General features: G+C 69.9%; 111 protein-coding genes, 2 tRNA genes and 10 pseudogenes (1 of these 123 running past the window's edge). 64 read left to right on the top strand and 59 right to left on the bottom strand.

The genetic code is table 11. The features are described from left to right. Positions 1-579 precede the first annotated feature (579 nt). On the top strand, positions 580-1,101 hold the full coding sequence (locus tag ABD369_RS24755; RefSeq protein WP_344638738.1) for a hypothetical protein: 522 nt from the start codon (positions 580-582) through the stop codon (positions 1,099-1,101). A gap of 201 nt (positions 1,102-1,302) precedes the next feature. Here ABD369_RS24755 and ABD369_RS24760 read toward each other — a convergent pair whose 3' ends face one another. The 5 genes from ABD369_RS24760 to ABD369_RS24780 all read right to left on the bottom strand — a co-directional run bounded on the left by ABD369_RS24760 (position 1,303) and on the right by ABD369_RS24780 (position 4,962). Continuing rightward, positions 1,303-2,376: a glycosyltransferase family 4 protein gene (locus ABD369_RS24760; protein ID WP_344638739.1), complete on the bottom strand. Its 1,074-nt coding sequence runs from the start codon at positions 2,374-2,376 to the stop codon at positions 1,303-1,305. A gap of 173 nt (positions 2,377-2,549) precedes the next feature. Beyond that, entirely contained in the window at positions 2,550-3,656 is a 1,107-nt protein-coding gene (locus tag ABD369_RS24765; protein ID WP_344638740.1) for a radical SAM/SPASM domain-containing protein, read from the bottom strand. Beyond that, positions 3,656-3,916, bottom strand: a complete 261-nt coding sequence (locus ABD369_RS24770) for a hypothetical protein (protein ID WP_344638741.1) — start codon at positions 3,914-3,916, stop codon at positions 3,656-3,658. Before ABD369_RS24770 ends, ABD369_RS24765 begins: the two co-directional genes overlap by 1 nt. Beyond that, a complete protein-coding gene (locus ABD369_RS24775) occupies positions 3,898-4,269 on the bottom strand; it encodes a hypothetical protein (protein WP_344638742.1) in 372 nt (123 codons plus the stop codon). The genes ABD369_RS24770 and ABD369_RS24775 overlap by 19 nt, the downstream gene beginning before the upstream one ends. 315 nt (positions 4,270-4,584) lie before the next feature. Next, positions 4,585-4,962 (bottom strand): winged helix-turn-helix transcriptional regulator, encoded by a 378-nt coding sequence (locus ABD369_RS24780; RefSeq protein ID WP_344638743.1) that lies wholly within the window; start codon positions 4,960-4,962, stop codon positions 4,585-4,587. Between the two features lie 140 nt (positions 4,963-5,102). Here ABD369_RS24780 and ABD369_RS24785 point away from each other — a divergent pair, with 140 nt between their 5' ends. The 10 genes from ABD369_RS24785 to ABD369_RS24830 all read left to right on the top strand — a co-directional run bounded on the left by ABD369_RS24785 (position 5,103) and on the right by ABD369_RS24830 (position 13,630). Next, entirely contained in the window at positions 5,103-6,071 is a 969-nt protein-coding gene (locus tag ABD369_RS24785) for an NADP-dependent oxidoreductase (RefSeq protein WP_344638744.1), read from the top strand. A gap of 30 nt (positions 6,072-6,101) precedes the next feature. Then, complete coding sequence (locus ABD369_RS24790) at positions 6,102-6,422, top strand: NIPSNAP family protein (protein WP_344638745.1); 321 nt, start codon at positions 6,102-6,104, stop codon at positions 6,420-6,422. Between the two features lie 406 nt (positions 6,423-6,828). Then, on the top strand, positions 6,829-7,272 hold the full coding sequence (locus tag ABD369_RS24795; RefSeq protein WP_344638746.1) for a GlcG/HbpS family heme-binding protein: 444 nt from the start codon (positions 6,829-6,831) through the stop codon (positions 7,270-7,272). A gap of 534 nt (positions 7,273-7,806) precedes the next feature. Next, positions 7,807-8,664, top strand: a complete 858-nt coding sequence (locus tag ABD369_RS24800) for an alpha/beta fold hydrolase (RefSeq protein WP_344638747.1) — start codon at positions 7,807-7,809, stop codon at positions 8,662-8,664. Between the two features lie 491 nt (positions 8,665-9,155). Further along, positions 9,156-9,338: an aldehyde dehydrogenase family protein gene (locus ABD369_RS24805; RefSeq protein WP_344638748.1), complete on the top strand. Its 183-nt coding sequence runs from the start codon at positions 9,156-9,158 to the stop codon at positions 9,336-9,338. Then, a complete protein-coding gene (locus ABD369_RS24810; protein ID WP_344638749.1) occupies positions 9,302-9,652 on the top strand; it encodes an aldehyde dehydrogenase family protein in 351 nt (116 codons plus the stop codon). Before ABD369_RS24805 ends, ABD369_RS24810 begins: the two co-directional genes overlap by 37 nt. Before the next feature lie 88 nt (positions 9,653-9,740). After that, positions 9,741-10,658 (top strand): NAD(P)-dependent oxidoreductase, encoded by a 918-nt coding sequence (locus ABD369_RS24815; RefSeq protein ID WP_344638750.1) that lies wholly within the window; start codon positions 9,741-9,743, stop codon positions 10,656-10,658. A gap of 36 nt (positions 10,659-10,694) precedes the next feature. Further along, positions 10,695-11,492, top strand: coding sequence for a maleylpyruvate isomerase family mycothiol-dependent enzyme (locus ABD369_RS24820; protein ID WP_344638751.1), 798 nt, complete (start codon positions 10,695-10,697; stop codon positions 11,490-11,492). Between the two features lie 396 nt (positions 11,493-11,888). Continuing rightward, positions 11,889-12,584 carry a type 1 glutamine amidotransferase domain-containing protein gene (locus ABD369_RS24825; RefSeq protein ID WP_344638752.1) on the top strand — a complete coding sequence of 232 codons (696 nt, stop codon included), beginning with the start codon at positions 11,889-11,891 and terminating at the stop codon, positions 12,582-12,584. 350 nt (positions 12,585-12,934) lie between these two features. Next, the gene (locus ABD369_RS24830) at positions 12,935-13,630 is read left to right on the top strand and encodes an alpha/beta hydrolase (RefSeq protein ID WP_344638753.1); all 696 of its coding nucleotides are present in this window, start codon (positions 12,935-12,937) and stop codon (positions 13,628-13,630) included. Positions 13,631-13,665: 35 nt separating this feature from the next. Here ABD369_RS24830 and ABD369_RS24835 read toward each other — a convergent pair whose 3' ends face one another. Continuing rightward, complete coding sequence (locus ABD369_RS24835; protein ID WP_344638754.1) at positions 13,666-14,346, bottom strand: DJ-1/PfpI family protein; 681 nt, start codon at positions 14,344-14,346, stop codon at positions 13,666-13,668. 212 nt (positions 14,347-14,558) lie between these two features. Then, on the bottom strand, positions 14,559-15,512 hold the full coding sequence (locus tag ABD369_RS24840) for a GlxA family transcriptional regulator (protein WP_344638755.1): 954 nt from the start codon (positions 15,510-15,512) through the stop codon (positions 14,559-14,561). Positions 15,513-15,860: 348 nt separating this feature from the next. On the opposite strand from ABD369_RS24840, the gene ABD369_RS24845 reads away from it, so the two are divergent. Together ABD369_RS24845 and ABD369_RS24850 are read left to right on the top strand one after the other, a co-directional pair. Beyond that, positions 15,861-16,853 (top strand): sigma-70 family RNA polymerase sigma factor, encoded by a 993-nt coding sequence (locus ABD369_RS24845; RefSeq protein ID WP_344638756.1) that lies wholly within the window; start codon positions 15,861-15,863, stop codon positions 16,851-16,853. 297 nt (positions 16,854-17,150) lie between these two features. Next, positions 17,151-17,498 (top strand): annotated as a pseudogene (locus ABD369_RS24850) (GNAT family N-acetyltransferase); the annotation flags it as partial. A 290-nt stretch (positions 17,499-17,788) separates the two neighbouring features. Here the strand turns inward: ABD369_RS24850 and ABD369_RS24855 are convergent. Next, the gene (locus tag ABD369_RS24855) at positions 17,789-18,379 is read right to left on the bottom strand and encodes a TetR/AcrR family transcriptional regulator (RefSeq protein ID WP_344638757.1); all 591 of its coding nucleotides are present in this window, start codon (positions 18,377-18,379) and stop codon (positions 17,789-17,791) included. Positions 18,380-18,515: 136 nt separating this feature from the next. Between ABD369_RS24855 and ABD369_RS24860 the strand changes: the two genes are divergently transcribed. Beyond that, entirely contained in the window at positions 18,516-19,250 is a 735-nt protein-coding gene (locus tag ABD369_RS24860) for an SDR family oxidoreductase (RefSeq protein WP_344638758.1), read from the top strand. Between the two features lie 103 nt (positions 19,251-19,353). On the opposite strand, the gene ABD369_RS24865 is transcribed toward ABD369_RS24860, so the two are convergent. Continuing rightward, positions 19,354-21,216, bottom strand: a complete 1,863-nt coding sequence (locus tag ABD369_RS24865) for a peroxidase family protein (RefSeq protein ID WP_344638759.1) — start codon at positions 21,214-21,216, stop codon at positions 19,354-19,356. A gap of 229 nt (positions 21,217-21,445) precedes the next feature. Between ABD369_RS24865 and ABD369_RS24870 the strand changes: the two genes are divergently transcribed. From ABD369_RS24870 to ABD369_RS24885, 4 genes are all read left to right on the top strand, one after another. Continuing rightward, the gene (locus tag ABD369_RS24870) at positions 21,446-21,826 is read left to right on the top strand and encodes an SDR family NAD(P)-dependent oxidoreductase (protein WP_344638760.1); all 381 of its coding nucleotides are present in this window, start codon (positions 21,446-21,448) and stop codon (positions 21,824-21,826) included. Positions 21,827-21,905: 79 nt separating this feature from the next. Further along, positions 21,906-22,673, top strand: coding sequence for an alpha/beta fold hydrolase (locus tag ABD369_RS24875; RefSeq protein WP_344638761.1), 768 nt, complete (start codon positions 21,906-21,908; stop codon positions 22,671-22,673). Positions 22,674-23,468: 795 nt separating this feature from the next. After that, positions 23,469-24,242 (top strand): pirin family protein, encoded by a 774-nt coding sequence (locus ABD369_RS24880; RefSeq protein WP_344638762.1) that lies wholly within the window; start codon positions 23,469-23,471, stop codon positions 24,240-24,242. A gap of 552 nt (positions 24,243-24,794) precedes the next feature. Then, on the top strand, positions 24,795-25,184 hold the full coding sequence (locus tag ABD369_RS24885) for a VOC family protein (RefSeq protein WP_344638763.1): 390 nt from the start codon (positions 24,795-24,797) through the stop codon (positions 25,182-25,184). 652 nt (positions 25,185-25,836) lie between these two features. On the opposite strand, the gene ABD369_RS24890 is transcribed toward ABD369_RS24885, so the two are convergent. Beyond that, positions 25,837-26,721: a LysR family transcriptional regulator gene (locus ABD369_RS24890; RefSeq protein ID WP_344638764.1), complete on the bottom strand. Its 885-nt coding sequence runs from the start codon at positions 26,719-26,721 to the stop codon at positions 25,837-25,839. A 133-nt stretch (positions 26,722-26,854) separates the two neighbouring features. Between ABD369_RS24890 and ABD369_RS24895 the strand changes: the two are divergent. Continuing rightward, positions 26,855-28,122 (top strand): annotated as a pseudogene (locus tag ABD369_RS24895) (MFS transporter). Positions 28,123-28,408: 286 nt separating this feature from the next. On the opposite strand, the gene ABD369_RS24900 reads toward ABD369_RS24895, so the two are convergent. The 6 genes from ABD369_RS24900 to ABD369_RS24925 form a co-directional block, all read right to left on the bottom strand. Next, positions 28,409-29,173: a YqjF family protein gene (locus ABD369_RS24900; protein WP_344638765.1), complete on the bottom strand. Its 765-nt coding sequence runs from the start codon at positions 29,171-29,173 to the stop codon at positions 28,409-28,411. An 84-nt stretch (positions 29,174-29,257) separates the two neighbouring features. Next, positions 29,258-29,518, bottom strand: coding sequence for a hypothetical protein (locus ABD369_RS24905; RefSeq protein ID WP_344638766.1), 261 nt, complete (start codon positions 29,516-29,518; stop codon positions 29,258-29,260). Between the two features lie 69 nt (positions 29,519-29,587). After that, on the bottom strand, positions 29,588-29,833 hold the full coding sequence (locus tag ABD369_RS24910; protein WP_344638767.1) for a hypothetical protein: 246 nt from the start codon (positions 29,831-29,833) through the stop codon (positions 29,588-29,590). Beyond that, the gene (locus ABD369_RS24915; protein WP_344638768.1) at positions 29,830-30,069 is read right to left on the bottom strand and encodes a hypothetical protein; all 240 of its coding nucleotides are present in this window, start codon (positions 30,067-30,069) and stop codon (positions 29,830-29,832) included. Before ABD369_RS24915 ends, ABD369_RS24910 begins: the two co-directional genes overlap by 4 nt. Positions 30,070-30,546: 477 nt before the next feature. Next, on the bottom strand, positions 30,547-31,053 hold the full coding sequence (locus ABD369_RS24920) for a GNAT family N-acetyltransferase (RefSeq protein ID WP_344638769.1): 507 nt from the start codon (positions 31,051-31,053) through the stop codon (positions 30,547-30,549). Between the two features lie 38 nt (positions 31,054-31,091). Continuing rightward, positions 31,092-31,499 carry a lipase family protein gene (locus ABD369_RS24925; RefSeq protein WP_344638770.1) on the bottom strand — a complete coding sequence of 136 codons (408 nt, stop codon included), beginning with the start codon at positions 31,497-31,499 and terminating at the stop codon, positions 31,092-31,094. A gap of 168 nt (positions 31,500-31,667) precedes the next feature. On the opposite strand from ABD369_RS24925, the gene nadE reads away from it, so the two are divergent. Continuing rightward, complete coding sequence (gene nadE / locus ABD369_RS24930; RefSeq protein WP_344638771.1) at positions 31,668-32,498, top strand: ammonia-dependent NAD(+) synthetase; 831 nt, start codon at positions 31,668-31,670, stop codon at positions 32,496-32,498. 527 nt (positions 32,499-33,025) lie between these two features. Here the strand turns inward: nadE and ABD369_RS24935 are convergent. The 7 genes from ABD369_RS24935 to ABD369_RS24965 all read right to left on the bottom strand — a co-directional run bounded on the left by ABD369_RS24935 (position 33,026) and on the right by ABD369_RS24965 (position 39,607). Continuing rightward, entirely contained in the window at positions 33,026-34,492 is a 1,467-nt protein-coding gene (locus ABD369_RS24935; protein ID WP_344638851.1) for an IPT/TIG domain-containing protein, read from the bottom strand. Between the two features lie 141 nt (positions 34,493-34,633). Next, the gene (locus tag ABD369_RS24940; RefSeq protein WP_344638772.1) at positions 34,634-35,116 is read right to left on the bottom strand and encodes an aromatic-ring hydroxylase C-terminal domain-containing protein; all 483 of its coding nucleotides are present in this window, start codon (positions 35,114-35,116) and stop codon (positions 34,634-34,636) included. Then, positions 35,028-35,312, bottom strand: a complete 285-nt coding sequence (locus ABD369_RS24945) for a hypothetical protein (RefSeq protein ID WP_344638856.1) — start codon at positions 35,310-35,312, stop codon at positions 35,028-35,030. Before ABD369_RS24945 ends, ABD369_RS24940 begins: the two co-directional genes overlap by 89 nt. A 49-nt stretch (positions 35,313-35,361) precedes the next feature. After that, a complete protein-coding gene (locus ABD369_RS24950) occupies positions 35,362-36,780 on the bottom strand; it encodes a WXG100-like domain-containing protein (RefSeq protein WP_344638773.1) in 1,419 nt (472 codons plus the stop codon). 578 nt (positions 36,781-37,358) lie between these two features. Continuing rightward, positions 37,359-38,423 carry a ferritin-like domain-containing protein gene (locus tag ABD369_RS24955; RefSeq protein ID WP_344638774.1) on the bottom strand — a complete coding sequence of 355 codons (1,065 nt, stop codon included), beginning with the start codon at positions 38,421-38,423 and terminating at the stop codon, positions 37,359-37,361. 162 nt (positions 38,424-38,585) lie between these two features. Next, a complete protein-coding gene (locus tag ABD369_RS24960) occupies positions 38,586-38,759 on the bottom strand; it encodes a hypothetical protein (protein ID WP_344638775.1) in 174 nt (57 codons plus the stop codon). A gap of 473 nt (positions 38,760-39,232) precedes the next feature. After that, positions 39,233-39,607, bottom strand: coding sequence for a hypothetical protein (locus ABD369_RS24965; protein WP_344638776.1), 375 nt, complete (start codon positions 39,605-39,607; stop codon positions 39,233-39,235). A gap of 510 nt (positions 39,608-40,117) precedes the next feature. Here ABD369_RS24965 and ABD369_RS24970 point away from each other — a divergent pair. From ABD369_RS24970 to ABD369_RS24980, 3 genes are all read left to right on the top strand, one after another. Continuing rightward, a complete protein-coding gene (locus tag ABD369_RS24970; RefSeq protein ID WP_344638777.1) occupies positions 40,118-41,017 on the top strand; it encodes a Crystal protein ET79 in 900 nt (299 codons plus the stop codon). 4 nt (positions 41,018-41,021) lie between these two features. Then, positions 41,022-41,564: a hypothetical protein gene (locus ABD369_RS24975; RefSeq protein ID WP_344638778.1), complete on the top strand. Its 543-nt coding sequence runs from the start codon at positions 41,022-41,024 to the stop codon at positions 41,562-41,564. 133 nt (positions 41,565-41,697) lie between these two features. Then, positions 41,698-44,367, top strand: a complete 2,670-nt coding sequence (locus ABD369_RS24980; protein ID WP_344638779.1) for an AfsR/SARP family transcriptional regulator — start codon at positions 41,698-41,700, stop codon at positions 44,365-44,367. 93 nt (positions 44,368-44,460) lie between these two features. Here the strand turns inward: ABD369_RS24980 and ABD369_RS24985 are convergent, their stop codons facing one another. Next, positions 44,461-45,552, bottom strand: coding sequence for an ArsR/SmtB family transcription factor (locus ABD369_RS24985; RefSeq protein ID WP_344638780.1), 1,092 nt, complete (start codon positions 45,550-45,552; stop codon positions 44,461-44,463). Between the two features lie 464 nt (positions 45,553-46,016). Between ABD369_RS24985 and ABD369_RS24990 the strand changes: the two genes are divergently transcribed. Next, complete coding sequence (locus ABD369_RS24990) at positions 46,017-47,132, top strand: PP2C family protein-serine/threonine phosphatase (protein WP_344638781.1); 1,116 nt, start codon at positions 46,017-46,019, stop codon at positions 47,130-47,132. A 287-nt stretch (positions 47,133-47,419) separates the two neighbouring features. On the opposite strand, the pseudogene ABD369_RS24995 reads toward ABD369_RS24990, so the two are convergent. Continuing rightward, positions 47,420-48,273, bottom strand: a pseudogene (locus ABD369_RS24995) (FAD-dependent oxidoreductase); the annotation flags it as partial. Positions 48,274-48,947: 674 nt separating this feature from the next. Between ABD369_RS24995 and ABD369_RS25000 the strand changes: the two are divergent. Beyond that, positions 48,948-49,943, top strand: coding sequence for a hypothetical protein (locus tag ABD369_RS25000; protein WP_344638782.1), 996 nt, complete (start codon positions 48,948-48,950; stop codon positions 49,941-49,943). Positions 49,944-50,334: 391 nt separating this feature from the next. Here the strand turns inward: ABD369_RS25000 and ABD369_RS41225 are convergent, their stop codons facing one another. Further along, positions 50,335-50,547 (bottom strand): GNAT family N-acetyltransferase, encoded by a 213-nt coding sequence (locus ABD369_RS41225; RefSeq protein WP_425557759.1) that lies wholly within the window; start codon positions 50,545-50,547, stop codon positions 50,335-50,337. 271 nt (positions 50,548-50,818) lie between these two features. Here ABD369_RS41225 and ABD369_RS25010 point away from each other — a divergent pair, with 271 nt between their 5' ends. Next, positions 50,819-51,472, top strand: coding sequence for a DUF4232 domain-containing protein (locus tag ABD369_RS25010; RefSeq protein ID WP_344638783.1), 654 nt, complete (start codon positions 50,819-50,821; stop codon positions 51,470-51,472). Between the two features lie 176 nt (positions 51,473-51,648). Here the strand turns inward: ABD369_RS25010 and ABD369_RS25015 are convergent, their stop codons facing one another. Next, on the bottom strand, positions 51,649-52,410 hold the full coding sequence (locus tag ABD369_RS25015) for an aspartate/glutamate racemase family protein (protein ID WP_344638784.1): 762 nt from the start codon (positions 52,408-52,410) through the stop codon (positions 51,649-51,651). A gap of 103 nt (positions 52,411-52,513) precedes the next feature. Here ABD369_RS25015 and ABD369_RS25020 point away from each other — a divergent pair, with 103 nt between their 5' ends. Together ABD369_RS25020 and ABD369_RS25025 are read left to right on the top strand one after the other, a co-directional pair. After that, positions 52,514-53,401 carry a LysR family transcriptional regulator gene (locus ABD369_RS25020; RefSeq protein WP_344638785.1) on the top strand — a complete coding sequence of 296 codons (888 nt, stop codon included), beginning with the start codon at positions 52,514-52,516 and terminating at the stop codon, positions 53,399-53,401. 82 nt (positions 53,402-53,483) lie between these two features. Continuing rightward, positions 53,484-53,882: pseudogene (locus tag ABD369_RS25025) on the top strand (ATP-binding cassette domain-containing protein); the annotation flags it as partial. A gap of 617 nt (positions 53,883-54,499) precedes the next feature. On the opposite strand, the gene ABD369_RS25030 reads toward ABD369_RS25025, so the two are convergent. Beyond that, positions 54,500-55,363, bottom strand: a complete 864-nt coding sequence (locus ABD369_RS25030) for an alpha/beta fold hydrolase (protein ID WP_344638852.1) — start codon at positions 55,361-55,363, stop codon at positions 54,500-54,502. 568 nt (positions 55,364-55,931) lie between these two features. Here ABD369_RS25030 and ABD369_RS25035 point away from each other — a divergent pair. Together ABD369_RS25035 and ABD369_RS25040 are read left to right on the top strand one after the other, a co-directional pair. Further along, positions 55,932-56,420, top strand: a pseudogene (locus ABD369_RS25035) (ATP-binding cassette domain-containing protein); the annotation flags it as partial. A 226-nt stretch (positions 56,421-56,646) separates the two neighbouring features. Beyond that, the gene (locus ABD369_RS25040) at positions 56,647-57,795 is read left to right on the top strand and encodes an ABC transporter substrate-binding protein (protein WP_344638786.1); all 1,149 of its coding nucleotides are present in this window, start codon (positions 56,647-56,649) and stop codon (positions 57,793-57,795) included. A 181-nt stretch (positions 57,796-57,976) separates the two neighbouring features. On the opposite strand, the gene ABD369_RS25045 is transcribed toward ABD369_RS25040, so the two are convergent. Further along, entirely contained in the window at positions 57,977-58,111 is a 135-nt protein-coding gene (locus ABD369_RS25045) for a hypothetical protein (RefSeq protein ID WP_344638787.1), read from the bottom strand. 291 nt (positions 58,112-58,402) lie between these two features. On the opposite strand from ABD369_RS25045, the gene ABD369_RS25050 reads away from it, so the two are divergent. The 6 genes from ABD369_RS25050 to ABD369_RS25075 all read left to right on the top strand — a co-directional run bounded on the left by ABD369_RS25050 (position 58,403) and on the right by ABD369_RS25075 (position 63,852). Next, positions 58,403-59,011: a hypothetical protein gene (locus ABD369_RS25050; protein ID WP_344638788.1), complete on the top strand. Its 609-nt coding sequence runs from the start codon at positions 58,403-58,405 to the stop codon at positions 59,009-59,011. Between the two features lie 664 nt (positions 59,012-59,675). Continuing rightward, on the top strand, positions 59,676-60,014 hold the full coding sequence (locus ABD369_RS25055; RefSeq protein WP_344638789.1) for a hypothetical protein: 339 nt from the start codon (positions 59,676-59,678) through the stop codon (positions 60,012-60,014). A gap of 190 nt (positions 60,015-60,204) precedes the next feature. Continuing rightward, positions 60,205-62,391, top strand: a complete 2,187-nt coding sequence (gene katG, locus ABD369_RS25060) for a catalase/peroxidase HPI (RefSeq protein WP_344638790.1) — start codon at positions 60,205-60,207, stop codon at positions 62,389-62,391. 195 nt (positions 62,392-62,586) lie between these two features. Then, positions 62,587-63,303 carry a DUF402 domain-containing protein gene (locus ABD369_RS41550; protein ID WP_486327286.1) on the top strand — a complete coding sequence of 239 codons (717 nt, stop codon included), beginning with the start codon at positions 62,587-62,589 and terminating at the stop codon, positions 63,301-63,303. Between the two features lie 8 nt (positions 63,304-63,311). Further along, the gene (locus tag ABD369_RS25070) at positions 63,312-63,656 is read left to right on the top strand and encodes a VOC family protein (RefSeq protein WP_344638792.1); all 345 of its coding nucleotides are present in this window, start codon (positions 63,312-63,314) and stop codon (positions 63,654-63,656) included. Between the two features lie 119 nt (positions 63,657-63,775). Further along, positions 63,776-63,852, top strand: a tRNA-Met gene (locus tag ABD369_RS25075). A gap of 155 nt (positions 63,853-64,007) precedes the next feature. On the opposite strand, the gene ABD369_RS25080 is transcribed toward ABD369_RS25075, so the two are convergent. Then, the gene (locus ABD369_RS25080; RefSeq protein WP_344638793.1) at positions 64,008-64,340 is read right to left on the bottom strand and encodes a hypothetical protein; all 333 of its coding nucleotides are present in this window, start codon (positions 64,338-64,340) and stop codon (positions 64,008-64,010) included. Between the two features lie 182 nt (positions 64,341-64,522). Between ABD369_RS25080 and ABD369_RS25085 the strand changes: the two genes are divergently transcribed. Both ABD369_RS25085 and ABD369_RS25090 read left to right on the top strand, forming a co-directional pair. Then, positions 64,523-64,915, top strand: a complete 393-nt coding sequence (locus ABD369_RS25085; RefSeq protein ID WP_344638794.1) for a peptidoglycan-binding domain-containing protein — start codon at positions 64,523-64,525, stop codon at positions 64,913-64,915. Positions 64,916-65,880: 965 nt separating this feature from the next. Further along, the gene (locus ABD369_RS25090) at positions 65,881-66,159 is read left to right on the top strand and encodes a hypothetical protein (RefSeq protein WP_344638795.1); all 279 of its coding nucleotides are present in this window, start codon (positions 65,881-65,883) and stop codon (positions 66,157-66,159) included. Between the two features lie 330 nt (positions 66,160-66,489). Here the strand turns inward: ABD369_RS25090 and ABD369_RS25095 are convergent, their stop codons facing one another. After that, complete coding sequence (locus tag ABD369_RS25095; RefSeq protein ID WP_344638796.1) at positions 66,490-67,536, bottom strand: hypothetical protein; 1,047 nt, start codon at positions 67,534-67,536, stop codon at positions 66,490-66,492. A 274-nt stretch (positions 67,537-67,810) separates the two neighbouring features. Continuing rightward, a complete protein-coding gene (locus ABD369_RS25100) occupies positions 67,811-68,338 on the bottom strand; it encodes a helix-turn-helix domain-containing protein (RefSeq protein ID WP_344638797.1) in 528 nt (175 codons plus the stop codon). Positions 68,339-68,442: 104 nt separating this feature from the next. Between ABD369_RS25100 and ABD369_RS25105 the strand changes: the two genes are divergently transcribed. Further along, entirely contained in the window at positions 68,443-69,696 is a 1,254-nt protein-coding gene (locus tag ABD369_RS25105; RefSeq protein ID WP_344638798.1) for an MFS transporter, read from the top strand. A 533-nt stretch (positions 69,697-70,229) separates the two neighbouring features. Next, positions 70,230-70,856, top strand: coding sequence for an SMI1/KNR4 family protein (locus ABD369_RS25110; protein WP_344638799.1), 627 nt, complete (start codon positions 70,230-70,232; stop codon positions 70,854-70,856). Here ABD369_RS25110 and ABD369_RS25115 read toward each other — a convergent pair. Continuing rightward, positions 70,811-71,089: a hypothetical protein gene (locus tag ABD369_RS25115; protein WP_344638800.1), complete on the bottom strand. Its 279-nt coding sequence runs from the start codon at positions 71,087-71,089 to the stop codon at positions 70,811-70,813. The genes ABD369_RS25110 and ABD369_RS25115 overlap by 46 nt on opposite strands. Positions 71,090-71,281: 192 nt before the next feature. Continuing rightward, positions 71,282-72,229, bottom strand: coding sequence for a COG4705 family protein (locus ABD369_RS25120; RefSeq protein ID WP_344638801.1), 948 nt, complete (start codon positions 72,227-72,229; stop codon positions 71,282-71,284). 676 nt (positions 72,230-72,905) lie between these two features. Here ABD369_RS25120 and ABD369_RS25125 point away from each other — a divergent pair. Then, positions 72,906-73,457, top strand: a complete 552-nt coding sequence (locus ABD369_RS25125) for a YceI family protein (protein ID WP_344638802.1) — start codon at positions 72,906-72,908, stop codon at positions 73,455-73,457. Positions 73,458-73,683: 226 nt separating this feature from the next. Here ABD369_RS25125 and ABD369_RS25130 read toward each other — a convergent pair whose 3' ends face one another. Both ABD369_RS25130 and ABD369_RS41230 read right to left on the bottom strand, forming a co-directional pair. Further along, complete coding sequence (locus ABD369_RS25130; protein WP_344638803.1) at positions 73,684-74,652, bottom strand: aminoglycoside phosphotransferase family protein; 969 nt, start codon at positions 74,650-74,652, stop codon at positions 73,684-73,686. A 41-nt stretch (positions 74,653-74,693) separates the two neighbouring features. Further along, a pseudogene (locus ABD369_RS41230) lies at positions 74,694-74,891 on the bottom strand (helix-turn-helix domain-containing protein); the annotation flags it as partial. A 51-nt stretch (positions 74,892-74,942) separates the two neighbouring features. On the opposite strand from ABD369_RS41230, the gene ABD369_RS25140 reads away from it, so the two are divergent. After that, positions 74,943-75,605 carry a M15 family metallopeptidase gene (locus tag ABD369_RS25140; protein WP_344638804.1) on the top strand — a complete coding sequence of 221 codons (663 nt, stop codon included), beginning with the start codon at positions 74,943-74,945 and terminating at the stop codon, positions 75,603-75,605. Between the two features lie 275 nt (positions 75,606-75,880). On the opposite strand, the gene ABD369_RS25145 is transcribed toward ABD369_RS25140, so the two are convergent. Then, positions 75,881-76,852, bottom strand: a complete 972-nt coding sequence (locus ABD369_RS25145; RefSeq protein WP_344638805.1) for an ArsR/SmtB family transcription factor — start codon at positions 76,850-76,852, stop codon at positions 75,881-75,883. A 169-nt stretch (positions 76,853-77,021) separates the two neighbouring features. Between ABD369_RS25145 and ABD369_RS25150 the strand changes: the two genes are divergently transcribed. Beyond that, a complete protein-coding gene (locus ABD369_RS25150) occupies positions 77,022-78,191 on the top strand; it encodes an alpha/beta hydrolase (protein WP_344638854.1) in 1,170 nt (389 codons plus the stop codon). A gap of 844 nt (positions 78,192-79,035) precedes the next feature. On the opposite strand, the gene ABD369_RS25155 is transcribed toward ABD369_RS25150, so the two are convergent. Together ABD369_RS25155 and ABD369_RS25160 are read right to left on the bottom strand one after the other, a co-directional pair. Continuing rightward, positions 79,036-79,572 carry a P-loop NTPase family protein gene (locus ABD369_RS25155; protein WP_344638806.1) on the bottom strand — a complete coding sequence of 179 codons (537 nt, stop codon included), beginning with the start codon at positions 79,570-79,572 and terminating at the stop codon, positions 79,036-79,038. A gap of 313 nt (positions 79,573-79,885) precedes the next feature. Further along, entirely contained in the window at positions 79,886-80,089 is a 204-nt protein-coding gene (locus ABD369_RS25160; RefSeq protein WP_344638807.1) for a cold-shock protein, read from the bottom strand. Positions 80,090-80,431: 342 nt separating this feature from the next. On the opposite strand from ABD369_RS25160, the gene ABD369_RS25165 reads away from it, so the two are divergent. Then, a complete protein-coding gene (locus ABD369_RS25165) occupies positions 80,432-80,842 on the top strand; it encodes a hypothetical protein (protein ID WP_344638808.1) in 411 nt (136 codons plus the stop codon). A 384-nt stretch (positions 80,843-81,226) separates the two neighbouring features. Here ABD369_RS25165 and ABD369_RS25170 read toward each other — a convergent pair whose 3' ends face one another. Both ABD369_RS25170 and ABD369_RS25175 read right to left on the bottom strand, forming a co-directional pair. Continuing rightward, positions 81,227-81,799, bottom strand: a complete 573-nt coding sequence (locus ABD369_RS25170) for a hypothetical protein (RefSeq protein WP_344638809.1) — start codon at positions 81,797-81,799, stop codon at positions 81,227-81,229. A gap of 16 nt (positions 81,800-81,815) precedes the next feature. Further along, positions 81,816-82,346, bottom strand: a complete 531-nt coding sequence (locus ABD369_RS25175) for a hypothetical protein (RefSeq protein ID WP_344638810.1) — start codon at positions 82,344-82,346, stop codon at positions 81,816-81,818. A 338-nt stretch (positions 82,347-82,684) separates the two neighbouring features. On the opposite strand from ABD369_RS25175, the gene ABD369_RS25180 reads away from it, so the two are divergent. After that, entirely contained in the window at positions 82,685-82,957 is a 273-nt protein-coding gene (locus tag ABD369_RS25180; protein WP_344638811.1) for a hypothetical protein, read from the top strand. A gap of 170 nt (positions 82,958-83,127) precedes the next feature. Here ABD369_RS25180 and ABD369_RS25185 read toward each other — a convergent pair whose 3' ends face one another. Further along, a complete protein-coding gene (locus ABD369_RS25185) occupies positions 83,128-83,337 on the bottom strand; it encodes a cold-shock protein (RefSeq protein WP_344638812.1) in 210 nt (69 codons plus the stop codon). Between the two features lie 343 nt (positions 83,338-83,680). Here ABD369_RS25185 and ABD369_RS25190 point away from each other — a divergent pair, with 343 nt between their 5' ends. From ABD369_RS25190 to ABD369_RS25200, 3 genes are all read left to right on the top strand, one after another. After that, a complete protein-coding gene (locus tag ABD369_RS25190) occupies positions 83,681-84,097 on the top strand; it encodes a TetR family transcriptional regulator C-terminal domain-containing protein (protein ID WP_344638813.1) in 417 nt (138 codons plus the stop codon). 84 nt (positions 84,098-84,181) lie between these two features. Continuing rightward, positions 84,182-84,511 (top strand): alcohol dehydrogenase catalytic domain-containing protein, encoded by a 330-nt coding sequence (locus ABD369_RS25195; protein WP_344638814.1) that lies wholly within the window; start codon positions 84,182-84,184, stop codon positions 84,509-84,511. Between the two features lie 39 nt (positions 84,512-84,550). Continuing rightward, positions 84,551-85,162 (top strand): zinc-binding dehydrogenase, encoded by a 612-nt coding sequence (locus ABD369_RS25200; RefSeq protein WP_344638815.1) that lies wholly within the window; start codon positions 84,551-84,553, stop codon positions 85,160-85,162. A gap of 605 nt (positions 85,163-85,767) precedes the next feature. Here the strand turns inward: ABD369_RS25200 and ABD369_RS25205 are convergent. Continuing rightward, positions 85,768-86,289: pseudogene (locus ABD369_RS25205) on the bottom strand (sigma-70 family RNA polymerase sigma factor); the annotation flags it as partial. A gap of 152 nt (positions 86,290-86,441) precedes the next feature. Between ABD369_RS25205 and ABD369_RS25210 the strand changes: the two are divergent. After that, entirely contained in the window at positions 86,442-86,927 is a 486-nt protein-coding gene (locus ABD369_RS25210; protein ID WP_344638816.1) for a hypothetical protein, read from the top strand. Between the two features lie 179 nt (positions 86,928-87,106). Here the strand turns inward: ABD369_RS25210 and ABD369_RS25215 are convergent, their stop codons facing one another. Genes ABD369_RS25215 through ABD369_RS25225 form a run of 3 tightly spaced genes read right to left on the bottom strand, consistent with a single transcriptional unit; the run spans position 87,107 to position 89,600 of the window. Further along, the gene (locus ABD369_RS25215; protein ID WP_344638817.1) at positions 87,107-87,751 is read right to left on the bottom strand and encodes a response regulator transcription factor; all 645 of its coding nucleotides are present in this window, start codon (positions 87,749-87,751) and stop codon (positions 87,107-87,109) included. Continuing rightward, on the bottom strand, positions 87,742-88,923 hold the full coding sequence (locus tag ABD369_RS25220; RefSeq protein WP_344638818.1) for a sensor histidine kinase: 1,182 nt from the start codon (positions 88,921-88,923) through the stop codon (positions 87,742-87,744). The genes ABD369_RS25215 and ABD369_RS25220 overlap by 10 nt, the downstream gene beginning before the upstream one ends. After that, complete coding sequence (locus tag ABD369_RS25225; protein ID WP_344638819.1) at positions 88,824-89,600, bottom strand: DedA family protein; 777 nt, start codon at positions 89,598-89,600, stop codon at positions 88,824-88,826. The genes ABD369_RS25220 and ABD369_RS25225 overlap by 100 nt, the downstream gene beginning before the upstream one ends. A 332-nt stretch (positions 89,601-89,932) precedes the next feature. Here ABD369_RS25225 and ABD369_RS25230 point away from each other — a divergent pair. The 5 genes and pseudogenes from ABD369_RS25230 to ABD369_RS25250 all read left to right on the top strand — a co-directional run. Next, a pseudogene (locus tag ABD369_RS25230) lies at positions 89,933-90,286 on the top strand (transposase domain-containing protein); the annotation flags it as partial. Positions 90,287-90,704: 418 nt separating this feature from the next. Continuing rightward, positions 90,705-91,436 (top strand): alpha/beta fold hydrolase, encoded by a 732-nt coding sequence (locus ABD369_RS25235; protein ID WP_344638820.1) that lies wholly within the window; start codon positions 90,705-90,707, stop codon positions 91,434-91,436. A 76-nt stretch (positions 91,437-91,512) separates the two neighbouring features. Then, a complete protein-coding gene (locus ABD369_RS25240) occupies positions 91,513-91,872 on the top strand; it encodes a hypothetical protein (RefSeq protein ID WP_344638821.1) in 360 nt (119 codons plus the stop codon). A gap of 83 nt (positions 91,873-91,955) precedes the next feature. Beyond that, complete coding sequence (locus ABD369_RS25245; protein WP_344638822.1) at positions 91,956-92,315, top strand: hypothetical protein; 360 nt, start codon at positions 91,956-91,958, stop codon at positions 92,313-92,315. 85 nt (positions 92,316-92,400) lie between these two features. Beyond that, on the top strand, positions 92,401-92,985 hold the full coding sequence (locus ABD369_RS25250; RefSeq protein ID WP_344638823.1) for a hypothetical protein: 585 nt from the start codon (positions 92,401-92,403) through the stop codon (positions 92,983-92,985). A gap of 384 nt (positions 92,986-93,369) precedes the next feature. On the opposite strand, the gene ABD369_RS25255 is transcribed toward ABD369_RS25250, so the two are convergent. The 3 genes and pseudogenes from ABD369_RS25255 to ABD369_RS25260 form a co-directional block, all read right to left on the bottom strand. Continuing rightward, the gene (locus ABD369_RS25255) at positions 93,370-93,996 is read right to left on the bottom strand and encodes a tyrosine-type recombinase/integrase (protein WP_344638855.1); all 627 of its coding nucleotides are present in this window, start codon (positions 93,994-93,996) and stop codon (positions 93,370-93,372) included. A 112-nt stretch (positions 93,997-94,108) separates the two neighbouring features. Beyond that, positions 94,109-94,801 (bottom strand): annotated as a pseudogene (locus ABD369_RS41235) (IS110 family transposase); the annotation flags it as partial. Positions 94,802-95,270: 469 nt separating this feature from the next. Next, entirely contained in the window at positions 95,271-95,768 is a 498-nt protein-coding gene (locus ABD369_RS25260; protein ID WP_344638824.1) for a GNAT family N-acetyltransferase, read from the bottom strand. Between the two features lie 723 nt (positions 95,769-96,491). Here ABD369_RS25260 and ABD369_RS25265 point away from each other — a divergent pair. Next, positions 96,492-96,565, top strand: a tRNA-Met gene (locus ABD369_RS25265). 442 nt (positions 96,566-97,007) lie between these two features. On the opposite strand, the gene ABD369_RS25270 is transcribed toward ABD369_RS25265, so the two are convergent. The 5 genes from ABD369_RS25270 to ABD369_RS25290 form a co-directional block, all read right to left on the bottom strand. Continuing rightward, positions 97,008-97,247 (bottom strand): hypothetical protein, encoded by a 240-nt coding sequence (locus ABD369_RS25270; protein ID WP_344638825.1) that lies wholly within the window; start codon positions 97,245-97,247, stop codon positions 97,008-97,010. Between the two features lie 15 nt (positions 97,248-97,262). Then, complete coding sequence (locus tag ABD369_RS25275) at positions 97,263-97,445, bottom strand: hypothetical protein (protein ID WP_344638826.1); 183 nt, start codon at positions 97,443-97,445, stop codon at positions 97,263-97,265. Positions 97,446-98,042: 597 nt separating this feature from the next. After that, positions 98,043-98,336 carry a hypothetical protein gene (locus tag ABD369_RS25280; RefSeq protein ID WP_344638827.1) on the bottom strand — a complete coding sequence of 98 codons (294 nt, stop codon included), beginning with the start codon at positions 98,334-98,336 and terminating at the stop codon, positions 98,043-98,045. 164 nt (positions 98,337-98,500) lie between these two features. Continuing rightward, the gene (locus tag ABD369_RS25285; RefSeq protein WP_344638828.1) at positions 98,501-99,418 is read right to left on the bottom strand and encodes an NADP-dependent oxidoreductase; all 918 of its coding nucleotides are present in this window, start codon (positions 99,416-99,418) and stop codon (positions 98,501-98,503) included. 59 nt (positions 99,419-99,477) lie between these two features. Continuing rightward, entirely contained in the window at positions 99,478-99,633 is a 156-nt protein-coding gene (locus tag ABD369_RS25290; RefSeq protein WP_344638829.1) for a hypothetical protein, read from the bottom strand. 187 nt (positions 99,634-99,820) lie between these two features. On the opposite strand from ABD369_RS25290, the gene ABD369_RS25295 reads away from it, so the two are divergent. The 5 genes and pseudogenes from ABD369_RS25295 to ABD369_RS25315 all read left to right on the top strand — a co-directional run bounded on the left by ABD369_RS25295 (position 99,821) and on the right by ABD369_RS25315 (position 103,309). After that, complete coding sequence (locus ABD369_RS25295) at positions 99,821-100,336, top strand: hypothetical protein (protein WP_344638830.1); 516 nt, start codon at positions 99,821-99,823, stop codon at positions 100,334-100,336. 246 nt (positions 100,337-100,582) lie between these two features. Further along, positions 100,583-101,112, top strand: a pseudogene (locus ABD369_RS25300) (class I SAM-dependent methyltransferase). 158 nt (positions 101,113-101,270) lie between these two features. Beyond that, positions 101,271-101,930 carry an aldehyde dehydrogenase family protein gene (locus tag ABD369_RS25305; RefSeq protein ID WP_344638831.1) on the top strand — a complete coding sequence of 220 codons (660 nt, stop codon included), beginning with the start codon at positions 101,271-101,273 and terminating at the stop codon, positions 101,928-101,930. After that, on the top strand, positions 101,927-102,760 hold the full coding sequence (locus ABD369_RS25310) for an alpha/beta fold hydrolase (protein ID WP_344638832.1): 834 nt from the start codon (positions 101,927-101,929) through the stop codon (positions 102,758-102,760). The genes ABD369_RS25305 and ABD369_RS25310 overlap by 4 nt, the downstream gene beginning before the upstream one ends. A gap of 78 nt (positions 102,761-102,838) precedes the next feature. Next, entirely contained in the window at positions 102,839-103,309 is a 471-nt protein-coding gene (locus ABD369_RS25315) for an Lrp/AsnC family transcriptional regulator (RefSeq protein WP_344638833.1), read from the top strand. 755 nt (positions 103,310-104,064) lie between these two features. On the opposite strand, the gene ABD369_RS25320 is transcribed toward ABD369_RS25315, so the two are convergent. After that, positions 104,065-104,301: a hypothetical protein gene (locus ABD369_RS25320; RefSeq protein ID WP_344638834.1), complete on the bottom strand. Its 237-nt coding sequence runs from the start codon at positions 104,299-104,301 to the stop codon at positions 104,065-104,067. A 452-nt stretch (positions 104,302-104,753) separates the two neighbouring features. Here ABD369_RS25320 and ABD369_RS25325 point away from each other — a divergent pair, with 452 nt between their 5' ends. Continuing rightward, on the top strand, positions 104,754-105,140 hold the full coding sequence (locus ABD369_RS25325) for a hypothetical protein (protein WP_344638835.1): 387 nt from the start codon (positions 104,754-104,756) through the stop codon (positions 105,138-105,140). A 508-nt stretch (positions 105,141-105,648) separates the two neighbouring features. On the opposite strand, the gene ABD369_RS25330 is transcribed toward ABD369_RS25325, so the two are convergent. The 4 genes from ABD369_RS25330 to ABD369_RS25345 form a co-directional block, all read right to left on the bottom strand. Then, positions 105,649-106,440, bottom strand: a complete 792-nt coding sequence (locus tag ABD369_RS25330; protein ID WP_344638836.1) for an alpha/beta fold hydrolase — start codon at positions 106,438-106,440, stop codon at positions 105,649-105,651. 362 nt (positions 106,441-106,802) lie between these two features. Continuing rightward, complete coding sequence (locus ABD369_RS25335; RefSeq protein WP_344638837.1) at positions 106,803-107,180, bottom strand: VOC family protein; 378 nt, start codon at positions 107,178-107,180, stop codon at positions 106,803-106,805. A gap of 302 nt (positions 107,181-107,482) precedes the next feature. Beyond that, positions 107,483-108,097: a hypothetical protein gene (locus ABD369_RS25340; RefSeq protein ID WP_344638838.1), complete on the bottom strand. Its 615-nt coding sequence runs from the start codon at positions 108,095-108,097 to the stop codon at positions 107,483-107,485. Positions 108,098-108,328: 231 nt separating this feature from the next. Then, the gene (locus ABD369_RS25345; protein WP_344638839.1) at positions 108,329-108,697 is read right to left on the bottom strand and encodes a hypothetical protein; all 369 of its coding nucleotides are present in this window, start codon (positions 108,695-108,697) and stop codon (positions 108,329-108,331) included. A gap of 169 nt (positions 108,698-108,866) precedes the next feature. Between ABD369_RS25345 and ABD369_RS25350 the strand changes: the two genes are divergently transcribed. The 3 genes from ABD369_RS25350 to ABD369_RS25360 all read left to right on the top strand — a co-directional run. Then, positions 108,867-110,033 carry a sensor histidine kinase gene (locus tag ABD369_RS25350; protein ID WP_344638840.1) on the top strand — a complete coding sequence of 389 codons (1,167 nt, stop codon included), beginning with the start codon at positions 108,867-108,869 and terminating at the stop codon, positions 110,031-110,033. A 35-nt stretch (positions 110,034-110,068) separates the two neighbouring features. Continuing rightward, a complete protein-coding gene (locus tag ABD369_RS25355; protein ID WP_344638841.1) occupies positions 110,069-110,728 on the top strand; it encodes a response regulator transcription factor in 660 nt (219 codons plus the stop codon). Positions 110,729-110,850: 122 nt separating this feature from the next. Next, positions 110,851-111,557: the 5' portion of an NAD(P)H-binding protein gene (locus ABD369_RS25360; RefSeq protein WP_344638842.1), read on the top strand. Its footprint extends 34 nt past the window's final position; 707 of the gene's 741 nt are visible here — the first part of the coding sequence; the start codon lies at positions 110,851-110,853; the stop codon falls past the right edge of the window.

A 111,557-nucleotide genomic window follows, 5' to 3' on the forward strand; every position in this document is an offset into this window, starting at 1 on the left:
GCCTACAAGTACATGTGCGAGCGCTACGGCAGCCCGAACGCCGCCTGGTCCTGGTGGGCCGCCCACCACTGGTACTAAGCCGACCCACAGGCTCCAGCGACCCGACGGGGCCCGGTGCACACGCACCGGGCCCCATCGGCCTGTCCACCCCCCATCCCGGCAAAGCCGGGAACGGACCGTGGCCGGGCAACGCCGGGGCCGCCGACATCGTGATGCCGGTCGGCGGAGCCTCGAAATCCTTCGCCTGACCGTCGCTGCGGTCCGCACCCCGGCAACCCCGGCCGCCGCGGCCCTGGCCATGTGCCTGACCCCGGGGCCGCAGGCGGGCCTGTCCGCCTTCGGCGCCGCGCTCGCGCTCAGCACCCTGCCGGCGTACGAGGTGAAGGGGCACCCGCAGGTACGGCCTGATCTGCACGGCGCCGGGCCGACGGCGGGCACCAGGCATATCTGTGATCGCCGGGGGAGGACGGCCTCCCCCGCGCGGGGGAGCGGGTGGTGCGGATCTCCGTCCGAGGCTGGCGACGAGGCCGGTCCTCAGGGACGATTCCGGGGCGAGGACACGCCGGGACGATGGTGCACATGACTGTCACGCAACTCGACCCCTCCCTTCCGCCCCCGCCCCGCTGGGCCGTCCGTGCCGCCCACGCCGCCGCGCTGGTCACCCTGCCATCCGGGATCTGGCGCCTCCTGCTGGCGGCCGGTTCTACCGCCGGGTACACCGAGGCCGGGTACCAGGCGATGGGCTTTGCCGGCTGGGGTGCGGTGTACGTGGTCGGGCTGAGCACGGCCGGAGAGCTACTGGCGCTGCTCACGCTCGGGCTGGTCAGGCCGTGGGGCGAGGTGCTGCCGCGGTGGATCCCCCTCGTCGGCGGGCGCCGTCCGAACCCGCGCGCGGTCACCGTGGCGGCGGGCCTGGGCGCCGGGGTGCTGACACTGGTCCTCACCCAGTTCGCCTTCTGGTGGGCCTTTCCCCATCCGAACATGACTCCTTTCGGCAACACCGTCGCCGGATTCCTCTACCTGCCCCTCGTGGCCTGGGGGCCACTCCTCGCTGCCGTCACCATCGCCCATCACCGCCGGCGGCGCGTCGCAGGAGCCTGACCAGTCCGGCATCGCCCCGCTCTGTCCGCGGCCCGTACGGCCACTTTGGACGTGGGAACCGAACCGGCCGACATTGACCAGCGAGAACACATGGTCGATGCTCCCCCTTCGGTCGCAGAATTCGGCTCGGCGACTATTGCTCACGATCGGTCACCATCGGTGTCCTGCAGAGCCGAAGGCCGTATAGACCCCTCGTCCCGGTCAGACGATGATCCGGCCGCCGATCCGTGCCGTGCAGCGCTGCCCGCTCCAGTGGCAGATCTGTTCGGGCCACTCGATGACCGGTCGGTCGCCTTCTCCGGGCGTGTGGTCGCAGCCCGGGTCGGACCCGAGAGCGGCGGCCTGCGCGTACACCGCGGCGAGCCGATCGTTGCGTCGCCGGAGGGACAGCTTCCCGTGGCCGGTGAGGGCACGGTTGTTCATGGCAAGGCGTCTGCGCAGCTGCTCATTGTCGATCAGATCGGACACCGCTGCGGTGTAGCCGGCCACCCGTTGTGCCACCGGGTCGGCATTCGAGACGAACAGGGCGTTGTCGCCGGGCGTGAACAACTCGCCGATGTGCTCCATACCCGGTCCGGCCGAGCAGACGATGGCCAGTCCCGCGGCGGCGGCTTCGACGAGGCCCATGCCGAAGCTCTCGAACGTGGTCGGGGAGAGGAAGATGTCGGTCCGACCGAGCAGGTCCAGGTAGGGCGATCGGGGCAGTACGGGCACCAGTTCCGTTCCGATCGCGGTCAGCCGGTCGGTGAGGCCGCCCGGGCAGGGCCCGAGGAAGACCAGACGTACCCCGGCCTGGTGACGCGCCCGCAGTCGGATGAAGACCTCGGCCGCCACGGAGGCACCCTTGTCCGCTGCGGTTCGGCCCATGTAGAGCACGCTCACCGGTGATGCGGTTCGACGGACCGCAGGGGTTGCCGGGACGGCGGGATACACCACCTCGGATTTGGCGGTCAGCCTCTCGACCGTCTCCGGCGGGTGCCCACGATCGCGGAGGTGATCGAGGAACCTGCGCCGGGCGTGCTCCGTGCGGAAGAGGATGCGGGCGCAGCGTCCGTCGGCGTAGCGCGCCGCCATCGCGCTCTCCCGGCGGGCCACCGCACCCGGGCCGGGAATCGGCGGGTCGCCGCGGGCTGCCGCGCCCAGTGCGAAGAACCGGCCGACCTGAAGCGGCGTCAGCAGGGAGTCCGCGTCGACCACCCAGGGCAGCGGTGTCTGGACCGGCAACCGGGACGAGTGCACCACCTCCACGTCGGCGGGTACGTCGGCAAAGCGCACCCACTCCGCGACTGCCGGATCGTGCAGTGGGGAGAACGGCCGGCAGGCCTCGCGATCGGGCCGGAAACACAGCGTGTACGTGCACTGGACGTAAACCGCCTCGTCAGGCGGCACGGTTAGGAGTGAGCCGTGCACCCCGACGTGTAGTTCGTGCGCCGGCCCGAGCAGGACCTTCACGGCGCCGACGCGGTGACCGCAAGGCGCTCCCGCATGTGCTGGACGAGTTCGCGCAGCCCGCAGCAGTCGCCGGTGAATCCGGGGTCGTGCCGGGAGGCGATGTACCGCTCGTGTGGGCACCAGCCGTTGCACACCCCGAACTCGGGACAGTCGCGCATCGCGGCGAGCGCGCGGTCGTTCGAGTCCCGCAACCGGACGAGGGCCGGCCCGTGCCGGAACGCGGTGAACGAGTCGGTCAGCACGTTGCCCAGCGTGTACGCGGGGTCTCCGACGAACAGGTCGCAGTGGGCCACCTCGCCGTCGGGTTCGACGAGGTAGTAGCGGCCGAAGCAGTCGCCGGCGAGCGTGCAGACGTTGGAGCGACGGTCCGACAGCCGGTTCAGTAGCCCATCGAACTCCCTCACCCGGATGGCGGGGTCACCGTGGGCCAACCAACGGTCGAAGTACGCTCGCAGGAAGCGGCCCATCTCCGCCGGGGTCACGTAGTGCGCCGTCGGTGTGCCCGGCGCTGCGTCCGGCTGGTTCGTGGGTTTGGCGGCGAGCAGGCCGTAGCTGGTGATCCCTTCCGCCGCGAAGAAGTCGAAGATCGGATCGGGTCCCAGTTCGAGCGCCTTTCTGTCGATGACCATGAGCACGCTGACCGGTACACCGTTGTCACGCAAGGCGTCCAGTCCGCGGCGTACGTCATCGAAGGACGACCGGCCGGAGACGTAGCGGCGGTAGCGGTCGTGCACCGCGGGCGGGCCGTCCAGGCTCACGCTGACCGTGAACTGGAACTCCCGGAAGAACCGCGCCCAGGATCGGTCGATCCGGGTGCCGTTGGTCTGCAGCGAGTTGCGGATCGTCTGGCCGGGCCGGCGCAGGCGGGCTTGCAGATACACCGCCCGCTCGTAGAACGACTGCGGCAGCACGGTCGGCTCGCCGCCGTGCCAGATGAACTCGACCGCCTGATGGGCCGGATCGGCGAGCGCCCGGGCGGTCAGGTGGGCCAGCACCGGGAAGCTCATCGTCTGGTTCGGTCCGCTTCGCCAGTCGTGGCAGTACGCGCAACGCAGGTTGCACAAGCGCGTCGCCTTGACGATCAGGCCGAGATAGCGGCCCACTAGGCCTCCCTCTGGTGGGCTCGCTCCACCAGCCGTTCCACCAGCTGGGCGTCCGACGGATCCAGCAGCTCCTCTGCCGGCCGCGCGGCCATCCGCTCCCAAGGCCCCATTGCGGCGTTGAGCACGGCGACCAGAATGTCGTGCTCGGAACAGGACAGTTCGGCAGCGAACCGGTCCAACGCCACGACAAAGGAGTCGGCGGCTGTCGCGTCGATCTCCCTACGGGCGACGATGTCGCCGTTCACAGTGTGGGCGTCCACTTTTCCGGCCGGAAGTAGGTCCACTGGACGATCTCCTGCTCCTCCCGTCCCGCGGTTTGATTGGCCTTCTGCCAGATCGGTCCGATCTCGACCCATCCTCCACCGTCGGGTTCTTCGGCCCACCGCCTCTTGGCGGTTTCGACGACGGCGCGCGTCGCATCGGAGAGGCCCGCGACGAGCTGGCCGCGGCGGATGTCGTCCGGCCGGAGGTCCCGTGTGTACTGGACCAGCACCTGGGCCAGCGACCGCTCGGTGGGGGAGAGGGATTCACTCCAGCTCGCGAGCCGATCGGCAAAAGCCGTGATGTCGGTACTGGAAACCGGGGGTTCTGAGGGGTTCGTCGGGTCGGGCATTGCCAGCCTCCGTGCCGCAGATGGGTGCGCCCTCAGCATGGTAACTTTCAGTAAGGCGCTGGATGCTCTTAGCGTTGCGCGAGTGTCGCGGTGACGCAATCCGGCAGCCAGACCCACGGATGTCTCCGGTCCAGTACATGGTCAGGCTGCCGTGGGGCCTTCCAAACGGTGCGGGTCTCGCGCCGATCGCCGGCCTCCGTTGTGGGGCCGCCGCCCCACAACGGCCGAGCGGGCCCTGCGCCGGCATGTGACAGTGCCGCGCGGGCCGGCCTGGCGGCCCGAGTCGGACGCGGGCATCACATCGAGGTGACAGTCTCAGGACGCGACCGGTTCCGGTCGGTACGCGTGGTCGATGTTGTCCTCGACCCAGGAGCGGAGTGCGTTGAGCGGAATCGCGGCGCTCTGGCCGAGCGCGGTGAGGGAGTACTCGACGTGCAGCGGTACGGCGGGGTAGACCGTGCGGTCGAGGATGCCGAAGTCCTCCAGGCGGCGCAGGGTCTGGGTGAGGACCTTGGGGCTGACGCCCTGGAGGCGGCGCTGGAGTTCTCCGAACCGCTGGGGGCCCTGTTCGAGGGCGCCGATGGCGAGGGCGGACCATTTGTTGGCGAGCAGGTCGAGCAGGGTGCGGCAGGGGCACTGGGCCGCGTAGACGTCGTGGCGCGAGTGCTGGCCGCTGGGGCAGGTGGTGGTCATGCTCGCTCTCCTCACCAGGATACTTCCCGATGGGAAGTAATAGACCTTGAAGGTAACTATACCCACGGGGATAGCGTCGTCGACGTCAAGGGGGAGGCCGCCAACGGCCTTCCCGGGAACGTCGTTTCAGGAGATGACGCATGTCCGCAGACATGATGCGCGCAGTGGTCCAGGACGGTTTCGGCGGCCCGGAGGTGCTGCGGGTCCAGCAGGTGGCGCGGCCGGTGCCGCTGCCGACCGAGGTGCTGGTGCGGGTGCACGCGGCCGGGATCAACCCGGTGGACTGGAAGACCCGGGGCGGCACCGGAATGGCCGGCCTGCTGGGTGAGCCGCCGTTCACGCTCGGTTGGGACGTGTCGGGCGTGGTGGAGGAGGTCGGCTTCGGTGTGACCACGCTGAAGGTCGGCGACGAGGTGTACGGCATGCCGTGGTTCCCGCGCGTCGCGAACGCCTACGCCGAGTACGTGACCGCGCCGGCCCGCCAGTGGGCCCGCAAGCCGGCCGCCGTCGACCACGTGCACGCCGCCGCCGTGCCGCTGGCGGCACTGACCGCCTGGCAGGCCGTCGTCGACACCGCCAACGTGCGGGCCGGCCAGCGCGTCCTGGTCACCGCCGCGGCCGGCGGGGTGGGCCACTTCGCGGTCCAGTTCGCCCGGCACCTGGGCGCCCACGTGATCGCCACCGCCAGCGCCGCCCGCCACCCCTGGCTCAAGGAACTCGGCGCCAACGAGACCATCGACTACACCACCACCCGTTTCGAGGGCGCCACCGCCGACGTCGACGTGGTGATCGACCTGGTGGGCGACGCCCACGATCAGACCAGCACCCGCTCGCTGAAGGTGCTGCGTCCCGGCGGCCTGCTGGTCGCGATCCCGGCCGGCGTCTCGCCGGAGCTGGCACAGGCCGCCGAGGCGGCCGGCGTGCGGGTGACCCCGTTCCTGGTCGAGCCGGACGGCGCCGCGCTGAGGACGATCGCCGACCTGATCGACGCCGGCGAGGTCGCCATCGAGGTGGAGGAGACCTTCCCGCTCGAGCAGGCCGGCGCGGCCCACGCCCGCGGCGAGGCGGGCCGAACCCGCGGCAAGCTCGTCCTGACCCTCACCAACTGACCGCCCCGGCAACCGTTCTGGAGTGACACCGTGTACTACGAGATCCGCCGCTACCAGGCCCAGCCCGGACGCCGCGAGGAGTGGGTCCGCTACATGGAGGACGTGGTCATCCCGTTCCAGGCCTCGCTGGGCATGGACGTGACCGCCTCCTTCGTCGACGACCGGGACGAGGACGGCTACGTGTGGATCCGCCGGTTCGAGGACGAGGCCCAGAGCGAGGCTCTGAACGCGGCGGTCTACCACCACGACCGCTGGAAGAACGAGATCGGCCCGGTCGTCTACGGCCTGCTGATCCCCGAGAAGTCCGTCGTCAGCCGCGTCACACCCACCCCCGCCTCACCCCTCCAGTGACCCGCGACACCCGCAAGCCGGCGGTCTGGTGCCGGCTCCCGCGCAACCCACGGGGACCGGCCCTCGCCGTATCCGGCCGGGCCGGGGTGACCGGGCGGTGCCACCCCTGGGCGGGCGCCGGCGACGATGCCTCCCACGTCGACGGAGTCCGGATGCCCACCGGCGACCGCAGCCGGTCAGGGCTCCGCTGCGGCGCCTTCCGGTCCGTCAGCATCGCCGCAGCCTTGCTACTTCCCAGCGGGAAGTACCTGCCCTTGCGGGTAACCACTCCCTCGGCCCTGCGGTCGCAACCACGACGGGACGAACCCAGCGGATCGGGTCCCCGGGTTCCCGTACGGACACCGGCCACCACGACCCCTCGTCACCGGCCGGCGCGATCACGCACCACAACCCCCAGAAAGCAGCCATGACCAACGCACCCCTCACCAAATCCACCTCCGCCGCCTCCATCACCCTCGAGGCCGCCAATGCCCTCATCCAGGCGGTGCGGACCGCCGCCACGGAGATCGGGTTCGAGGCGTCCGTGGCCGTCACCGACGCCGGCGGACACCTCAAGGCGTTCCAGCGCACCGACTCCACCCCGTTCCTCGCCAGCGAGGTCGCCGTCGACAAGGCGTGGACGGCGGCGTCCTTCGGCTACCCCACCCACGTCTGGAACAACTACCTGGGCGACCCCAACGTCGCGCCCCTCGCCCACCACCCCCGCCTCATGGCCGTTGGCGGCGGCTACCCGATCCTGGAGGACGGCAAGCTCCTCGGCGGCCTGGGCATCTCCGGCGGCACCTACGAGCAGGACCAGCAGGCCGCCGAGGCGGCCCTGAAGGCGCTCGGCTTCGAGCTCCCCGCCTGACGAAGGCCCCATCCGGTGGCCCTGGCCGAGCGTCCGCAGCCGGCGCCGCAGCCAGGGCCGCCGAACTCACCTCCACAGGTGCGTGCGTAGGTACGACGCCCGGTGTGCTGCGGGCGGGGTGGCCTGATCATCACGGAGGGCACGTACATCGGCCACCCGGCGGCCGGCGACAACGACCGCGTGCCTGCGTTCCTCGGTGACGATGCGTTTCATGGCGCAGTTGGCGGCGTTCACCAGGGCCCGGTGGGCTGTGGCCGCCCGGGGGCGGGCGAGGTCGAAGACCGTGGTGGTGAGGACGGCGACGGTGCGTCGGTCGGTGTAGATGACGCGGCGGACTCACTACGGGTGGGTGTGGGGGATGTCGTGGTGCAAACCGTGCGGGTCGGTCCTGGCCGAGGGTGCTCTGGAGGATGGAGGACTCCAGACCTCTGACGTGCGTTCACCCGGATGGCCCGTACGCGGAGACGAGCCGACAGGTGTCCTCGACCCTGGAATCCCGGGTGTCGCCTGACGCCCTCGCACCGAAGGAGTGGCATGCGAATATCCTGCAAGTCGCGCCGCAACTTGAACATCGTCCGTTGGGGGGCGGCATTTCTGGCGGTATCGGGAACCACCTCCGTCCTGGCGGCCGTAACGGTGCAGGCTGGTGGTCCGAGCGGTGATCCCGGCGGGGAGAAGCCCACCATCGTGCTCGTACACGGCGCCTTCGCCGACGCGTCGAGCTGGAACGGTGTCGTGGAGCGGCTCCAGAAGAACGGCTACAGGGTGGCCGCACCGGCCAACCCCCTCCGCGGCATTCCCCAGGACTCGACCTACCTTGCGAGTTTCCTGAAGTCCGTGAAGGGACCGATTGTCCTGGCTGGTCATTCCTATGGCGGAGAGGTGATCTCGCAGGCTGCCGTCGGAAACGACAACGTCAAGGCCCTTGTGTACATCAATGCGATCATGCCCGATGTGGGAGAGTCGTTCTCCAGCCTCTCGGCGAAGTTCGCTCCCCCTGAACTCACCACGGCTTTGAAGCAGGTGCCCTTCCGGAACGGCGACGGCACTACCGGCACGGACGTTTATGTACAGCCGGACAGACTGCACACGGTCTTCGCTGCGGACCTGCCCACGAGTCAGACCGATGTTCTGGCAGCTACACAGCGTCCGATCGCGCTGTCGGCGTTCACGGATAAGCTCACCGGTGCCGCATGGCGGAACAAGCCCGTTTACGCCCTTGTCGGCAAGCAGGACCGGGCGATCAACCCGAGCCTGGAGCGCTTCGAAGCGAAGCGGGCGAATGCGCGCAAGACAGTGGAGATCGACTCCTCGCACGTGTCCCTAGTATCCCAGCCGCAGGCGGTGAAAAATCTGATCGTCGACGCCGTCGAGGACTACATGCGGAAATAGGGCAACCGCTCGAACTGGCCAGGGGCGCCAAGACCTCGGCGGCAGGTGGCCAGATTCGCATCCTCAAGGAGGGGAATTTCTTTGCGAGTTGGCTCGGATGCCAGGAACCTCTTCGATCTGAAGCGGTTCCTGGTGTCCGTACATCCGGGCTGCTCGCACCTGCATCACGAGTTCCTCGCTCTCGCTGGCAAGCAGGAAAGCGGCTTGGGCCGTGCAGTGCGGGCAGGAAATGGGCTCTGGCGTCGGTCAGCGCGGCCGCCGCTCCGGGTATCACCATGTTCGCGTGCCTGCACTTGCCGCGAATCTGGTGCCGTGGCGCGTGATCGGCAGCGGGTGTGGTGGCCGTGTGGCGGGTCGCTCGCTGTAGGACAGAGGGGTTCCGGCTGGCCGGGAAGGTAGGGCTCCCGACGATGAGCGCGCCGCTTCGCGGGACGAACGAGAGCGCAAACGGGTGAAGTGCGGGTCTTTTCAGGTGGTCATACCGTGGATTCATGGCTATCGCAACGACGAGTCCCGTGACAGGTGAGGTCCTCAGGAGGTTCGACGAACTGACTCCTGAGGAGCTGGAGGACAAGCTCGCCCGTGCGGCGGCCGCGGCCGCCTCGTACCGGCTGACGAGCGTCGAGGAGCGGGCGGGATGGCTGCAGCATGCAGCGGCATCACGCCGGAGATGAACATGTACCACGAGGAGGTCTTCGGCCCCGTGGCGCAGGTGTGGACGGTGCCCTCCCTGGAGGAAGCCCTGCGGGAAGCCAACGGGTACCCCTACGGCCTCGGGTCGAATCTGTGGAGCGAGGACGAGGCCGAACGCGAACTGTTCGTCCGCGAGGTGCAGTCGGGCATGGCCTTCATCAACGGCAACACGACCAGCTACCCCGAGATCCCCTTCGGTGGTGTCAAACGCAGTGGCTACGGACGTGAGCTGTCCGACCTCGGGATGCGGGAGTTCATGAACGCCAAGACCGTCTGGATCGGCCAGGACGCCTGAATTCCCGGTACCGGGCGGCAAGTCGACACCACTGGCACGCGCGCCGGCCGTCGCGGCGCGGGCCCACCGGGCGGATGGAGGCGCGACGATGAGCGGAGCGAACCAGCCCCCGTCGTCCGGGCAGAGAAGGCCCGTGGTCGCAGTGCTCGGCACGGGCACCATGGGGGAGGCCATGGCGCGCAACATCGCGGCGGCGGGCCTGGGACTGCGCGTGTGGAACCGCAATCGCGCCGCCGCCGAACCGCTGGCCGACGCCGGCGGCGCGGTGTGCGACACGCCGGCCGAGGCATGCCGCGGCGCCGACGTCGTACTGACCGCGCTTGCGAACGAGAAGGTGGTCGCCGACGTGATGGACCGGGCTCGCGACGGCATGGGCGGCCACACGGTGTGGGTGCAGACGTGCACGGTGTCCCCGGACGGGGGCCGCCGTCTCGCGGACCAGGCGGCCCGCCTGAACGTCGCGTACGCCGAGGCACCCCTCCTGGGAACCAAGGAACCGGCTGTGGCCGGTACTCTGACCGTCCTGGCCGCGTCCCCGCAGCAGGAGGCACGGGAAGAGGTGCGACCGGTCCTGGAGGCAGTGGGTTCACGCACCGTGTGGCTCGACGAGGTCGGCCAACCGAGCAGCCTCAAACTCGCCTACAACGCCTGGGTCCTGACCACCGTCGAGGGCATCGCGGAGTCCCTCACCCTCGCCCGCACCCTCGGGGTGGATCCCCACCTGGTCATCGACGTCATCGACGTCATCGACGGCAGCGGCCTCAACAGCCAGTACGTCCAGAGCAAGGGCCCGAAGATGATCGACGACGACCTCGACACCCCCTCCTTCCCCCTCGAAGCCGCGGCCAAGGACGCCGACCTGATCACCGACACCGCCCGCGCCGCCGGCCTGCACCTGGGCATCGCGGAAGTCGTACGCGAACGCCTCCACCTCGCGGCCGACGACGGACTCGGCCGCGCGGACGTCGCCGCGACCTACCGCATGCCCCGCCAGGCCGCATCCTGACCGGGCCGTCCCGTCGAGAGAGGCCATGGAGGAACGATGACCCGTGCCGGCATCGCCGCCGCGCGCTCGAGCACAGCGCAACTGGCGGAGATCATCCCCCAGGTCGACGACGAGCAATGGGACCTGCCGTCCGCGTGCGACGGCTGGCGCGTCATCGACGTGGTGGCCCACCTCGCGGCCCTCGCCTCCGAGGCGGTGGACCCGCCGCCACCCAACCCCTCACTGCCGAAGAACCGCGAGCGCTACCACGACCTGCGCGTCGACGAGCGCCGTGGCTGGAGCCATGCCGACGTCCTCGACGAGTGGCGGCGCAGCACCCCCCAGCAGCTGGACCTCCTGGAAGCGGCCCAGGAACCACCCGGGGCCGACGCGCCCGTCGAGGTGCCCGGGCTCGGGACGTATCCGCGCCACCTTCTGGCGAACACCATGGCGTTCAACGTCTTCTGCCACCTGCGCAACGACATGCTCGCCCCCGACGGCCCGCTCCCGTTCACCCTGCCGGAACCGACCGACGACCTGGTCGCCCCCGCCGTCGAGTTCATGCTCGCCGGCCTCCCCCAGATGCAGGGGCCCGAACTCACCGCCACCGTCCGCCGGCCCCTCGTCCTCGACCTGACCGGGCCGGGCGCCACCACAGTCACCATCCTCCCCGCGACCTGGCCGGACGGGCAGCTGACCGTGGCACCTGGTGCGGACGCCACCACCCGGGTCCACAGCACGGCACTCGACTTCATCGCGTGGGCCACCACCCGCAAACCCTGGCGCGACCACTGCCGCATCACGGGGGACGCATCCGCCGCGACACCGTTCCTCGACTGCCTCGACATCATTTAGCAGAGGACTGCTATGTCCGAGGAAGGCCAGGCGTTGCGGGGATTTCCGTTCGTATCGGGTGGTTGATCCCTGTTTCCTACCACGCTCGGCTGACCAGCTCCGTGGGTTTGCAGCTCGCCCCTTTCGGGCGCCTTCTGCATCATGTGTCCAGTCCGCTGCTCAATCAGATTTCTGCACCTCGAGATGACTCATCGCCGAAAAGAAGACGCGTTCATGTCGTCCAGCCTCTATAGGGTGGGCGTCGAGATTCTATAGACGTTTCACGATGTCGATGTATACACGCCCCGATCGGCCACGACTTGCAGCTTCCAAGGCTCCTGCTCACACTTGCGGTGTACGTTTAAAGGGGTCATCCCACGCCCTTTCTGGGGCGGCGTCTTCCAGCAGGAGCGTCCTATGGCCAAGATCCTGTGCGTGCTGACCGGCGCGAGCTACTGGACCCTGAAGGACGGACATCGACACCCCACCGGATACTGGGCCGAGGAGTTCGTGGCGCCCTACAGCGTGTTCACCGACGCCGGACACGAGGTCACCGTGGCAACGCCGAACGGGGTCGTCCCCGTCGTAGACACGATGAGCCTGGAGCCCCGCATGGCGGGCGGCGAGGAGAACGCCCTCCGGGAGGAGGCCGTCATCGAGTCGGCGGATGAGCTGCGGCATCCCATCTCCCTCACGGAGGTGCGCCTTGAGGACTATGACGCGGTCTATTACCCCGGAGGGCACGGCCCGATGGAAGACCTCTCTGTCGACCCCGACTCCGGGGCACTGCTGCGAAAGGCGCTCGCTTCCGGCAGGCCGCTCGGCATCGTCTGTCACGCCCCGGCTGCTCTCCTCGCGACCCGTGACGCAAACGGCGACACACCCTTCGCGAACTACCGTGTGACGGGCTTCTGCAACGAAGAGGAGGCCGGCGTCGGTTTCGCCGACAAAGCCAAGTGGCTCCTGGAGGACGAGCTGAGGAAGCTGCCCACCCGGTATTCGCGAGGTCCTGCCTGGGAGCCCTACACGGTCGTGGACCGCAATCTCTTCACAGGCCAGAACCCCGCTTCCTCTGGCCCTCTCGCCAAAGAGCTCGTCAAGGCTCTGTCCTGACCGGGGTGAGTCCAGGGGGCGTCACCGTCCGTTGCGTCATCCAGGCGGCCCGCCACACCCACCGCTGGGACACCCGCCCTTCCACCCGCCGCCTCAAGTAACCCCTCTGCTGCCAGAGCCTCTGAAGCGCACGAAGTCAGCTATCTGGAGTGTCAGTTCCGGGCCATAGCGCCAACGTCAACTTCGGATCAGGTTCCTCGACTATCAGCAGCGGTAGCGCCGGTCACCACGATCATGATCAGCTCCTGCTCCGTGATTGCGAGCCAAGAGCCGCGCCTGTGACCTTCGGCAATGGTGGTCGACGCAGCACTATGTGCAAGGGGGCAGTCGAGGCCGACGTGGAGGTGCCGATGAGAGTCGTGTTCGTGCACGGGGCGTGCGTGCGGGACGGGTCGTGGTGGTGGCACCGCACCGCCGAGCTGCTGCAGGAGCGGGGGGTGCCGAGCGTGGCCCCGGCGCTACCGAGCTGCGGCGAGGCGGGCCTGCCTGGCGGCGTCGGCGGTCCGGGGCTGCCCGAGGATGTTGCCGCGGTGCGGCAGGTGCTGCAGGCCGGCGACGAGCCGACCGTCGTGGTCGCGCACAGCTACGGCGGTGTCGTCACCGCGGAAGCCGCTGCGGGAATCGGGTCGGTGCGCCATCTGCTGCTGGTCTCCAGCTATCTGCCCGAGGTCGGGCAGAGCCTGTCGGAGTTCGGGGACGGCGGCCCTGCCCCGTTCCTCGACGTCGACCCCGATGCCGGCACGTTCGGGGTCCGCCCCGAGCTGCTCGTGGACACGTTCCTGCAAGACTGCGACCCCGAGGTCCAGGCACTGGCGGTGAACCACCTCGCCCGGCAGAGCGTGCAGGTGACCGGGCAGCCGGTCGGGGCGGCCGCATGGCAGCAGTTGCCCTCGACGTACCTCGTCTGCGCTCAGGACCGGGGCACCCCGCCGCCGCTGCAGCGCGAGTTCGCCCGCCGAGCCGGCAACGTCGTTGAGCTCGACGCCGGCCACCACCCGTTCCTGTCCCAGCCCGCAACGGTCCGGGACCTGCTGCTGAGCCTGTGACGGCAGTTCGTGACGTGCGGGGCGGTGCGGGGCGCTCAGAAAGCGGCCGGCTCGGGCCCGTCGGGGCGCCAGGTGGTGCCGCGGCGTTCATGGGCGAACAAGTCCTCCACGGCGTGGGCGATCTGCGGACCCACTTCGCGCTCCAGCAGGTACAGGCCGAGGTCGAGGCCGGAGGTGACCCCGGCGGCGGTGATCAGGTCGCCGTCGTCGACGACGCGTGCGCGGACGGCGTGGACGCCGGTCGCGTCGAGCAGGTCCAGGCCCAGGTGGTGGGTGGTGGCGTGGCGACCTTGGAGGAGGCCGGCCATGGCCAGGACGAGCGAGCCGCCGCAGACCGTCGCCACGGTGATCCGCGCGTCCTCGATGGCGGCCTTGAGCAGCACCGGCAGCTCGGTGTCCAGCACGCGGGCCAGCCGGAGCGCGATAGCGTCCTCCTGCGCACCGTCGTCTTCGAAGTCCGCGGCGTCGACGGGATCGCCGACGCGCCCGGAGCCACCGGGGACGAGGACGACGCCGGGACGACCCGGGTCGAGGGCGCCAGTGGCTCGCAGCGACAGGCCGCCGGTGCCACTGACGACCTCCCGCGGGCCCTCGGCGCTGACCAGCTCCACGCTGACGGCGCCCCCGGAGGCGGTCCCGCCGGCATGGAGGACCTCGAACGGCGCGATGGCGTCAAGCGGGTCGAACCCGTCGAACAACACGATCTGGACGTGCATGTGAGTGTCTTTCGTCGGACTGGGAGCCGGCGGTCGCCGACTTCGCCTCGATGCTAGGAGCCGGTGCGCTAAGCGGGGATGGGCTCGAATGACACATTCCAACGGGATCTCGCCACGAGTCGCCTGTCGTCGCTCAGAGCTGCGCGTCGGCGGCGTCCGGACCACCCCGCGTGGCTGCAGCAGTGATCCGACAGCGTTCGAGGCAGAGTTCCTCAGCCGTGCTCGCTGCTGCGGAAGGTGGCGCGGTAGCTCTGCGGCGTGGTGCCGGCGACCCGTTTGAAGCGCTCGCGGAAGGCCGTCGGGGAACCGAAGCCGGCCTGGTCGGCGATGCGCTCGATGGTGTGGTCGGTGTTCTCCAGCAGGAACTGCGCCCGCCGCACCCGGGCTCGCAGCAGCCACTGCAGCGGTGTGGTGCCGGTCTGCTCGCGGAACCGACGGCTGAAAGTGCGCGCGCTCATGCCGCTGCGCCGGGCCATGAGGTCGAGCGTCAGCTCCTCACCGAGGTGCTGCTCCATCCAGGCGAGCACCGGTTCGAGCGTGGAACCCTGCGGGACCGGTGGTTGGGGATGGACGATGAACTGGGCCTGGCCCCCTTCGCGTTCCAGCGGGGTGACCGCCAAGCGGGCCGCATCGGCGGCCACCGCGGAGCCGAAGTCGCGGCGGATCATGTGCAGGCACAGGTCCAGCCCCGCCGAGGCCCCTGCGGAGGTGAGCAGTTGCCCGTTGTCGACGTAGAGGACGTCGGGCCGCACCTCGACCGCGGGGAAGCGTCGGGCCAGATCGGGGGCGGCGACCCAGTGCGTGGTCGCCGCCAGCCCGTCGAGCAGTCCGGTCGAGGCGAGGTCGAAGGCGCCGACGCAGATCGAGGCGATCCTGGTGCCCCGGGCCGCCGCCGCGCGCAACGCCTCCAGCACCTCCTCACCCGGCGGGGGCGCGCCCTCCGCACGACCGGGAACGATCACGGTGTCGGCGTCGGCAAGCCCGTCCAGGCCCCAGGGGGCGGTGATCACGAATCCGGCTGCCGGGATCTGCGCACGAGGCGCGCACACGCGCACTTGGTAGGGGCGGCGCCCGTCCGGCAGCCGGACCCGGGCGAACACCTCCAAGGGCGTGGACAGGTCGAAGGGGATGACCTGGTCGACTGCCAGAACCGCGACGGTGTGCACCTATGACTCCTCACCTTCCGGACACCACGACGACCCTCTCTGTCCTACGGTTCGCGATGGCGCAGGTCAAAGGATTGGCGAGATTCCGGTGACTTCTGTCATTCCAGCCGCTGGGAGTCGGTGGCTCTCCGTTCCTAGGCTCCGATGCCGGTTGTCCCTCTCTCGGGACTCCACCGCTTCCCGCCCAGCACGTGAGAAGGCGTACCAAGATGCCAACCCTGCCCCTTTGTCCCTTGCCCGACGTCCACCCGCACCGTGGTGAGGGCGCGGCCCGATGACCAGCTCGTGCTCGTTCTCCAAGACGTTGAAGTGCTGATCTTGGTCGGCTTCGGCGGCTAGGGTGATGGCGTGTCTGTGACCCAAGATCGTGACGATGTCGTCGAGCAGCTCGAACCGTTCCGCCGGGAACTGACGGCCTACTGCTACCGGATGCTTGGTTCGGCGTTCGAGGCTGAGGACGCCGTGCAGGAGACGATGGTCCGGGCCTGGTCGAAGTTCGACGGTTTCGAGGGCCGTTCGGGGCTGCGTACCTGGCTGTACCGGATCGCGACCAACGTCTGCCTGGACATGGCCCCGGCCGCTCAGCGTCGTGCCCGGCCGATGGACCTGTCCCCGCCGGGCTCGGCCACCGCGCCGAACCTCGCGCAGTTGGAGGAGCGGATCTGGGTGGGGCCGATCCCGGACGAGCGGGTGCTCTCCGGCGACCCCGCCGAGGCCGCGGTGGGCCGGGAGACGATCCGGCTGGCCTTTGTCACGGCGCTGCAGAGGCTCCCGGCCCGCCAACGCGCCGTGCTGATCCTGCGTGAGGTGCTGGCCTGGTCGGCGGCCGAGACCGCCGAACTGCTGGAGACCTCCGTCGCCTCGGTGAACAGTGCCCTGCAGCGAGCGCGGGCCACGCTCGCCGACAACGGCGGCGTGCCGGAGAGCGACACCTTCAAGCCGCTGGATGAGACGCAGCAGGCTCTGCTGGCGAGGTACGTCCGGGCGTTCGAGGCGTTCGACATCGAGGGGCTGCAGAGGCTGCTGCACGAGGATGCAGTTCTCAACATGCCGCCGTACCAGATGTGGGTGCGGGGAGTGGTGGAGCTGGGCGAGTGGTGGCTCGGCGCCGGCTGCGGATGCCGGGGATCGCGGATGATTCCCGTGGAGGCGAACGGCACGCCCGCGTTCGCACAGTACCGGCCGGCCGAGGACGGCAATGGGTGGACTCCGTGGGGCATCACACTGTTGGAGATCACCGACGGGCGGATCAGCACCATGACCAATCACATGGACACCGAGCGGTTGTTCCCGTTGTGGGGACTTCCCATGCGGCTGACCGCCGACGGCACGGGAACGTGACTCACCGGCCTCGGGCTCGAACACCTCACCTGGCCGGTCAGCGCCAGCACTCTCGTCCGCGGTCCGACACCGCGCAGCACCAGGTACCGTGCGGGACTCTGCGCGGTAAGCCGCAGCCGGACCAGGTGGATGAGGCCGGCATGGGCCACTCGACGTCGGACACGTCGCAGGCTACGACTGCCACGTCCGGACGGTGTATCAGCAGCACGGCCGGCTGATCGCACAGGAACGGCCCAGTGCGGGGAGGGGGCGGGCTGGGGGTGAACTCCACGGGCTCCGTATCAGCTCAGACCGCCGGAACGGGTCGGCTTCACCGCTGCACGCCGCGAGTGGGGCTATGTCGTGCCCACCGATCCGCAGGTCACCGGGCTCGGTTCGGTGCGGCCCCCGTCGGGTGTGGCGATCGTGCCCGCCGGTGAGGCGGAGGAGGGCCCGCTGCGCGCCCTGGACCGCATCATCCGCGACGAGGTCGAGGCCGCCGCCGGATGGCAGATGATGCCGGCCGAGGTGCTGCCCCGCCCGGTGGGGACCACCCTGCTCGACCCGTCGAAGTACGCGGTGGCGCGGCAGTTGGGCCAGTACGTGGGACTGGTCCGGGTGGCATCGCTCGCCCGGCAGCCGCGGATCGGGCTGATCGCCGTCCGGGACAGGTAGCGCGAGAGCTCTGAAGTCGATGTCGGGGCGGGCGTCGTGGTCGTCGGGTGCGATGCCGAGCGGGTCGATGATCCACCCCCCCCGGTCCGTAGTCGGCGCACGACGTCGTCACCGACGCGACAGCTGTCTGTCGATGCCGATGGCCAGGCCCCGGCACGAGAAGCCGGAGAACGTCCGCCGCTACTTCAGTCCTCCCCGGAGGCGATTGCCGGGCTCACCAGCCTGCTCGCCCCCGGCGACAGGCGGCGCTGAGTCGGGACACGGCCGTGCGTGCCCTGCCGTCAATTGTCGGAAAGTTGCGCAGGGACGGGTTTCAGTCCGTCCAGGGTGAGGTCGAGGAGGCGTTCGGCCTGCTCTCGCTGTTCGGGCTTCGCCGAGGTGAGGGCGATGCCGGCGAGGGCGGCAAACATGTCGGTCGGGCTGATGTCCGTCCGGATCGTTTCAGCAGCGGTGCAGGCGTCCATCAGAGAGGTGATGGCGGTTTGGATCATGTTGTGGCTGTGGGCGTGGGGGTTGCTCCCCGAGGCGGCCGCGGCTCGCAGGGCGTCGGCCATGCCGAGTTTGGCAGTGGCGTAGTCCATGAAGAGGCGGGTCCATGCGCGCAGGGCTTCGAGGGGCGGTTTCGTCGCCAGGAGGTCCGGGACGACATCGCACAGCTGGGCTACTTCGTTGCGGTAGGCCGCCTCAACCAGAGCCTCCCGGGTGGGGAAGTTGCGGTACAGGGTGGCCGTACCCACGCCGGCTTCCCTCGCGATGCGCTCGAGGTGCGCATCCAGTCCTTCCTCCGTGAACACGCGTACCGCGGCGGTGAGGATCTTGTCCCTATTGCGTTGTGCGTCGGCTCTCAACGGGCGTCCGGCGTCTCGAGCCATCGGTGCGTCCCTTCCTCTTCCGTTTGCTAAGTGGAGGGGCGCCCACTTAATCTGCAACAAGTGGCGGCGCCTCCACTTTCACTGTAGGGCATGGCCTGGCCTGCCCGAATTCCTCCACTTGGAAGGACTGACGATCATGTCGGGAATCGAGGGCAAGGTCGTGGCAATCACGGGTGCCAGCAGCGGCATCGGCGAGGCGACCGCTCTGCTGCTTGCCGAGCGAGGCGCCAAGGTCGTCCTCGGAGCACGCCGACCGGAGCGGCTCGAAGCCCTGGGCGCCCGGATCGCCGAAGCCGGCGGCGAAGCCGCGTGGGCTCGCACCGACGTCACGCTGCGCGAGGACCTGTCCGGACTCGTCGAACTGGCGCGTGACCGGTTCGGCAAGATCGACGTCCTGGTCAGCAACGCCGGGATCGGCCTGATCTCTCCGCTGGACGACCTCCGGGTCGAGGACTGGGAGAAGATGATCGACGTCAACTTCAAAGGCGTCCTGTACGGGATCGCAGCCGCACTGCCGGTCTTCAGGGAGCAGGGCTTCGGACACTTCATCAACACCGTCTCCACGGCCGGACTGCGCATCGTCCCGCTCCAGTCGGTGTACGCCGCAACCAAGAACGCCGTGCGAACCCTCTCGGAGGGGCTGCGCCAGGAAGCCGGCGACAGCCTGCGAGTGACCGTCGTCTCACCCGGCGTCACGCGCACGGAGTTCACGGATTCGATGGCACCCGAGATGAAAGCCCGGATCAACGACTCCATGGGCAAGATCGCGATCTCTCCGGACGCCATCGCACGTGCCATCGCCTTCGCCATCGAACAGCCGGACAGCGTAGACGTGGGCGACATCGTCGTCCGTCCTACCGCGCAAGGCTAGAGTCGCGCGCGCCGCCACCCCCTGGGGGTGGCGGTCTCGGTGCTGACGACCTGGCGTTTCCCCGGTGGGCCAGACTTCCGGTCGATGGAGCCGGAGTGATGGTTCAAGCTCCCGGCCCGGTGGTCTGCCAGGGGGCGAAGGCGTTGGCCACCGAGGCCATCGCCGGGCGCAGGTCCGGGAAGTGACGCAGCAGTACCGAGCTCATGGTGTTGTCCTCGATCCAGTCGAGTCCGGCCTGCGTGTAAACCTGGGGGGTGAAGTCCCTGGTGAGGAACCGGTCGCTGTTCAGCCGGCGCGAGGCCATCAGGATGAAGATGCGGAAGGCGGTGTCGCTGAAGGCGAAACCCTCGGGGCGGCGCTCGGCGAACATTCCGACCATCAGGTCCACCCGCTCGATGTCGCCCTGGTAGACGAGGCTCAACTCCCTTGCCAGGTCGGGATCCTGGGCCAGCGACTCGAAGTCCTTCGCGGGGCTGAGGTGGAGCAGGCGTCGGAACTCGTTGTACCTGGGCACGCCCAGTTCACGGATCCGCAGGATGTCGACGGCGCCCAGGTCGACCAGCTTCCCGTCGGGCCGCTCGAACTCCTGCATGAACCTTGGGTAGTTGTGCAGCGTCACCAGCCCGGGATGGGCCGTGCCGAACGAGTAGAAGAGATCGGTCAGCGAGTGCTTCGCCAGCAACTCGTAGGCGCGCGGCCCGGCCAGCTCCCGGAACGTCGCCTCCTGCAGCACGGTGTCGTCGCCGGCGGAGCGGAAGGACCAGTCGTCGCGGATCAGCGGATGCATCCGGTAGACCGCGGTGAACTCCTCGGTGAGCGCGTACGGGACACCGAAGTGGTCGGTCCGCCCTCCGACGATGCCGCTGAGCACCTCGCTGCCGCTGATCCGGCCGAAGAGCCGGTGCACGCGCTCACCGAGGACTCCGTACCAGTTGGCCCGCAGTGCGGCGACCGTCGTCGGATGGCTGACCACCGCCGGGGTCCACTCGACCGTGTGGATCTTCGCGAGCAGGGCGGCGATGACCAACCGGGCCCGCTGGAAGAGCTGTTCGTCCGTCCACTTCGGGAACTCGTCCTGCAGTCGGCCGCAGACGGCGTTGTGCTCCAGGACGAACAGCCGGTGCATCATCGCCAGGCCCAGCCAGAACCCCGCGGTGTTCGCCGGATCCTGCTCGGGGTCGTCGAAGAACATCGCGCCGTTCTCGGGCTCCCGCAGCCTGCCGCCGTCACCGGTGCGCAGGCGCCGCTGCGCCTCCAGGCTGTCGCCGTAGAGCTGGGAGGCGTCCCACCAGTGGGTGCTCTGGTTGAGGTAGCTGGGCGGAAGACCGTCACCCGGCTGCCTGGTCGGGTCGGGGATGGTCCTCGGCACCAGCATCGGGCGGGTGGGCCAGGGATCGTCGTCGACCAGCTCGATCCGCCATGGATCCGCCATGGTGCCCGGCCCGTGGGTGAACCAGTCCCGGATCATGAACTGCAGCCAGGCCGCGACCAGTGAGTTGACCGACTCCGCAGGCACGAACTCGCGCCGGGTGAGCAGCGCGCGACTCACCTCGCGGGGGCTCGGCGCCAGCAGCTGCGGCTCGGGCTCGGGGAAGGTCCGCTCGGGCGGGACGTTGCGGCCGAAGCGCGAGTCGGCCATGCCCATCCGCGGGCTGCCCAGGTCGTTGTGAGTGCCGTCGGCCGAGCGCTCGATGGTGTCGCGGGCCCGGCGCGGCTCGATCGGCGGCAGATCGACCGCCGGATAGTCGGTGGTGTCGAAGAGGTTCTCGCGGCGCAGCAGATCCCGCAGGCCCTTCAGCACCGCCAGACCGAGCGGGGTGGGCAGCCGGTCCCAGCCGATCCGGTGGTCCACGGTCACCGCCAGCCGTTGGTACGCCTGTCGGTACGCTCGCAGGAAGGCGGCCTCGGGGCGGGAGGCGGACGCGGCCGGCCGGCGGCCGCTCCGGGGACTGCGCTGTTCGACCATACCGGCCTCCTCGTCTCGGGCGCACAGGTGCACAGGTGCGCGGATGCGTGGCTGCGCCGGGTGCGGGTCGCCCGCGCGCCGGCCAGGTCCTTCGTGGACAACACTGTTTGCGGTGCGTCAGATGCGCAAGGCGCGGTGTGAGCCGAAGGGTGCGGGGGAGTGGTGAGTGCCGGCGCCGCTTCGGAGCGCCTGGCGGCGACCGAGGAGCGCGAGCGTTGGAGGCACTGTGGTGGACACGGCGGACGATTCCCCGAACCCGGCGGACGGCCAGGAGGGTGACACCGACTTCGACAGTCAGGAGATCCGCCTCGCCGTCGTGCTCGTCGGCGACGTGACGAACGGACGGGACGCCGCCCGCCTGGTCCGCGAGACCGTCGAGCGCTTCGGCACCCTGGACGTCGCAGTCAACAACGCCGGCGTCCTCGGGGCATTCGGCCCGGCCGCCGACGTGGACGAGGACGAGTGGCGCCGCGTCATCGAGGTCGACCTGACGGGCACCTGGCTCGCCATGAAGTACCAGATCGGCCACATGCGCACCCATGGCGGCGGTGCCATCGTCAACATCGCTTCCAACCTCGGATCAGACATCCGGGCCGGGGGGATGGTGTAGTACCGGGGCCGGGGTGCTGCTCCTCCGGCTGTCTGTAAAGCCGTTGGGGATCGCCGGGGGTGTCGCTAGCATCCAGCAGATGATCATCTCTCATGACGTATCCGGCAGTGGGCCCGCCGTGGTCCTGCTGCACTCCGCGGTGTGCGACCGGCGGATGTGGGACCCGCAATGGCAGTGGCTGGTCGACGCGGGGTACCGGGTGGTGCGGTGCGACTTCCGGGGCTTCGGTGACTCGCCGCTGGCGGACGGCCCGTACAGCGACGCCGGAGACGTCCTGGCCCTGCTCGACCACCTGGGCATCGCCTCCGCCGCGCTGATCGGCGCCTCGCACGGCGGGCGGATCGCCCTGACGGTGGCCGCGCTGCGACCGGACGCGGTCACTGCGCTGGCCCTGCTGGGGGCGGGCATGCCCGGACACGAGCCCAGCGAGACGATGCGCGCCTTCGGCGCGCGCGAGGACGAACTGCTCGAGGCTGGGGACGTGGCCGGGGCCGTCGGGCTGAACGTCGAGACCTGGCTGGGGCCGGAGGCGGGCGAGGAGGCCCGCGAGAGCGTCCGGCGGATGCAGCGACACGCCTTCGAGGTGCAGGCGGAGGCGACGTTCGGGCCGGACCGGGAGGAGGTCGACCTCGCCCGGATCACCGCCCCCACCCTGGCCATCGCCGGTGCGCACGACCAGCCGGACTTCCGCGAGATCGCGGCCGTCCTGCCCGCCCTCATCCCGAACGCCCGCCACGTCGAACTGCCCTGGGCCGGCCACCTACCGAGCCTGGATCGGCCGCAGGAGGTGGCGGGGTTGCTGGTGGGCTTCCTGCGGGAGACTGTTGGGGGCACAACAGAGGTTTAAGCGCCCGTCGGTGTCATGACCGGCCTGCTCCACGGGTGGCGGGCCCCGGTCCGGTCGGTCAGCTTCCGGCTCGTCCGGCGCTGGCTGTCTGGGCGGCTGGTTACCATCCCCGATCCTGGAACAGGAATTCGACGCGCGAGGAACCAAGGTCGAGCAGCGGGTGATTCCCGTGGGAGGTGGTGGAGCGCCGGGTTGCGCCACTGTCCCTGAGGAGGATGGCTTCGGCCCGGGCTGCCTGCGCCGGCACCGAGCGGTGCACCGCGCTCGCCCCGCAGCTGCTGCGGGAGTTGGCCCGGCCGGGGCAGGGGGCTCAGTGTGACCAGTACGGGTTGTCGACGGTCGTGTCGGCGGGGTCGCCAGGGCGGGAACAGGATACGTGGTCGGCGGCCAGGTCGCCGTAGTCCTCCCGCCTCCCCGGCTCACTTACTTCGGTCGCCCAGGCGCATCGACCTGGTTCCGGCAGGCCGCCGCTCACGCCACGGCCTGTTGCGGCAGGCGGTTGGCATCGGTCGAACCGAACGGCCGCCGGCCGTGTCGGGTGGCCCCGGGTGCGGCTTGGCTCGTGATGTGGAACCCGGCCAGTTCCCCGGCTGCCTCGACGGTGCTTCTCGCTCCCGGGAATAGTTGAAGGTTAAATTTGCTTGTTGTGACCGACGACGGCTGACAGCGAGGACGTTCATGAGCGTCTCCCGGCGGGGTCTGACCCAACGGCTCGCCGCGCATTCACGCCGTGCGTCCGACCGGCACCCGCGCGACAGTACCCGTCGCGCGCAGCGACCTTTCGAAGGAGCGGACATGGCCTACCAGACCGGACTGGCGCCCAGGATCGACGTGCGGCGCGCCGGAGAACGCTTCGCCACCAGGATCGACTGGCTCGACTCCAAGCACTCGTTCTCCTTCGGTCGCCACCGCGACCCCGCCAACACCCACCACGGACTGCTGCTGGTCAACAACGACGACATCGTGCGGCCCGGCAGCGGCTTCGAAACCCACCCCCACCGGGACATGGAGATCGTCACCTGGGTGCTGCAGGGCTCGTTGGTCCACCAGGACTCCACCGGCCACTCCGGCGTCATCTACCCCGGGCTCGCCCAGCGGATGAGCGCCGGAAGGGGCATCCTGCACTCCGAGAAGAACGACTCCTGGCGGTTGGACGGCGGCGAGGCCCACACCGAACCGGTCCACTTCGTCCAGATGTGGGTCGTCCCCGACGAGAGTGACATCACCCCCGGCTACGAGCAGTTGGAGATCGAGAACGAGTTGCTGGCCGGGGGCCTGGTCCCGGTCGCCTCCGGGATGGCCAAACACGACGGCGCCAGCGCCATCCGCATCAAGAACCGCTACGCGGCCCTGCACGCCGCCCGGTTGCGCCCCGGCCAGAGCGTGGAACTCCCGGATGCGCCGTACCTGCACCTGTTCGTGCCTCGCGGTGACGTGGCCCTGGAGGGCGTCGGACCACTCGGCCCCGGTGACGCCGTCCGCTTCACCGGCGCCGGCGGCCAGAAGGTCACCGCCGTCGAGCCCGCCGAGATCCTCGTCTGGGAGATGCGCGCCGCCATCGCCCGCTGAACCTGCCACCCATGCCCTATCGGGCCGAGCTGTCCCAGGCTCGCCGACTGATCGGTGTCACCAGGCTGCCGACGATGACCGGCGCTGGCGGGTTCGGCGAGACCCGCCTGGCGTAACGGGCTGCATGCGACATCGGACGCTCCTTCCCCGGAGGGGCCTGGGCGGTGGCCCGGGTGCGCCGGTCGTCGTCGGCCGGCGTGTTGCGCGGCATCCGGGTGTAGCGGGAGTCGGGCATGAGATCGAGCAGTTCGGCCTTGTCGGGGGCCTAGGTGGAGAGCGCCAGTGGTGAGAGGTCGAGCACCCTGGCGACTCGCCGCCTGGTGACGACTTCGACGCCCTCGGTGTCCGCGGGCTCGATGGCCACCGTGGCGGTCTCCGCTGTCGAGTGTGCCTGGCGCGGCCCCACGGGAGGGCGAGCGCGCGTGCAGGGTCTCCCGTTCGGCTCCGGTTCGTGGTCATGCGGAAATCCCGCCACGGCGATTCTCCGTACTATGTATAGTGTACATTGTACGGAGAATCGCGAACCGGATCCCGATCGGAGAGGACCCACTCTTGAAGATCAACAGCTCTGCCGTCTCGCTGACCGTCGAGGACGTCCCGGCCTCTGCCGCGTTCCTCACCGAGCACTTCGGCTTCCAGGAGCAGATGGCGGCCGACGGCTTCGTCTCGCTCGGCCGCGAGGATGCCGGACTGAACGTCATATACCTGCGCCGAGGCCTCGAGGTACTGCCGGAAGGCTTCCGTGACCAGCACGCCGCAGGCCTGATCCTGGTCTTCACCGTCGACGACCTGGCCGGTGAGGAGGCCCGACTGCAGGCGGAGGGCGTGGAGATCACCATGCCACTGCGTGAGGAGCCCTGGGGTGAGCGGCTGTTCCAGGTGACCGATCCCAACGGGGTGGTGATCGAGCTGGTCGAGTGGGCCGTCCCGGCCGCGAAGTGACCTGATCGAGAGCCGAGTCGTCGAGAACGACGGTGTCCCCGGCCTGAGTGGAAGGAATTTCTGTCCGTCTGTCGATCCACGCCTGTGAGGCCTCGGCCGGCAGCGAGGACGAGGTGCACGAGCGGCCGCTTCAGCCGGATGACGTCGATGCCGTGCTGCGCACCGGGTGCGCCCCCGCTCGTCGAGGCGGCTGGCGTCCGCCTTCGGCCCCTGTCTGTTGCTGTTCCGCGCACTTTGAGAGATCCTCAGCCATGCCCGTGATCAATTCTGGCTTCGGCATGCTGTCCGAGGACTTCGCCAGCGCCCCCACCCCTACTTCGCATGGCTGAGGGAGCAGGCACCGGTGCACTACGAGCCGGCGATCGGCAGCTACTTCCTCTCCCGTTACCAGGACGTGAAGCGGGCGCTGACCGACCACGAGGCGTTCACCACCGAGACGCTGCAGGTGCGCGCCGAACCGGTGATGCGCGGGCCGGTCCTCGCCCAGATGACCGGGGCCGAGCACACCGCCAAGCGAAAGATCGTCGTCCGTGGCTTCACGGGACCGGCCCTGCAGGACCAGATACGCGCCATCCGCGCCGACGCCGCCGAGCTCATCGCGCCCTTCCTTCCTCGGGGCCGGATGGACCTCGTCGATCGCAGACGGCGGCGTTCAGCGCGGAATCACCCAGCCCGGCGCCCAGGTCCCGGCGGCGTCGTGGCCGGGCGATGTGGCGGCGAGGTGGGCGCGGAGAGTGGCCAGCGCTGGGCGTGGGTTGTCGCGGTGCCAGAGGAGCGAGTGCGGGTAGACGGGCGTTGGTTCGGTCACCGGGATGCGGCGCAGGCCGTGGTCGGCGGGCCAGACGAGGCGGGTCTGCTCGCCCATGAAGGTGGCCAGGGCCGGGGTGTCGGCGATGGTGTCGAGGAGCGCGTCGGAGCCGAAGTTGGGGCCGGTCGCCTCGATGGTGAGGCCGAACTCGGCGGTGAGGTCGTCGTAGTAGGCGGCCCACTCGGTACCGGGGACGATGCCCGGCATCCAGATCCGGTGCCCGGCGAGCTGGGCGACGGTCACCGACCGGGCGTCCGCCAGCGCGTGGGCGGGGCCGGTGAGGAGCTGGAGCGGCTCGTCGAGCACCCGGACGGACTCGATGTCCTCGGGGAGGGGTTGGCCGGGCACGGCGACGGCGCGGAAGGACGCGTCGATCGCGCCGGACCGGATGGCGGCGACGGCCGTCTTGACGTCGAACAGCATCACCACGTCGAGGTCGATGTCGGGGTGCGCGCGGTGGAAGCCGCGCATCAGGCCCGACGCCGCGACGCGCGAGGCGATCACGTCGACGCGCAGCAGTTCGCGGGCGTGGGGTAGGAACGCCTGCCCGTCGATGGTGAGCTCGGCGCCGCGCGGGGTGCGGGTGAACAGCCGGACGCCGAGGTTGCGCTCCAGCGCGGCGATGCGCTTGGAGACGGCCTGCTGGGTTACCTCCAGCTCGGCGGCGGCCTCCTGGAACTGCCCCGCGTCGGCGGCGGCGATGAAGGTCCGGACAGTGTCGAGGTCCATGCCGATACCCTATGGCCACAACCGTTGGTTGTGGCCGGTGGCCCTTCGGTTGTTTGATCCCCGGGTATGGTCCTCGCTTTGATGCTTCCGATCGCGGATCGGTTGTGCGGGTGAGTGGCGAGGGGCGTCGGGTATGAGGAACGGGCACCGGCTGGGACATCTGCTCGGACATCGGCTGGGGCGGCGGTTCGGGTGGCTCTGGGGAGCGTACGGGACCAGCGCGCTCGGCACGTGGCTCGCCTTCGGCGCGTTCCCGCTGATCGCCATCCGGGTGCTGCACGCCGGACCGGCCGAGGTCGCCGCGCTCTCCTCCGTGGGGGCTGCGGTGGGCGCGGCCGTGGCGGTGCCGCTCGGCCCTTGGGTGGAGATCCGCCGCAAGCGGCCGGTGCTGATCGCGATGGACCTGGTGCGGTTCGCGGCGCTGCTGACGATCCCCACCGCGTTCGCGTTCGGCGTGCTCACCTTCCTTCATCTCCTGCTGGTCTCGGTCGTCGTCGCGGCGGCCGACATCACCTTCCGTGCCGCCTCCGGCGCGTACCTGAAGACACTGCTGCCGGCCGAGGACCTGCTCGTCGCCAACGCCCGGTTCGAGTCCACGGCCTGGACGACCACGATCATCGGACCGCCGCTGGGCGGCGCGGCGATCGGGCTCCTCGGTCCGGTGGCGACGGTGGTGGCCGACGCGGTCAGCTACCTGCTATCGGCCCTGGGCATCCGCGCGACGGGCGGGCACGAGCCGCGGCGCGAGCGGCGGGAGGCCGCGCGCATGCGGGCCGGGGACCTGCTCGACGGCTGGCGGTACATCCTCACCGACGCGACGCTGCGCCCGCTGTTCTTCAACACCGCCCTGTTCAACGGCCTGGTGATGGCCGCCGAGCCGCTGCTGGCCGTACTGATGCTCGGCCGATTCGGGTTCGCACCGTGGCAGTACGGCCTCGCCTTTGCCGCGCCCTCGATCGGCGGCCTGCTCGGTTCGCGGCTGGCCCGACCGCTCGTCACCCGGTTCGGGCAGCACCAGGTCCTGGTCGTGACCGGCGCACTGCGCGCGATCTGGCCCGTGGGCCTGGCCTTCCTGGGGCCGGGCACCGGAGGGCTGCTGCTGGTTATGGGCGTCGAGCTCGGGCTCATCTTCTGCTGCGGGGTCTTCAACCCCGTCTACGCCACCTACCGCCTCGAGCGCATCGCGACCGACCGGGTCACCCGCACGCTGTCCGCCTGGGCGGTGACGACAAAGGCGTCGACCGCGATCCTGACTGCCGTCTGGGGCGTCTGGGCGGCCTGCTCGGCCCGCGTACGGCCATCGGCCTGGCCGGCGTGCTCCTGCTGGCGACCCCGCTACTGCTCCCCCGTCGCGCGGCAGCGCCCCTGGCCGAGCCGGAACCGGCACCGAGCCGCGCCTGACGGGCCGCCACGGCCGTCACCGCGATCGGGCTGCGCAGCCCTTGTTCGGAGCGGTTCACCCCTCTGCGTGGAGCTCGGAGGTGAGCGCGGCGGCCTCCGCCGTGGCCGGTGGGGGTTGCATTCCTGGTGAGCGACGAGCCGTTCCCCCTGGGGGTTCGGCTCGCTGGGCAGGGCATGAACAAGCGCAGTTCTGGGCCGATGTCGGCTACACCGGCGGCCTCATCGAGTACTGCTCACCGCCCTCCGCGCCCAGCCGCTGGCTCCTGCCCGGCCGCGGATTTCGGTCTCAGGGGGTGGGCAGGCCGCCCGGGCGGGCGGGGCGGCCGAAGCGGACCGGCACACCGGGGGAGTACAGCACGCTCACCGGCGGACCGGCCGGCGACGGCAGCCCGGCGGCGGTCACCAACTCATCCTCGAAATGCAGGAGTTCGGCCCGGTGCAGCGGCCAGCGCGGGTGGGTGTTGGGCAGGTACACCGGCTGGCCGAAGAAGGCGTTGTGCATGCCCCAGCGGGCGGTCAGGAAGTGCTCGAGGGCGGTCGGCTCCTCGATCCGCTCGCCGATGTGCACCGCGATCCGGCAGCGCGCCCCGCGCGGCCCCGGCCAGCGCCGGCTGCTGGTGTAGCTGACGGTGTCCACGTCGCGGTGGATCGCCATCCGGGCCCACGCGTAGGGCAGCCGGAAGGCGCTGCGTGCGATGGCCACCGGCAGCAGCCGCGAGGCCTCCAGCGAGCGGAACACCACGCCCCGACGGCCGTGCCGGTCCACCGAGTAGAGCCGCACGTTGGTCTCCGGAAAGGTGCCGAGGTACGGGATACCCGGCATCCTGAACCAGCCCGCCCGGTACATCCGGAACGCCACCAGGCCGATGTAGGTGAGCCCGTCGTGCGTGTCCGGCGCGGTTCCGGCCGGCAGTAGCGGCGCCACGTCGACGGGGTCGGCGGCCCAGTGCAGGAACGTCAGGTCGAGCCAGGACTGGGTGAGCAGCGTGTGCGGTACTTGGCGCACCGGATCGGGCGTTATCGGCTCCACGGGGGCAGGTGTGAGCGGCATCGCATCAGCGTCGCACGCCCTTACGGTCGTCGAACCAGTAACCCCCGTGGTCGACTTCGGACAGCATAGCCATCACGGGACTCCTCACGATCGGTGCCCGCCGCCCCGGTGGCGGCGGGCACCGTAGGAAAGCCCGCGGTTCTTACCGGATTTCTTCTGGTCGAAGGGCTGCGGGAGACGTTCCAGCAGGGTGTGCAACACCGTGACAGTGTCGTAGACCGTCCTCGGGGACGGGAACGGCTCCCTGGGCTCGGGGTCATTGCCCCGCTGGGCGCGGTGGTTGAGCGCGCGGATCTTCTCCGCAGCAGCACAGGCGACCTCGACGGGAGTGCGATTCGACTTCATGCCGCTCATCGTGCGGCTGCCGGATGCCGCGAGGGAGCAATCTACGCCGGCCGACCGCCGACCGCTCGCTCAGCCCGCGTAGGTGACCTGCACGACCGTGACCGTGCCGGTCTTCTCCCCGACCAGAACCACGGCTTGGATGTGCCCCCGGGCGATCGTGCGCATCACCCCGTCGTCCGCCCCGTACGGCATGGAGGCACGCAGCGGGTCGGCGAGGCAGTCGAGGAGACACACGGCCAGGTCGGCCCGGCCGTGGTCCGGGAGAGCCTGGTAGATGGCGAGCTGATCAGGGCCGAGCCGAAGGTGCCAGGTCATGCCGCGCCCCGCGCGCGGGGGGCGGGCTGGGTACCCAGCGGTGCCTGGTCCAGCCAGCGCAGCAGCTCGCCGGTGATGTCCACGCTGCCAGCCTCAACCTCGGAAGGGAGCTCGCCGTGCGCAAGGTAGTGAGTACGCAGGCCCTCGAGACGGACCCGGTCGGCCTCCTGCTGCTCGACCACCGCGACCCAACGGCCGAGAACCGCCGGGAGTTCGTCGACCGGCGCCCGGTTCACGTCCCGAATGAAACTTCGCTGCGCCTCTGGATGCGGCAGCGCACCACGCAGAGCATCGATCGTCCACCTGCTACTCACCGCTACGCTCCCTCGGGCCGGGGTTGTTCGAGCACCGAGATTAGCGCACAACTCCTTGCTCCTGGGGGCGGGTTCGGGTCATCAGCGGCCGCTGATCGGCTGGCCAGCCCCAGCGCAGCACCGACGCACGACCTGCTGCGCCACTGTGGACTGGTTTCACGTTCCTGGGCGGGGAAGCGCTCCAGACGGTGTTCTCCGGAGCGCGGTCTCGTGCCGCATCAGACGGCGTTCACCTCGGTCCTGCTGATATGGGGCCTGGGATGGATGGCTGTTGTCAGGAGGCGCGTGGACTGGCACGGGAAGCAGTGGGGTTTCCGCAGTCTCGATGAGAGCCCTGTATGTGGCGGTGTTCAGGTCCCAGCAGATCCACGGCCCGCGCATCGCCGGGGAGATCGGGAGTCAGAGCTCCAACTCGTAGACCTGAGCGGTCAGACCGTCTCCGAAGTCGAATGGGCCTGGCTCCTCCGCCACCAAGCGGAAGCCGGCGGTGAGGTAGACGTGGCGGGCCGCCGCCAGCGTGTTCATCGTCCACAGCCGGATCCGCCGGTAGCCGGCCGCGCGGGCGAACTCCACGCAGATCTCGACCAGCCTGGTCCCCAGGTGGTGGCCGCGGGCGGCCGGATCGACCAGCAGGACCCGCAGTTTGGCGGTGGCGATGTCCTCGTCCTTGGCGTCGACGCAGAAGACGCTGCCCACCCGGCGCCCGTCCAGTTCGGCGATCCAGCCGGCCTCGCGCGCCGGATCGTGCTCGGCGGCGAAGTCGGCGACGATCCCGGCCACCATGACCTCGAAGGCGCTGCTCCAGCCGTACTCCGCCGCGTACATCTCCCCGTGCGCGAGGACCACCCAGCCGAAGTCCCCCGGCCGCCCGATCGGCCGGATGACGGCCTGGTGTGCGATCTCCACGTTCACCAGTAAAGCAGGAGCGGTGAACTGAGGACCATTCAGCCCGCTCGCCGCCCGCCGCCCGACCGCGGTGGTCCGCGCCCACGTTGCGGCGAGCCCTTCCAGGTCTGGGCCTGCAGGTACAGCGCGAGCATGGTCGCGATGCAGCCGCCCAGGCTGTGACCGATCACGTTGACCGTTGCCCCGGGCGCGTCCTTGAGGAGGGCGGTGAGCGCCTGCACGAGGTTGGCGCCCGTCGGCGAGGAGTCGTCGGTCATGCCGGCGATCTGGGTGAACGCCGCCATGGCGCCTTTCGAGACGGATACCGGCGATGATCCGCCGACGGTGAACGGCACCACCGTGCCGACGTCGAGGTCCTCGAGCATGTCGATCGCGTGGGCGACCGTCCCGCGGACGACCACGGCGAACTGGTTCGAGCCGGAGGAGTCCTTCGCGATGTAGGCCATGTGAGCTTCAGCTGTGCACGGTCCGGTGCGTGGGCGTGGGCCTGTCCTGAAGGCGACGTCGGAGTTGGCCCGCCACCCCGGGCGGTCCGACTCTGATCCGCCGGGCACCTTCTGGGTAGGGTGGCGCGACAGCACATCGCGAACAGCGAACAGGAACAAGGAGCAGACGTGAGCGAGCCGGCATCCATCGCCCTGCAGCAGGAGATCGCCCGGGAACTCCAGGTCGCCGAGACATTCGAGCCCGAGCGGGAGATAGAACGCCGGGTGGCCTTCCTCGCCGAGCGGCTGACCTCCACCGGTCTGCGCTCCCTCGTACTCGGCATCAGCGGCGGCGTCGACTCCACCACCACCGGCCGGCTGTGCCAGCTCGCTGTCGAGCGGGCCCGGGCCACCGGGCACGAGGCGCGGTTCTACGCGATGCGGCTGCCCTACGGCGTCCAGGCTGACGAGCACGACGCCCAGCTCGCGCTCTCCTTCATCCGGGCCGACCACGTGCTGACCGTGGACATCAAGCCCGCGAGCGACGCCGCGCTCGAGGCCTCGCTGGCCGCCGGCGTGAGTTTCCGCGACGCCCACCACCAGGACTTCGTGCACGGCAACATCAAGGCCCGGCAGCGCATGATCGCCCAGTACGCGGTGGCCGGCGCGGCCGACGGCCTGGTCGTCGGCACCGACCATGCCGCCGAGGCGGTCTCCGGCTTCTTCACCAAGTTCGGCGACGGTGCCGCCGACCTGGTTCCGCTGACCGGCCTGACCAAGCGCCGGGTGCGCGCCGTCGCGGACGTGCTGGGCGCACCCGCCGAGTTGGTGTGGAAGACCCCGACGGCCGATCTGGAGACCCTCGACCCGGGAAAGGCCGACGAGGACTCGCTCGGGGTCACCTACGACGACATCGACGACTTCCTGGAAGGCAAGCCGGTGGACGAGCGGACCTTCGAAACGATCGTCAGCCGCTACCGCCTCACCGACCACAAGCGCAGGCTGCCCGTCGCCCCCTAGAGAGCAGCCGCTCGCTCAGGATCGAGTTTCGCGCGGGCCGACTCTCACACCAGGTCGGGCCAACTCAATCGCTCAAAGACCAACCCGAACGCTCAGTCCCCAAAAATCGTGGTCGGGTATGAGGCGCATGCCCCGGGCCTGCGCGCCCTGGTGACCCGGTGGAGTGCGGTCCGACCGGCGGGGCTCGCCGCGGCCAACCGCAACGCCGTCCGCGGCGACCCCTACGGCGGCTCCGCCGATCGACCAGATCCTCATCTGGTGGCCGGGGCTGTCGTCGAGCCGCCACCGCGCCGCGGTACCCGGACTCTGGCACATCGGTGCCTCGGCTCATCCCGGCCCCGGTCTCTCCGGGGTTCCGGACAGCTGGTCACCCGGCAGCTGCTCGGCCGTGCCGCACAGCTCCGCGGCCTGCTCGCCGCAGGGCGGACGGTCCTGCGGCGATCCCTCGCCCGGGCACGGTTCGACCGGTCGGCGGCAAGGGCCTGGGGCTGCTCGAAGGGCCACCCCCGGAACGGGACGTGCGCACGCTACCGTCCGGTGTAGGTGAACTCGTCGGCCGGGCTGGTGGGAGAGGTGGCCTTGCCGACCGTCACGGTGATGTCCACCGTCTGGTGGTCGTCGAGCAGACCGGGCGCGGTTGCGATGATCTGGCCGGTGGACACGAACTTGACCGAATCGGATGCCTTGTCCTTGAAGTGCACGGTGGCGCCGGCGGCGAAGCCCGAGCCGCTGATGGTGACCGGGGTGCCGACCTTTCCGCTGGTCGGGCCGACCGCGCTGACCACCACAGGTGCGGGACCGCCATAGGCGAACTGCCCCATCGCGACGGCCGGGGAGGTGGCGAGGGTGTTGGTGACGCGGACGTGGACGACGCCGGTTCCGTTGGGGACCTGAGCGGTGATCCTGATGCCGGAAGGGTCGATGTCGCGCTTGGTGCAGGCGAAGTGGCCGAAGTCGACCATGCTGTCCGGACTGAAACCGGTGCCGTGGATGGTCACCGTGTCGCCCGGTGCGCCGAAGGTGGGGGTCACGTAGGTCACCACCGGCCCGGACGGGACGTCAGGCGCGTCCACCAGGTCCAGGTAGGTGGAGTTGGCGTGCTGGTAGGCGACCTGGCCCATGAAGTCCTGGGTGGTCTTGTTGACCAGGGTCTTGGCAAGGCTCGTGTATCCCGTGTTCATCAGGCAGAGGGTGCCGGGCTGGACGTAGACGTTGCCCTTGGTGCGCTGGGAGATCGCCTCGATGAGCAGCTTCACCTCATCGGTCGCCTGCGGTCCCGGGCTCGGGTACCAGCCGGCGGTGGTGTCGAGATCGGCCCACGCGTGCGGCACCAGGTCGTAGGCGTTGTTCTGGCGCTCGTCGATGACCCACGGCAAGGAGTCGAAGTAGTCGACGAAGCTCTGCACGCCGGCGGTGGGAGCGGCATAGGTGATCACCGCGAACTTCGGCTGTTTCGGCCAGGTCTGTGCCTGCAGGTACGGAGCGAGCATGGTGGCGATGCAACCGCCCAGGCTGTGACCGGTCAGATAGACGGTTGGCTGCGGCGAGGAGGGCGCCGACTTGAGCAGGGCGGCGAGCGCCTGAGCGAGCGTGACGTTCGGGGAGGGTGAGGCGATCGAGCGGGCGTTGACAACCCGTTTGAACGCATCCATCGCCCCCTTGGAAACGGCGATGGGCTTCGGCGATCCGCTTTCGGGGAACGGGACGACTGTGCCGACGTCGAGGTCCTCGAGGACGTCGGTCAGATCAGCGTCCGTTCCGCGAGCGACCACGGCGAACTCGTTCGAGCCGTTGGTGCTCCGTGCGATGTAGGCCATATTGGCGTTGGCCTCGCTCAGGGCGAGCCACACCAGCTGCCACTCGCCCTGCGTCGCAAGGCTGGGATCGCTCAGTTGCGCGTCGATGCCGGTGATGATTCGTTCGGTATGTTGCTTCGGGGTTTCCCCGGACGGACGCGGGGTGGCCCCGGTGGATGCAAGGGCAGCCAGGGTCATGGTCACCTGGGCGATTGTCGGATCGGGTGCCATCGTCGTTCCTGCTCCTCGGATGTTTTGCCGGTGCGTAGGCGGGACGGCCTTTCGGCAGCATCAGGGCAGATCTGTGCCGAACCGACCGTCAGAGTGGATCGCACACAATCAGACCTCCCCTCTGCGTTGTTCGATGCTTTTCCTGCCTGCAGGTTGACCAGGTTCACCTTGTTGGCCGTCCGTCATACGTGTGTGCGGTTCACCGAGCCAGGTGCGCAGCGCGCTCGCCAGAGCTGCGATGTCCGCGGGCAGCCTGGGGGCGGCGGCCCAGGCGACGATGCCGTCGGGGCGGATGAGCGCGGCCGGCAGATCGCCGCGGTCGGCAGGGGCGGCCGCCACGGTCGACAGGCGGTCCCGCCATCCGGCCGCATCCTCGAAGCGTGGGCACAGGTCTCCCCAGTGATCACAGAGCGTCGCAACTCCATGATCACCGGGACCTTTGTCCGTACTGTTGCCGACGTCCCCGACCGCGCCTATCCGCGCGACCTCTGATGCCGTGCCTCTATGAGAGAAGACCGCGTTTTCCGCGTGCGACGAGCGGGCGGCCGCCGTCTTCCGGCAGGACGACGATGAATCGCCGAGGGCCGTCATCGATGCGGGTCAAGCCGATCGTCGCAGCGGCATCGAGAGCATCGGCGACGGCCCCCGCCCCGTCGGTCAGCTCGTCGAGGCGCGGCGCGACCGCGTTCGCGGGCCCGATTCGCCGACCCGGACGCGCGGCGGGAAGAACGGCGGTGGCGCTGCCCGGAACCGGGCCGACATCGACCACGAAACGCCTGAGCTTCACAGGGCCGCTGTCCGGGGCGGCGTCGTCGGGAGACGGTGCGGCAAGGAGTTCAACGGGGCTCTTCGGCTGGATCGTCCTGGCGGGTGCGGAGAGTGCTGCGCTGCTGAGCGGCTGCTGCCTCTCGTATCTGGCCGGCAAATTCCTGGCTCCGGTGCCGGGTGCCGCCCACCCGACCGTACGGGACCGCATTGACCATCCCGGGCGCCTGCGTGGCCGGTTGGCGGCCGGGGCTGCTCGGTTCCGTACCCTGGTGACCGCCGACCAGTCCGGAATCGCCCCTGGGCGGAACCTGGCCGGTCACGGGAGGAGCGAAGGCCGGGCGTGGACCGGCGGCCGGTGCTTGCCGTGGCGAGGTGCCGGTGTGCTCGGCTCCTGCCGTGGGCTGGTCCGGCGCGAGCAGGCCCGAGGCCCGGCTCGTCTTCGCGTCGCTCCTGGCCAAGAACCCTGCCGCGCCGGCGAGGGCTTCGCTCCCGCCGGTGCCGATGCCGGCGTGGTCGAGCCCGGGGCGCGGTCCGTCGCCTACGGCGAGACCCGCGTGTTGGGGGGTGCCTGCGGTCACGTCGCCCACCCCACCCGCGAGTTGGAGCGAGCGGAGCGTGGACGGCGAGTTCTGCCCGGTCAGGATGCCGTGCAGCTGCCGGGTGTGCGCGTCCTCGTTCTCGGTGAGGTTGCGGGCCACCTGGTTCATCCCGTCGGCGGTGCCCCGGAACGAGCCGAGCAGCCGCTTGAGCACCTCCTCACCGACGATGGTGGCGATCTGTTCGGCGGCGGCGACGACCAGTCTGCCGAACGCGTCTTGGGGCTGGCCCACGTCCAGGCCGTCGACGATCCGCCGGAACGAGCTGCCCTGGGAGTCGATGTCGTCGGCGTGGCCCCGAAGTTCGAGAGCGCAGGAGGCCAACTGGTCCAGGTCCACCCCGAAACCGGGGCTGTTCGACGACCCCGCCCCTTGGCCGGTCACCTCCTTGACCACGGTCTCCACCAGATCGGCCACCGGTTGGGCCAGCGCATGGCCGAGGGCGGACACCGCCTCCTCCAGGATGCTGGAGACGATCTGCCTGCCGGCCGCGACGACGGCCGCGCTGCTCCACGGGCCAGTCGCCGACGCGGCTGCCATCTCGCCCTGAGTCGCCACCAGTTGGGTCACCGTGGCGCCCTTGCAGCCCTCGATGACCAGTGCCGCCGCGTTGAGCGCGGCCGCAGTGGCCCCGCAGGCCTCGACCACCATGCCGGAGTACTTGGAGACGGTTCCCCAGAATTCGGCCAGCTTGTCTGCGGAGGCGCCGTGGTACACCTCCTTCAGCACGGTGAGTGCCTTGTCGGCGTTCATCTGGACGGAGTCGAGCGTCGAGGCCAGCCTTCTGAGCTCGTCCGCGAGCCTGTTCACCTCGTCCTCGTTCGCTTGGGGCCAGTCCAGCCCGAGGAGATTGAGTACGGTGCCGAGTTCCGGCGGTAGTTCGAGTGCCATGCTTCCCCCGAAGTCGGTGTGCGGTCGAGCGCGGACGGAACACTTCCGGCCGGACTGATGCTGCTGTTCACGCTGCTCGGAGAACAGGACACGGGACCGGCCATCTATGACCGGTCGTCACCGTAGGCGCGTCGCGGGCCGTACTCGCGGGGGTGGAGAGGGCGCCGAAGTGTCGGGTCAGCTCGGCACGCTGTCGCGCCGACCGCTCAGTCGGTCGGGTTGACGTAGGAACGGGCAGCGGCGCGGCGGCAGGGGCGGCGGCGATGGGGCGGCCCGCCGCGACTTCGGCCTGGCGCAGTGGGACCTGGTAACGGTCGACGGCCGACATCGCCCGCCCGCCCCGTCTGGGCGCCCCGCCCGGTGCCGGCCGAAGTCCCCAGCCGGCCAGCACCGGCCGACGGGGGACCTGGGCGGCGCCGGCCCGGACTTGCTACTGGAGCGAGACATGATCCAGCTGTGCTGGAGTGGCCATGCCGGCCTCCCGGAGGCATGGGGCTGGACCGAGCGTGGCGTGTACGGCCTGGTCGGCCGGGCCACCCCTGGTCGCCGGCCGGCCCGGTCCTGGCGTGGGAGAGGGCCTACGGGGCCGTGTAGAAGTACTCCGGACAGTAGGTCTTCCCGCTGTTGTCGGGCAGTGGGATGGACACCAGGTCACGGGCGCTGCTGCGCATGCTGCCCATGGACCCGATCGCCTGGCCGACCAGCGGCATGGGGTTGTCGGTCTGCCAGGCCTGTTCGAGTGCGCGGAGCATGCTGCTGTAGTGCCCGTTGAAGGTCTGGAGTTTGGATGCCGTGTCGGGGGTGGGCTTGTTCGCGGGGTCGTTGGCCCAGCCGCCGTCCGGCACGCGTGCGGCCCGGTGGGAGTCGGGCATGGGGATCGGGTCTCCCTGGAAGTCCCATTTGGGGTGGGCGGAGTCAGAGATCTTGATCAGCTTCCGGCCGTGGTAGATCTCGCGGAAGCGGTAGTAGTGGGCGAGTTCTCCCGGCTTGCCGGGGAAGGGGTTCTCGGGGGAGGCGTCGGTGCCCTCGCCCTGGGCCTTGATGATCTCGATCGCGTTCAGGACGTCGGTGATCGTGTTCATCGGGACGATGTCGTTGCCGGCCCCGTGCTGTCCTGACAGCGGGAAGTCGACCTGTCGCCGGCCGGTGAGCAGGTGGGCGTAGTTCGGGAAGACCTCCGCGATCCGGCTGTAGAAGGCGCCGATCGAGGTGTAGGTCTCGGCGAGTGCGATCGGGTTGTCGGGCTTCTCGATCTCGGAGAACAGGTAGGCCGAGTCCTTGCTCAGTCCGCTGAGGTAGACCTCCAGTTCGGGCCGGACGCCGCCGGGTAGCGGGCCGGGGTATTTCGGGACGGTGCTCTGGCCGGTGAGCCGTGGCGTCCCGCCGATGCTGGTGAGCATGTTGCATACCAGGCCGAAGTGGGACATCTCATCGAAGATGATCTCGCGGATCGCGTTGGCCACGTCGCTCTGCTGGTCCTTGATCGACCAGAGGGCACTGGCGTACGGCGGGATGGTCGCCAGCTCCAGCATGATCGCCCGCTGTAGTGCGTCCTTGAGCCACTGCTCGTCGCAGTCCGCCACGGCCACCCGCATGAGCTCGACGATCGCGTTGCTTCGGTAGTCCAGAACCGCTGTGGTCACGATATGCACCTTTCATCCGGCTTGTGCCGGAAGGTACTCGGGCGGTTTTCGTCCGTATGCATGCGAGCCGGGCGTGGTGAGGGAGTCCATCCGGACGAGTGAACGCCGACGCCCCGTGGCGGCGCGAACGCCGAGTGGGGTGGCGGGGGTTGGTTCCACGTTTCAGGACAGCGGCCTGACCCGGTTGGAACCGATCACCTGGGGAACCGCGGGTAGCGCTGCTCCCACCCCATGGGCGCTGCACCGCGGCCACAGTGCTGCGGCGCGCTCCGGGCGGCAGCCGTACTGGTGCAGCGCGGCCACGACCTGGTGGTCGACCTCGGGCGGCATCGCCATCACGGGATGCGGGCGGCCGGCATGCGGGCGGGGTGCCGGCCGGGCGTCCTGGCGTCAGGAGCCGGAGGGCCTGCGGCAGCCGGGCGCTGTTGCCGTCCGGCGTGGGCCGTGCGGAGGTCAGGGCTTCTCGGTGGGCCTTGTCCATCTGATGGTCACCTGGGGCTCCCGGCGGGGTGCGGGCCAGGCCCGCAGGCGGATGTTCTCGGAGGCGAAGCCCTCGGGGTCCGCGGCGGCGGCCGCCAGGCCGCTGCGGGATGCGCTCGGACACGGATCCAGCCAGGCGGGACGTCGAACCGGGCGGCGTCAGGGAGGTCGCCGCACCCGAGGACGGCCAGGCACCCGGAGGGGACGTGCAGGCTGGCTTCCACCACGTGGTCGAAGTCGGTGCGGCCGCTCTCCGGCTCGCCGTCCAGGACGTCCACGGCGACGAAGACGTCCATGCTCCGGTCGGCCTCGGGACGGAGTGCGCGCGGCTATGCCTTCTCCGGCGCGTCGTCACCGAGCCTGTGGCCCTGGGCGCGGAGCCAGCGCCGGATTGCCTCCGTGTGCCGGACGGCGGTTGCGTGCAGGGCCGGACCGGTCCTCGCGGCGGCGGCCTCGCGGCCGATCCGGGCGGCGTCCTGCTCGGCGGCCTCGACGACGGCGCTGGCGACCCAGTCGTCGACGACCCCTCCGTTTCTCCACCGGGCGAGCCGGTCGCGCGCGGCCCGGTGGGCGGCCTGGGCTTCGGCCGCCTTCGTCTGTTGAGCGGCCCGCTCCCAGTACCGCGTGCGGTTGGTGAGGTACGCGTCGATGGCGCTCCGGGCCATGGCCTCGTCCCGTTCGGGGTCGTGCTGAGGGCTCGTCATGCGGAAAGAATAAGAGGGTGGCCGACGGGTCGGCCCGCTGTCCGGTCCGGATACCCCCTGGCGCTCAGCGGCCGTGCGCCGGCTCCTTCTCGTTCGCGGATGACCCGATAGAGGCTCAGGCCGGCGCCGTTCGGAGACACTCCTCGCACTCTGGGCCGGCGCCTGCCCAACCCGCCACCGCGACACACCGATCACCGCACCTGCCTGACCAAGCCCTACCAGGTGCACGTTCACATCCACGCGAGGTCAGGGTGACCGTCGTCCAGGGGAGGCGTGGACTCCGACGATCCGGACCCTGGTCCTCCACCAGGGCACGTTCACCGCAAGCTGGTGGCCGGTTCGCTGGACGGTCTGCTCCTGGACGTGACCGGCTGGAGCGAATGCCGAGCGCTGCCAACAGGTCCGGCTGCGCCGTCGTGCGGCCGCGCCAGCCGACCGGTAGCGAAGCGTTAGCGCCGTCGACGAGCCTAAGAGCACGCCGTACGGAACGGCGGACGACAAGGAGGCGCGATGTTCCGCAAGAGGAGTACCGGCGGTTCCGGGGTGACAGGCGTGCGTGCGATCGGTGGTGCCACCGTGCTGACGGTCGTCGGCGCGCTCGTGCTCGCCGTCGCCCCGGCGGCCGTGGCCGCCGACGGGCAGGACGCGGCTGCGGGGCCGGCCCTGATGCGGTCGGCGCGTAGCACCAGCGTGTCGCTCTACAACGGCACCACGGGCATGATCTACCGGAACTACAGCTCGCTGTCGCACGGCGTCTGGGACGACGCCACCCCTCCGGAGTCCATCGAGAAGGCCACCACGGCGTCCTGGGGTTCGCACTCCTCCGGCTTCATGACGGGGACCGAGGGTGAGGCGCGCTACAAGCTGGCGACGGGTGAGGTGGTGATCCACTGGGACAACCCGTTCTCCGGCAGCAACAAGTACAGCTGCTCCGTCCCCGAGAGCTACACCTGTTCCTGGACCGGCGGCGGGGGTAACAACGCCTCGGTCGCCTTCACCCTGGGCGGCGGCCCGGCGAGCCTCGCCGCCGGCCCCGCCGAGCAGGCCCCCACGGCACTGGCCGCGGCCAGGAGCACCCATGTCATCCTTCAGAACCGTACGACGTCCACGATGGACCGCACGTCCTCCTCGCTGCAGCACGGCACCTGGAGCGAGAACATGCTGCCGCCGGACAAGGTGTACCCGTTCGCCAACGGAGCCTGGCAGTCGGAGTCCAACGGCTTCATGACCGGAACCGAGGGCAGGGCGGTCTACAACATGTTCGGCGTGGGGAACGTCGAGATCTGGTGGGACAACCCGTACTCCGGCAGCAACAAGTACAGCTGCGATGTTCCCGAGGGCTACACGTGCAGCCGTGACGGCGGCGGCGGCGACAACGCCTACGCCACCCTAACCGTGCAGAAGGGCTGATCCGATGGCGCGCACCCTCCGAATCCTCCCGGGCGTCAAGGCCCTGGCCGCGGCCGCCGTCGCCGCACTGACCCTGGTGCCGCTGGGGACGGCCGAGGCGGGCGCCTCTCCGGTGCCGGCCACCGCCCGTGCCCAGACCGCGGCCGCACTGGCGGCGATCACCGACGGCCAGCACTACGTCCTCGCTCCGCAACAGGCGCCCGACCAATGGCTGGGCGAGAACAACTGGGACAGCATCGTCGCCCAGCCCAGCAGGCTCTGGTACGGGAACCAGTACCACCACGCCCTGTGGACCGCCGGCGACGCCGGCAACGGCGCCGTCGAGCTCCAGAACTACGACTTCGGCGGCAGCCTCCAGGACAGCGGGGCCGTGGAGGCGAACTGGGGCCAGGGCGGCACCTGGGACTGGATCGCCGTCGGCGGCCCCGGCGGCACCGTCGCGCTGAGGAACCGCGTCACCAACCGCTTCCTCGCGCTGAACGCCCAGAACGTCGCCGTGATGGCGACGGGCGCCTTCTACTGGTACCTCGTCAACGCCCACGTGTAGCGACCCCTGCGCACCCCGCCGCACCGCCCCGTCACACCCCCGATCGCCCTGTGCGATCGGGGGCGTGCGTATGGATACCGTTTCATCCGGGTAGCTCCCCACCGCTCAGCAGACGAACAGTGGGGAGGGCGTCTTGCTCGAATTCCGGCTGCTCGGACCGGTGGAGCTGCACCGCGACGGGGCGGGTGTCCACCTCGGGCCGCCCAAGCGCCGTACCGTGCTGGCGATGCTGCTCCTCGCCGACCACGCCCTCGTCACCACCGACCGTCTCGCCGAGGCCCTCTGGCACGAGCAGCCGCCCAAACACGCGAAGACCACCATCCAGGGCCACATCTCCCACCTGCGCCGCCTGCTGCACCCGACCGGTGACGCCACGATAGTGACGGCCGGTGACGGCTACCTGCTCCGCACGCCCGCCGACCGGATCGACGCCCGCCGGTTCCAGGCCGCCGTCCTTGAAACGCGGCTCGGCCACAGCACACCCGCCTCCACCGTCCCCGCGCTGCGCCAGGCCCTCGCGCTCTGGCACGGCCCCGCCCTCGCCGGGCTCTGCACCACGCCCCTGATCGCCTCTCTCGCGGCCGAGTTGGAGGAGGCGCGGCTGAACGCCGTGGAGGTACTCGGCCAAGCCCTGACCACCGAACACCTCGCCGAGGAGGCCGTCTTCCTGCTGCGCGGACCGGCCAACCGGAACCCGCTGCGGGAATCACTGGTCGCACCGCTGCTCGACGCCCTGCTCGCCACCGACCGACAGGCCGAAGCCATCGAGCTGTACCACCGCACGGCCCGCCTGCTGGCCGACGAACTGGGCGTCAACCCCGGCCCCGCGATGGCCCGGGCCTACGCCCGAATACTCGCCGCACCCGATGCCGCACCGCACACCGCAGCTCCGGTCGAGAGCCCCGGCCCCGCCACCGACGTGCTGCGGCCGCTCCTGCTGCCCCGCAGCCCGGCCGGATTCACCGGCCGGGAACGCGAACTCGCCGTCCTGGACGACGCCGTCAAGCCGACCAGGGACGCCCCCCTCTGCCTGGTCACCGGACCGGCCGGCGTCGGCAAGAGCGCCCTCGTGGCCCACTGGGCGCAGCACGCCGCCACGGCCTTCCCCGACGGCGTCCTCTTCGCCCGGCTCGGCGGCTTCGCCGGCACCGTGCCCGCCGCCGACCCCGCTTCCGTCCTGCGGGACTTCCTCGTCGCCCTCGGCACGCGACCCGACGACGTCCCGCAGAACACCGCCACCGCCGAGAGCCTCTACCGCGCGCTGCTCCGGTACCGCCGCGTCCTGGTCCTCCTCGACGACGCCCTGAGCTACGACCAGGTGCGGCCGCTGCTGCCCGGCGCCACCGGCTGCGCCACCGTCGTCACCAGCCGCAACCGGCTGGAGAGCCTGGTCGCCGCCGACTGCGCACGCCCGTTGCTGCTGGACCGGCTGGGACCGCGGCAGGGCGCCGCGCTGCTCACCGGCGTGCTCGGGTCGGACCGGGTGGACGCCGAGCCTGGGGCCGTCGGCTGTCTGGTCCGGCTGTGCGACGGCCTGCCGCTGGCGCTGCGGCTGACCGGGGCCCGGCTCGCGATGCGGCCGGAGCGGTCGCTGCGCGAGGCGGCCGAGGAACTGTACGACGAGCGGCAGCGGATCGCGCTCCTCGCCGTCGACGACGTCGACCTCGCCTCGGTCCTGCGGGCCAGCGTGGCACATCTACCGCCCGCCGCGGCCGACCTGCTGGGCCTGCTGGCACACCACTTCGGCCCCGACACCGACCTCGGCGCGGTGGCCGCGCTGACGGCTGCCACCCCGGCCGACGCGAGGGCGGCGCTGGAACGGCTCCTCGCCGCCAACCTGCTGGAGGAGCGGGCGCACGGCCGGTACGCCCTGCACGACCTCGTCCGGCTGTTCGCCCGCACGCTCGGCCCCGTTCCCGGCCCCGAGCGCGTCCTGCCGCTCCTCGACCACTACCTGTGCGGTGCCCTGGCCGCGTCCGCCGTGGCCGTCGCGGGCAGCCAGCCCTGCTGCCGACTCCCCGAGAACGCCCACCCGCCGGCGGTGACGCCCGTCTTCACGGACCGCGCCGAGGCGATGGCCTGGTACGCGCGGGAGCGGCAGAGCCTCGTCGCGGCGGTGGCGACGGCCACCTCCGCGGGCCATCACCACCGGGCCTGGCGCCTCGCCGTCCTGCTGTGGCCCCTCGTCGTACAGCAGCCGGAAGCGGAGTGGGAGGCCCCGCTGGGCCACGCCCTCGCCTCCGCGGCCGAACTCGCCGACGCCGACGCCGAGTCGAGGGTCAGGACTCTGCTCGGCTGGGTCCTCGGGGAGAAGGGCAGGCTCGAGGAGGCGGCCCGTCACCTCGAACTCGCCCCGGACCTCGCCCGGCGGGCGGGCGACAGTGAGGGCGAGGCCATCGCGACCGCCAACCTGGCGCAGGTCCACGAGCGACTCGGCCGGGTCGCGAGGGCCGGCCAGGGCTACGAGCGGGCCGCACTGCTCGCCCGCGACGCCGGCAGCCCGCAGACGGAGATGCTCACGACCTACTACCTGGCCCGGCATCACCTGCTGAACGGCCGGCCCTCGCAGGCGCTCGCGCTCGCCCGGCACGGGCTCGGCCTCGCTCCGGAGGAGCAGGTCCCCGCCCGCCGCGCGATGCTCACCGATCTCTGCGGGCAGGCCCTGGTGGCACTGAGCCGCCACGGCGAGGCATGGGAGCACTTCCACCGCGCCGGGCGGCTCGCCGAGCAGGACGGATTCGCCGCCGACGCGGCCGAGTACTACGCCCGCGCCGCCGAGACGAGAACCCCCGGACGTGCCTGACCCCTGTGAAGTCGCGCTTCGAGGACGCGAACCGGGCGGCCGGGTGCTCAGCGGCCGCCGGAGCTGGTGGCCGGTGGCCGGCCGGGGTGGTGGTCACGGCGCTGTTCGCGCTGGCGTTCTGACACGGACGTCCGGGCGGTCGGTGACCGGACGCGGCGAGGGGGTGTCGGTCAGTTGGATGACGGTCGCGCGGGGCTTTTTGCGGCCGTTCGAGGCGGTCCCGTCGAGCAGGGCGAGGCCGAGCGGTGTGATCCGGTGCGTCACCGCACCGCCCTCGCGCACCTTTGTGGTCAGGCCCGCGTCGGCGAGGATGCTGGCGTGCTGGCTAGCTGTGGCCTGGCCGATGGCGAGGCGGGTCGCCAGCGCCTTGGTGGAGCAGGGGCCGTGGGCGGCGATCGCGCCGAGGGCGGCGGCGCGGGTACGGCCGAGGAGGGCGATCAGGGACGGGGTCGTCCCGGTGTCGTCGTCGGCGAGCAGCGGCGTGGCGACCTCTGCCGGGAAGATGAGCGCGGGCCGGCCGTCCGGTGTGTCGTGGCCCGCGAAGCAGACGGCCCCGAAGCCCAGTACGGCGGGTTGCAGCAGCAGACCGCGGCCGCCCAGACGGTGCTCGCACACGCCGTCACCGCATTGGGGGACGGTCAGCACGGGCGGTTCCCAGCGGACCCCGGGGACGAGCGAGGCCAGGACGCCGCCGATGCCGTAGGCCCGGCGGACCTCGTCACGCCGCCGCAGGTCGGCCTGCACCAGGGAGGCGATCTGCCCCCAGTACGGGGTGATCGCTGCGGCCTGGTACTCCGCCGTCAACTCGCCCAACAGGATCCGGGAACGGCGATCGCGCCCGGCGAGGCCGCGGGCGAGCGGCCCGAGCCTTCGGGCCCGGCCCAGGTCGTGCAGGTAACCGGTCGCGCGGGCGTCCAGCGACTGGGCGGTCTCGGCCGCGGTGTCCCGCCGATCCGGCAGCACGGCCAGGAACTCCGGCAGCGCGTGCGGACCGAACAGGTCGAGGAGCATGACGGTGCGCGTGTCGCGACGCGCGCGGATGCCGTGGCGCCAGCCGTCGAGCCAGGCGGAGTGCCGGCCGGTCATCAGGGCCCACAGGCTGAAAGAGAGTTCCGACGACATGTCGGCCCCGGTGGCCACTCTGGTCCGTGCCAGGTCCGCTTCGGTGAAAAAGATCCGCAACACGCCTCCGATCCTCGCCCGTGGCCGCGGCCGGCTCAAGGGATTCGGCGGAAACCGAATCCCTTTCCCACCCGGCGTCGCGCGGCGATCGTCGAAGGCGTCGGACCGGCCCGCGCACCGATTCCCCTCATCGGGTTTCGGGTGGCGGGACGCCGCGTCATCGAGCACCCAGGGGCAGGAAGCCCCGGCGCCACCGCGATCCGTCGCGATGTCCGCTGCCCGTCCTGCCCGATTGGAGCGGGCCCGGCTGGCCGCCCGACCCAGCGTCGGAAGGCGGTCAAGGGCACGCGGGGCGACCCGCATCTGGTTCACTGGATTCGCCGCAAGCACCCCCACCTGACCTGGAAGCAGATCCGGCACCGCTTCTACGGAGCGGACCGCGTCGCCGAGGGCGGGACCGTTCTCTACAACCCGGACGCGTCTATCGTGGAATGAGACACCAGCGGCGGCGTTGAGGCGATACGCACATGACGGAATCTGAGATCGACTACAGAGCGGTGTTCCAGGCCCTTCCCGGGGCGATGGCGCTGCTGACCCCGCAACTGGTCTACGCAGACGTCAACGAAGAGTTCCTGCGCACGTTGGGCCGCACCCGCGGGCAAGTCATCGGCCGCTACCTGCCCGACGATTTCGCCCACAGCCAGAACGACCCCGGTGCGGCCGTGGTGCGCAACATCCAAGCGTCGATGCACCAGGTGCTCGGAAGCGGTGAGCCCGACATCATCGAGTTGCAGCGCTACGACATTGAGGACCCCGACCGGCCCGGGGTGCGAGGCGAACGCTACTGGAGCATGATCAACATTCCCGTCTTCGACTCGGACGGGCGGGTGGTGCTGCTGATCCACCGGGTGGAGGAGGTCACCGAACTCATCCGCGCCCGCGAAGTCGCGCTGAGCTTGCAAGAGGCGATGCTGCCCGCTCCCCGCCCGGTCGGACGCCACCCGGCAGCCGTACGCTACCGGCCCGCCGTTGACACGCTGAACGTGTGCGGTGACTGGTACGACCTGGTCGACCTGCCCGGCGACCGCATCGCGGCCGCCGTCGGCGACGTTGTAGGGCACGGCTTGTCTGCAGCCCAGGTCATGGGGCAACTGCGCAGCGCGCTCAGCACTGCCTGCCGCGTTGCCGACGGCCCCGCCCAGACCCTGGAAGTCCTCGGCTTGTACGCCCGCTCCGTCGACGGCGCCGAGAACACCACAGTGGCCAACACGTTCATCGACTGGGACACCCACACCATCACCTACAGCAGCGCCGGCCATCTCCCGCCGGCCCTCCTGCAGGTCGACGGCACCGTCGAGTTCCTGGACCAGGCCACCGACCCCCCACTCGGCGCCAGCCCCGAACAAGTACCCCCGCCCCAGGCCGCAGTGCACTTCACCGACGGTGCCGTGCTCGTGCTGTACACCGACGGCCTGATCGAACGCCGCTGCGAAGACATCGACACCGGCCTCGCCCGGCTCGCTGACTCGCTGACTCGCCACCAGGTAACCGACCCCGAAACCCTCGCCGACGCCCTGCTCTCCGACTTGCTTCCGCCCGATGGCGTCACCGACGACACCGCCCTGGTCATCGTGCGCCTGTGATCCCGGCGGATCTCCTCGTCGGAGGGAGCGGCCTCGTGTCGGGGCGGGACCTGTCACCCTCGGTCCCGCCTGTGTGCCTCAGAGTGTGGAAACCCAGCCGGTGACACCGGAGAGCAGGCAGCCGCCGGCCGCCAGCAGGCCGTGCTGCCCCACCGGGCGAACCGCACCACCCTGCTGTTCTCGGCAGCAAGCCGGCCCGGATCCTGCCCCCCGGCCGGCGTGATGCGGAAGGACGACGTCCTCGACCAGGAGTTCAGCGATGCCCTTGGGGCCATACGGCGAGTGGCTCATTGGGTCTGCTCGTGTCCGGTGAGCATGTTGACCAGGCTGTGGGGTGTGTTGTCGCCGAAGAGGAGCTCGTGGAGGTGGGCGCCTTCGGTGGCGGCCGCGGCGCTGCGGGGGAACAGGGCCTGCTCGTATTCGGTGAGAGCGGCCTCGCAGTCATCGGGGTGCGCGGCGATGGCTTTGCCGAGTTCGGCGCCGTCGCACATGGCCAGGTTGGCGCCTTCGCCGTTCGGGGCAGAGAGGTGGGCGGCGTCGCCGAGCAGGGTCACCCCCTGCACGCGATCCCACTGGTGCCCGATCGGCAGGGTGTTGAGGGGGCGCAGGACCGGCGCGGTGTCACTGTCGGTGATCAGTGCGGTGAGCTCCGGTGCCCAGTCGTCGAACTCGCGTGCGATCCGCGCGACTGCCGCGGCGGAATCGGTGAAATCGATACCGCGAGCCATTCCTGCGGCTTGGAGAATGCCATGTAGGTGTGGAGGGTCCCGCTGCTCTCCCGGTGAGCCTGGATCCCCTTGTCCGGCGCGAGCGCGAAGAGCGACCCGCCACCGACCGCTTTCGCGCTGGCAGGGTGCCGGGTGTCGCCGTCGAACAGGTGGGTCTCGATGAACGACCTGCCGACGTACTCGGGTGCCGCATCGGAAAGCAGCGGCCGGACGCGTGACCACGCGCCGTCCGCGCCGACCAGCAGGCTCGTGGTGAGGGTGGTGCCGTCGGCGAAGGCCACCTCGTGGCGCCCCTCTCCGAGGGCACGGACGCCGCTGACCTTGTGCCCCCACCGGACGGCGCCGACCGGGAGCGAGTCGAGCAGGATCCGTCGCAGTTCCCCGCGCTGCACCTCGGGGGACGACGGCGGGCCCTACTACCGCGGCGACCACGACGACCCCGATGCCTATGGCGAGGACGGATACGACGCCGATCATGCCGATCGCGCCGGCCCGGAACCCGACCCTCATGGCACCTTTGCGGCCCTGGTACGGGTGCGTCAGTCGAGGGTCAGGCCGAGGACGGCTTCGGGGAGAGCGAGGCAGGCCACGCCCCACCGGCGCGTCCGCAGTGGCTGGAGTGGGCCAGATCGGGTGGTCATCAGACAGTATTGAACGCGTTCAAATGGTGAGATAATGTCAGCAGCAGTTCAGACCTGCCATCAGTGGTGGGAGGTCGGCCATTCAAGGGGGGTGGACGATGGAGGGGATGCGGCAGCGTCCAGCGCTGACGGACTGCAAAGCGGCACCAAGACGGGCGCTTCCCTGGTCTGCCACATGGAGTTCTGTGAGTGCCCCCTTCTTGTGGGTGGCGGGGCTGGTTGGTTCACGCGGCTCTGTACGGAGCGGCGCTGACGGCCCCCGGGGAGCCTTTCCGCGGCTCTGCACCTTCGCTCCTGACGGCAGGTGAGTTCGGCCGCAACCCGGTGGTCCGCGCGATGGTGCGGCCACCCGCGGAGGTTGATCGTTGCCAGTGGCAGGGGCCGTACGAAGAGCGTTTCGTGCCCTGGTTCGATCATTTCGTCGAGGATGTTTTGCAGGGGGGACCATGCCGCACCACAGTGATCGCTGCCGTCTGACAGGGCTTCTTCTGCTGGCGTGGTGCGCCGGGTTCCTGTCCGCGCTGGGCATCGGCATCGTCCGGGGCGCCGTATCGACCACTATCGTCAGCGGGGGAGGGATCGCCGGCCTGGTGTTTCTGATCGCCGTGGGCCTCGGATGCGTGCTTGAGGTGCTCGCCTTCGCCTCCATGCGGGCGGTGGTGCGGCGTAGTCGCGGCGCGCGCGACGGAAGCGGCCGGGCCGCCGTGGCGGTGCTCGCGGCGGGCGGGATCGGCATGGCGGTACTGAGCCTGATCCTGGTCTCGGGGCCCTTCCTGCCGCCCTTCGGCCCGGTCTCGACCGTGCTGCTGTGCCTGCCCTACCCGCTCGCGTTCGCCTTGCTGGAGGTCCGCGACCTGGGCGTCGCCCTCGGCGCCGGCGCTGCGGCGCTCCTGCTCGCCGGGTGCGTGATACCGGTGCACGCCATGCAGGAACACCTCGCTGCCCGCGCCTGGTTGAACCTGCACCCCGGGCAGGACCGCGCCCTCCTCCAGGCGGTCGACTGGCCCGGTGGCGAGCAGGACCCCTTCACCACCGGCTCCTACGGCGTGCGCACCACCGTCTTCTTCCCCGACACCAACATCGACGGCAACGACGACGGCGTGGTCACCGTCGCCCCCGCCACCAACAACCCCTGCGGACCAGCGGCGGCCATCGCGACCGACGACAACACACCCGAGAACGACAGGGGGCGCATCGGTACCGTCGTCACCCTGCCCGTCACCCGCTGCACACCTGACGGAAAGGACGCCTGGACCCTGCACGGCAGCGGCTTCACCGGCTACGCCCTGCGCCGAGACGGTGTCCTGGTCACGGTGTGCGCCGATTCCGAGCGCGCCCGCGACGACCTGCCTGCCGTCGCCCGCGCCCTCCACCCACTCGACGACCACCAGCTGTGGACCCATCTCTCCCTGGGCTGGGCCCCAACCTGGCTGGCCATGTGATCAGCCTTCGACGGCTGCAGCGAGCTGGCCGGCAACGCCGCGAAGACCGGCTGCCGACGGCACGTGACGGTCATGGTCGAGCGCGTCACCGACCGGTGCGTGCGGATCAGCGCGTCCGCGACGGCTCCCGCATCCGCATCCTGCCCTGCCTGATCGACGCGGGCCCTGAAGCCGAGTCGGGCCGCGGCCTGGCCGTGGTCCACGAGCTCACCCGGCGGGCACTGGAGCGCCAGCTTGGAGACGTTCGGCAAGACCGACCACGCGGATCTGCGCACCCGCTCTCCCGGCCCGGCGCAGCCCCCAGCGCCGGGGCGCGCCCTCTACTCCTCTGGGCGTCAGAGGGGCCATCAGCTTCAGCTGAAGACTCGTCAGGTCGATCACTGTCTTCCGCTCACCTCGGTTCGCCGCCGGACCGCTCCACGCGGAGCATGGAGAAGATCACCTGATCGTGCCATTGCCCGCCGCGCCACTGCGCGGAGCGCAGTACGCCCTCCCTCACGAAGCCCGCCTTCTCCAACGCACGCCGCTCGCCGCCGACGCCGGGATCGCCACGGACGACCGCGGCCTCATCCAGGTCGACGCCACGCTGTGGTCGGTGTCCCACCCGGACATCCACGCCATCGGCGACGCCGCCGCCGTCACCAGCGCCGCGCAGCCGCCTGCCACCGCTGCTGGAACGAGATCACCGCGGCAGCGACCACATGACCAACCTCAAAGATCACGAACTACAGCTGCCGTGTCAGTCCGTCCTGAGGGCGTTTCAGAAAAATCTCATCCAGAGGCAACCGGGCGAGCCGTTCCGGTGTCTTCACCCCTGAGAACGCACAGCCCGGGCAGAGGTCGCCTGTCGGCTGTCATGACGATCCGGGGGGATCATGCGCTCGCGCTTTGTGTTGACGGTTTCTTTATCCGCGCTGCTGGCCGGGCTCGGCCTGACGGCCTGCAGTTCCAGTTCCACGGCGAGCCCGCCGAAGGCCGGTGGGGTCGCGCCGGTGTCGGCCGTACCGGTCGCGGGTCAGTCCGCAGCTCCGGCCTCCGCCTCGGTTGCCGCCGGGATCACGGCGTCGACGGGCTCCGGCAGCTCGCAGACCGCCAAGTGCGGCACGCGGAACCTGAGGTGGACACTCACCCGCCTCACCGACGCGGGCGCCAGCGAGAAGGACCCGGCGAACGCCGAACTCGTCGCTGTCAACTCCGGCTCCCACAGCTGCTCCTTGGCCGGTTACCCGAAGCTCGAGTTCCACATGGGTAAGGGGCCGGAGGCCGTCGGGGTCGGGAAGGGTAGCCCTGCTCCGGTGATGCTGGGTGCGGGCAAGAAGGCGGTGATCGCCCTGCACTACTCCGAGTTGAACGGCAAGGGGCCGGACAGTGACAACTGCGGCCCCATGGTCACTGCCGGTAGCGCGGATGTGGCCGCGCCGGGTGACAGCACCGGAGTCCGGGTGCCGGTGGTGGATCAGAGCGGCAAGCCGGCGGAGGTCACCATCTGCGGTGACGAGGTCCGGATGAGCCCGCCCGTCGCCCGGTAGGAACCGTCCGGGGGCCACTCGGCCGGCGTCGGCAGCGGCGCTGGCCGAGTGGCCGCCGTTCACATTCCTGGTGAGCGACGAGCCGTCCCCCTGGGGGTTCGGCTCGCTGGGCAGGGCATGAACAAGCGCAGCTCTGGGCGGATCGCGGCTACACCGGCGGCCTCATCATGTACTGCTCACCATCCGGGTGAGCGACGCAGAGGCTGCGATCGCCAGCTGTGCGACTGATGGTCCGTGTGTGATTCTGGTGCGGTCAGGGCCAGTTCGATGGCGTGTTCGATGTGCAGGCGGGTGGAGTCGAAGAGCGGCACCGAGGTGTCGGCCGGGCCGATCAGCAGCGGGATCTCGGTACAGCCGAGGACGACACCCTCGGCACCCTGTTCGGCCAGGGAGGCGATGATCCGGGCGTACTCCCGTCGCGAGGAGTCCTGGATCCGCCCCCGGGTCAGTTCGTCGTAGATGACGTCGTGGACGAGCACACGGTCCGGCCTGTCCGGAACGAGGACCTCGATCCCGTGCTCCGCCATCCGGGCCCGGTAGAACTCACCCTCCATCGTGAACCGCGTCCCCAGCAACCCAACAGTGCGCATGCCCGCCGTACGGATCCGCTGTGCTGTCGCGTCGACGAGGTCCACGAACGGGATCCGCACCGCGGCCGCGATCGCCGGCGCGACCCGGTGCATCGTGTTGGTGCACAGCACGACCAGCTCCGCCCCGGCCCTCTCCAGACCCACCGCGGCCTCGGCGAGCCGCTCAGCGGCACCCCGCCAGTCATCGGCCCGCTGCATCGCCTCGATCTCGGCGAAGTCCACGGTGACCATCACGCTCGGCGCGCAGTGGTGCCCGCCCAGCCGGTCGCGGGTGAGCCCGTTGAGTAGCCGGTAGTACTCCGCCGAGGACTCCCAGCTCATCCCGCCGATCAGACCGATGGTCCGCACGTTTCCTCCTGATGTCCGTATCCGTGGGTACCAGCGTGCTTCGCACCCGGCACCCGCGATAGCCCCCTCTTCCTTGCCCGACCCCCAAGAGATACTTGGGGGCGTGGACACGCACCGACTGCTGATCTTCCGAGAGGTCGCCCGCACCGAGTCGATCGCTGCGGCGGCCCGCAAACTCGGCTGGACCCAGCCCGCCGTCAGCCAGCACCTGCGCCAGCTCGAACGGCAGGCGGGCCTCCCGCTCGTGGTCCGCCACTCCCGCGGCATCAGGCTCACCGAGGCCGGCACGACGCTGCTGCGCCACGCCGACGCCATCGCCACCCGCCTGCATGCGGCCGAGGACGACATGGCCGCACTCGCAAACCTCAGCGCCGGCACCGTACGCCTGGCGGCCTTCCCCTCCGCCTGCGCCACCCTCGTGCCGACCGCCATGACGAACCTGGCACGTCACCACCCCGGGCTCGAGATCCGCCTGACCGAGTGCGAACCCCCCGAGGCAGCCCACCTGGTGACCAGTGGAGAGGCCGATCTCGCCGTGCTCTTCTCGCACGACAACCAGCCGCCGGACCACGGCCCCGACCTACGGCTGGTCCCGCTCACCAACGACCCCGTGAGCCTGGTCGTCCCCACCGGCCACCCCGCCGCGACCGCCACCGAGCCACTGACGTGCCTGACATCGACCCCGTGGATCGCCGGCTGCCCGAGCTGCGCCGCCCACCTCACCCGCACCTGCGAGGCCGCCGGCTTCACCCCCGACATCCGCCACAGCACCGATGACTACGTCGTCATCCAGAACCTGGTAGCCCGCGACCTGGGCGTCGCCCTCCTACCGCAGCTCGCCCTCGACGCCTACCGCCACCCCGACGTGCAGGTGCTCCCGCTCGGGATCACCGGCCGGGCCCTGTACCTGCTGTGCCACCGCGAAGCCCTCCAGATCCCCGCCGTCACACAGGCCACCCGCGCCCTCCAGCAGGCAGCAACCGCACGCTAGCCGTGGTCGTGTCAGTCCCGCCGGGTGCAGCACCATCGCAGCTACACCTCTCGCGGCGCGTGAATCGCCCTGGCTGAGCGCGGACGTCTGGGCCGAACCGCAGCGGGCGAAGGCGCTGCTCGGCGTGCTGCCGGACGGTCTGGCGCTGCCCGAGCGGCTCACCGGCCGCGAACTGCTGCGGTTCATGGGGCAGTTGCGCGGACTGCCGACCGGCGAGGTCGAGCGGCGAAGCGCCGAACTACTGGCGGTACTGGACTTGGACCAGGCCGAACGGACCCTGGTCCTGGACTACTCCACCGGCATGCGGAAGAAGGTCGGCTTGGCGGTCGCCCTGCTGCACGCGCCGCGGCTGCTGGTACTGGACGAGCCATTCGAGGCGGTCGACCCGCTCTCCGCCGCGACCATCCGCGCCATCCTCCGCCGTTTCGTGGCCGCGGGCGGCTCGGTGGTGCTCTCCAGCCACGTGATGGCACTGGTCGAGCGACGGGAGCGCGCGGGCCGCACGGCGCGGGCGAGTGTCGGCAGCGCGGCGGGTGCTGGGCACTGGCCCCATCCGGGCGGTTGCGGCGAAGGAACTGCATACCTGGTGGAGGGACCCGCACCGGGGCCGCTTCCTGCGAATGGCGTTGTGGTGTCGGCGGCCGGGGCCGTCGCGGTGTGGCGGCGGGCCGCCCGGCGGACGCGCGGGTCCGGTCGAACCCTCACCGATGCGTAGCCTCGGCTTCGGAGACGACCGCCGGCTCACCAACGGTCGTGCACTGCGTCCGGCCCGCATCCGCCAGATTGGAACCGGTGTCGTGATTACGGGGCGTCAAGCACTGGTTCCTCGCGTACGCCTTCCCGTCTCGCTGGCCGGGCCCGAACCGTCCGGCAGTGCCAGTCCGTCCCGACGGTGTCAGGGCTGCTTACCACCCGCCTCGCCATCCCCCGGGACGAACTGCCCTCAGCTTCAACCAGGTTGCTGCGACAACCCGGCGGTGCAGACCTCTCACCTCACTCGACTCCATGGCGCCTCGTGGTGCACCTACCCGATATGGCGAGCGAGGGTACGTCTACCTCGGCACTGTCACCGCCGCCGCTCTCCTCATCTGGCTCCGATCATGATTCGGCAGGCAGGAGCGCGGCGATTTCACCCAGAACTCGGGCCGCCGGTGCCGGGTCGACCAGCCACTTCAGGTGGCTGCTGATGAGCGTACGGACGTCGTAGGGGTTCTCCGGCGTCAGCGCGTCGCCCTCGCGGATCATCCGGTCCTGCATGGCGAGCGGCACGCTGGTGTCCTCAGCCAGCCGGACGTACGTCTTGGGGATCCGCCCCCAGGTGTCGGGCTGCGCCCGGTCATCGGGTGTGCCGGCGTCGAGGTTCTCGTCGGGCTGGAAGGTGTTGAGGAAAACCATGAACTCCTCGTCCGTCCCGTCGGCGAGGAAAGCCGCCTTGAAGGCCGCGAGGACGCCAGGGTCGGCGGTGCGGAAGTTGGAGCGCAGCAGCCCGAGCTCGGCAGGGTTCCCGACCATCGCCGATGCCAGCCCCGTGGCGTCGACCGTGGCCATCTCGGGCTCGGCATAGTAGGAGCTGACGTCGAGGTCGACGGGGCACCAGGCGGAGACATAGACGATGCGGTCGATCAGGTCGGGCCGCTGGTTGGCTGCGACGGTGGCCGTCATGCCGCCGCGGCTGTGTGAGACGAGGATGACGGGCCCGTTCCGCTTGGCCCGCTCCAGTATCCCGATGAGGTGCGCGGCGTTGTCGGCGAGCGTGACGCCCTTGATGGCCCCGGGCGTGGTGGCGAGCCCTCCGAGATCCTGTGGTGCCTGATAGGCCCGCGGGTACGTCGCGGCGAACCCGTGCCCCGGAAGATCGACGGCGACCGAACGGTGTCCGAGGAGGCCGAGTTCGGCCTGGAGCGGTGCGAAGGAGAAAGAGTTCGCGAAAGCTCCGTGAACCAGTACGAACGTCGGTTGCATCTGTCTACACTCACTTTCTGGTTCCTCTACGGCGTCGGCGGCACGCGCGTCGCTCTTCCCGATGCCGCGAACGACCTCGCGGCCGAGGAACGAGACGTCGTCCTGCGGCGCACCATCCAGCCGCAGAGACGTCTTCGTGCATGGCAAGCGTCAGCGGTCAAGCGCGGAGTCACGAGGGCAGCGTGCGAACGGCTGCCCACTATCCGATGAGTCACACTACTCAGTGAAAGATCATCCGCACTACCCGGACGAGCCTTTCCACCTGAGCACTTCGCCACCCACCCCCGCACGGCCTCGGCCTCGCAGAACGCGCCACCGACCCGCCACTGGCGACTTCCTCCACGAGGTGTTCCACCGCCCGCGCCATCGACGAAGTCCTCGTTGAGCGGCGACGGATCGGCGAACTCATGGGCCGGGTCCGCGACTTCGACCAAATGGTCCCCGATGAGTCACTTCGGTCCCTGACCACCGAGATCACCACCCTCAACCACCGCGTCCAGCAACTGACCCGCGAACACCGCACCCTGCAAGAACGCCTCGAAGGCGCCCGCTCGAACCGAACGGCGCGGGCAACAGCACGCCGTTGCATCTCACGGTCGTCCTGCTGCGGCCGGATGATGGACGGGAGCGGGTCTTCGGGCAGGAGCCGCGCGGAAACCCGTGCGTTGGCGGAGATCGGCTTCGCCGCTCAGGACGCCCGCTGTTCCGGGACTTCACCGCTGCCGAGCTGATCGCCATGGGGCGCAAGCTCAACCGCCGTCGGGACGCGGACTTCGCCCGCGAGCGCCTGGTTGGGGCCGGCACTCCGCTCGGCGAGCCGGTCGGCACGTTGTCCGGCGGGCAGCGCGCCCAAGTCGCGCTGGCCCTCGCGCTGGCCGAGCGGCCGCGGTTAGTGCTGATCGATGAGCCGATCGCGGCGCTTGATCCGCTGGCCCGGCACGAGTTCATGCGGCCGCTGATGGGCGGCCCCGCCAACCGCACCGGCGGCGAGCAGGATCCCACCTTCCGCTATCAGGCAAGCGACGACGTCGAAATGCTCGCCCTCTCCCTACGATGAACGGTTGACCTGTTCGTCCACGTGCAGCCGCACCCACCAGTCGGCGTCAGCGTCCACGGCCGGAGCCGCAGTCGATCTGTGGTCAGCAGCACGGTCGAATCCCTGCGTCAGAACGCCAGCTCGCTACAGAGAAACCGGCAACCGCGGAGCGATCTCGGCTTCCGCTTGACGCCTACTCATCTCGGCTGGGGAACCGCGAGGATGATCCGAAACGTAGTCAACTGACATGGGTACACGTCCTTCCGAGAGCCTGGTGACGCCCAGAACATCCGTCCAGATCGGCGCTCTTGTTCCGCTGACCCGGCCTGGCTGGGTCGAGGCAGGCCGACACTTGCTCGCTGGACTGGAGCTGGCCGTTCGCGAAGTCAATGACGCCGGTGGGGTCGTCGGAAGACCACTGGAGCTGGTGGTCCGAGACACCGCGGCTGATCCACAGAGGGCCGCGGTGGCCGTGGATGAATTGGCAGGCCTGGGCGTGGCTGCCTTGGCGGGGGAGTATCACAGCGTCGTCGCTCGCGCCGCTGCCGCCAGGGCCGACGCCCTCGGCCTGCCGTTCCTCTGCTCGTCAGCGGTTCTCGACGCGCTCACCGAACAGCCAACGGAATGGGTGGCGCGCCTCGCCCCGGCGCAGTCCCACGGCTGGCAGATCTACGCGGACTTCCTCCTCAGTGCGGGCCACAGCCGAGTCGCCCTAGCAGTCGAGCCGAGTGTCTACTGGGCAGCTGGGACCCGCATTCTGCGGGACCACCTCGCTCCACGCGGCGGCACCGTCATCGAACTCGACATGCGCGCGCTCGCCCCCGCGGCCGTGTGCGACGAACTCGTCGACAATCGCGTGACAGCCCTCCTTCTTCTGGTCGGCCACCCGGAGCCGGCAGTGTCGATCGTCAAGTCCGTCCGCCGCGACCAGCGCCTCGCCGAGATCATGATTGGTGCTCCGGCTGGGCAACCGGAGTTCGCCGAATGGGCGACGTCGCTGGGCGACGACAGTGCCGCGATCCCGTTCCTGCGCTACCTGCCCGAGCGCCTCAGCCCACTCGGCACGCGAGTCGAGACGGCCCTCCGCGAGCGGCTCGCCGAAGCGCCCTCCTTCGTCGCCTTCGAGGGCTACGACACGATCGCAGTCCTCGCCGATGTGCTGCGTTCTCACGGCGCGGACCGGGCACGCACTGCCGAATCCTGGCCGCACGTTGCAGTCGAAGGCACCCGCGGGCAGATCCAGTTCTCCCGCACGCCGGGCATCAGCGTTTGGCAATGGGCTTGGACGCCAATCCAAGTCGTTGATCGAGATCCGGCGAAACCCGATCGCTTTCGGATCCTTCACGCCAGCTGGGAGAGCACGGAGGTCCCACTGCCCGGACCTGTCCGAACTTGAGGCTGTCTACCTGTCTACGTGTGAATACGGCCTCTCAGCTTCGCGGCGGGGCCCCGAGCGCAGGACCCGGGGCAACCCGCAGTGACGCCCACGGCGGGTGGGCCCTCAGCATCCGTGACGGATGGTGCTACGAAGAAGGACCGTCCGTCACGGATGATGGCTTGACAACAGCATTAGGAGGTCAGGTCACAGCCGACCCGGACGCATCCACGGTCGGAAAGACGATGACGTCGCGGTGCACCCTCAGTACGGCCAGGCTCTCCTTGGTCCGCAGCGCCGCGCGATGCTCGATGCCGACCCGGTCGGCATCGAGCATCGCGCGGCGTAGCAGCGAGTAGGGGCGCGCCCCCGCCGGGACCGAGGGGCTGGGTAGTACACGCGGTCGTAGGTGATCGGGTCCACCTCGGCGGTGTCCAGGAAGGCGAGGACACGGATCTCCTTGGTGGTGGCGAGTGGCATTTGGCAGGTCGGTGAGGTCGTCCCGGGTCATCACCTTCCATTCCCCGACATCGGAATTCGGTGTCGAAACGGGGCCCGTGCCGCGATCGCGGATAGCATCTGGCGTGCCCACTTCATCTTGACTCCGGCAAGAGTGGAGACACCACCCATGAAGCGAATCCAACGTTCCGCCGCTGGCCTGCTCGGCACCGCACTCCTGGTGGCGGGACTGACCTCGCTGGCCGCGCCTGCCCAGGCGACGACCGCGAGCCCGGCCGCGCCGCGGGCGAGCGCGATCACCTCCGACGCGACGGCCCGTGCCGAGGTGCTGGCGGCCGTCCGGCGGCAGGCGGTCACGCACCCCAACGAGACCGGCCGGCACATCTGTTATGCCGCCCACGTGCAGAACATCGGCTGGCAGTCGGCGGTCTGCGACGGGCAGATGGCGGGCACCACGGGCCGGTCCCTGCGGATGGAGGCGCTGAGCATCGCCGTCTCCGGCGTTGGCGGGGTGTGCGCGGTCGCCCACGTGCAGAACATCGGCTGGCAGCACTGGGTCTGCGCGGGCGACGGTACGGCCGTCGGCGTCGGCACTACCGGCCAGTCGCTCCGCATGGAGGCGCTGGGCATCGGCGTCGGCAGCGGCAGTGTGTGCGCCCGGGCTCACGTGCAGAACATCGGCTGGCAGTCGAAAGTCTGCGCCGCGGCCGGCCAGGCGGCCTTCGTGGGGACCACAGGCCAGTCGCTGCGGATGGAGGCGGTCATTCTGACGGTTTGACAGCCGGCTCCGGTGAGCCCGTGACGGCTTCACCGAGCCACGGTGGGCGGGCTGGCGCGGGCCGGCGACCAGCGGCCCCGCCCGCCGGTGCCCTGAGAGCGCGCCGGGCGGCACCGCGCCGCCCGGCCGGCTCAGTGATCCGCTGCCGCCCGGGCCGGTTTCGGGGCGAGGCGACGGGCGTACCTTGATGGCCTCGGACGGATCCTTGACGGGCGCTTCAGTCGCGGCGCCCATGGCAGCAGCACTCGGTGTGCCCGGTACTCGCGCGGCGCCTTGTCCGCGCCGCGGCCGCGCCGCACCGACCGGCCGACCCCGGTGGTGGCCCGCAGCGGCTGGTGGAACTGCGCCGTGCGACCCGGGCCGGCTGACATCCCGCCGGGTAGCCGTGGTCGGCCCGACATCGCCGGAGCGGAAACTCACGAGCGTTTGGCTGCCTGATCAACGCCGCAAGCCAGCCGGCGCTGGGCCCGGTATGTTGAGCCCGGGCCGAGTGGTGTCGGTCCCGGCCTTGCTGGCGGCCGCGACCGGCAGCACCCTTGCCCGAGGGTGCGCCGCATCAGCGCTGCTGTTTGCAGAAGACTTTCCGGTGCCGTTCAGCTCCCGGATCGCAGGCCTGCCATCAGCAAGGACATGCCACCGGTGGTCAAGCGCCATGCCCGAAAGAATGCCGCCCGCACCCGCGGCTGGTCAGAGCCACCAGGCTGCCGTCAACGCCGTCCGCAAGCGCCCCAGCCTGATCCCTCCGCCGCAGCGGCTGCGCCATCGACGAAGCTTTGTCGGCGAGCCGGCCGAGCTGCGTGAGCTGCTGGACCGGGTGCTGGCTGCCCATGTCGCCGGGCACGGCCACGCCGGCCACGACTCGGTGACGAATGCGGTGGTCCGGCCCGACACCACCCACAGCTCCATGCCTGACCTGGCCCACTGGCTGCCTGCACCCTGTTCTTGGTCCGCAGTCCGGCCGCGCCTCCCCTGCCCGGTCCGCTGGCCGCGGGATGATGGGTGAGTGTAGGAGGAGTTCGCTCCGGGCGAGCCAGCTGCGGGCGGCCCTTGCCCCTTTGCCCTGCCCGTCCCGCCGGAAATCGAGTGCCCGAACGAGGGCGAGGGAAGGCCGCCCTGGCCGCCCACCTCCTGCGCGCCGCCACCCGGGTAACCGGCCGCCAGAACGAAACGGCAAGACAGGGAGAAGACCCGACATGTCCAGCGAAAGCGAGAACCCACTAATCCCCTCCCCGACCTCCACGCCGCATCGGCCTAGGACGAATCGGGACTGGTGGCCGAACCAGGTGGACCTCTCGGTTCTCCACCAGCACTCGCCCCAGTCCAACCCGATGGGTGCGGACTTCAACTACAAAGAAGAGTTCAAGACCCTCGACGTCGAGGCGCTGAAGCGGGACCTCTTCGAGCTGATGACGACGTCCCAGGACTGGTGGCCGGCCGACCACGGCCACTACGGGCCGCTCTTCATCCGGATGAGTTGGCACGCCGCTGGCACCTACCGCATCGCCGACGGCCGCGGCGGTGGCGGCAGCGGCGCTCAGCGGTTCGCGCCCCTCAACAGCTGGCCCGACAACGCGAGCCTGGACAAGGCACGCCGGCTGCTCTGGCCGATCAAGCAGAAGTACGGCCGGAAGATCTCCTGGGCCGATCTGCTGATCTTCGCCGGCAACTGTGCCTATGAATCGATGGGGTTTAAGACCTTCGGCTTCGGCTTCGGGCGAGAGGACATCTGGGAGCCCGAGCAGATCTTCTGGGGCCCTGAGGACACCTGGCTCGGAGATGAGCGCTACAGCGGACCAGGGGAATTCGCCGAGCCTTTCGGCGCCGTGCAGATGGGCCTGATCTACGTGAACCCGGAGGGGCCGCAAGGCAACCCGGATCCGCTGGCTGCCGCCCGGGACATTCGAGAGACCTTCGGTCGTATGGCGATGAACGACGAGGAGACGGCTGCGCTCATCGTCGGCGGCCACACGGTCGGCAAGACCCATGGTGCAGTCGATCCCCAGTACATCGGTCCGGAACCCGAGGCCGCCCCCATCGAGCAGCAAGGCCTCGGCTGGAAGAACACCTTCGGCAGCGGCAAGGGCGTCCATGCGTTCACGAGCGGGCTGGAGGGCGCCTGGACCAGCCAGCCGACGAGGTGGGACAACGGCTTCCTGGACAACCTGTACAAATACGACTGGGAGCTTACGGTCAGCCCCGCCGGGGCCAAGCAGTGGACTCCCAAGGATCCGAAGGCCCAGGGCGCCGTGCCCGACGCTCATGACCCGTCCAAGCGGCACGCCCCGATGATGCTGACGACGGACCTGGCGCTGAAGCTGGACCCGATCTACGGGCCGATCACGAAGCGTTTCTACGAGAACCCCGACCAGCTCGAGGATGCGTTCGCCAGAGCGTGGTACAAGCTGCTGCACCGCGACATGGGACCCCGCTCGCGCTACCTGGGCCCGTGGGTCCCCGAGCCACAACTGTGGCAGGACCCCACCCCAAAGGTCGACCACGAACTGATCGCAGAGGCGGACATCGCCGCCCTCAAGGGCACGATCCTCGCATCGGGGCTGTCCATCTCCCGGCTGGTCTCCACCGCGTGGGCCGCAGCTGCGAGCTTCCGCGGCACCGACAAGCGCGGTGGGGCCAACGGGGCGCGGATCCGCCTCGCGCCGCAGAAGGACTGGGAGGTCAACCAGCCGGCCGAGCTGACCAAGGTGCTGCAGAACCTCGAGCAGATCCAGCAGGACTTCAACCGCTCGCAGTCCGGCGGCAAGAAGGTCTCGCTCGCCGACCTGATCGTGTTGGGCGGGTGCGCGGCCGTCGAGCAGGCGGCGAAGAGGGCCGGGTACGACGTCACGGTCCCGTTCGCGCCGGGGCGTACCGACGCCTCGCAGGAGCAGACCGATGTGGAGCCGTTCGCCGTGCTCGAACCGACCTACGACGGGTTCCGCAACTACCTCCGGGCCGGCGAGAAGCTGCCGGCGGAGACCCTGCTGGTGGACCGGGCGTTCATGTTGACGCTGACCGCTCCGGAGCTGACGGTTCTCATCGGCGGGATGCGGGCCCTGAACGCCAACGTCGGGCAGTCTCGGCACGGTGTCTTCACCGATCGGCCCGGGACGTTGACCAACGACTTTTTCGTGAACCTGCTCGATATGGGCACGGTGTGGAAGACGTCCGCCTCGGCTGAGAACGTGTTCGAGGGGCGGGATCGCGCCACGGACGAGGTCAAGTGGACCGCCACCGCCGTCGACCTCGTCTTCGGTTCGGACTCTCAGCTCCGAGCCATCGCGGAGGTCTACGCCCAGGACGATTCGAAGGAGAAGTTCGTGCGTGACTTCATCGCCGCGTGGGACAAGGTCATGAACCTCGATCGGTTCGACCTCGCCTGATCCCGATGTCCGGGTCGGCCGGTGGTACTGGCAGGCCCGGACATCCTCGGTCGGGCCTCCGGCCTCGTGGTGGTCAGGTTCGGCTCCGGGTCGGGCAGAGCCTTAACGGATCGGTGCAGCCGAGTTGGTGCCGCCGTTCCGTTCGAATGTTGGGTCGTGATGCCTGTCTCCCCGAGGCCGTTGCGGCCTCCGATTATGGTGGTATGCGGCGTCGACGTTTGCAGATGGTGGCGGTCGGCTGGACGGCGGACGGACGCTTTTGCACGGCCTGGCCTTCGATGCCGAGCGCCAGCTCGGCGGCGCTCGGCGTCCCAAGCTCAAGCCGCTCGCCTTCGCCTGGTCTATCGCCCCGACCACCTGGACCACCGCGCTGCGCACCGGCGACGACACGGCCCGCAAGCGCGCCTGCCCAACCTCGCGGCTGGCATCTGGGAGTTCGGCCCGTGGGCCTGGCGGCACACCGTCGTCCGGTCCCGCTTCGAGACCGGGGAGACGTTCTCCCTGCACTACTGCCAGGACCCGGACAGCGGCGAGCCGCTGCGTCTGCACGTGAACTTCGAGAAGCCGGTGGTCCGGACGCGGATCGGGATCGACACCCTGGACCCGCTCGTCGACCTGGTGGTGGATCCCGACCAGTCCTCGGCGTGCTGGAAGGACGTCGACGAGTACGACCACGGCCGCCGGTTCGGCTTCATCACCGACGACGACCATCACCTGGTCGAGCAGGCCCGGGTGCGCGCCTTCGGCCTCCTCCAGGGTCGGGCCGGACCGTTCGCTGATCCGTGGCCGTGCTGGGCGCTGGATGCGGTGCGGCCGCTGCCCGTTCTGCCCGACGGAGCCGACCGGGCGGCGTCCACACCCTGGAACTGCCGCCAGGGCGTACTGACACGGCCTCAACAGTCATTCATATGATCGAAGGTATGGAAAGCTTCACGATGGTCGAGTTCCCCACCACCTCCGCTCGGGAATCCGCGGAGTTCTTCGGGTCTGTTTTCGGTTGGGGGGCGACGCAGTACGGCCCGGAGTACACCGATGTGGACTGCGGCGGCGGAGTCAGCCTCGGCTTCCAACAGGACCACTCAGAAGCTCCGGCCGGGCCGCTCGCCGTGATCCAGGTGGACGATCTGGAGGCGACGCGAAGCGCGGTACTCAAGGCGGGCGGCACCATCACGGTCGAGGCATTCGACTTTCCCGGCGGCAGGCGCTTCCATTTCCGGGAGCCGGGTGGCAACGAGCTTGCTGCATGGACGCCGACGGGACAGTGAGCCACCTCGGCCGAGGCCATGCTTCTCGATCATCTCCCGGCCTACAGCTGGATCCACCCGCGCGCCGGGAGAAACCGATTTCGTGTTGGCACGATTGTCGCCTATGGTTGTCTCACCGACGCGGGGTGGAGCAGCTCGGTAGCTCGCTGGGCTCATAACCCAGAGGTCGCAGGTTCAAATCCTGTCCCCGCTACCACCAGGGCCGGGGTTGGCGCATGAATGCGCCAACCCCGGCCCTGTTCGTTGGTCGGCCCGCTGTGCAAGCAGGACTCGCCGGGAGCTAGCTGACTGTCCGGCAGATGGCCGTCCTCACCCAGAAGGCCTCCACCCAACGGTCGAGCTGTTCGCGTTCTAATACGGCGTCAGCCGGCGGAGGCGACCCAGCCCTCGCAGGTAGTCGCGGCCGACCCGGTCCAGCCCGCCCGCCGTGGCCTCGGCTGTGTCCCGGCCGTCTGGCCGCACGGTCAGGAACTCCGGAAGGTCGGTCGCCGAGAACAGGTCGAACAGCATCGCCGAGCGTGGGTTCCAGCGCCGCCCGAGCTGCTCGTGCCACTGCCCGAGCTCGCTCTCGGGCTGGTGGGTTGCCAGCAAGTGGAGGCTCAACGACAGTTCCGAGGACATGTCGGCGGCCGGTGCGATCCGGGTGAGCGCCAAGTCCTGGTCGGTGAAGCAGATCTTCAGCACCTCCTGATCCTGGGCCCTTCCGCTGCTCGACGACAAGGCATTCGTCGTGAAACGAATCCCTGGCTCCCGGGGCGCCCGCTGGCGCATCGTCATCAGTGGCAAAGCCAAGACGGCCCTGCGGCGGACGCGGGAGATCCGCCGCAGGGCCGACGACTGTGCAAACTCAAGGAGAGACACCAACCATGCGCATGCACACCTGGACACGCCAGACCGTCCTGGCCCTTGGCGCGGCTGCCGCCCTGGCCCTGGCCGCCGGTTCCGCCCACGCCGCAGGCAGCAGCCTCGGGACGGGCAGCTCCGGCCCAGCCGTCGTCTGCCTCCAGCGCGCCCTCGACGACGTGGACGCTGCAGGCCTGCAGACCGATGGCCAGTTCGGCACCCGCACCCACAACGCCGTCGTGAACTACCAGCACGAGCACGGCTTGAGCGCGGACGGCACCGTCGGCCCGATCACCGGCGGCTCCATCAAGAACGCGGTCAGCCAGGCCTACTACGCCGCGCACCGCGCCAACGACCCGTCCCAGGTGGAACTCGGCAGCTGGCTGGCCAACTGCAGCGGTCAGCTGCCGGGCTGACTCCGGCACGCCGGGCCGGGCGCGCCCGGCCCGGGAAGGCGAAGGAGAGGTCCAGCACCACTCGGTGCTGGACCTCTCTGCGTTGACGGTGGCCGGAGTCGGCCCGGCCTCGTCCGCTGGAAGGACTCGTTCAATCCGCGCGCACCTCGGGCAGCGGATCGACGGCTGAGGCCAGTGCCGCACCGTGCCCACTGCGGCCGTGCTCGTACTGGCGGACATCGGGCTACGGCCCAGATCACGCGCCTGGGAGCCGGTGCGGGCGGCCAGTTCGGGCGAGTGGTGCACCAGTGGCTCCCGACCGGTCGGGCCGCCCGGGAACTGTGATCGTTTTCGGCTGTGTTCGGCTGCTCGCGCGTGGGTTCGCTACTGGTCGTTGAGCAGGGCGAGTCCGACGTCGTAGCAGGGAGCGCGGTGGCGAGGTGGGCTTCGAGGATCGGGCTCTGCACCAGGCGCGTGCTGGGCGGCGCGCCCTCGCCGCGGCGGCAGGCGTTGACGGCGAGGATGCCGTCGGGCAGCGGGGCCTGGGCGGTGGGCTGCCACTGCGTTCTCAGTCGTTGGTGCTGGTGATGGTCCACCAGGAAATCTGGTCGCTGGAGGCGGTGATCCAGGGCCCAGTAACCTGCGCCAGGCGCGGTTGCGCACTGCTGTCAAAAAGACACACAGTGCGAAAGCCGGTGGTGAGAACCCGTCCGCACCCTGCAGCTGCAATGCTGAAAAGGCTCAGCCCCTCCTCTGCCACGGCCCCTGGCCCGGCGACGCCCAGCTACGCCTGGAGGTCACCGCCGCTGCGTGGGTCGAGTTAGGTCGCGCCCGGCGCCCTGAGGGCTCGCGGTGGAGCCGATGTCGTAAATCGCTGTCGGTCGTGACCATCGACTGGAACAGCCCCGTTCGCACGGCCGAGGTCGGCCGGGCTCACGCCACGTGCGTGACCAGGGAAGCGGGGGACCGGGATGAAGATTGCACGAGTGACGAAGCCCGGAGCGCCGGGCCGCGCCGGACGGCTGCGCCCGATGGCGGCCAGGCTGGGCCTAGCGGCCCTGCTGGCCGGCGCCGCAGGCACGGTGGCGGCCGGGATCACCTTCGCGCAGAGCGGCGCGACACCGGCGCCGTCGGTGTGGAACAACACCACGTCGATGGGCTCGCCGTCGGACTGGAACAGCACCACATCGGACGCCGTACCCGCCGAGTGGAACAGCACCGGCTCCGCGGTGCGGCCCACGGAGTGGAACGGCACGGGCGCCTGACGCCCGTGACCGATCGCGGCTGTGGCACCCCTACGGGGCCGCCGCCGCACCCCGGGCCACGCCGCTCAGCGCGTCCGGCAGCTGTGCGGCCTCGCGGCCTCGGGCAGGCCGAACGCGCCGAGGACGCCGGCGCGCGGCAACCTCGGCCTCGGCGTCCATCACCGGTCACAACCTCGCGAAGCCGGAAAGCCGGACGAGTTCCCGGCTTTTAAGTCGAGACCGCGCCGACACGCCGACCTCGATCACCTGCCGGCCTGGCGCCGGTGTGGGTGTCCCAGCTGCCCGATCGCCTGGTGGCCAACCGGACGGAGCGTGCTGCATTCAGGTTCGTCAGCATGTGGGCATTGCGAGCCCGGGGAAGGCGAGCCGGTACTGCCCTCGGTACATGGCCTCGCCACCGATCATGAGCCCGGTGGGAGACTCGACTCCAGCAATGCGGGCGGTGCGCACGATCAGAGCCGCGATCTCGGAGGAGGCCACTTCTCCAGGACCGCCGGCATCGACGCGCCACGGCGCTCCGCCGTCGAAGCGGGCCGGAAGGGGCGGTAGGGCGTTTCGGGAAGTCCAACCGAGAGCGGCGGCGTTGTCCCCGCGAGCCGCCTCGGGGACGCAGTACTCCGTGTAGTCGACGTACAGGCGATCCTCGAAACAGGTGATGCCGAACAGAAGCGGCCCGGCTTCGCCGGGCAGCAGGCCGTACAGGGGAATGCTCTGCGTCAGCCCGGTCGCCAGAGTCTCCGCGGGAAGCGTCCGCAGGAACGCCCCCAGCGAGTTCTGCAACTGCTCCCAGTCGCCGATGTTCTCCCAACGCGGCTGCTCCAGCGGGTGCCCGCGGTCCGCCAGGACCCCGGCGAATCCCTGCCCGGCCTGCGCATACCAGGACTCCCACACCTCGCTGCTCTGCAGTACCAGCTCGGGCCCGGCCACCCCGGCCCGCAGCTCCAGGGCCGTCCTCTCCTGGTGCCAGTGCAGGAACGGCCTGCCCCAGTACGGCTCCGGGCTCCACCCGGACGGTCCGGCGAACCCGTGGGCCCCGACGTACGTCGCGTCGCCGAGCACCCTCCGGACCGCATCCGCGACCCGCCGGAACTCCTCAGCCTGCGCCCGCGCCTCAGGAGCCGGCCGGCTCACCGGGACCGCCAGCTCCAGGTACTCCTGCAACGGAGCCCACGCCCGGGCCGCCGCACCGACGGGCACGAACACTGCGTCTCCGCCCGGCAACCCGGTCACCACCCGGACCCGGCCGTCCGACTCCCCAGCCCACTCCCAGCCCAGCTGGTCGACGAGACCGCGCACGTCGTCCTCGGTCCACCGGAGTCCGACGAACGCGTTCATCAACTTTCGGGCGACGGCCTCGATGTCCTCGTTAGTGATCATGGTCCTTTACTACCAGCCACCCCGGACACTCCAGCGTGCCGGGCTCTTCCCCGGGCACCGGTAGGGGGCTTGGGTCGCGCTCACGGTCAGCTCACGCTCGGCGAGTTCGCGATGGAGGTGGCACAACCCCACCACCCAATCGCCGGCCCTGACATGACATCAGTGTCACGCCACCTCGGCCGACTGCGGTAGTCGTACGGAAGGCTGGCTACGACATCGAGGCGGTGGAGCGGCCGTGGCCATCCGTGGGCTTGCCCGCGCCCGCATGGGGTCATTACTGCCTCGGCAGATCTGGATGCGTCACGTCCTGCAGGGGGAAGGCCATCATGCTGACGCTCAGGGGGATTGCGCCCGGCGCGTGCGGTGGCTGTGCGGCCTCGTGGAGCTCAACGGCGAGCTCGGCGAGCCGTCGTCGGACGTCCTGCCAGGTCCGGGGATCCACCCATAGCTCGGCGTCGACGGTCACGCCCGCGCTCGCCTCTAGCCGGCGACTGGCACGTTCCCGGAGGGTGTGTGCCATGGCCTCGGCCAGCATCGGGGCCCCGTCGTGCTGGTCGGACAGCGGCGTGCCGCGGACGGTGCGGTAGCGGCGCTCCCTGCCACCGCGACGAGTGCGCTCCTCCGCCAGCTCGACCAAGCCCACCGTGGCTAGGCGCCGCAGGTGCTGGCTGGCCAGCGCGTGCGAGATGTCCAACTCGCGCGCGAGCTCGGCGGCCGACATCGGTCCCGGCCACATGAGGCTGAGCATCCGTAGTCGCAAGGGATGGGCGAGCGCGCGAAGTACTGGGTCGGTATCGGTCACGTAGGCCAGTAAACCGCAACCGACGCGGCCTGAGCCCCTACCACCAATCAAATGCTTGGGGGTAGGGTGAGCGCGATCCAGCGCACGACGAGGGGGATAAGCGGATGAGCTGGCGCACGCTCAAGGTCCTGCGGGATCGCAATGCGGGTATCTATCTGGGCGGGGTGATCGTCTCGGGGCTCGGCGACTCGGCCATGTCGCTCGCCGCCGGTATCTGGGTCAAGACCCTCACTGGTTCCAGCAGCCTTGCCGCGCTGGTCGGCTTCTGCCTTTGGCTACCGACCTTCGCGGGCCCGGTGATCGGCACGGTGGCGGACCGGGTGCGCCGCCGTCCGCTCCTGGTCGCCACCAACCTGGTCCTGGCCGCCGTCATGACCGCGCCGATCGCCGTGCACTCCCAAGCGGATGTCTGGCTGCTGTTCGCGGTCCTGACCTTGGTGGGAGCGGGAATGGTACTCACGGACGCGGCGGAGACCGCGCTGGTGGCCGCTGCCGTGCCAGAGGAACTGCGCGGCGACTTCAACGGCCTGGTGCACACCGCGATCGAGAGCATGAAACTGCTCGCCCCGCTGGCCGGGGCCGGCCTGTTCACCGCCTTCGGCGGGCCTGCGGTGGCAGTGCTGGACGCGGCCACCTTCGTACTGGCCGCGGTCGCCTTCCGGTTCATCCGAGTGCAGGAGGCCCTGCCCACCACCCGCGGAAAGCGGGCATGGACCACTGAGACCGCTGAAGGTGCCCGCTTCCTGTGGCGGCACCCGGTGCTGCGTCCACTGGTCGTCACCGGCGGGACGGCCATGGTGCTCTCCAGCCTGAGCAGTACGGCCACATTCGCCATGCTCGATACCGGGCTTCACCAGTCTCCGGCGTACGCAGGCGTACTGACCCCGCTTCAGGGGCTCGGGTCAGTCGTCAGCGGGGTGACAGCCGGTGCGTTGATGCGCCGGATGTCCGAGCGTGCCTTCTCGGCGATCGGACTCTCACTCTTCGCTCTCGGCGTGCTCGCGCGGGCGACTCCCTGGCTGCCGATCGTGCTCGGCGGCAGTCTGGCCATCGGGCTGGGTCTGCCCTGCGCACTCATTGCGGCTATGACCGCCGTGCAGCGGGAGACTCCAAGCGAACTGCTCGGCCGGGTTGCTGCTACGGCCAACACCCTGATGTTCGCGCCCACCGGGCTTGCCCTGCTCATCGGCACCGCGATGGTGGCTGGCCTCGACTACCGGGCGCAGCTTCTCATTGCCGGGGCCATGGGCCTGACCTGGGCCGCCGTGCTCACTGTGGCCGGCCGTGCGGCGCGGCCCACAGCACCGGACGGCGCGCAGCCGACGCCCGAGGCTCAGCAGATCGACATCGCCCAGTAGGAGGAACAGTCATGCCGGGTTCTTTGCGGTGGCTCGCGCTCCCGCCATTCCGGTGCCACGAGTACGCCAACGAGGCTGTTCTGCCGACCGCAAGGGGTCCCGCTGTACCAGCGGATGGGGCGGAGTCCCGTGGAAGGCGACGTGTGCGAATCTGCGGTTTGTTGTCACTGGAGGAATGGTTGGTGTCATCAGGGTGTGGGTGTGGGGCTGCCTGGACCTGGCCGGGTTGTGGGGGAGCGGTTGGCGTCAGTTGGGTGCCGATGTCCTTTGCCATCAAGTGACGTTCTCCGGTGACAGTTTCGTGCAGATTCCCGTGTCGTCCCGCGCCGCCTGCCCGAGCCGGTTGGGCATGGGTGCAGTCTTCTGCGAAGAGAGGGACACGGTGCGTGGCATGACTGAGCAGGTGTTTGATGCGGCCCGTGCTCTGAGCTGTGGTGTCCCCGACCGTGGGCGGGCGTGGGGGTTCCTTCGAGTGTTCACCGCGGCCTGGGCCACCCCGCTGGCCTACGGTTGACGGCGTTCCGGCCGGGGAATTGGACGCGGTCGAGGCGCGGCTGGGGCTGCGGCTGCCAGCCGCGTTGCGGGAGTTCTACACGCTGCTGGGCACGCGCAAGGACCTGACGGGCAACCAGGATCCGCTGCTGCCGCCCGGTGAGGTGTTCGTGCATGACGAGTTCGGCGGTCTGCTGGTCTTCCGCACGGAGAACCAGGGCTGCGCCTACTGGGGGGTGCGCCTTGAAGACCTCGACCGGGACGATCCGCCGGTGTTCGTTCGGTCCCGGGAGGGATGGCTGCCGTTCATGGATCGGCTGTCACTGGCCGGTGTCGAGCTGGTGCTCAGCGAGGCGTTGTTCGCCCCGGGCCGCTTCTACAACGCGTGCGAGCTTCCTACGGACCTGATCGAGGAGTTGCCGCGCCGGTTCACGCGCGTCGCGCTGCCTGACTATCCGCTGTGGACCGGGCCGGGGGAATCACCGGTGCGCTGGTACTCCGCTCCGGGAGCACTGCTGCGCCTGGACGGCGTCACCGCGTTCAGCTGGCTGCACGTCGTGTGCCGCACCCCACCCGACCTCGAGGCGTTGGAGGAAACACTCCCAGCCCGCTGGGCACTGGGCTACCCGGAGCCTGCCCCGATCGAGGCGGACGGCCTGCCGTTCTGAACCGTGCCGACCGTGCGCCCGTCCGCCGCTGTCTCGAAATGGAGCACTTCGAGCGAGACGGCGTTGTAGGCGACGTTGGGTTGGTCGGAGCCGGGCAGGGTGAGGTGAAGCATCCCGTCCTCGTCCAGCAAGCCGTGGCCGGCGTAGTGGACCAGCATGGGGTCGGTGGTGTCGTTTCGGGTCGCTATGAGGGCCTTCAGGCCGCGCGGGGGTTGCTGATGCGTGCTGGTCATCCGCTGGTTCTCGCGGCGAGGGCGGCCTGTTGGTGGTTGTCAGCTTCCGGAGTTGGCCGCGCGGATGTTCATAGCCCCCTGTACGCGGATTGGTGATTCGTCCGGTATCTCGGCGCTGGCGAGCTGCAACGAGCCCTGAGTGGCTGGCCGTGGTGATGGATGGCCGCGTCCGCGGGGAGGTGACTGTGCTGATCAGCCCGGGCTGGAGCCGGAGGCAGCGGCTGGTTGGACCAGGGCTCCGTTGGGGCGCTGAGGCTGTCCGGTGCGCCGGTCCACGGGGATCGGCAGCGGGGCCAAGGGGTGGCGGCGGATGTGCCAGGTCTGGTAGGCGATCAGGACTAGGAGCAGGGCGCTCAGCGCCGCGGTGCCGCCCGCCGTGCCCCAGCCCAGCCCGCCTTGGGCCGTCGGTTTGGTCAGCGCGTCGCCGCCGGCCGCGCCCAGGGGACGGGTGAGGATGAACGCCAGCCAGAACAGCGTCATCTGATTGATCGACGTCAGGTAGTACAAGCCCACGATCAGCACCATGATGCCCGCGATGACCAGGAAAGCGTTGCGAAAGCCCAGGCCGGTGTCGTCCGAGAGCCAGTCACCGCTGGACGTGCCCAGGGTGTTGGATACCAGGATCGCGATCCAGTACAGGATCTCGCCGGTGCGACTGGAGATGTTCTCCACATTGTACGTCTGCCCGGTGCACCACCACACGAGGAAGACCAGCGCCAGCAGGGCGGTGAGGATCACGGCGCCGGAGGTGTAGCCGATGCCGTCGGGGGCGCTGCCGTGGCCGAATCCGCGGTTGAGGAAGTCGGATACCTCGGTGCCGACCATGCTCGTGCCCAGCACCACCGACCAGTACAGCGGCGGGTGGAACCGTTTCGCTCGCACCTGGGCCACGATGACAACCAGGAAGAACGCGAGGAATAGGAACGCGGTGGTGATGTAGCCGAGTTTGAAGCTGATACCGATCAGGTCGCCGGCGGACTCTCCGAGAGTCACGGCGACCGTTTTCAGCATCCAGAACAGCACCGTCACCTGGGGGAGCTTGCGCAGCACCATGGTCATGCCGTCCAGCGGTGCGTGTGCGTGAATGTTCGAGGCCATTTCTGTCGCCCGTCCGTCGGCCACCAGCATCAGACGCGCCATTGTGAAAGCGCCGGTGGGTCCGTGGAGCCATTGCTTGCCCGTGACGGCCGATCGCCACCCGAAAGAGTGACTCGGAAGGCTTGAACGGACTCTGTGAGCTTCCGCCCGGACCTGTCATTTTCACCGGCAAGCGCAAGGGTCAGAGTCCTGGCCGGTCTCTACCGGGCATTCGCCGAGCACGAGAAGCGCCAGGCGTACCCCGAATCCGTCGCCCAGGCCCATGCCGACTTCGCCGTGGCTTCTGGGGAGCAGGGCCCAGCACTTCGTCGGGGTTCGTTCACGGGCGGCGGGCGGCAGGACGCCGATGTGACCCATCCCGCGGCCGGATGAGCTCCTGGCCAGGAGGAAGTAACGTGCGCATGGGGACGATCAGTACCGGGTTGGACGGCCGGCCCCGGCCGGACTTCCTCGCCAGCCACCGTCCGGTCCTGGTCGTTCTCGCGGCCCCGCTGGTCACCGAGGTCATGCCGTCACAGGACCATGCATCACCCGTTCGCGTGAACTTGCCGTGATGGTGTCGTGCAGCAGGGGAGGCGGCATCACAAAGGGCTCGGTGCGTAGCGCAATGACGTTTTGCATCGTGTGGGTTGGTCGGGCGGAGGAGGGGGAGGCCCTAGCGTGGTCCGGGAATGACCCGGGCGGACCGCCGGGGTCCCGGCCCATGGAGGCACACCCCATGACCACTTCGCTCCCTGAGCTCACCGGGGACTACGTCCTCGACCCCGCCCACACCCGGATCGGCTTCGTGGCGCGCCACGCCATGGTGACCAAGGTCCGGGGTGCGTTCCACAGGTTCGAGGGCACCGCCCACTTGGACGGCAGCGAACCCGCCCGCTCGACCGCCCAGGTGGTGATCAAGACCGAGAGCATCGACACCGGGGTCGAACAGCGCGACGAGCATTTGCGCACCAACGACTTCCTGGACGCCCCCAACTACCCCGACATCACCTTCCGCACCACCTCGGTCGAGCCGAGCTCCGAGGCCGAGTACCGCGTCACGGGTGACCTCACCATCAAGGACACCACCCGCTCGGTCGCCATCGACTTCGAGTACACGGGCAACGCCGTCGACCCGTACGGCAATCTGCGGGTGGGCCTGGAGGGCTCGCTGACGATCAGCCGCAAGGAATTCGGCGTGACGTGGAACGCGGTGCTGGAGGGCGGCGGCGTCCTGGTCAGCGACAAGATCGTTCTGGAGTTCGACATCTCTGCGATCAAGCAGAATTAGCAGCCCCACTGGCCGCCCCGTTGCCGTACGCCGGCAGCGGAGGCGCCAGCGGCATGACCGGCGGGCGCGGGCGCGCGCGGTGCCCGCCGACAGCAATCTCCTGGGTAATGACAGGCAGCTCCTGCAACGGAACTCCTTGATCAACTCTCCTGGTCGAAAGTTGATTTACAGGGGTTCCGTTGTGTCGTTCAACCCCCCTTGACATCTGACTGGACACCCAATCTGATCACGCCAGGCGACGCACGTCGGTGACATCAGCCGCCAGGCCCTGCTCACCGGGCCGGCGGACCGTTGCGACGAGTCGTCGCAACGCCGCGTGAGCGGGCGGGCCCCAGGTGGCCTTGCCGCCGGGGCGGCCGCGGACGCCGGCCTCTCCGATGAGGATGCCGCTGAGGGCACGCCACGCCGCCCAGCCGCGGGCGCGACGCAAGGTCGCGGCGTCCGGGGTCGGCTGGTAGGCCCCATAGAAGCGGTCGGCGGCGCCGTCCGGCAGCAGGATCCAAGGGGCAGCGAGGTCGACGGCCGGATCACCTGCGAAGAGGTCGCCGAAGTCGATCACACCGCAGAAGGTGCCATCCGTGGTGAGAACGTTGGCCGGATGCAGGTCGCCATGGAGCCACAGTGCCGGGCTCTCCCAGTCAGGTGCGGAGGCGGCGTCTTCCCAGACCGCGCGGACGGAGTCCGGGTCGGGGATCAGCCCCAGCTCGGTGCCCGAGGCGAGCAGCCTGGCGAACCCCTCGGCATGGTCGACCAGCGGCCCCCCGCGGTCACGACCCGCCGGCGCCCCCGTGGGAGCGGGTCGGTGAAGAGCCGTCAGGAAGGCGGCCAAGGTGTCGGCCGCCTCCGCACCGCGCGTGGCGGGGGCGCGGTCGGCGGGCTCGCCCGGCACCCAAGTGGTGACGAGCCAGGGCCGCGGAAACCGCTCGGAGGGCTCACCGAGGCGCTGCGGGACCGGGACCGGCAACGGAAGGTCCAGGGTGAGGGCGGGCAGCCAGGCGTGCTCCTTGCGCAGCAGCGCATCGGCGGACTGCGTTGCCCAGGGCAACCGGACGGCGAGGTCGTCGCCGAGCCGCCACAGCTGGTTGTCCCAACCACGCGCGCCGAGCCGTAAAGGGCGATCGGCCAGGTCCGGGTGCTGGTCGCGCAGCAGATCCCGGACCAACTCCGCAGTGATCTCGATCTCGGTGTGAGTCATGCGGAGCAACCATAGTCGGGCGGCGGGCCGCCTCGAAAAAGCTGGTCCTCCCAACCGTGGACCAGTGGGCCCCGCTCCAACTCGCGCTCCAGCCGCGCAACCTGTGCATCGCTCAGCTTCGGCCTGCCCGGCGATCCCTTCGAACGAACGCCGGCCTGGTCGTGCTCTCGCCACTGCCGCCGCCAGCGTTCCACCGACCGCTCGCTCACCCGCAACGCCGCAGCGATCTCCCTGTTCTTTGCCGTGACCGTATTGGTTTGCTGGGTCTCGCCCTGCGAGATGATCGCGTCATGAGTGAGATCGTGTTGATGTCGGATCCGAAGGTCGCCGTCATACCCGTTGTGGAATGTGGTGAACGACTCGTGGACGTCCGCGCGGGCGGTTCGTTGCTGGTCGATGCGCGCAAGCAGGACCCGGCAGATGCCTTCGCGTACCTGCGGGAAGGCGTGCTGGAGCGGCTGCTCAAAGCCCAGACGATGCTTCCGCGGGGCATACGGCTGCTGTTCGTCGAGGGATACCGACCCCCATCACTTCAGCGGGAGTACTTCGAGGAGTACGCGGGCCAATTGAGGGCCATCCACCCGCAATGGTCCGCCGGGCAGGTCCACGCGGCGGCGAGCCGGTATGTGTCACCGCCCGACATCGCTCCGCACAGCGCCGGCGCGGCCGTTGACCTCACCCTGGCCGACGCCCGTGGGCACGAACTGGACCTGGGCACACGGTTGAACGCCGACCCGGAGGAGAGTGAGGGCGCCTGCTACACCCATGCCGCCAACATCAGCGAGGAGGCCCGTGCCAACCGGAGGCTGCTGGGTACCGTGCTGACGGCGGCGGGCCTGGTGAACTACCCCACGGAATGGTGGCATTGGTCCTTCGGCGACCGCTACTGGGCTCTGATCGCGGGGAAGACCGCCGCTTGCTACGGCCCGGTGGAGACCACCCCGCTCGGATGACCAGCCTGGCCTTGCCGGACTGACTGGTCACGCGACGGGTCGCCCGCCCCAACGAGACCTTTCTCGCTGCGGCTGCGGCTGCGGGCGCGCTCGCGTCGCTGGGCGGCCAGGCAGGTCCGCGAGCGGCGGATTCACATGCGCACCAGATCCGATCTGCGTGAGCTCGCCGACTGGATCAACCTGGTCGTGTCGGGCTGGATGACGTACTCCGGCCGGTTCTACCGGTCTCGGTTGTACCCCCTTCCTGCGGGGTGTGCAGCACGTCCGCGACTACCTCAGCCCAGGGTGGAGGTGCTCTGCCGTAGCAGCAGGCTGCCGAGCGCGGTGCGCTGGTGCAGGACCGCTTTGCCGGCGCGGGTCGTGGAGATCAGACCGGCGCCGCGAAGTGCGGCTGTGTGGGCGGAGACCGTGGCGGCGCTGACGTGCAGGCGCTGGGCGAGCTCGGTTGTGGTGCGCTCTTCGGCCAGTAGGTGCAGCAGCTCCGCTCGGGTAGCCCCGATCACCTTGACCAGCGTCTGCCTGTTGGCGGAACCGTCGGGCTGCGGCGGGAAACCGGGGCCGGCCGGATAGGTGACCGCGACCGGGCAGCCAGGGAGGTCGGACAGTAGCGGCCCGCCGGACAAGTGGAAGCTGGGCAGGAGAAGCAGCCCGCGTCCGCCCAGCTGAACCTCCTGCGGCCTGCCCGGGATCTCCCAGATACCGCCGTGCAGGCGGGCGCCCGGGAGTAGCCCGGCCAGCAGCGAGCCGACGCCGCCTGAGGCGAGTTGCACGGCCCGGCGCACGAACTCGGTGTGATGCAGGTCCTGCACCTGCGCCCAGACCGGGCCGAGCAACACCTCGAATGCCGCGTGCTGCGCGTGGTGGATCAGGCGCCATGCCTCTGGGTCACCCCGGTGCAGGTCGTGGATCCACGCTGGGGCGGGCGTGCGCGCGGGTCCGTAGACGCGTTCCAGTTCGGCGCTGACCAGCTCGGCCGGGGCCGAGCGGACTTGTTCCAGGGCGTCCGGGAGGGAGTCCGCCAGCACGTCCAGGAAGCTCGGTGCCCGCCCGGCCGGGACGAGGTCCGCGAGCGGGAGGGTTGCCTTCGGCAGGGCGCGCAGCGCCCGGCGCCGCCAAGAGCCGTGGAGTAGGTCGCCATCCTGGCGGCACATCATCGTCAGCGCCACGTTGAGCTCCTGGAGCGGCGCAGGCCGGGGGGCGAGGGTGACTCGGGCGAAGTCGTCCGGCGTGAAGTGGATCCGGAGCACAGCGCCCCCTGTGTGTCGATACGGAAAGCGTTCAGGGCGCCATCCTTGAGCCTCAAATCTAAACGATCGTCTGCGCCGGGCCGGGCGGGACAGCATGCTTGACATGACCCACGACTTCTCGATTAGCCGACGTGCCGTCACCAGGTCCGTGCTGCTGGGCTCCGCCGCGATGTTGCTCGGCGCCGGTGGCCGTGCCTACGCCGACTCCCGGGCTACTGCTGCGGGCCCAAGCTCGGGCGATGCCGTACTCACCCTGCCCGCGCCCACGGGCCGCCACCCCGTGGGGTGCCAGCCGGTGTACCTCGTCGACGACTCCCGGCGCGACCCATGGGACCCCGCGATCCCCGTGAGGGAGTTGATGCTGACGGTCTTCTATCCGACCCGTGACGTCACCGGGCTCGTCCCGGCTCCGCAGCTGCCGCCGCAGGCCGCGGACGCGTTCGGAGAGATCGCTTCGCTTGGCCCCCTCCGATTGCCCAGCGCCGGCGTGGACTGGGGTGCCACCAGGTCCCACTCTTTCGCGGGCGCCGCGGCGTTGCCGGGCCGGCGACCCGTGTTGGTGTACAGCCCCGGCGGCGGAGACCCGCGCGGCCTGGGAACCTCCCTGGCCGAGGACCTGGCCAGCCACGGCGCCGTCGTGGTCTTGGTCGACCACCCCGGCGACGCCGCCGCAGTCGAGTTCCCGGACGTCACGACGTTCCGGCACGAGTTGTTGCGAACGACGAACCTCCCGCCCCGCGACCCGCGGGACCAGCCGCCCGTCGCCCGCACCATGATCGACTCGCGGATCGCAGACCTGCATTTCGTGCTCGACCGGCTTGGGCAGGCGGCCGACCTGCCGCTGCCGCGCGGGCTCGCCGAGACGCTCGACCTGCGCCGCGTCGGCGTGTACGGGCACTCGGTGGGAGGGAGCGCCGTCGCCGAGGTGATGCATGAGGACCGGAGGGTGCGTGCCGGGATCAATCTGGAGGGCTACCTGGACTACCCGCCCGCCGCGCCTGGTGCTGCCGCCGAACCGTTCCCAGTCGTGGCAGAAGGGGCGGACCGGCCACTGCTCCTGCTTGGCAGCGAAGGGTTCAACCGTCGGGAGGAACTGGATCGCTCCTGGTCGGCCTTGGCCGCGCTCTCAGGTCGGTGGGTCCGCAGTGCGCGCGTCGCCGACGCCAACCACTGGATCTTCACTGACTACGCCGCGATGCTCCCCCAGCTCCAGACGGCTGGGTTGATGACGGCAGCGGGGAGGGACGCTCTGATTGGCACCGTCGACCCGAGCGTCTCGGTCCCAGAGGTCCACCACGTGGTGCGCAGGTTCTTCGCGTGGCACCTGGCCGCCCGCTGATCTGAAAGAAACGGCTAGGCCGGGCGTGGCGCCTGTGACCTGCTTCTGATGAAGAAGCCCACCGTGCCCGTCTTGGTCACTTCGCTGAAAAGGCTGGTGGAGGATAACCCGTTGGGCCCGGTTTGGTGGCGTTACGGCCGTACCGGCCTTCACCCGCTGACCGATGCTCTCGACAACCCGCAGGACCGGGCGCACTACGAGCGGCGCCATGCTGCCCTGCGGGCCGAGGAGGACCGTCGGCGCCGTGAGCACTTGAAAAGCCTGGCCTGCGTCGACTGTGGCACGGAGCAGGAGCAGGAGAGGGTCTGGGTCCAGGAGGCCCGGGACTACTGGACGCACCGTAGGGGCGGTGCTACCCCTGCCACGCCGGGTGCAAGGCCGCCAAGGCGCGTCGTAAGGACCGGGAACGCCTGTGGGCCGCCCGCACTGCTCATGCCGAGCGGTTGCCCTGCTGGTCCTGCAAGGGCTCCCTGGGCGGGCTGAGGATCGGAGCGGGAGCTTCGCTGCGAGGCGGTAGCGGAGGCGGCTGAGTGCCCGGACTGTGCCGCCGTCCGCGGGGAGGAGGACCTCGGGCCGCTGTGGCTGCCTCTGCCCGGTCTGCGCCCAGGCGATGCCGCCGGCCTCCACCGGCGGTGCCCGCCGCTACTGCACTGACTGGTGTGGTCGCCGGGCCCCGGGGCTGCGGCAGCGGGGATGGCTTCCCAGCCGGCCGCCGGACCTGGCCCATCGCCGCGTGACTTCCCCCGCGTCCCACGCTGCGATGGCACGTTCGAGGCAGCGTGGGACGCGTACGCGGAACCTTCTGCCGTTCAGCCCGGCCGGAACCGCGGTCGGCTTGCGCCGGTCAGGGGCGGGGTGTCCAGCCGGGTGGGGTGAGGACGCTGTCGGCGAGGATCCGCTCGACAGTCTCGTCCAGGGCGCTGTGCTGGCCGATGACGTGTTCGAGGCCGTCGGGCAGGAGGTCGCGGGGCTGGTACCAGGCGGCCATGTCCTCGGGGGAGAACTCGGCGGCCTGCGGCCGGGTGGCGTGCCGCCGCACGGTCTCGGTGAAGTCGACGTCCAGGTAGTACAGGTGGCTGCGGCCGCGGTGGTCGGCGGTGAGTCGGCTGAGCATCGGGCCGTAGCGTTCGGCGGCGAGGACGCCCTCGATGACAACATGGAAGCCGTGGTCGAGGGCGTGCCGGGCTACCAGGTCGATGAGGCTGATGTTCGCCCCGCCAACGACGTCCCGCTCGCGTAGGACGGTACGACGCAGCACGTCCTGGGCGACGACGGCGATGCCCCGCCCGTAGGCGGTGCGCAGCCGCGCGGGGACGCTGGACTTCCCTGCGCCGCTGGGGCCGCGTACCACCATCAACACGGTCTCCGGGTTGCCCGTCATGCCAGGACCATCCCCGCCGCACAGCCTGCCCACACTGCCCCCGACCTCTTCCGCGCCGACGAGGACCACCAGGATGCCCGGCTGGGGGCCGGGTTACGCGTCAGGCGTATCGCTTCGACGGTGTCTTCAGCGCGGGCGGGTGTGGTGCTGTGCGTCGGTGGAACCCTGCACGAGTACCAACATGCCTCTTGACCAGGCCGGATGATTAATCTATCGCGGTGTCGGCCCCCCGGGGGGCGGCTCGCGTGCTGGCGGAGACGGAAAGGCGCCCCGCACGTGGATTCGTGCGGGGCGCCCGCTCGTGCGCCGGAGGTCAGGCGGGGCGGATGTTCTCCGCCTGCGGGCCCTTCTGGCCTTGCACGACGTCGAAGGTCACCTTCTGGCCCTCCTGGAGTTCACGGAAGCCCTGGGTCGCAATGTTCGAGTAGTGGGCGAAGACGTCGGGACCGCCGCCGTCCTGCTCGATGAAACCGAAGCCCTTTTCAGCGTTGAACCACTTCACAGTGCCGGTAGCCATGCGTTTCTCCCTAGGGGGAACTGATCGGGTCCCACGATTGCGGGCCCGGAGGTGATCGCCTTGGTCCGGAGAGGCGCTGAACAGCAAAAACGCCCACGACATGTAACCGCGGGCGAGAACTTCGGAACCACGACTGCTTGATCAAAACGTTACACCGCAGGGGATCCCACGGCCAGGTAACCGAGGAAGACACGCAGCGGCATAGCTGTTGCGCCCACACACGCGCCTCGGCCGACGTCATGCCGCCAGCCGCCGTGCACAGCGCTGGTACCCCGCTGTCCAGGGTGCGGCAGGCCTGGCACCGGCAGACCCTGGGAGAGGAACCGACCACGGAGGAGAGCGATGACCGGTGCCAGCCCCTCACGGGAACCGAGTGCGATGGTGCACATGTCGATCGCCGGTGCGCTACCCGTGGCGAACGTGGTCGCCGACGTGGTAGGCCAGTCGTTCAGGCTGATCGCTGTCCCAAGTCCTGGCACAGCCAGGGACTATGTCTCACCCGCCGATCGGGTGGTCCGCACCCGCTGGCAGGTGGACACCTCGGCGCCGATCACAGAACCCGCCACGCGGCCGGTTGCCTTCGCACCTGCTGGTGCCGGCCCGGTGAAAGTGGAGCTCGGTGGTAGAGCCGATGCCGTGGTCAAGGTCGCGGCGCTGATCCGCGACCGTTTCCGTGCCGGACCGCCGGCGGGGGTTTCACAGGCGTTCGAAGTGTGGCCCGAGAGTCCGCCGCCCGCCACGGGCCAGGCGTGACCGCGGCAGCACGCGCCTTGGCGGGGCGCCTACCACGTCCTGCGCGAGGTTCACGACCAGCAGACGACACCGCGCCGCACAGCCACCGCGCCCCAAGGGGCGGCCACAGGCTCCGGGCGAGTTCGCATCGCTGCATGAGACGGCACCGCCGCTCTCGACGACCTGACTGAGCAGCGCGGTTCCCCGCACGACGGTCATGGCGCGGCCACGGCCGGACGCCGGAACCGCGGCCTCAACCCCGGCGGGCAGCAGGATGCACGGCATCACCCGGAACGGCCCGGGGCTGCTGCAGGGAAGCGGGTTGTGCCGCCCCGGCCGGAGAGTGACGGTGGCCCGGTGCGTGTGACCGGCCTCTCTGTCCAGGGCAGCACTGTCACCCACGTGCTACGTCGGCGACTGCGTGAGGTGACTGATGATCTTCCCGAAGTAGGAAGATCGGTCGCTGATCAATCGGATGCTGGCGGCGATCAGGCCAGCCTCAACTGGTACGAAGATCGACCCTGCCACGGGAAGTGCGATGATCTTCAACTGGAATCCATCGAGGCGAACACCCGTGGCCTGTTCGTGCTCTCGCAGTGCGTCAGCGAGACGCGTGCGCGGCCGACCGGGCACGGGCCTACCCGACCTGGCGAGTTCCCGCTTACGGTCGGAGCTCCACCGCAGAATCTCGGCGGAGATGCCCCGGACGACCTCACCGAGTGGCCCCGCGAGCGTCAACGCGACGTGTGCCTCGTGCCCGGGCGACGCCATCGCCAGGTCCCACCACGCCCGCCATTGCCGCTCGATTTCGGCGACTTCCCTCGAGTCCTGGCCGACGGCGAACGTCAGCGGCGGGTCGATGTGCGGCAGACCGAGCGGGTCGGTGAAGCCGAACGTGTCGCGGATGGCCAGAGCGAAAGCCAGGTCGTGCGAATAGTCCAGGTTGACCGACCACGACGCGCCCGATACTGCCGACATCAGGGCTGTTCCCTTCTCAGAAGACCCACGTCTTGTCGCTGGGGGCACCGGCGTGGCAGATCTCGCCGTCCCAGAGCAGCACGTTGCTGGCTGGGACGACCCCGGCCAGCTCCCAGGTTGCGCCACCACCGTGGACGTCCCACCCGCCGTGCCAGTGCTCGTCCGCGCCCGGTCTGCCACCCCACGAGTGGCTGTCGGAGCCCCAGTTGTCCGACCGGTTGACCTGCCAGTGGTAGGCGACCGCACTCATGTCGAGGTCGAATCCCGTCTCGATCTCCGAAACGTAGCCACCGACCGAGTGGATGTACAGGTAGGAGTCGCCGCAGTTGCCGTCCACCTCGTTCTGGGGACGGACTCCCGCGTGGTAGGGAGTTCCGTCGGGGTTGATCCCCGAGGCCGTCGGCACCACGCGTTGGGTGCCGTCCGGGTCGGTCACCACCTTGAAGCCGTGCGACTCCGCGACCTTCCGGTCGACCCCGCCGACCACCATCTTGACGATCTTCGCACCCGCGAGCGGAACGTGCTTCGCCGCCTGCGCGGCAGGCACGGACTGGTCGGCCTACGGAGCCGCCTGCGCGATACCCGTACCAGCCACGGCGAAGGCACACGCCGCTGCACCCGCCGGAACCGCGCTCCTGAACGCATCACAGTTGTCCCCCTCGGCTGCCGCAACCTTCCAGCCACAGGCTCCCTGCCCGAGCCGGGCGGCAGACGGGAACGACGCTATCCCCGGGCGCCCCATGCGTCGCTGACGGCTCATCCCATTGGCTTGTCCGTATCGAACCACGGCAGCATCGAGGTGCTCCTGGTGGAAGGCCCTGGTCATGCCGCAGATGTCGAAGGCCGAGCTGTACGCCGCGATCCGGCGCGGCCCACCGCGAGGGCATGAAGATGCGAGAGATCGAGCGCAAGTACAACGTGTCGTGGCGGACGGTCAGGAAGGCCGTGGGCTCGGTCTGGCCGGAGCCGAGGAAGAAGCCGCCACCGCGGGCGACGGCTCTGGAGCCGTACAAGGCGGTGATCGACGGGACCCTGCGGGCGGATCTGGACGCGCCGCGCAAGCAGCGGCACACCGCTGGCCGTCCGCTGGCCGTCGACGGCCAGGGCTGCTCTGCAATGGCGCGGCCGCCAATGCGTGCAGATCCCCGTGTGCCTTGATTGCCGGTCTGAAATACGGAACGGTCGGCGGCAGCGGAAAGGAAGGGGCGGGCTGCTTGGGGCCGTGCGCTGCCAGAGCGGTCAGCCCTGGACAAGGGCCGGGGCTCGTACCGCCTGTGCGGTACGAGCCCCGGTTTCCGCTGCGAATCGAAAATCGCGCAACGGGAGAGTCAGAGAGCGAGGGGGCGAATGTTCTCCGCCTGGAGGCCCTTCTGGCCCTGCGTGACGTCGAACTCGACCTTCTGGCCCTCGATCAGCTCGCGGAAGCCTGCGGCGTTGATGTTCGAGAAGTGGGCAAACACGTCCGGGCCGCCGTCTTCCTGCTGGATGAAGCCGAAGCCCTTTTCCGCATTGAACCACTTTACGGTGCCGAAAGCCATAAAAAATTCTCCTTCGAAGGCGCTTTGGACCCGCACTGCGCGGGCCATCCGTCGCCGCACTGATGACCCGCCGGGATCTCAGAAAAAATACGCCTGCGATGGGAACCAGCAGGCGCACACAGAGTTCATGGGAACCAAAACTGCAACTCCTACGACCGTAGCAGGCTTAGGGCCGGAACGGGAATTTCCGCAGAAGTTTTCTTCGGCGTTTCGGCGAGGAACTGGTGGTGCCGGTTGTACGGACCGGCTGGCCGTCCTCACGGTCGGTCGGTCGCCCCGTGGGACCGGGGTCAAGCCCGGCAGCATCTACAGCGCGTTCCCGGGCGGCAAGCACGCGCTCTTCGTGAAGCCGCTGGAGCGCTACTCCAAGCTGGTCATCCCGCAGAAGCTGGGCGAGTTGGAGGCCCCGGGCGCCTCGGTGGCGGAGATCCGCGGTTACTTCGAAGGCCTCGTGCGGGATCTGCTCAGTCCGGAGGGGCGGCAGGGATGCCTGCTGGTCAACACGGCGATCGAGAAGGCCGCCGAGGACGACGAGGCGGCGGCCGTGGTGCGCGGCCACCTCGCACGCCTGGAGCGGTGCATGACCCACGCGCTGGAGAACGCGCTGCGCCGCGGCGAGGTGCGTGACTCGCTCGATGCGGGCGGCAGCGCCAAGCTGCTCGTCGCGACCTGTCAGGGGTTGATGGTCGTGGGCAAGGCGAACCCCGATGAGGCGGTGCTGCGGGCGATCGTCGAGGGCGCCTTCGCCGCCCTCTCCTGACGCTACGACACAAGGGCCACCGTGTGCGGTGGCCCTTTCGCCGACCCCGATAGATGAACAACCACTCAAGAATGAGGTACGGACATGAAGGCCATCGTCATATCCGCCCACGGCGGTCCCGAGGTGCTCACCGTCACCGAACTGCCCGACCCGGTCCCCACCGACGGCGAGGTCCTCATCCGGGTCAAGGCCTTCGGCCTCAACCACGCCGAGGCATACATGCGCAGCGGCGCCTGGGGCCAGGTCGCCGCCGTCCCCGGCATCGAGTGCGCCGGCCTGGTCGAGGCCGACCCCTCCGGGACGCTCGCGGCCGGGACCAAGGTCGTGGCGATCCTCGGAGGCATGGGCCGCACCCGAAACGGCAGCTACGCGGAACTGGTGACCGTACCGGCAGCCAACGTGGCGGCCGTGTGATCCCAGCTGCCCTGGGCCGACCTGGCCGCCGTGCCCGAGGTGTACGCGACGGCATACAGTGCCCTGCACGGCAACCTCGGCCTGGCGTCTGGTGAGACGCTGCTGGTCCGGGGCGCGACCTCCTCTCTCGGGCAGGCCGCCGTCAACCTGGCCGTCCAGCACGGCGCTAGCGTGATTGCCACGACCCGCAACCGGGCACACGTACCGCTGCTCAAGGAGATCGGGGCCACCGACGTCCTCATCGACGACGGCCACCTGGCGCCCGAAGTCGAACGCCGGGGCCTCACCCTCGATGCGCTGCTCGACGTCGTCGGCAACACCGTACTGCGTGACTCGCTTGCCGCGGTCCGCCCGCGCGGACGGGTCTGCCAGGTCGGCTTCCTCGGCGGATTCGCGCCGGTGGCGGACTTCGATCCGATCGCCGACCTGCCCAGCGGTGTCCAGCTCAGCTTCTTCGGCAGCGCCTTCGTGCTGGGCACACCCGCGTTCCCTCTCGCCGATGTACCGCTGGACGCGATCTACGCCCGGGTCGAGGCCGGCGCCCTGCGGGCCCGCCCCGTCCAGGTCTTCCGCTTCGACGAGATCGTCGAAGCCCACCGGGTCATGGAGGCTGGCGAGGCCCTCGGAAAGATGGTCGTCGCGCTCGGCTGACCCGCAGTGTCTGACGGCGAGACTCCCTGAACGCGTTGCCGTGAGCGGCACAAAGCGGGATCTGCTCGCACGGGGGAGGCCGACGTCGCGGCTCGCCGGCTCACCATCGGGCAGCGGAAGGCACTAGCGAAGCTCCGGGAGATCACGCAGCGGTACCCCCGGATGTTCGCTCACTGGCGCCTTGTGCCCACGCAGAACGCCCTGTTGATCCGACGACCGGAGCGGCAAGAGCCGTGTAACGGGAGACTGTTGTCTGTGAGGGCCGGGAGGTGAGATTCCTCCCGGCTACTCGACCGTGCGGGGGTACCCCGGATTCCCCTGTGTGTGGTGTGGGTGCGACAGGACCCGCGACAGCCCGTGGTGACGGGCGGGGGAGCGGCTGGTGCTTCTGGCGTCCGGGCGCTCGCCGGCGCCTCGGCCGCCCGACAGCCCGCCGGTGCTGCGCCGGTGGCTGCTCGCGGTCGGGGCCGGCCTCGGTCGCCTTGGTTAGGTCGGCACCGCACCGCGGGTGTTCTGTGCCATCGAACCTTGAGCGGTTGTCGTTGAACCTTGACCACTGTCGCCGGCCCGTGAGGACGGTCACGACACTTGCCATGGCCGGAGTACGCCGCCGGACTGCGGCCGACGATCTCGGCCACCTCGGCGAACGGGTAGCGGAAGATGTCGTGCAGTACGAACGCGACCCGCTCGGCCGGGGTCATCGACTCGAACACGACCAGGAAAGCCATGGTCACCGACTCGTCGAGGGTGATCCGGTCAACCGGGTCTACCCCGGGGCCGCCCGCCGCCCCGGCGATCCATTCGGTGGGGTCGGGCAGCGGCTCTGGGATCCATTCGCCGACGTAGGTCTCCCGCCGGGTACGCGCCGAGCCGAGCAGGGTCAGGCAGATGCGGCTGGCCACCTTCGTCAGCCAGGCGCCCGGGGACTCGACGGCCTCCTGCTGCGCCCGGGACATCGCGTACCAGCGGGTGTAGGTCTCCTGGACGACGTCCTCCGCGTCGGCCAGGGAGCCGAGCATCCGGTAGGCGAGATTGAGCAGCTGTCGCCGCTCGCTCATGATCCTGCTCAGTCCCGGGTCCCGCTGCTCGTCTGCCTGCCGCTGTGCCTGTCCCGACGGGGTGGTCATACGCTCTCCGGCTCCCTCGCTCACGTTCCCTCTTCCATTACGACGAATCAGAGCGGCGGAATGTGAGGTCGGCGGCTCGCCTCACATTCGGCGGGGCTGCGTTGTCGGACTGGTGAAGGCGACTACACCATCCACGGAACAGGTAGATCAGCATGAACGACTTCCAGGAGATCGCTGACCGCGTCGAGATCGAGGCGCTGCGCGGCGAGTTCACCGACGCGGCGATGATGCGCGGCCGCGCCCGACTCGCCGCGCTGTTCACCCCCGACGGGGTTCGCCGTCCGCCCCGCGCCCTGGCATCCGGGGGGCGGACTGTGGGGCGGCGGTGTTCTTCCGTTCGGTCGGACGGGCCGTCCGCTCGAGCAACCGCTGCGCCGCAGCCGGGCCGCCAGGACCGCAGCCCCGGCGGCCCGCAGGGGCGCCCCGTGTGTGGCCAACCCACCTGGCTGCGCCCGTCCCCCGGCCAGCTGCTCCTCGTCCAGGCCCTGGCGGGCAGCTTCCAGATCACCGCTCCAGATGGGGAGGGTGGCGAGGCAGGCATGGCGTTCGGCGCGTGCCGCCTCGGCGATGTACCAGCGCTTCTGGAGGTTGATCAGGTCGGCGGGATGTCACGCTGGTCTGCCACCCGGCCATCGTAGATCGACCACAGATCCGACCCGCAGACCCCTCCGAGCCGCCGGGCCGCGTCCACTGGACCGGCCACCTGATCAACGCTCCTCAACGAACTTCCGCGGAGCAGCTAGGACCTGGCCGATCCGCGGATGGACGAGGCCGCGGTCGGGGCGGTAATTGAGCGCGGATTGGCTGGTCGCGTCAGTTAGCTTCCCAGGAACCGCAGGACCGCCAGTACCCTGCGGTTGGTGCCGTCGTCCCGCGGCAGCCGCAGTTTGTCGAACACCGCGTTGGTGTGCTTCTCCACCGCGCTCCTGGAGACGAACAGTTGCTGTGCGATGGCCGTGTTGGTGTGGCCCTGGGCCATGAGTGTCAGCACGATTCGCTCACGGTCTGTCAGTAGATCGAGATCATCGGTGTGGCGCGTGCGGGCCAGAAGGCGGCGCACTACCTCCGGATCGAACACCGTGTCGCCGTCGTGCACCCGCTCCAGCGCGGACAGGAACTCCTCCACCCTGCCGACCCTGTCCTTCAGCAGATATCCCACGCCCCGGGTGTCGGCCGCCAACAGCTCGGCGGCGTACCGCTGCTCGACGTACTGCGACAGCACCAGCACTCCCACCTGCGGGTGCTCGGACCGAAGCCGCAGCGCGGCCCGCAACCCCTCGTCGGTGTGGCTCGGCGGCATGCGCACGTCCACGACGGTGACGTCCGGGGGCTCGGCGGCCACCGCGGCCAGCAGCGCGTCCGCGTCCCCCACCGCGGCAGTCACCTCGTGCCCTTCGTCGGTCAGCAGGCGGACCAGGCCCGCGCGCAGCAGCGCGGAGTCCTCGGCGATCATCAACCGCATGGCAGCTCCGCAATCACACGCGTGGGGCCGCCCAGCGGGCTGTCCACGGTCAGGCGCCCGTCCAACGCGGCGATGCGGCGTGCCAGTCCGGCCAGTCCCGGCCCGGCGGGATCGGCGCCGCCTCGCCCGTCGTCGCGTACCGACACCCTCACCACGTCGGTGTCCTGGCAGATCGCTACCTCGATCCGGGTGGCCCCGGCGTGCTTGGCTGAATTGGTGAGGGCCTCGCGCACTGCGAAATAGGCGGCCGTTTCGATGGCAGGGGTCGGCCGCTGCGTCAGGTCGCCGCTGAGGTGCACCGGGATGGGCGAGCGCTCGGCGTCTACGGCCAGCGCCTCGCGCAACCCCAGCTTGTCCAGCGATGCGGGATACACCCGCCACGCCACCTGCCGCAGCTCCTCCAAGGCCTGCTCAGTCTCGGTCTGTGCCTGCCGGTACAGCTCCTCGGAGTTCTTGCGGCGTGCCCGTCCGAGCAGCATCGCCACCACGATCAGCCGTTGCTGCAGCCCGTCGTGCAGGTCGCGCTCGATGCGGCGCCGTTCGGCGTCCACGGCCTCGACGATCCCGGACCGGGTGGCGGCCAACTCGTCGATCCGGCGGCGCATCCGGGCCAGTTCGTCGGGGCAGAGAAAGCGGTGCACCAACCTTCGCTCCAACTCGGCGACGGCAGCCAGTCCGGCCAGGTCGAGGAAGAGCAGCAGCAGGCCGACTGCGAGAAGATAGCCGGCGACCGGCCAGGTCGGGGCCATGCCGTCGGCGTCATGCCCGGCCAGCCAGCGCGACAGCCCGGAAGTAGCCGTCCACGCGCCCGCTGCCAGCAGGAACAGTGCCCCGCCGCCGAGCAGCCCGACAGGGACGCGGCACCACAGGTAGGCGGTAGCCCGTCGCGGCTCGATGTCGTCCGAAGAAGCAGCGGCGCCGCCGAGCAGGACGGCAACACGTCGCTGATCCAGCGCGGCCAGGCGGACCACCGGCCAGGTGGACCGCACCAATGCCCCCGCAGCAAGAACGGCGAGCCCGGCGCACGCCGAGACTGTGCCGAGTGCGATGCCGACCACGGCGCGTATGGGCCTCATGCGCGGTGCCGGGCGCTCGGGCGACGACGCAGCCGCACCAAGTACCAGCGAGCGACGGTCAGGACCGCCAGCGCCGCCACTGCCTTCGATACCCATCCCCCGTACTCCTCCACCAGCCGCCAGTTGTCGCCCAGCCAGTATCCCAACAGTACGAACGCGGTGTTCCACACCAGGCTGCCGACGGCAGTCAGGGCGGTGAAGACCCACAGTGGCATGCGCTGGATCCCGGCTGGGACGGAGATGAGGCTGCGCACTACCGGCACCATGCGGGCCAGCAACACGGCGGCACGGCCGCGCCGTTCGAACCACGCTTCGGCCCTGTCGATCTCGTGCAGATGGACGAGGGGGATGCGGGCGGCGAGCGCGCGGGTGCGGTCGCGCCCCAGGAGGGCGCCCGTGGCATACATGATCCAGGAGCCGACGACGGAGCCGACCGTGGTCCAGAGGATGACGGCCGGTAGGCTCAACCGGCCCTGCCCGGCCGCGAATCCGGCGACGGGGAGGATGATCTCGCTGGGAACGAACGGCAGGACGGTGTCGACCAGGTTGGTCAGCCCTGTCCCCGGGGAACCGAGAGCGTCCATGACGTCGACGGCCCATCCGGCGATGCCGCCCGCGGGCTCGGCGGAGGCGGTGAGGAGCATCGAGGAAGCCGATGTTGTGATCATGCCGTTCACGCTAGGAGGCGGGCGAGGCCGCCACCATGCGGTCAACCGCCCGATCGCACTGTGGTTTTCCGTAATCATCGGTGTGGGGATGCGTTCCTCAGCCACGAGCACCAGCCGGGCTGCTGCGCAGTCCGGCGCCGGTCAGCTCGCCGGGGAGATCCGCCCCTCCGGCGGTGTTGTCAGGTTGAGCGAGGGCGCTCGGATGGCGTGATCGTCCGGCGGTCGGGTCGCGGGAGGGGCTGCACGTGGACACGCCCCTCCCGATTGAAGTTCCCCCAAGGCCGGGAAGTTAGCGCTCTGGCGGCCCTGTCAAGAGGAGGAAAGTTGATGCTCCCTCATGCAGGCGAAGCGGAACTTGAGCAACGGAGTTCCGTTGGAACGGGCAGTCGACCAAGACAGCCAGTGACCAAGGAGCTCCGTTGCTGCATCAGTATGCCCTGCCGCCGGGCGGAGCGGCTGCCGCGCGGGTGATCGAGGCGGCCCCGGGCAGGTTCGCCCCGGGGCACGTGGGCGCACTGACCGGATTCCTCCCGGTCGAGCTGGTGGACGCGGTGCTGGAGGAGACGGGCAGCCTGCAGCGCCGTCTGCGGGATCTGCCGTCCCGGGTCGGCGTGTACTTCCTGCTGGCGATGTGCCTGTTCCCCGAGATCGGCCACGGGCTGGTCTGGCGGAAGCTATCCGCGGGCCTGGCCGGCCGCCCGGCCCCGGCGCCAAGTGCGAAGGCACTGCGTGACCTTCGCCGTCGCCTCGGCAGCGCGCCGATGCGGCGGCTGTGCGAGATCCTCGGCGGCGGCGGTGGCGCGGAGCTGCAGGTGCGGCTCCGCGACCGCCTCCTGGCGCCCACCGAACCCGCGCTGCCAATGACTTGGGCCCGCTCGTGCTGCCCGCGCCGACCAAGTGGGAGCTGGTGGCCGCGCTGGTGTCCGCCTCGGACGATCCGTGGTGGGAGGTGCGGGTGATGCACGCGAAGCTGTACCCGGTGCGGGACCGCAGGCCGTGACCTGTCGCGCGTTGTGGGCGTGGAACGGCCTGCCAGGGGTGACCTTCGGGGCCGGGGGAGCGGGACCCGCAGAAGACCGTCGCCCGGGACGGTCCGCGGCTCTGGCGTCAGTGCTGGGGCATCCGTGGGAACGGGAGTTGGAATCTCCCTCTGGGGGAGGTCCTACGCTCCATCACACCGCACGGAATATGCGACGAAAGAGGTCGATCATGACGACGTTTCTGCTGGTCCCCGGCCTGTTCCTGGGCGCCTGGGTGTGGGAGGCGGTGGCCGTGGACCTGGAGGCGCGCGGGCACCGGGCCGTTCCCGTGACCCTGCCCGGCCTCGCCGAGCGGGCGGGGGCGGACGCCGGGCGCATCGGGCTCGCCGAGCACACGGCGGCCGTGGTGGACCTGCTCGACGAGTACGGGCCCGGAGTGGTCCTGGTGGCCCACAGCTACGGAAGCTTCCCGGCGACCGCCGCCGCTGACCAGCGCCCCGACCGCATCGCGCGGGTGGTGTACGTGGACACCGGCATCCCCGAGCACGGCGAGTCGATGGCCACCAGCCTCGCCGGCGCCGGCATCGCGGCCGCGGGCGAGGACGGGCTGATCGCGGTGCCCGGCCAGCTGCCCCCCGGAGTCCCCGAGAGCGAGCGGGAGCGCTACTACCGCCTGGCCACCCCGCACCCCGCTGCGACCGCCACCGACCCCGTCCGGCTGACCGACGCCTGGAACACCCTGCCCACCACCGGCATCTTCTGCGTCGACAGCGGCCTGAGCCGGGACGTCGCCCGCTCCCTGCACGCCACCGGAGCCCCCAGGTTCGCCAAGCTCGCCGAACCCGGCGTCACCTACTTCGAGCTGCCCACCGGCCACTTCCCCATGCTCACCACCCCGCGCGAACTCACCGACGCCCTCGTGCGCGCCGCCGCCGGCGAGGGCGCGGGCCTCTACGACTGACACCGGCAGGCCTCCGCGTGGCCGGCCCGCGCCCGGTGACCGGGGCCTGGGCCGGGCGATCGGCGACTCGCCGTTGGTGCGCGGCGCGATGTGGCCGCGGTGGACCGGCCACGACGGCATCCCAGGCGAGGAAATCAACTTCCGGGCTGTCGCCCGCGCGGCGGGCGTCAGCCTGGACTTCCTCTACGCCCACACCGACCTGCGCAAACGCATCGAAACCCTGCGCGGCCAGCAACGGGCTGACCACCGGCCCCTCCGACAGGAGCCCGCAGCCGACGACGGCACGGTGATCTATAGCCTCACCGGGGCCCTCCGCCGCGAACGCGCCGCCCACCGAGAGCGCGTCCAAGAGCTCGAACAACGGCTTGCCGCCGCCCACGGCGAGATCCTCCGCCTCCAGCGTCAGATTCGGCAACGCGGCGACGCACCCCGGTGAACGACAGGCCAGCCGTTACACGCCCGCAAGCGTGCGAGAAGAATGCAGTTGAGGCCGGAGGATCAGCCCGGCACGCTCGCCCGGTGAGCCACAACAAACAAGCAGGCAGATGGGACGGACCCTGGTACAGGGTCCGCACGGAGCACTTCGAGGCGGCGTTCCTGCCGAATGCCAGCGAGGACTTGGAATCGGTGGACAACATCGACGTCTTCGTGGACCTCAACGACGGAACCCGGTGGAGTGCGACCGTCATCACCCTGGCTCAGGTGGAGAGCATCATGGAGCGGTGGGCGGCGACCGGGGAGCCCCTCGGCGGCGCCTACTTCTCGTGCTCGGACGGCCTCATCGTCCGCGACGCCGGCATCAGCAATATGACCCGGGTCCTCGTCGGCCTGGTCGAGACCGGCGACTTCACACACATCCTCCAACGCATCGACGAATGACCGCAGCCCCGGCCCACGACGAGCTGATTCTGAACCACCAGTAAGCTGCCCTGGCCGAGCCTGGGACATCCATCCTGAGGACACGATGCTCTCCGAATACCAGCAGCAGCTGAGGGATCGTTTCCTCGCTGCCCCCGCCATCCCAGCACTATGCTCCTGGCAGCCCGTCTCCGCGCGGCGAACGCCCATCGGCGGGTTACTCGGAGTCGGTTTCGGGGTCGACCCCGACAGCGGAAACGACCTCCTGATGGTCGTCTCCAGCAGCGGTCACGGCATCTTCGACGCCTCCATGGGCCAGCGAATCGCCCGCGACCACGGCCCCGACCTGGATCCCAGCACACCAAGTGGCCCTGACCTGTCCTGCCCTGGACTCGGACCGCTCGACGGAACCGAGGTGCGGATCGCCGGCCTGTTCGGCGGCGGCCTCCACTCCACCACCGAAGACGGGTGGACTGTCGAGGTCGTCAGCCCGGATTGGCCGCACCACCGCGTCCTCCTCTCGGCCGACGGCGGACTCTGCCGCGGTCCCGCTGGTGAGAAGTGGTGGCACATCTTCCACGCCCACTACTCCGAACTGCGAGCCGCCGGGTTCTCCCCCTCCGGACGCACACTCGTCGTCGCCACCAGCAGCGACATCACGCTCTGGACAAGGCCCGGCCTCGACGCCTGAACCGGAGTGTGGTCCACGTTGCGGACGCCGTCGGAAATGCCACGACCGGCACAAATGCGGTAGCCGCTGCCACCGACGGGGTGCCGAACGCGCGGCCGCAGGTGCCGGTGCAGACCTTGCGGCGTTCGAAGCGGCCGAGGAATTCGCTCCCGGTCCAGCAGCAGTCGGAGCCCGGACCTGCGGCCGTTGTTGTCGCAGGAGGGGGCAAACGGCTCGGCGGTCAGCCGGGCCGAGACCATCTCCCGGTCCTGCACCGTGGCGGGCCAGGACTCCCCGCGCGGGCGGGTGACCTGCAGTTGCCGTGCCACCAGTAGTGCGGGTGTGACCGGCGTAGTGTCGGTATCCAGCGTGGTGGTCATCAGCGGGCCGTCCCGAACAGTGCGTTCAGTGACTCGGCGCGGTAGCCGGGCGCGGGGAGGGCGCCGTTCGAGCGGCGGCCTGCCGGGTCTGCTCGGCGTGGTGGGCGAGGACCCGACGGATCACATCCTCCTTGCGCGGGTTGAGGTAGATCTGCGTCGTGGCCAACTGGGCATGCCCGAGGACGCGTTGGACATCGGTCAGTGGAAGGGTCGGGTCCTCGGCCATCCGGTAAGCGGCGGTGTGCCGCAGCGCGTGAAGCGTGCTTGAGGTGCCCGCCCGGACGTTGGCCCGCTCGAACATGCGGTGAACCGCGTGGTAGGTCAACGGTCGAGACGACGAGCGGAGCGTCCACCGCAGCGGAATCCGTCGGCCGCATGGGATCTGGTCGTCCATCTCCACCTGGTAGAGCCGCAGCCAGACGAAGGCATCGGTCGAGGCAGGAAGTTCCTGCAGTTCGCGGCTGCCCTTGCGGACGACGGTGATCAGCTGCCGGCGGGGGGCGACGCCGCCTCGCGTGGCGGACAGCAACTCGCTCGCCCGGGCCCCGGTGGAGATGGAGAACGCGACCAGTGTCCGGTCCCGGTGGGAGGACAGCCGGGCGACGATCTCGTTGAACGCCGATTGGCGAGTTGGCGTAGGGCGGCGTTGAATTCGATGCCGCGGGCTCGTTGCTTCTCGTAGTAGGCCCTGGCGCCGGCGGAGATCCGAAGTGCAAGGCTTGGGCGATCAGGGCGTCGATGAGCCGGTCGCTGCGGACGTACCGCGCGGTCACGACGTTCTTTCTACCGGGGGCGCGGGTGATCGGGCTGGTGCCGGCGTAGTTCTTGCGGGCCTTGGCACTGGCGTAGCGGTGAGGGTCGTCCCCGAACTCTGCAAGTACCCGGGCGCCGAGCATCGGTCCCAGTCCGGGCTGGGAGCGGATGATCTCAGCGTCGGGGTGCCGGCCGAAGCAGTCCTCGACCTGCCCGTGAAGGAAGTTGACCTGCTCGTTCAAGGTGACCAGCAGCGCGACTAGAGCGCGCACCGAGTCGGCGTAGGCCGCGGTCACAGCGGCGGGCTGACCCAGGTGCTTGGCGCGCAGTACGGCCTGGATCCTGGTGGCTTTGTCGGCGATGTTGCGCCGGCGGGCTCGCTTGAGGGCCGCACTGATCTGCGTGATCGTCAGCTTCGCCGCGGCAGTCGGATCAGGTGAGTTGGCCAGCAGCTCCAAGACGTCGGGGGCGTCCAGATCCTCGAACGCCTCCAAGGCGGCGGGGAAGTAGTCGAGCAGAGCGTGCCGCAGCCGCTGCGTGGTACGGGTCCGCTCCCAGATCAGGGTCTTGTGGATGCGCGTCACGACCTTGACGGCTTCAGCGTCGGCGGTGTCCCCGGAGATCGGGCGCAGGTGGTGGGAGCCGGTGCGCACCATGTCAGCGACCCCCGGCTCGCCACCGTCCGGCCACCGCGCGCCCGCCATCACCCTTCCCCTCGACTTCACCGCATTTCTGCGAACTCCACCACCCGCACTACCTCGCCTACGCCCGTCTGCACACCCACGACGACCAGCAGGCCGACCACATCGTCCAGACTGCACCCGGCGAGCTCGCCACTCACTGGACAAACACCCTCGCCAGCGGCCAGCTGCCTACGCATGGGCCCCCTTCAAGCGCCAGATCACCCGGCAATCGGCACGAGCCCCCTCCGATACCTGTCCCCGCTGCTCCCCAGCGAAGTCGTGGACGAGGAACTCCTACGCGATCTGCCCCAGCTGGACTTCGTTCAGATCGCCCGGCTCAGCGCAAGGCCCGCCGCGAGTACGAGAATCGCGTCAACGCCCTCGTGGCCAACGTCCGGCACTGAGGGGCCGTCAGGACCGCAGCCCCGGACGCCCCTCGCCGCCGCAGCCTGACCAAGTGAAGGATCCGGCCGTGCCCGGATGTGGAGGATCAGACAGCGGTCAGGCTCTTCGCCATGACCCGCTCCCTGCCAACGCCATCGGGCAGAAGATCGCCGGGCTCACCCGTGTCCGTGAAACCGTGCCGCTCATAGAGCGCGGTCGCCTTGCGGTTGTCCGGCATGACCGACAACCGCAGCGTCGTGGCACCGCGCTCCGCCCCCCACCGCTCGACCGCCTGGATCAGGTAGTCACCCACGCCCTTGCCCCGAGCCGTGGGGTCGACCCACATCGAGATCAACTCCACGTTCTCTGCTCCCTCGCGCGGCACTCCGCTGACCATGCCCACCGGAAGGCCGTCGAGGAGCGCGACGAGATCGTGCGCGCCAGGAATCGACAGACGGGCACGCCAGCGTTCCTCTCGGTCGCCGGAGCCCTGCCACTGGGCCAGCGTCGATCCGAACGCGTAGGGCGCCTCAGCAAGCGCGGCCAGTCGCAATTCCCGCCAAAGGGGCCAGTCGTCTGATTCCAAAGTGCGTAGTTCAAGCATGATCCAGACCCTGCCCGCCCGCCGGGGCGGGCAGCAAGTTGATTACAACCATGCAAACGAGGTCGTTCAGCCCTGCGACCAGCCGAAACCGGGGAGCAGCGGTGACTCACGCACCCGCAGACCACGAGACCTCGGTGAACCCATCCGGTCACGGCACTACACGCCACCTGGCCGTAGCTGTACGAGAACAGGGCCGGCACCAGCTCCTGCACCGGTTCGCCACCTGGCACCAGCTGCGGCGCCTGCGGGCGAAGCCCGATGCCGGGCCGCTCGGACGCTCTCCCACCCACGAGGCCCGGCAGCAGATCACCCAGGCCGACGCCTTCCTCACCTGGCTCGTAGCCCGCAACCGGACCCTCGACCAGTGCCAGCAGGACGACCTCGACGCCTGGCACGCAGACCAGTGCGCCACCCGCCGACCCGCCCAGCCCTTCCTGCGCTGGTGCATGGACAACAGCGCCATGCCCCGACTCGCCCTTCCGGACGACCTGGCACGAGCCCGCGTGCACGACGTGGGCCCGGCGATGACCACAGGCGGCGCGAGTACCGAACCGGCTCGCACGCGGGTGTGCGCGGTCCTGGCCAACGACGGCCGGGTGCGTCTGCTCCACTGGGGCAGTGTGCGGTTCGTGGGGACCGCGGCGGGGTCGGCAAGGGCGAGCCGGAGCGCTGGGAGAACCGATTTCGTATTGGAACGGTTACCGCATAGAGTGGTGTCACCGACGCGGGGTGGAGCAGCTCGGTAGCTCGCTGGGCTCATAACCCAGAGGTCGCAGGTTCAAATCCTGTCCCCGCTACTACCAAGGCCGGGGCCAGCGCACGAGTGCGCTGGCCCCGGCCTTGTCCGTTGGTCGGCCGCCGGACCGTGAAGCCGCGGTTGCCGGGTCAGGTCGGGCCGGGGCGGCGGTGTTGGGGCTGCGCCGCCACCCGGCTTCACGCCCTCGCCTACCGCCGCAAGGACGAAGGCAACCAGCAGGTCAAGAGTCACCGTGGGCAGCGAGGGCCGGCTGGTCCGCCGACACGTCTCATCTCGCTGCCCAATGATGCTGCCGCCGGCACCGGCCGTATCACCGCGGCCACGGACCCGAAGTCAGTCTGCCGGGTCGAGGACTTGGTTCAGCCGGCCGAGCAGAGCCGCTCTCTGGTTTTCGTTATCGGGATCCGGCCCGGCGGTCTCCTGGGGGGCGGCGCGAACGACGCGTCGGCGAGGAGCGAAGGCGGATCCGTGAGTAGTGAGTTCTAGACCGTGGTGATCGATGCGGTGGCGTCCGAGTCGGGAGCTGCGGACGGTGGCCGGTCGGGGGTGTCGCGGCACGGTCGGGGGCGTGGTCGGCGGCGGGCCGCGAGGCGGCCGCGTCGGCTGACGACGGTGGCCGGGGTGATGGGGCTGGTGGCGATCACGGGTGGGGCGTTCTCGGAAGACGAGTCCGCGTCGCCGTCCGCCGCGGCCGGGGTGTTGTCACCGGAGGGCGGCGCCACGTCCGTTTCCTCGGCTCAGCCGACCAGTACGCCGGGCCAGGCGGTCACCGCGACCGCGACGGCGAGTGCCGCGGCGACCCCGACGGCGACCAGCACGCCCACCGGCACGCCGAGCGGCACGACCACCGTACCCGTGCCGGATCTGCAGGAGCTGACACAGGTCGTCGATCCGGCCGCCGACTTCGTGGACCTGACCATCCTGCGACTCGGCCTGACCGCGCGGCCAGGTGCTGTGAGGCGGCCAGGTGCGGTGGCGGGAGCAGCAGCGGGAGGCCGGCGAGGAGTCCCTCAACCGGTACCAGAGTGTGCTGGTGCCCGGCGCAGTGCGGGCAGTTCCGGATGTGCCTGGCGATGCGCTTGCGCCACAGTACGGCGGGCTTGCCGTCCCAGGCGGTGGTGTGCGCCGATCCTCCGACCCGACCCGGACCACGCCGCATCCGCCCCGTCGGTCTCGGTCTCACTCGCACCCCCGGCGGCAGCCCCCACCACGCCGTCTCCCATACCGCCCGCCACCGAGTCCCCGTCCCCGGCTGTTGGTCAGGGTTCGGCGTTGAGGTATTCGAATCCGCAGGCGCCGCAGGTGTACCCCCATGGGTCGTCGTCCTGGCCGGGCTCTCCGCAGTGGATGCAGGGGTATGGCCCCAGGCGTAGCCGGCCTTGACGAGCCGGTCCCAGCCGATGCCCGTCACAGCTTCCCGGTAGGCGACTGTGTCGGCCACGGCTCGGCGCGCGTAGTCCTGCTCGATGGTCATGACCCGCACCTCCGTCCCACCTCCAGGATTGCGTTCCCGGGCTCTACGCGACCCGGACGGCCTGGTCACAGCGGGGGCGGACCCGGTCGCGGAGTTCGGGCTGCCACCGGCGCTGGCCAGGCCTGCTCGGCTGCCACGGGTAGGTGACCATTTCGGTGGTGTCGATCCCACAGGCGGTGAGCGGGCCCGGGTCGCCGGGCACGTCCGGGGCGGACGGCGCCGCGTGGACCATCACCAGGTCGGGTGAGCCGGGGTTCTCCAGGACGACGATGACGCTCACCATCCCAGCCTCGGCGCACCGCGGGCGGCCCGCATCCGGGCCCAGCCAGCTGGACATGGGTGCCCTATGCCGCGCCTGTCGGCCCGCGGTCGTCGATGTGGTTGAGCTGGGTGCGGGCGTCGACGCGGTCCTCGACGGGCAGGGCGGCCGACATCGCTACGCGGCTGATGCTGATCTATGAGGACGGAAGGACTGCGCTGTCCCCGGCTGTCCCCGAGTCCTCACGGACGAACGCGGATGATCGTCTTCCCCTGGCGTCGCTCGGTCGGGTTGAGGGCGGCGACGGCATCGTCGAGGGTCGCGACGTCGCCGATGTTCGTCCGCAGCCGTCCGTCCCGCACCCGCTGGACGATCTCACCCAGTTGGGCACGATCGGACTCGACAACGAAGTCGATCGCCAGGCCGTGGGCGGTCCGCGCCTCAGGCGGCCCAACGATGGTTACCAGTGTTCCTCCGGCCCGGATCAGGCCTGCGGATCGCTTCTGGATGTCGCCGCCGATGACATCGAAGACCAGGTCGACTTCGCCGACGTCTTCCAGGGTGTCGTTGTCGAGGTCGACGAACTCCATTGCGCCGAAGTCGAGTGCCTTCTGACGGTCAGCGGCACGTCCGGTGCCGATGACGTAGGCGCCGGCCTCTCGTGCGAGCTGCGTCACCATCGTCCCGACTGCGCCGGCCGCGCCGTGCGCGAGTACGCTCTGCCCCGCCTGGAGGTGGCCGTGCTGGAACAGGCCCTGCCACGCGGTGAGGCCTGAGATCGGCAGGCTCGCGCCCACGGTGAAGTCGACGTCGCCCGGCAACGGCGCGAGGTTGCGTGCCTCGACGGCCGCGTACTCGGCGAGGGTGCCGTCGCGATGCCAGTCGGTGAGGCCGAACACTCGCTGTCCCACCGAGAGACCCGTCGTGCCGTAGCCGAGGGCGGTGACCACTCCGGCCAGCTCATGTCCGGGGATCGACGGTGTTCGGTCGCGGTCGAGGCGATCGGTCCAGGTCGAGGGCCACGCCATCTCGGTCGGGACGAATCCCGACGCATGAATCTGAACGGCGACATCGTTTATCGCCGGCTCCGGCTCGGGCCGCTCCGTCAGCGTCATCCCGGCCGTTCCTGCGGCTTGGTCCGTCACCACGATCGCCTTCATGGGAATTGTCTCCTCGGTCATGTGTCTCTTTGGTGGTTGCGGGGATGGCCACGTGTTGCTCACGGACGAACGCGGATGATCGTCCGCCCGCTGATCCGCTCGGTCGGATTGAAGGCGGTGACGGCATCTCGGCCGGGACCGGTCGCGGCCGTCACGGTCACCGGAATCGACACCAGGCTGAAGGTGATCGAGAGCTTCGCGATCGCGTTCGACATCGTCAGCCTCCAGGTCCGGTCCTCGTCACGTCCCGCCCCTGTTGGATGCCTACCCATCCTGACCTGCGGCGACCGGGCTTTCAGAGGATGGCAGCGACCTGCCCGAGCCGCGCTGGCAATGGGTGGAGATCCGCATCGGCGGGTCAGTGGCGCCTGCGCCAGGGATCGCACCGACCTGTCACTGCCCTTGGCCCTCGCGGCAGGGCCGGCTGACGCGACGCCCGCGACCTGGTCCTCCGCCATCAACCTGCCCGACCTCGGACTGGCCGCAGTCATCGGCCACGGCATCCCGATGAACCGCCTCCTCCTGGTCGACGAACCCGGCGAACACCTCCCCGAAGTCGTCGCCGCCCTCGCCCCGGTCTGCGACGTCCTCCTGGTCCGACCGCACACCTGGCTGCAGCCCCGCACCACCGCCCGCCTAGCCGCCCACCTCCGTCGGACCGGTTCGGTTCTCCTCTCCCACGGCCCATGGCCCGACGGCGCCCAACTGCACCTGCACATCACTGCGGCAGCCTGGTCCGGCCTCGGCAGTGGGTACGGTCAGCTTCTGCATCGCCGGGTGACGGTGCGAGCGAGCGGGCGGGGCAGCGCGTCGCGCCCAAGGACGGCTGACCTGCTGCTTCCGGATGAGAGCGGCCGGGTCGGAGTTCCGATGACGGGAGCTGGGGCACAGCCGGTGTCCGGCGATGTCGCGGTGTGATGTCGCAACCGGCCTACTGCCGGTGCACGCAACGTTCAGCCATCACCCGATCGCGCCCCAGGCGCCCCGAAGGGGGGCCAGGGTTGACCGGAGCCACCAACGCGCCTGTCGCCAAGGCCCGTGCGGCGACGACTGCGGGCGGGCGAGGGCCCGATTGCCAAGCCGGAGCAGACCCGCTGACCGCTGCCAGCAGTGAGGTGGCCGCTCGACGTACCCGGGGCCGACCATGGCGGACCGGTGGCGAACGTGGGCTGTGGCCCGGGACACGTCACCGCCCACCTGCACGAGTTGGGTCTCGACGCCTTCGGTGTCGACCTTTCACCCGTGATGATCGACGTTCTCGGCGTGACCATCCCAGCCTGCGGTTCGAGGTGGGCTCGATGACGGACCTCGATCTTGCCGACGAGTCGGTCGCTGGCCTGCCCGCCTTTTGGTCGCTGATTCACGTCCCCGACGATGCGGTTCCCGCGGTCTTCGGTCACTTCCGGCGGGTGTTGCGTCCTGGCGGACCGCTACTGCTCGGCTTTCACGTCGGCACCGAGTCGCGGCTGAAGACGCAGGGCTACGACGGTCACCCGATGAAGGTCCACGTCCACCGCCGCCAGCCTGACCAAGCGGCGGCCTGGCTGCGCGATGCTGGGTTGACGGTTGAGGCCCACATGCTGATCGAGCCCGACGAGAGTGTGCCGGGGGCGCTCCTTTTCGCGCGGTGCCCGCCTCTCGGCAGCGAAGTACATCCGAACCACGGCTCTCTGGCGGACCGTCACACGGTCTGAACACGAACGCACCGGACTCGGACACCACATCGAGACCCAAGAAGTGCCGTGATCCCTGAGCCAGGCATCCCCGAACCGTCTTGATGAACCTGACGCGCCGTAGGTCAGCGGCTCCGCGTTGGCGAAGTGCACGGAGAACGGACAGTAAGATCGCCGCCATGGGCTTTCGGGCGCCGGGAAACGCGGTTGACGGTGAGACGTCGGCGGGGCGGGTGTGCCGGGAGTGCGGGGAGCCGTTGGCGGTGAAGGCGACGGGGCGCCGTTCGCGGTACTGCGGGGAGTCGTGCGCGTCGAAGGCCTCGCGTCGGCGCCGGCAAGAGCGGCAGCACCCGGCCATCGCCAACGTCCTGGCCGCGTCCACTATCGCCGTCCCCGCCGACAAGGGAGTTGTTTCCCGGCGCCCGGAAAGCGCGGACGTCGACCTGTCGTCCGCGCAGGGGCCGGTCGCGGCCGCGCGGGACGCCGAACGCCTCGCGCTCCGGTTCCTCCAGCGCCTCGAACAGGTCCGCGCCGCGGGCGAGGACGGCGAGGATTCCCGCGCCAAAGACGCGCTGGACGCGCTGGAACGCGCCTTGGACGCGGTGCGGCACCAGGTGCCGCACCGCGTCCACGTGCTGCGCTACGAGCTGGTGAGCGAGCGTCTGAAGAAGGCGGCCGCCGCGATGCGGGACGGCCCGGAGCCATCCCCACTCATTTCCCGGCGCCAGGAAACGGCGGTGGAGGATGCGGTGGCCCCGGGGGGTGTGCCGGTCGCGGGTAAGCCGCTGCCAAATGGCCGGAAAATCTCTGTATGTGACCAGCAAGGAGTTGAGCGATGACGATCTTCGAACCGATCACGGGCCGCTATGTCGCGGTCAACGGTGCACGCACCTACTTCGACGAGGCCGGCGAAGGCGTCCCGATCGTGTGCATTCACCCGGGGGCCACGGACTCTCGGATATACCGGCATCTTCTGCCGTTGCTCGCTGAACGCGGATATCGCGCGATCGCGCCCGATCTTCCCGGGCACTGCCGTTCCTACCCGGCACAGTGGCAGCCGGGGACATCCATTCACGACCACGCCGAGTTCGTGCACGCGTTCGTGCGCACGGTGCTTCCTGGAATCTCGCCCTTCGTGCTCGGCGCCTCTGTCGGAGGCCTGACGGCACTGGATCTTGCCGCTCACCACGGAGAGAGCTATCGAGGTGTCGTCGCGATGCAAGCAGCATCGTGGACACCGCTGTCGGCCGAGGCCGCCGCGTTGCTGGCAGGTCGGAAAAGCGCGCCCGATGCCGGCTGGACGGATCACCTCGAGTATGCGGCGGTGACCTCGGCGAGCAAGAAGCTGACAGCCGAGCAGGAAACCGAGCTGAGGTGGCTTCAGCGAAGCACCTCCCAGCAGGCCGGTCAGTTCGACGGTCAGGCGTGGGCTTCCCACGATCTGCGCGGCCGGCTCGGCGATGTGCGGTGCCCGGTCCTGCTCGTGCAGGGCACCGACGATTTCTTCGTGCAGGATGAGCTAGTCGATGACACGGTCGCCGAGATGGGCTCGGCGGCGCAGCTGCTGAGGGTGTCTGACATCGGGCATTACCCGCCGCTTGAGAATCCGGAGTGGGTTGCGCAGGTCGCAGACACTTTTGCGAAGCAGCTGACGGCAACGGCGGACTGATCGGTTGCCCTGGCCCCCTGTTTTGCCACCCTCAGGCCGACGGGTTCGATTGCGCCCCCGCGAGGTCCGGCGAGGAAAATGCCGACCGAAGGGCCAGGTAAGACCGGACGGCGGCGGCAACTGCTACGAGGCCCGGGGCTGCCCGGGGCTGTGTCGCCTGTGGGGCTGACGGAACTGGCGGCGGTGACCGGCACGACAGCGTCCACGGTGGCCCGCAGGCTTGCCGAACTGCGGGCGCGCGGCGCATTGTTCTTCGACGTGGACGTGGACCCGGCACTGCTGGGCGTCACGGTTTCGGCACTGTTGTGGATGCAGGTCGCGCCGGCCCACCTGGACGCGGTGGCGAGCGCGCTGGCGGGCCACGAGGAACTGGCGGTGGTCGCAGCGACGACCAGGCCGACGAATCTGGTCGCGCACGCGCTGTGCCGGGATACGGAGGCGCTCCACGCATACCTGACACGGCGCGTGGCGTGGGAGGCGGTGACACGCATCGAAACGGCCCCGGTGCTGCGCACGTACAAGGCGGCGACGACTCTGCGGACACTCTGACCCCCGCGCCACACCCGACCATGCGCCACCGACCTCGCCAAGGCGCGGCCAGTGGCCGGCACTTCGAACTGACTGGGCCCCGGCAACTCACCCTCAAGGGCCGATCTCCGCTGATTCGGCCCACCGGGCCAGAAGACGGCCCGGGAACCTCCGCCCGCCGCCCGCTCCGGCAAGCACCGGCCGTCCCGGCGCCTCGCCGCACCCGGCAACACGCGCCACCAGATCGGCGATCAGCTGACGATCTGCCAGTCGAGGCGCCCTTCCACCGGCACCGGTCGCGAGTGGCGCACGCGGTGCCATCTTCGAATGCGTCGGCCTGGTCGACGATCAGCTGACCGCAGGAGTCCCAATCACCGAAGTGCGTGCCGTCGCCTTCGTCGAGCAGCCCCACTCGCCCGAAGTTCCCACCCGGGCGGCAGTCCAGGGGCGGCGCCGCCGGGCCGGGTGCAAGCGGTGCGGATCGGCGAGTCGCTGTCGTGGCGTCGAGTGGGTTGGGTCCGGGTGCGGATGAACGTGGCGGGGCAGGAGACGGACGGCGGCTCGCTGCTGCGGCACGGCTCCAGCCCGTGGTGATAGGTGAGGTCATGGCCGGCGCCCAGACGCAGCTGGCCGACGTCCCAGGCAACGATCTCCCAGTCCCACCGCGACCCTTCGGGGAGCCGAATCACCGTCCACCCCGCCATCTGCACCGCGCCGTCAATCACGGCTGAGTGCGAGCCGGCGCCTTGCGGTGCTGGCTCCATACGCTGACGAACTCACCCACCGTGACCATCGGTGTCGTCGCGGAGCGAGGTCGCCTCACCGACAGCAGCAAGCAGTTGGAACGGGAACTCTGGATCGGCCTGGCCGATGGTCAACGCGAGCCAACGATCGGCGGACGGCAACTGCCATACCTGCATACTACCGGCGACGTTGCTCGGGAAGGCGAGCGGCTCGGGTGCCGTGTAGTCGGGGACGGGATGGTCGAACCCGAGATACGGCCACAGGTCCACCGACGTCGGGCTGCCCCAGCGGCCGGTCAAAGTCGCAGCCAGTACGGCGAGATCGGACTCCAGTTCTTGCTCCGCCGCCTCGGTGATCTCCTCGCTCCGGTCGTCCCAGAAGTCCTGGCTCTCCCGGGAGCACGGCCAGGTGATAGCCGGGCCCGCTCCAACCGCCTTCCCTCACCGAGTTCTCCTCTTGATGAGGGAACGGCAAGTCAACCAGAGCCTCGATGATCGACAGCTGGCCATCAGCGGAACCTGCCGCCCGGTGTTGACTCGACATGGTCGAAGCCTAATCAGCGGCACCCGCCGCGTTGACAAGGGGCATTGAGAAATCTTGATGCCCGCCCCGCGCCCCCCGGGGGCGGCACCGGCGTGCCGTGTCCGGGTCCGACGCCGGGCCCGGTCTAGGCTGCCTGACCGTGCGGGTGACCGACGCCCGCGCCGCGGAAGGAGTTCGCGTGAGGTACACCACAGCGGCGGCCACGGTGCGCGGCGGCCAGGAGCGTCCGCGACGTGGGCGGCTGCCGAGCCGTACGGCGGTCGCCCTGGCGGCAGCCGCCGTCACCGTGGGCAGCATCGCAGTTCCCGCCTCGGCGGCCACCGCCGGACCCGCCCGGTTGCGCGCTCAGCACTCCGGGACCAGCGGCTGCTTCAACTGGTCCTGGGCCGACGGCTGGACCACCTCGACGCTGTACTTCCACAACACCTGCCGCCGCAAGGAGTGGCTCCACATCGAGTGGAGCAGCGGCGACGGCTTTCTCAGGGGCATCGACGCCGACGCCAAGGGCCATGCCGAGGCGGACGGTTCGGTGCTGTACGTCGAGGACGGGGGCCCGTACAACTGACCGCGAGTGGGCGTCGACGAGGAACGCGAGGTGCGTGCGGACGACGGCGAGCCGGTGCCACAGCGTGAACGTGAAGGCGTCCTTGTCGCCGAGCAGCGTGGGGCGGGGATGTCCGCCAGCTCAGGGAAGGCACCGGCGATCCGGGCACCGTCTTCGGTCAGGAATCCTGCGCCAGTCCCCGAGCATCTGCACCAGCAGGTCGAGCGTGGGCACCGGACCCACACCGTGCCGCGGGGCGGCAGCTTCTGGTCGGCCGCAGCCGCTCGGCGTCGATCCGGTGCACCGGCGCCGACCGGTCGAGCCCTGATGGTGGGCGACGGCTCGTAGAGGCGAGCGGGGCCTCACGCGGGGGGATGCGCACCGGCTTGCGCCGCAGCTCTCGAAGGAGTGAAGTCACCGTCCGACCGCGCATCAGCGGGCAGCCGAGGTCGCGGGCCGTAGGGCGACAGGCCGCGCAGTTCGTCCCGGAGCGGCAGGACGGCGGTCTGTGACGAATCGGCTGACTGGGTTATGCAGGGGAAACCCTTTGGTCCAGGAAGTCCAGCACGAGTGGGCTGACCAGGTCGCGGAACTCCTCGAAGTACGCGTGGCGTGCGCCGGGGATCAGTTGGACCTGCGCACCTGGGATCCGCTCTGCGAGCAGGGCGGCGTTGGCGGTGGGGTTGAACCGGTCGTCGGTGCCGTGCAGCACCAGGGTGGGCGCGAGTATCTGCGGCAGCACGTCCCACGCATCGTGCCTGTTGCTGGCGAGCAGGTGGCCGTACCGGGCGTGCGGTGGCAAGTCCGGGTCGCCGAGGGTGCGGTGCGGTCCGGGGTTGGCGACCAGCCACTGCGGCGTGTACATCAGGTCGAGCAAGGTGCGCAGGCGCTCGGCCGGGTCTGGCGAGGCGAGCGAGCGGCGTACGGTGCCGTCGCGCTCGAAGGCCCTGGGGCCGCCGGGCGAGGTGCAGCCGAGCACCAGGGAGCGGACCCGCTGCGGATGGCGGACGGCCAGCCACTGGGCGACCCGCCCGCCCATCGAGGTGCCGTAGACGTCGGCCCGTTCGACGCCCAGGTGGTCCAGCACCGCGACCGCGTCCTCGGCGAAGCCCTGGGTGCTGTACGGCCCCTCGGGCTTGTCGCTGTCGCCGGTGCCACGGTAGTCGAGGGTGATGGTGCGGCGGGCCGTGTGGAAGTCGCCGCGGACCGCGTCCCACCAGTGGTGATTGTTTGCCTGGCCGGCAAGCAGCAGCAGCGGGGCGCCCGCGCCCTGGGGCTGGTAGGCGATTCGGATCCCGTCCGCGGTGATGGCGTGTGACACGGCGTCCGTCCTTGTCGACCTGAGTTGGAGACCACCGGCCTCGGCGACCACCCTACGAGGGTCGCCCGGCCGAGCTCGCGTGTGGTGGGGAAGAACTCGGCCGGGGCGCAGTCCTCAGCCCTTGCCGTCCGCCGGCGCCGCCCCTGTACCGGTTCGGCCTTCTCGAAGGCGTACGCGAGTAGGTGGTGGCAGAGCAGGCACGGTTCTCCCCGCTGGTCCAATTTCGCATCGCCGCCGAGCAGCTGCGCGCTCGGCGCCGCGTCCCGGAGAGCTGGACGCGGTGGTTCGTTCCCGGGCAACCCCGGATCATGCCGCGGCTGCGGGGGCACCGCAGCCGCGGCGTGATGAGCCTCGGACGAGCGTCAGAGCGGCTTGATGCGGGACTTGAGCAGGCAGAACTCATTGCCCTCGGGGTCGGCCAGGACATGCCACTGCTCGTCCCCGGTCTGGCCGATGTCGGTCCGGCGGGCGCCGAGCTTCAGGAGGCGTTCGAGCTCGGCGTCTTGGTCGCGGTCGGTGGGGTTGAGGTCAATGTGCAGCCGGGACTTTCCCGGCTCCGGCTCGTCCCGGACGCTGAAGAAGATCGTGGGCTGCGGACCGCCGAAACCTTCCGGCGTCCCGATCTCCACGCAGCCCTCCTCGCGGCCGACCACGACGTAGCCCAGGACCTCGCACCAGAACTGCGCCAACAGTTCGGGGTCGCGGCAACCGAGCACAAGCTCACCGATACGACATGCCATAGAGAAACCTGCTCCCAGTCGGCGGGCCGCCAGGGCCATGCGCGCAGCTCATGGGCCACCAGCAGCGAACACAACTCCACGACCGTACCGGACGAGGCGAGCATGGAAAAGATCTTTTCCATGCCCAGGGCCTTTCGGGGTGGCCGACCGGTCGACGTCCTCCAGGCGCGCCCCGGGCAGTTCGCCGTCGCGGGCGCCGGAGTTGACGCAGCAGGCCAGCGGGGCGCGGTCCCGATCGCATCCCATCTGCGCGAACAGCTCGTCCCACAGCCGATCCCACCAAGGGCAACCGGCGTCTGTCATCAGTTCTCGCTTGGTGGCCCGCGCAGCTTCCAGGTCTTCGTTCCGTTCGGCGAACTGCGCGTTGAGGTCGGCGACTTGCTGTTCGTCAGCGCGGGCTTGGGCGAGGGGGCTGGTCGGTGATGGCTGGTGCATGCGTCTCGGTCGAGTCGAAGACTGGCAGCCGGCGGTCTGACTGTAGGCATCCCGAGCTGGACGGTGCGGCTCTTGCGCAGGGTCGCGGTAGCCTCCCGGATCTCCTCGCGGTCCTCCGGCGCCAGGCTTTCGAGGTCGGTCTCGACTCTGCGGACGAGGTGCCGCAACCGGGTGATCTCCTCGTCGGACGGGGTCGCTTCGGCGCGGGCCCAGTTGTCGAGTTCGCCTGCCGCGGCCAGGCGTTCCCGGTTTCGCAGCAGGGTGTCCAGGTAGGTCCGCAGGTCGGGCAGGTAGGACGGGTAATCCGTGCGGAAGTGATCGCAGCCCAGGCGGCGGAACCGGAACGGGCAGGCGTGCCCGCCAGCCCTGACGTTGCCGGGTTCGACGCAGATGCCGAACGGGACGGCGACCTGCCCGATGCGCATTCGGGCGTGCTCGTGGTCCAGCAGGGCCTTGGCCCGGGCCCAGAGCCGGATCAGCACCGCGACCGACGTCTTCGCCGCATCCGCGGCGTCGCTGGAGGTAGCGGCGCCGGCTGTCGGGCCGCATCGCCGCCCTTGCCCTTGTCATCGCCGCAGGCCGCGGTCAGCAGCAGTGCCATCGCACCCGGTTGAAACGGCTGGTGGTACGTGTCGCGGCACCGGTCGTCCGAACAGTCCTCACGGTTGCTCCCTCTCGGTGTTCGTCAGGCGCCGGACTCCCGGTCAGCCCGATCAGTTCTTGAGGCGGACGGAGCACGACAGGTTGCCCTTGGCATCAGGCTTTTGCTGGTCCTTGAGCTTGCCGTCGACGTAGATGCTGCAGACGGTGCCGGGAGCCGCGCCCTTGACCCCCAGGCCGTTGAAGCCGAAACCGACGTTCTGCGTCCTGGTCCAGGGCAACCGCTGCTGCGCCGCGGTTTTTGCGTTGGTTTCGCCGGAGAAGCTGTAGCTGACGTCGGTGGTCCCGGGGCCGGTCACTTCCATCTTCACGTCCCAGCTCTTGCCGAACAGGCCGCAGCCGGTGAGTGACACCGCTGCCATGACCGAAGCACCGGTCACCAGCATCGACTTGACGTACGTACGGGATTCGGGGAACTTCACGGCGCCTCCTGATGACGCGTTGGCCGATTGGTACGCGGTTCATTCTGGGCTGCGTTCGGCAGGTCCGGAGCGGCCGAAAGGCTGCATTCCTGGGAGTGGCATCGGCCGAAAGTACGTATCCTCTTTCCCCGGCCGCTGGGCTCGCGAGCGGTCGTCTATCCTCCTCTCCATGCCCCTGTCGCTCTTGCGCCCCGCACCGGAGGCCGTCGCCGCAGCGTGCGTCGGCGCGCTGCTCCTGGTGCTGGACGCGGGTGTGGTGAGCCGCAGTCGCATCGGGCTCGCGGTCGTCGCCAGCGGCGTCCTGGCGCTGGTCACGGCCGCCGGATCACTGCCGGCGTACCGGGCCGGCCGGAGGTGGACGGCCTGCGCGCTGTCCGTCACCGCGGCGGCCGTCTCGCTGCTGACGACCTCACTGGTGGAGCGCACCGTGCTCCAGCGCACCCCTGGATGGGCCGAACTGATCGGACTCCTGACGCTGTTGTGCGTGGCCTGCCGGTACGGACGGCCGTTGCCGCTCGCCGCGTCGGCGGTGCCGCTGTTCGTGGCGGTGGTGGGCCTTGCCGGCCGCGCTCCGGCGTTGTCGGATCTGCCCGTACTAGGCCGGATCGACAACCTGTTCACGCTGCTGCCGGTGGGTTTCGTGCTGCTGGGCGGCTATCTGCGGACCGAGGACGGCAGGCGCCAGACCACTGCTGAGCGGGTGCGCCAGTCCGAACGCCTGGACCTCGCCCGTGACCTGCACGACCACGTGGCCCACTACGTCACGGCCATGGTCGTCCAGGCCCAGGCCGGAGAGCACACCGCCGAGCGCGACCCAGCCATGGCCCGCCAGCTGTTCTCCAACATCGAAAGGACCGGCCAGGAAGGGCTGGTGGCCATGGGCCGCATGGTCCGCCTGCTGCGCGAACCCGGCGGTCCCAGGACATCGGCACCGGTCGCCCCCGTCATGACGGCGATCGAGGAACTGGTCCGCCGCTTCCCGGCACCCGGACAGCACGCCTGGCTTGACAAGGCCGACGACGTGGACAGCTCCGCCTGGTCGCCACAACTGGCCAAGTCCGTCGAGCGGCTGGTCCAGGAGGGCCTGACCAACATCCGCAAGCACGCCCGTGCGGCCACCACCGTGCACGTCGTGCTGGGAACCAGCGGAGACCGGCTGGTCGTCCGCGTACGTGACAACGCCACCGGGCAGCACCGCAGCCGGGGGCGGTTCCGGCACAGCGGCTTCGGCATGATCGGCCTGTCGGAGCGGGTGGCCGAGCTGGGCGGCGAGCTCACCTTCGGCCCCATGCCCGAGGGCGGCTGGGAACTGGCGGCATCGATACCCATGAAGTGATCGATGCCCATCAAGGTAGGGAGTGAGAAGCCGCGTTGAGCGTCTCAGTAGTGATCGCCGACGACCAGGAGATGGTGCGGACCGGGTTCCGGCTCATCCTGGACGGTCAGGACGACATTTCCGTGATCGGCCAGGCATCCGACGGCCTCGAGGCCGTCGAGACCGTACGCCAGCTGAAGCCCGACGTCTGCCTGATGGACATCCGCATGCCGAAACTCGACGGCCTCGAGGCGACGAAGCGCCTGCGTCAGGGGCAGGGCGCGGCAGCGTCCGGCACGAAGATCGTCATCGTCACCACCTTCGACCTGGACGAGTACGTCTACGGCGCCCTGCGAGCTGGCGCCAGCGGCTTCGTGGTCAAGAACTCCGGCCCCCGCTTGCTGGTAGAGGCGGTACACGCCGCGGTCAACGGCGACTCCCTGATCTCGCCGTCCGTCACCGTCAGACTCCTCGAGCACCTGAGCAGGCCTTCCCGTGCCGAGACCGCGGTAGCCGCGGCGCGGCGCCTCACTCCTCAGGAACTCAAGGTCGTGACCCTGGTCGCCCGCGGCCGCACCAACAACGAGATCGCCGAGCAGATGGTGCTCTCCCTCAGCACCATCAAGAGCCATCTCAGCCGGGTCCAGGACAAACTACCGGCCCGCAACCGCGTGGAGATCGCAGCCTGGGCCTGGGAACACGGCATCGTCAGCTGACCGTCACCCCTGTGCTCCCATGGCCCCAACCGGTTCGTTGTTCTCACCGACGCCGACCACCAGGCCGTCCGCGACCTCACCCACCGCCTCGACACCATCACGCTGCGCCAGGTCATGGGCTGTTGCGGGAGAGCGCGGCGAGCCGCCCGTTCATCATCCTCACGCCGGGTGCGGCGGCGTTGCAGGAGGCGGAGGCCGTGTTCCTGATGTGGCCCTTCCACAGTGCCGACCCGGCTGCCGGCGTCGTGGAAACCATCAGGCGGCACGCCCACCGGGTGGTACTCCTGTCGTCCGGCGCAGTACGGGACGGACTGGCCCCCGAGCAACATCCCCACCTGGTCGGCCAATCCCACGCGTGGGTCGAACAGCTCATCAAGCAGTCCGGACTCGCCTGGACACACCTCCGCCCGAGCACCTTCGCCGCCAACACCTTGTGGTGGGCCGATCAGATCCGCGCCGGCGACGTGGTGCAAGGCGCCTACGGGGCCGTACCCATGACCCTCCTCCACGAAGCCGACATCGCCGCCGTGGCCGTGAGCGCACTCACTGAACAGGACCACGACGGCGCCGCCTATGACCTGACCGGCCCGGAAGTCATCACCCAGGCCGAGCAAGTGCGAACTATCGGTGAGGTACTGGGCCGCCCACTCCGGTGGCAGGAACTGCCACGCGAGGCAGCACGCCAGCGGCTCTCGGCCGATGACAGCTTCCCCGACTCGTTCGTGGATCCCCTCCTCGACGGCTACGCCGACATGCTCGCAGCCCCTCGCCCGACGACCACCTCCACAGTCGAAGCGATCACCGGTACACCGGCACGCACCTACCACGC

The organism is Kitasatospora cystarginea, assembly GCF_039533515.1.
GTDB classification, from domain to species: domain Bacteria; phylum Actinomycetota; class Actinomycetes; order Streptomycetales; family Streptomycetaceae; genus Kitasatospora; species Kitasatospora cystarginea.

Bases quoted from the DNA above. Each gene is read 5' to 3' on its own strand.
- ABD369_RS24875 (WP_344638761.1), top strand. From the start codon at position 21,906: ATGATCATCTCTCATGACGTATCCGGCAGTGGGCCCGCCGTGGTCCTG.
- ABD369_RS25045 (WP_344638787.1), bottom strand. From the start codon at position 58,111: ATGCTCGATGCCGACCGGGTCGGCATCGAGCATCGCGCGGCGCTGCGG.
- ABD369_RS25250 (WP_344638823.1), top strand. From the start codon at position 92,401: ATGCTCTCCGAATACCAGCAGCAGCTGAGGGATCGTTTCCTCGCTGCC.
- ABD369_RS24815 (WP_344638750.1), top strand. From the start codon at position 9,741: ATGAGCGGAGCGAACCAGCCCCCGTCGTCCGGGCAGAGAAGGCCCGTG.
- ABD369_RS24960 (WP_344638775.1), bottom strand. From the start codon at position 38,759: ATGGCGATGCCGCCCGAGGTCGACCACCAGGTCGTGGCCGCGCTGCAC.
- ABD369_RS24890 (WP_344638764.1), bottom strand. From the start codon at position 26,721: ATGGACCTCGACACTGTCCGGACCTTCATCGCCGCCGCCGACGCGGGG.
- ABD369_RS25160 (WP_344638807.1), bottom strand. From the start codon at position 80,089: ATGGCTACCGGCACTGTGAAGTGGTTCAACGCTGAAAAGGGCTTCGGT.
- ABD369_RS24880 (WP_344638762.1), top strand. From the start codon at position 23,469: ATGGCCTACCAGACCGGACTGGCGCCCAGGATCGACGTGCGGCGCGCC.
- ABD369_RS25215 (WP_344638817.1), bottom strand. From the start codon at position 87,751: ATGCGGTTGATGATCGCCGAGGACTCCGCGCTGCTGCGCGCGGGCCTG.
- ABD369_RS24975 (WP_344638778.1), top strand. From the start codon at position 41,022: ATGGCGCGCACCCTCCGAATCCTCCCGGGCGTCAAGGCCCTGGCCGCG.
- ABD369_RS25285 (WP_344638828.1), bottom strand. From the start codon at position 99,418: ATGAAGGCGATCGTGGTGACGGACCAAGCCGCAGGAACGGCCGGGATG.
- ABD369_RS25275 (WP_344638826.1), bottom strand. From the start codon at position 97,445: ATGGTCAGGTCCACGAAGTCGGCGGCCGGATCGACGACCTGTGTCAGC.
- ABD369_RS24935 (WP_344638851.1), bottom strand. From the start codon at position 34,492: ATGACCCTGGCTGCCCTTGCATCCACCGGGGCCACCCCGCGTCCGTCC.
- ABD369_RS24830 (WP_344638753.1), top strand. From the start codon at position 12,935: ATGAGAGTCGTGTTCGTGCACGGGGCGTGCGTGCGGGACGGGTCGTGG.
- katG (WP_344638790.1), top strand. From the start codon at position 60,205: ATGTCCAGCGAAAGCGAGAACCCACTAATCCCCTCCCCGACCTCCACG.
- ABD369_RS25195 (WP_344638814.1), top strand. From the start codon at position 84,182: ATGAAGGCCATCGTCATATCCGCCCACGGCGGTCCCGAGGTGCTCACC.
- ABD369_RS25310 (WP_344638832.1), top strand. From the start codon at position 101,927: ATGACGATCTTCGAACCGATCACGGGCCGCTATGTCGCGGTCAACGGT.
- ABD369_RS24910 (WP_344638767.1), bottom strand. From the start codon at position 29,833: ATGACCTGGCACCTTCGGCTCGGCCCTGATCAGCTCGCCATCTACCAG.
- ABD369_RS25305 (WP_344638831.1), top strand. From the start codon at position 101,271: ATGGGCTTTCGGGCGCCGGGAAACGCGGTTGACGGTGAGACGTCGGCG.
- ABD369_RS25350 (WP_344638840.1), top strand. From the start codon at position 108,867: ATGCCCCTGTCGCTCTTGCGCCCCGCACCGGAGGCCGTCGCCGCAGCG.
- ABD369_RS25120 (WP_344638801.1), bottom strand. From the start codon at position 72,229: ATGGCGCGTCTGATGCTGGTGGCCGACGGACGGGCGACAGAAATGGCC.
- ABD369_RS25095 (WP_344638796.1), bottom strand. From the start codon at position 67,536: ATGATCACTAACGAGGACATCGAGGCCGTCGCCCGAAAGTTGATGAAC.
- ABD369_RS25185 (WP_344638812.1), bottom strand. From the start codon at position 83,337: ATGGCTTTCGGCACCGTAAAGTGGTTCAATGCGGAAAAGGGCTTCGGC.
- ABD369_RS25000 (WP_344638782.1), top strand. From the start codon at position 48,948: ATGCCGCACCACAGTGATCGCTGCCGTCTGACAGGGCTTCTTCTGCTG.
- ABD369_RS25070 (WP_344638792.1), top strand. From the start codon at position 63,312: ATGGAAAGCTTCACGATGGTCGAGTTCCCCACCACCTCCGCTCGGGAA.
- ABD369_RS24835 (WP_344638754.1), bottom strand. From the start codon at position 14,346: ATGCACGTCCAGATCGTGTTGTTCGACGGGTTCGACCCGCTTGACGCC.
- ABD369_RS25125 (WP_344638802.1), top strand. From the start codon at position 72,906: ATGACCACTTCGCTCCCTGAGCTCACCGGGGACTACGTCCTCGACCCC.
- ABD369_RS25105 (WP_344638798.1), top strand. From the start codon at position 68,443: ATGAGCTGGCGCACGCTCAAGGTCCTGCGGGATCGCAATGCGGGTATC.
- ABD369_RS25040 (WP_344638786.1), top strand. From the start codon at position 56,647: ATGGGTACACGTCCTTCCGAGAGCCTGGTGACGCCCAGAACATCCGTC.
- ABD369_RS25165 (WP_344638808.1), top strand. From the start codon at position 80,432: ATGACCGGTGCCAGCCCCTCACGGGAACCGAGTGCGATGGTGCACATG.
- ABD369_RS25280 (WP_344638827.1), bottom strand. From the start codon at position 98,336: ATGTCCAGCTGGCTGGGCCCGGATGCGGGCCGCCCGCGGTGCGCCGAG.
- ABD369_RS24795 (WP_344638746.1), top strand. From the start codon at position 6,829: ATGACCAACGCACCCCTCACCAAATCCACCTCCGCCGCCTCCATCACC.
- ABD369_RS25180 (WP_344638811.1), top strand. From the start codon at position 82,685: ATGAAGATGCGAGAGATCGAGCGCAAGTACAACGTGTCGTGGCGGACG.
- ABD369_RS25010 (WP_344638783.1), top strand. From the start codon at position 50,819: ATGCGCTCGCGCTTTGTGTTGACGGTTTCTTTATCCGCGCTGCTGGCC.
- ABD369_RS24925 (WP_344638770.1), bottom strand. From the start codon at position 31,499: ATGGCCTACATCGCGAAGGACTCCTCCGGCTCGAACCAGTTCGCCGTG.
- ABD369_RS25210 (WP_344638816.1), top strand. From the start codon at position 86,442: ATGAACGACTTCCAGGAGATCGCTGACCGCGTCGAGATCGAGGCGCTG.
- ABD369_RS24860 (WP_344638758.1), top strand. From the start codon at position 18,516: ATGTCGGGAATCGAGGGCAAGGTCGTGGCAATCACGGGTGCCAGCAGC.
- ABD369_RS25290 (WP_344638829.1), bottom strand. From the start codon at position 99,633: ATGTCGAACGCGATCGCGAAGCTCTCGATCACCTTCAGCCTGGTGTCG.
- ABD369_RS25130 (WP_344638803.1), bottom strand. From the start codon at position 74,652: ATGACTCACACCGAGATCGAGATCACTGCGGAGTTGGTCCGGGATCTG.
- ABD369_RS24965 (WP_344638776.1), bottom strand. From the start codon at position 39,607: ATGACGAGCCCTCAGCACGACCCCGAACGGGACGAGGCCATGGCCCGG.
- ABD369_RS25115 (WP_344638800.1), bottom strand. From the start codon at position 71,089: ATGACCAGCACGCATCAGCAACCCCCGCGCGGCCTGAAGGCCCTCATA.
- ABD369_RS25235 (WP_344638820.1), top strand. From the start codon at position 90,705: ATGACGACGTTTCTGCTGGTCCCCGGCCTGTTCCTGGGCGCCTGGGTG.
- ABD369_RS24775 (WP_344638742.1), bottom strand. From the start codon at position 4,269: ATGCCCGACCCGACGAACCCCTCAGAACCCCCGGTTTCCAGTACCGAC.
- ABD369_RS25170 (WP_344638809.1), bottom strand. From the start codon at position 81,799: ATGTCGGCAGTATCGGGCGCGTCGTGGTCGGTCAACCTGGACTATTCG.
- ABD369_RS24855 (WP_344638757.1), bottom strand. From the start codon at position 18,379: ATGGCTCGAGACGCCGGACGCCCGTTGAGAGCCGACGCACAACGCAAT.
- ABD369_RS24970 (WP_344638777.1), top strand. From the start codon at position 40,118: ATGTTCCGCAAGAGGAGTACCGGCGGTTCCGGGGTGACAGGCGTGCGT.
- ABD369_RS25085 (WP_344638794.1), top strand. From the start codon at position 64,523: ATGCGCATGCACACCTGGACACGCCAGACCGTCCTGGCCCTTGGCGCG.
- ABD369_RS24865 (WP_344638759.1), bottom strand. From the start codon at position 21,216: ATGGTCGAACAGCGCAGTCCCCGGAGCGGCCGCCGGCCGGCCGCGTCC.
- ABD369_RS24905 (WP_344638766.1), bottom strand. From the start codon at position 29,518: ATGAAGTCGAATCGCACTCCCGTCGAGGTCGCCTGTGCTGCTGCGGAG.
- ABD369_RS25220 (WP_344638818.1), bottom strand. From the start codon at position 88,923: ATGGGTATCGAAGGCAGTGGCGGCGCTGGCGGTCCTGACCGTCGCTCG.
- ABD369_RS25140 (WP_344638804.1), top strand. From the start codon at position 74,943: ATGAGTGAGATCGTGTTGATGTCGGATCCGAAGGTCGCCGTCATACCC.
- ABD369_RS25055 (WP_344638789.1), top strand. From the start codon at position 59,676: ATGCCGCCCGCACCCGCGGCTGGTCAGAGCCACCAGGCTGCCGTCAAC.
- ABD369_RS24990 (WP_344638781.1), top strand. From the start codon at position 46,017: ATGACGGAATCTGAGATCGACTACAGAGCGGTGTTCCAGGCCCTTCCC.
- ABD369_RS25050 (WP_344638788.1), top strand. From the start codon at position 58,403: ATGAAGCGAATCCAACGTTCCGCCGCTGGCCTGCTCGGCACCGCACTC.
- ABD369_RS24820 (WP_344638751.1), top strand. From the start codon at position 10,695: ATGACCCGTGCCGGCATCGCCGCCGCGCGCTCGAGCACAGCGCAACTG.
- ABD369_RS25150 (WP_344638854.1), top strand. From the start codon at position 77,022: ATGTTGCTCGGCGCCGGTGGCCGTGCCTACGCCGACTCCCGGGCTACT.
- ABD369_RS24810 (WP_344638749.1), top strand. From the start codon at position 9,302: ATGGCTGCAGCATGCAGCGGCATCACGCCGGAGATGAACATGTACCAC.
- ABD369_RS24785 (WP_344638744.1), top strand. From the start codon at position 5,103: ATGTCCGCAGACATGATGCGCGCAGTGGTCCAGGACGGTTTCGGCGGC.
- ABD369_RS25155 (WP_344638806.1), bottom strand. From the start codon at position 79,572: ATGACGGGCAACCCGGAGACCGTGTTGATGGTGGTACGCGGCCCCAGC.
- ABD369_RS25315 (WP_344638833.1), top strand. From the start codon at position 102,839: ATGCCGACCGAAGGGCCAGGTAAGACCGGACGGCGGCGGCAACTGCTA.
- ABD369_RS24800 (WP_344638747.1), top strand. From the start codon at position 7,807: ATGCGAATATCCTGCAAGTCGCGCCGCAACTTGAACATCGTCCGTTGG.
- ABD369_RS25260 (WP_344638824.1), bottom strand. From the start codon at position 95,768: ATGCTTGAACTACGCACTTTGGAATCAGACGACTGGCCCCTTTGGCGG.
- ABD369_RS24805 (WP_344638748.1), top strand. From the start codon at position 9,156: ATGGCTATCGCAACGACGAGTCCCGTGACAGGTGAGGTCCTCAGGAGG.
- ABD369_RS25335 (WP_344638837.1), bottom strand. From the start codon at position 107,180: ATGGCATGTCGTATCGGTGAGCTTGTGCTCGGTTGCCGCGACCCCGAA.
- ABD369_RS41550 (WP_486327286.1), top strand. From the start codon at position 62,587: ATGGTGGTATGCGGCGTCGACGTTTGCAGATGGTGGCGGTCGGCTGGA.
- ABD369_RS24755 (WP_344638738.1), top strand. From the start codon at position 580: ATGACTGTCACGCAACTCGACCCCTCCCTTCCGCCCCCGCCCCGCTGG.
- ABD369_RS24940 (WP_344638772.1), bottom strand. From the start codon at position 35,116: ATGACGGCCCTCGGCGATTCATCGTCGTCCTGCCGGAAGACGGCGGCC.
- ABD369_RS25030 (WP_344638852.1), bottom strand. From the start codon at position 55,363: ATGCAACCGACGTTCGTACTGGTTCACGGAGCTTTCGCGAACTCTTTC.
- ABD369_RS24950 (WP_344638773.1), bottom strand. From the start codon at position 36,780: ATGGCACTCGAACTACCGCCGGAACTCGGCACCGTACTCAATCTCCTC.
- ABD369_RS24900 (WP_344638765.1), bottom strand. From the start codon at position 29,173: ATGCCGCTCACACCTGCCCCCGTGGAGCCGATAACGCCCGATCCGGTG.
- ABD369_RS24825 (WP_344638752.1), top strand. From the start codon at position 11,889: ATGGCCAAGATCCTGTGCGTGCTGACCGGCGCGAGCTACTGGACCCTG.
- ABD369_RS24780 (WP_344638743.1), bottom strand. From the start codon at position 4,962: ATGACCACCACCTGCCCCAGCGGCCAGCACTCGCGCCACGACGTCTAC.